This window comes from Pseudothermotoga thermarum DSM 5069 (genome assembly GCF_000217815.1).
GTDB classification, from domain to species: domain Bacteria; phylum Thermotogota; class Thermotogae; order Thermotogales; family DSM-5069; genus Pseudothermotoga; species Pseudothermotoga thermarum.
Genome location: NC_015707.1, coordinates 576,715 through 692,057, shown reverse-complemented (window position 1 = coordinate 692,057; position 115,343 = coordinate 576,715). Strand labels below are relative to the sequence as shown.

Genomic DNA, 115,343 nt, shown 5'->3' with positions numbered 1-115,343 from the left:
AACAAACAAGAAAAAACCATTGAGCTGGAAGGAAAACTTTATCCATTTTCAAATGCAAACTTGTACACCACGCAGAATCTTTGGAACTTATCGGCAGTAGTTCAAGTGCTGAGAATAATTGGATTTCAAATAAGCGAGGCTTTAAAACTTTTGGAAGATTTCACCCCGCCAAAACACAGGATGCAATTTGTTGCTGAAATCAACGGGGTTAGCTTTTACAACGATTCAAAATCCACAAGTGCCGCTGCAACTATCGAAGCATTGGAAAACTTTGAAGATAAAAAAGTCGTGTTGATACTAACAGGTAAAGGAAAAAACGAAAATTATGAACCTTTGATAAACAAAATTTGTGAAAAAGCAAAAGCAGTCGTAATGTTTGGAGAAATGGCTAGTTTGATAAAAGACCTGATAGAAAAAGCAAATGTTCAAAGCAAAATCGTGGAAAACATGGATCAAGCTGTAAAAGAAGCCTTTTCAATGGCAGAACCAGGCGAAGTTGTTTTACTTAGCCCTGCAGGAGCAAGTTTTGATCTTTACAAGAACTATACCGAAAGGGGAGAACATTTTGAAAGGGTGGTAAAATCTTTGCTGGGGGGTTAAATTTTGTCGGAACAGTTGTCAATTGTTTTTGTCGTGGCTATTCTGATCGTAGTTGGAATGATCTTGATATCAAGTGTTGATGTAGCTTCTCAGCTTGTTTTATTTGGAAATTTGCATAGAAACATTTTGAAAAAGCACATTGAAAATCTTGTGATCGGTGTACTTGTCATGACGATAACTACCATGATAGACTACAAAATACACGAAAAAATCTCAGGCTTTTATTATCTTTTATCCATAAGCTTGCTCTTCACGCCATTTTTTTATTCTCCAGCTGGTGGATCAAGACGTTGGATTGACTTAGGTGCTTTCAACTTTCAACCCTCTGAATTTGCAAAGTTAGCCCTCATAATCTTTTTATCAAGTTATATTTCGCACAATAAACAACATATGAAAGAATTTTTCAAAGGTTTTCTAATTCCGCTACTTCTGATCTTTCCAATGGTTGTTTTAGTTTTTCTCGAACCAGATATGAGCACAGCCTCCATAATGTTTGCCTTGACTTTGCTTTTACTTTACTCTCATGGTGCAAACGGGTTTTACGTGCTTGCAACTGTAATTTCTTCAATTGTTGTGCTTTTTGTTTGTGCAAAAATGAATCTATTTTTTCACGACTATCAACTTTGGCGTTTGAAAGTTTTCTTTGAAGAGCAAATTCCTCAGCAACTTGCCAAAGCTTTGCAAGCCATTAAAGAAGGAGGGCTAGTTGGGAAAGGTGTTGGACTTGGGAACGTCAAGCTTGCAGTTCCGGCGGTGGTTACAGATTTTATTCTGGCGGTTGCTGGGGAAGAATTTGGTATCATTGGTATAATCGGTATAACCTTGTTGTTTTTAATTTTGATTTTTATACTTCTAAAGAGCATTGAAAAACTTTCCGATACATTTGCAACATCTTTTATCACAGGTTATGCCTTTTTGATATTACTTCAAGTTTTGGTGAACCTTGGGGTTATCACTGGACTTGTACCAATCACTGGAGTAACCTTGCCGTTCATCAGCTACGGAGGAAGCTCAATGGTCACAATGCTTTGCGGTTTTGGGATAGTTATCAACATTTTGACAAGGAGGGAGGAAGAGGAACAAAGATGAAAATAGCAGCTGCAGGAGGGGGAACAGGTGGACATCTTTACCCAGCTTTGGCTGTTTTGGAGTCCATTGTAAAAATTAAAGATATTGATGTCGTTTATTTTTGTGTAGCGCGCGGTTTAGAGAACAAGATAATACCGCTTGAACATCCTGAGTACAAAAGAGTTGTTGTTGATATAATGGGATTGAAAAGACCGATAATCAACCCTGTGAATATAAAAAGGCTATTGAAAATTGCTAAAATTAAGAGTATGATTTCTTCGGAAACAAAAGAATGTGACTTCGGCTTTTTGACAGGTGGATATGTATCGTTTCCGGTTGGTAAAGCTTTGCTTTCGCAGCACAAGCCCATTTTCATACAGGAACAAAACATCGTACCAGGTTTGACGAACAAAGTTTTGAGCAAAAATGCAAGGAAAATATTCGTGGGATTTGAAGAAACTGTAAGGTATTTTCCTCGATCTGTCAGAAAAAACGTAATCGTCACTGGAAATCCAATAAGAATCAAAGAAAATGATGAATGGAATGAAGCAAAAGATTTCGTTCTAGTCATGGGAGGAAGCAAAGGTAGCGAATTCTTAAATTCAATTATGGAACAAATCTATTCCATAGACCATGAAACTACCTTCGTCCATATAACCGGCGATTCAAATTGGACTAAAAGACTGTCGAAGTTCAAAAACGTGCTGGCTTACGACTACATATATTCAATGGCATCTGTGTGGCGCAGAGCTAGGTTGGTGATTGCAAGGGCAGGTGCTTTAACTGTAAGTGAAATGTTGTATTTTGGAGTTCCAGGTGTTTTGATACCGTGGGAGGGTTCAGCAGGAAGACATCAAGTTAAAAACGCAATGTACCTAGAAAAAACAGGAAGGGCTGTTGTGCTGAGGCAAAAAGATTGCAACCGTGATAACCTTCTAGCTGCTTTGAAAAAAGCTCAAAGATTGCAACGACAAGAAGAAAAAAAAGATAACCCAGCCACGCAGATTGCAAAAATTATTTTGGAGGAGATTCTATGAAAATACATTTTGTTGGAATCGGCGGTATTGGAATGAGTTCTTTGGCTTTGCACTCTCACTTTGAAGGCAAGCTTGTCTATGGTTCGGATTTGTATGAAAATGAACAAATTAGGCTTCTACAAAAATTAGGTGTAAAGGTATTTCTCGGACACAGTTACAACAACTGGTTGAATCCGGATTTGGTAGTTTACACTCCTGCGGTTCACAAAGATAATCCGGAGATATCAAGAGCGAAGGAAGAACACGTACCAGTGATTAACAGGTTTGAGTTTTTACGCTCAATTGTACAAAGACATCTTCAATATGCAGTCACCGGCTCGGATGGTAAAACTACAACCACCGCCATGTTGGCCCATGTGTTGAAAACAATAGGTGAAAATCCCACAGTCTTTTTGGGTGGACTTCATACCTCTCTTGAGTATGGCAATTACAGAAAAGGATGCGAAAAAGTCGTTTATGAACTTGATGAAAGTCAACCTGAATTTTGTAATTTTTCTCCAAACTATCTCATCATAACGAACGCCAGAGGAGATCACATGGAGAATTTTAAATCTGATCCTTCATTCTATAAAAAATGTTTTGAAAATCTTGTTTTGAACACAAAGGATTTAGCAGTTACATATCGCGAGGATGAAACCACAGGAAAGCTTGGGCATCTAACCTTTGGCAAAACCGCTGGCGTGTGTAGACTTTTGGAACGTAAGGTAAATAGGTTGGTACAAGCGGCAACTATAGAACTAGATGGAAAAAAATACGAACTGATTTTGAAAGTCCCAGGCGAACACAACGTTTTAAATGCGATGGCAGTTATAACTTTACTTTGGGCAATTGGACACGATGTTTTAGCTGTAATCAAAGCTCTTGAGAGCTTTGTCAACACCTACAGAAGGTTCACTGTTACAGTAATCGATGAAGAACGAAGAATCTTTGTGGTCGATGATTATGCCCATACACCAGACGAGATTCAATGTTTGCTTAAAGCAGCACAAGAAAGATTTCCAAACGAAAAGAAGGTTGTTGTGTTCCAACCTCATCGCTACACGCGCTTGGCAAGGGAAGATGGAAAATTTTCCCGTGCGTTAGAGCTTGCAGATGAAGTTTACGTTACAGAAGTTTACGATGCGTTCGAAGTTGATGTTCCAAAAATTTCGTCGAAGATTATAGTCGAAGGTCTGATAACGAGTGGAAAAAAAGCTTTCTATGTACCTTCGCTGGACTTGGTGGAATCCCTGCTACCTGTTACCGAAAACACCGTCTATCTTTTCGTTGGAGCAGGAGATGTTATAAAAGCCAGTCAAAGATTTGTCCAAACGATAAAAAAGAAAAATTAAGCGGTCCTTTCGGACCGCTTTTTTATCCAAGCGATCTAGGATCAAGCGCGTCTCTTAAAGCATCACCCACTGTGTTGAAGGATAGACAAGTTATTATTATGAAAAGTCCTGGAATAAGCAACCAAGGTGCTCTTGTTATCACATAGACATCCTGTGCTTGTGCAAGCATTAATCCCCAAGATGCATATGGCTCTCTTATTCCAAGTCCAAGAAAGCTCAAACCCGCTTCACCAAGGATATAACCTGGAATTCTCAACGTTGATGCAACAATCAAGTAAGTTGCGGTATTCGGCAAAACATGGCGAGTTAAAACTTTCCAATTTGGAAGACCTATTGCAATAGCTGCTTCAACAAATTCCCTTTGCCTGATTGAAAGAACCATACCTCTTATGACACGCGATGTACCAGCCCATCCAATAAACGCTAAGATGAAAACTAAAAGGATGTATATCTGAGTTGAAGGTAAATCAAGAGGAAGCATCGCCCGAAGCATGATCAAAAGGTAAAAGTTAGGTATTGACATTATTATTTCGGCAAACCTCATCAATGCTTCGTCGATCAGTCCACCATAGTAACCAGATATTCCTCCGAAAACCATAGCAAGAGCAAAAGTAATCACCATTCCAATGAAACCTATTGAAAGCGATATTCTCGAAGCAAAAACTATTCGAGACCAAACGTCTCTTCCATACAAATCCGCACCCATTATGAACAATTTTACATACGGATTGTTATCGTAATTATCTACTCCAAATAAATGAACACTCAAAGGAAACAACCAAAACAACTTCCCAGTCCAGCTTTTTACAAACCACTTGACAGGATAAATCTTGTAATCATAGTCAACTATTTTTCCTGTTACTATTTGCGGCCTTCCATCTTTTCGAATAACTATACTTTCTATCGTTTCCGTTATAGCCACAGCTTCTATTTGTTCTTCATCTGTCAATCCAAACCGAGAACCATAAGATTTGAAATAAACCTCTTGTGCTACAGCAGAACTTGTTTCAAAACGCGCCTGACCTTTTGCCAAGGCTTCGTCATTATATCCAAACAAAAGATATTCGGCAATCCTTGGACTTCGCTTTACATCAACCCATTCTCCATTGATCTTTATGCTTTCAACAGATGAAATTTGAAACCTTATGCTTTCCACACCATCTTTTCCAAGTTCGTAAGCTTCTCTTTGGCCATCTGGTTTTTCCACGACTATTCTGCTTGGAAAAAGCATTTCTTTATAAGTTCTCTCATAAGTAACTTTGTCGACAAAACTAATAATTGGAAGAATATAAGGTTTAACTTTCTGTCCTTTGTAAGTCCTATGAATTTTTGTAGGAGGAGCATAGGTATGTCTTAAAGACTGTTCCAAAGGATCATATGGTGCAAGAAAATCTGCAAACAGAGCCATGATATATAGCACAATCAATATTACAAGCGCCACAACTCCTAGCCTGTGCTTTAGAAACGCTCTCCAAATGAGCTGTCCCCTTGAAAGATATTTTTCCTGAAAATCAACTTCTTCACTGATAAGTTCTTTTTCCATCACTTTACCGTTGACTTCCGCCATCATTGATCCTCCTTAAGAAAGTCTTACACGTGGATCTACAAGTGCAAGGAGTATATCAGCTACAAGGTTTCCAATTACCAAAAGAATAGCGCTGATCAAACCACTGGCTATAACAAGATACATATCTTGTTGTATCAACGCTTGATAAATCAACCTTCCCATACCTGGCCAACCAAAGACATTTTCTATAAACAATGCCCCTCCTAAAAGACCAGAAATGCTAAAGCCAAGGAAAGTTATCATTGGGTTGATAGCATTTCTAAGTGCGTGCTTGTATATAACAACCCTTTCAGGCATTCCCTTCGCACGTGCAAAAATCACGTAATCTTCGTTCAAAACATCTAGCAATGATCCCCTCATGTATCTCATCAAACTCGCAAAAGATCCCAAACTCAAGGCAGCCACAGGAAGAATCATATGCCACAAAACATCTTTGAATTTTTCCCAAGCAGATAACTGAGGATAATTGATCGAAATCATACCAGATATTGGGAACCATCCAGTTTTCGCCGCCAAGTACAGCATCAAAAGCCCCAAGAAAAATGAAGGTGTTGCAATAAGGGTCAGAGCAAATACGGTTAAAATTCTATCACCTATAGAATACTTCTTCAGCGCCGAATATATTCCTGTTCCTATGCCAAGCCCCCACGAGAAAAGCAGCGATGTTACGGAAAGTAAAAGCGTCGCATTGACCCTTGCCCAGATCAAACTTGACACAGGCCTACGGTAATAGAAAGAGTATCCCAAATTACCCTTGAACAAGTTCTTCAACCAAGTCAAATATTGAATTATAGCAGGTTTGTCCAACCCATATTCTTTTCTCATCGCCTCAAGTGTTTCCTGAGAAATGGTTGGATCCAACTTGAATTGATCTAAAAAATCTCCAGGAGCAGCATACATGATCATGAAGACCAAAAAAGATATCACAAGCAATTCTGGTATGGCAATTACAAGTCTTCGAGCGATATACTTAAGCAATTTTTCCTCACCCCTTGCAGTTTATGGGGTGGGGAAAAACCCCACCCCGATGTGATTTTTACTGTTTTTTCCAGATCCAATCGATGTTCCAAAGCATTCCACCAAATGCGGTTGGTTCAACATTTTGTAGTTTATTTGTGTATGCGTACAAATAATCTTGTTGGAACGTGTAGATCAGAGGCAAGTATTCTGAAACGAGTTCTTGGAACCTTGAGAACATTTCGAAGACTTTCTTTTGATCAAGTATTCTGACGTTTTCTGCAAAGATTCTATCGATCTCAACTTCCCACCACGGCGCCTCGTAAATGGCTGGATCGACAAATGGTTTGACTTCTGGATGGAAATTCCAGAAATGTAATGTTCCTTTCAAAGCCCAAACGTTTCTTCCACCTTGCGGTTCATCAGATCCAGTCAAACCAATGACTATGGCTTCCCAATCACCGGTGTTCAACATTTTTTCGACAAGCAAGTTGAAATCAAGTGGCACAAAGGTGACCTTCATACCAAGCTTTGCAAGCTCATCTCTTAAGATATTGCAGATTCCCTCGCGTACAGTATTTCCTGCGTTAGTCATAAGAATGAACTCTACCTTGTTGCCATTTGCATCTATAAGGTTGCCTTGTGCATCCCACTTGAATCCACCAAGTTCAAGCATCATTCTTGCATAATCCAAATCATATGGATATTTTCTCAAAACGGCGTCGTTGTAATAAGCAGCCGCTGCTTCGCTTATTGGTCCCCACTGTGGTCTTCCAAGTCCAGCCAACAGAGTATCTATCATGAGATCTTTCGGCATAGCATAAGCGACAGCTTTCCTGAAGTATTCGTTTCTAAACCACGATCTTTTAACGGAGGTGTCAACTTAAGCCGGGGAATAAGATAAAATAAACGGGAACCAACTCTTCTCACCGAAAGGAGGTTCCCGTAAAGATGAAAGTTACAACAACAAACATCACCGAGTACCTATACCAAATTATACCAAACCTTTTTCAAAGACAAAGAGTTCCACATGAGGCGAAAGTATGAACTTGCATTAAGGAAGGCAGCAGCCATAATTGGAGTCAGTCATGAAGCCTTGAGGAAATGGTGGACAAGAATGAAAGAAGAGATATTTGCTGAGAAGATAGAAGGCAATGCAGTAGTAGCTATAGACGAGATGAAGGTGAACATAAATGAGGTTTGGGGAAAGAAGTCTTGTTGAGAGTGTGATAGGGATAACAAGGTACAAGCTGAGGCGTTTTAACATAAGCAGGTTATGGTACAAGAGGAGGGATGAGGACATAGTGAAGTGGCTATTTCCATTTCTTCTATTAGTGCAGTTTTCCTTCTTAAGTTGACAGGTCCAATTATTCTATCATCAAATACTTGTACGCACCGTTCATCGGGACGTTCCAAAAGTCTATATTTAATCTTCATTTCTGCTAGTAGATCAAAAACAGATTTTTTTAGTTGCTCATTGCATTCAAAGTAAAAACTAAACTTTGGCTTTTCAGAAAACCTCAAAGCCAATATGATTACAACTAACAAAGTCAGCACACCAATCAAACTAATCTTTTTATTCATATTTCAACGCTGCACAATAGCTAAACAATAAACTGTCACGTTTCTAGCACCATTGTTTTTTAGAACATGCACGCATTCTGCGACAGTTTTACCAGTTGTAAAAACATCGTCAATCAACACAATGTCACCACTTATTTGTCCAACAGGATATATCATACCATCCACAATTCTAATTCTATCATTTCCCGCAATTCCACGTCTACTAGTTTTAGCTTTAGATTCGAGCAATTTTTTTGCAGGTATCTTCAAAGCTTTTGATAGATTTTCAGCCACAAGCCGCATTGTTTCAAAACCTCGTTCTTCAGTGGCTTTATAACTTGACGGAACCCATGTTAATAAATCAGCTGAAGATGGATAACGAGTTATCAAATCTGCCATACAATATGCAATAACCTTGGAAAGCCGCCAGTGCTTGCCGTTTTTGTAAGCAAGAATCAAATCGCGTAGCTTTGACTCATATTTACCATAGAAATAAGCCGTGAAAAACTTCGATTTGTGAACTATCGGCAAAGGACCATTTTTTATTTCTTTTTCGCACGTTTGACAAAGAAGCTCTTTAATTCCAATTCTTTTTCCACACAACGGACAAGAATTGGGAAAGAATTCAAGAAAAACTTTTTCCAAAAAAGAAAGAACAATCATAAATCTTCCTTTACAACTCGACAGCAAAAAGCTGTGCCAAAATTTGACTAACCTGCATATCATATTCTGCGCATTTTTTGAAAGCTTTGACGCACAGTTTTCTTCTGTGATAAAGTGTTATATCCCCACATTTTTCTATCGAATCAAGTATCTCTTTAAAGTCATTGTAATCGCAAACTGGAACCACGTTTCTATAATTTTTTGCAGCTGCCCTCAACAAGGCAACCCCACCGATGTCGATTCTTTCGAGCAATTGCTTTTCGTCCGTGGTTGATTCATAATTCAAAGGTCTTAAATTTACCACAACCATGTCGATCGGTTCAACACCAAGTTTTTTCAACTGATCTATGTGTTCTTCTGTAGACTTTGCCAATATAGCCGCAAAAATTCGATGATGAATTGTCTTCAACGATCCATCCAGTAAATTGGAAGAACCAGTTAGCTCCTCTATTGGTTTCACTGGAATATTGTGGCTTGCCAAAAAAGAAGCAGTACCTTGAGTGGCTATAATTTCAATTCCCTTACCACTCAAGGCACTGACAAAATCAAGTATTCCTGTCTTATCCCAAACACTGATTAAAACTCTATGAATATTCAGCTTCCTTCCTCCCAGCAAAATTGTAGCAAATTTTAACAATCGTTGGCAAATTTATCTGGTATTAAAATGTTGGCCAATATACCAACAATCGCTGCAAGACTGATCCCTTTAAGCTCAACTACTCCAATTTTGAAGGAAGCTCCTCCCAGGCCTATCGTGAGAATCAAAGAAGCTACAAGCAAATTTTTTGGTTTTGAAAAATCAACCTTTGCGTTTACCAAAGTCCTTATTCCAATTGATGCAATCATTCCAAAAAGTATCAAACTGATTCCACCAATCACTGAGCTTGGAAGAGTTCTAAGCACAGCACCAAATTTTGCAATGAACGATGCAACAATTGCTAGCAAAGCCGCCCCTCTTAAAACCCTTGGATCATAAACTCTTGTGAGCGCTAGAACTCCTGTGTTTTCACTGTAAGTTGTGTTTGCAGGCCCTCCAACCAAACCTGCAACAGATGTGGCAAGGCCATCACCAATCAAGGTTCTGTGAAGTCCAGGGTATTCGAAAAAGTTCTTTCCAACCACAGCCCCATTGGTAGTTATATCCCCTATATGCTCCATAACTGTTGCCAAAGCCACAGGTGCGATTGTAACAATTGCTGACCATTCAAAAATTGGGAGCATGAACTTTGGTATATCAAACCAGCTTGCTTGTTGAATAGGGGTAAAATCAACCTGACCAGTGAATATTGAAACAAGGTATCCAACTGAAACACCTATTAGAACAGGTACAAGATTCCAAAAGCCTTTTAAAACTGCCGAAACTATTATTACAGTGATTATTACAACTGCAGCAATAAACCAATTGCTACTAGCCATCTGAATTGCCACAGGACTTAAGGTCAAACCAATCAAAATGATTATTGGACCAGTGACAACAGGAGGAAAGAGTTTTTTGACCTTTTCGACTCCCACGAGCCAAGCTAAAAGCGCAAAAAGAAGATAAACCAGTCCTGCTATCACAATACCTCCAGTTGCATAGCGCAGGTCTTTAAACCTTTCCTTGACAAGAAGAACAGGAGCAATGAAAGCAAAACTTGAACCTAGAAAAACAGGGACAGCACCTGCAGTGCACGCGTGAAACACAAGGGTACCTAAACCTGCCGTGAAAAGAGCTACAAGTGGATCAAGACCTGTTAACAATGGTACAAGAACGGTGGCTCCAAACATAGCAATGAAGTGTTGCAAAGATAGGGCGAAAAACTTCCATCCAGTGACTTTCTCTTGAACAAGGGGGACCGGGTTATCAATCATACACTAATCCTCCTTTCTGCCCTCACTGGAGCAGTTTAAAGGAACGCGTTCTTCTAAATTTTACCTTCGAGAGTTTATTTGGTCAAGTACCAAGTGAGTGTGTTCGAAAAAAGGGCTTGAATATTCCGAAGATGAGATATAATCCTTAAAAACACTTCACCGAAGGAAGGAAGACTCTGTATGAGGAGAAAATATTCACTGAAAAGATTATCCGTGAAGATGATTAAGAGTTTACTGCAACTTATTGAGGATGAGCTGAAAGAGACTTGTTGTAAGAAGAAACGTGGCAGACCAAGAGAATACTCTGAGAGAAGGTCGTTTAGAGACACGGTTTTTTATCTTGAAGAGATATTCAAAAAGAAGATGCCTGCGATTTCAACGCTTCATTATTGGTAGGTGAAAAGCTTGAGCAGATAGTAGTAGATGGAACAGGCTTTGGATACGATGACAAGCAAAGGCTGAGTTGGATGAGGGGAAGGAAGAAAAAGGGGAAGCAATACTTGTAGGGGTAAGGATGGGACCAGCATACAGTGACGAGAGGAAACTTTTGTTGGGATTGATGGAGAGGACGTGGGTAAAGGCTGGATGTGTGATAGGGGATGCACTTTACAGGATGAGTGTGGAGCTACTGGGGAGATTACTTGAGCGGGCGGAACTTGTGCTGGTTCCGGTGAGGGATACATTACACACGAAGGTTAGGAATCCTTTGAGGGGTAAGGTGAAAGAGATGTACGAAACCAACAGGGAGAAGTACAAGGAGAGGTATGTAGTTGAGCAAGTGATAGGGAAGATAAAGAATGCGTATGGCAGATGTGAAGGTACAAAGAGCATGCAGATGGCGAAGAAGAGGATATGGGTGAAGATGATACTGTACAACTGGGTAAAGGTAATATTTTTGTTGTTGTTTATTAGGAGGGTATATTTTTGTCGAGGGTTATTTGAAACACTTTGATTGATGGGACAATAAGTGTATTCCTGATTTTTCGAACAGACTCCCAAGTTGTTTGACAAAATTTTTTCATGAGTGTATAATAAACAAGGATATTGTAGGATTTCAAAAAGTTGGTTTTTCACAAAAAGATGCTTGACAATCTTTTAAGATTTGTGGTATAATAATGAATAGCAGGGCAATAAAGCCCTGCTATTTATTTTTCATATTTTTAACCTAAATTCATTAAAAGCATCATAACCGCACCGGATAAAACTGGAACGCTCACGTTGTCGTCTATAGGAATGGGTAGACTTTCCGCAATCGAAGCAACCAAGGCGCCCACTAAACCTATCCAAAGTGGCAGAATTTTCGCGAACCAAAGAAAATATGCTGCGCTGACTGAAATACTCAAAAAACCAACCCAACCCTCTAACGTTTTTCCTGCGGATGTTTTCAATATCATCGTGCGACCATAGTTTATTCCAACAATTTTAGCCATCATATCTCCAAAAACAAGAAAACACAAACTTGCTATAGCTATACTTTCGCTGAAAAGCAAATACGTAAGGAACACTCCCAGCAAAAACATGGTAATCGAAGAAATTCTATGTTTTTCCTTCTGCTTGTAAATTCTGAATCTTGGAGCAATTTCTTCGTTTAAAATTTTTCCAACCCTTTCGTGTGAAAGTCTTATTAAATCAGTTGCAAAAGAGCAAGCCAAAACAATTCCAACAAGTGTAATAAGAGCAATTTTGCTGATCACCAAACTTAAAACAAAAAACGACATGGCAGCTGGTCTTATGAAAATTCTCCAAAGAGGAAGATTTTCACTTTTTATTGTGAACATTTTAAGCTTTTGCATATTCTTTACACCGACAAAGAAAAGATAACCCATCAAGCACAAGGAAAAAATCGTTTCATTCAATAAAGGTACAAGAAAGATCAAAACAATCGCAAGAATAGGAAGTGTAGATAAAGCCAAGAAATTCTCATCTTTCGTTGCAAAAAACATTGAAAGAACATAAAAAGTGAGATAAGCCAAAGTACTTATCAAAGCAAAAGGTTGTATATTCCTTGATATCCTCAAGAGCATAATTATTAACATACCAGTCGCAGTTGCAGCTCCCTTGCCGCCTTTGAACTTCAAATAAAATGGTGCAACATGACCAACGATAGCTGCCACACCAGAAAGGTAAACAACTAAAGATTGACAATGAAAGATTTTTTCTGCGATAAACATTGCCAAAATTCCTTTTGTTGTGTCGTACAAAGCCGTTGGTACCGCAAACTTTAAGCCAAGTGTTCTTTTCACGTTCGTGGTTCCAGGATTCCCGTCCCCCAACGTTCTGATGTCAACTTTTTTAAACCATTTCGCGAAGAAATAAGCGGGAAGAAAACAACCAAGTAAATATCCAATCAAAATTGAAAAAGCGCTTTTCACAAGTTCTCACCTCTGTTGATTATTTTACTTAATTGAATTGCAGAAAACCAAGACTTTTTGATCCGATAATATTATTGGTGATCGATTTGGAAGGTTTTGTCGTCGAGCGGCTAGGACAAATTGTAAAGGTTAGAACAGACAAAGGAGAAACCTTGCTTAAGTTCAAAAGAAAAGTTCCAAATGAAGGTGAGTACGTAAGGTTTGTTGATAAACCAGAAGGTCGAGATTTCTTCGTCGCTGAAAGGTTGATAGATTCACAAGAATCGTTAGCGCCTTTGAAAAAACTTCATCCTTTTCTTCAAACGTTGGGCAAATTCAGAGGCGGCTATGAGGCAAATTTTTGTGTAGCACTTGCCGACAAAATATGCGAAAGGCTTGAAAAAGAAGAACTTCCAAGGGCTTTTTACAACTCGTTCTCAGAGTATTACAAACTGGGGGAAATCAACCAGAAACTGAAAGATTTTGGCCTTTGGATTTTCACTGTTGGATATCCCTACGAATTTAAAAGCTTACCGAGCGAAGAAGAACCGATTCATATTCTTATCGACAGAAAGACAAAAAGATTTCAAATAAATTTTTTCAACAAAGGTATTTGTCATGTTTTCAACGGATTTATTGTGAACCAAAGTTTATCGCTCCATTTAAAGCCTTCAGTTGGAATAGATTTCGAAAAATTGGAAAAACTTAGGCAAAATCTTTTAAAAAGGTTTCAAAACGTCTTCATGAAGGTGGGAGATGTGAATGGACTACTCGCATAAGTTGGCTGTGGCTTTGGGTTACGATCCAGAACGATTTGAAGCACCATTCGTGATAGCCAAAGGCAAAGGTGAGCTAGCACAAAAAATAATCGAAGAAGCCGAGAAAAACGGTATACCAATAGTTTCCAGTCCAGAATTGGTGGGAAAACTTTATAAGTTGGAAATTTTAGAGCAGATTCCAGACGATTTGTACTTTGCCGTCGCAGAAATACTTGCGTTCGTTCAAAATTTAAAGAAAAGCTAGCTTTCCTTGAGTTTCTTGAGATTTTCTTTTATTTTCTGTATCTCATCCAACATTTTTTTCAAAAGCTTTTCCCTTTGCTCGATACGTTGATCCAGTTCTTTTAACATCGAAAGATAGTCAGATTTGATGGATTGCACTTGGAACCTTTGACTTAGAATGTTTTTCACCCCTACCCCGATCTTTTCAACAACTGCTTTGCTTTTTTCAATTATCAGTACAAACAAGATGGTCAAGCCACATACAAAGCTTACGATAAAAAATAAGATGGTATGAAAAAGTGGGTTTACAATCGGATAAGCGGTTATTACCCTAAAACCGTACTTTTCGTTGACCAATTGAACTACTTTGAACTTCTTTCCCTTGTAGACAACCACAGTTTCCACATCATTTGGTTGAACGTTTATGATCGTTTCTAGCTTGCTTCCCAGTTGAACCGGTTCAGTGGTGAAAATAACCAAACTCGAACTGTCAACCACAAAAACAACCATATCTATAGAGGGGATGGAAAAATCGAGAACCACAACCTTGCTCAATCCATCGCTGATTTTGACACCTGCAACTGGCTTTTTCAAGCTCTGATCGTAAAGCAAGATTCTGCCAAACTTTGTAACTAAATCCGAAATTGAACTTTTTTCAACAGAAGGCTGTAAAGCAATGGCAAGATCAACTTGAGCTTGAAAAAGGCTGTTCAGCAGTTTGCAGGTTGATCGAAGATAATCCTTAAAAACCTGATTTTCTTGCTCAAGTTGTCTGAACGAATAAAAAGCCATGGCAAAACAAAGAATTCCTGCAAGAGCTAAATAAAAAATCAATCTTCGAGCCATTTTCCCATCACAATCAAATTATAATACCTTCCGTTTTGATAAATCGCTTTTTTCTTTATTCCCTCAACTTCAAAACCGAATTTTTTATACAGTGCTATAGCTCTTTCGTTTCCCTCAACAACCTCAAGTTGAATTTTTTTAAAACCTCTTTGCTTTGCTAGCTTTAAGCATTCCTCCATTAAAGCACTCCCAACTCCCATTCCCCAGTACTGCTTTCTGACGCTTATTCCAAGTTCACCTTTGTGAAGAATCTTTCTTTTGTTGAAACCGTAAAGTGTGATGATACCTATTATTTTTCCCTGGTATTCGGCGACCAGAAAAATCCTTCTTTTATCGCTCAGATAAAGGCTGATGATTCTTTTTTGTTCAATCAAATCCTCCACTTCGTCCGGATAAGAAATCAAAAATTCAGACTCAGCGGCAACCATTCTCTTGAAAATCAATATTTGCTCGGCATCGGAAAGTTTAACCTCTCTTATGATCACACCTTCAAGCTTCATATCCGCTCGAAAAATTTATCTAGATCATCGTAAGAAATCGAGAAAAATATTGGCCTACCATGCGGACAGTTGCTCAAACCTGCTTCGATAATTTCGTTGAAAAGTTGCTCAGCTTGAAGTTTATCAAGCTTATCTCTCGTTCTAAGTGCATTCTTGCAAGCGATATCAGCTATTAGATTTTTGAGTATTTCTTCAGTTTCCTGAAGATCCAAAAGCTTAAGCTCGTCCACAGCCGATAGGAAGAAATCTTTCACATCACTTTGGTCCAACCACTTTGGTATCTTTTGAACAAGCACATCGTTTTCTCGAACTTGATATTCAAACCCAATCTTTTTGAGAAGATCAGACTTTTTAAAAAGTTCAAGATCACTTTTTTTCATTGGAACAGATATTTCAAAAACTAACTGTTGAGAAGGCAAATTGTCCAAAGATGCAAGGATTTTTTCGTAAATCAACCTTTCATGGGCCGCGTGAAAATCCATTATTAAAAGACTATCCTCAGTTTCAATCAAAACGTATCTTGATCTGATCAAACCAAGTACTCTATAAGTCCTTGGTTTCAAAAGTTTTAGATTTTCAGAGGCTTTCACACTCAAAGTTTTGTCAAAGTCAAAAGTGTGTTTTTCAACTTTTGAAGGCACAAAAACAGATTCACCAAGGATGCTTGAAGACGGCGTTGGCTTAATTTCTTGGTATTTGACTTTTTCAACATGCAGCACCTTTGCTATGGTTTTTTTCAGCTGATTTTTAATCGAATCCCTGATGAAAGTAAAGACTTTTTCTTCGTTTGTGAATTTGACCTCCAATTTCTGTGGATGAACGTTCACATCGAACTCTTTACTTGGAAGCCAAAGCTTGAGTACCGCAAAGGGATGTTGGCCGTGTTCAAGATAGTCGGAATAAGCCGAGTAAATCGCATTTATCAAAAGTTGGCTAACAACAAATCTTTCGTTGACAAAAACAATGGTTGATCTTGAAGTTCTTACGATACTCGGCAAGCCAATTACTCCTTCAAGTTTCATGCTTCCTTCTGAAGAATCTATTTGGAGAATCTGAGAAATCGGAATATCAGTAAAGATCTGTTTTACACGAGTTAGAAAGTCAGCTGAAGGCAAGTTGTAAACTACCTGCTGATCCCTGGTCAAAACAAAATGAACCTGTGGTTTTGAAAGTGCAAGTCTTTCAAAAACCTCGGTTGCCATCCTTGCCTCAACTGCGGAGGATTTTAAAAATTTTCTTCTTGCTGGAACGTTGAAGAATAAATCTTTCACAATTATCACAGTGCCATGGTCCATGCTCACAGGTCTTTCGTAAACAAGATGTCCTGCGACAACTTCTATTTCGTGTCCAACTGGAAGATAGACAGGTCTTGACCTTATGGTGACTTTGCTTACGGAGCATATCGAGTGAAGTGCTTCACCCCTAAAACCAAAAGTTTCAAGCTTGTAGATGTCCTCAAAGTTGGATATTTTGCTGGTGGTGTGGGGTTGATAACAAAGTAATAAGTCTTCCTTTTCCATACCTTCTCCATCGTCTGATACAACTATTTGGCTTTTCCCACCACCAACAAGTTCAACGACAATTTTCTTCGCACCAGCATCCAAGGAGTTTTCGACAAGTTCTTTCACAACTGAATGAACTCCAGTCACAACTTCTCCAGCTGCAATCTTGGTAACAACCTGTGGATCTAGTTTTTTTATTTTCACCGCTCATCCCCTCGTAGATATCTTAGCTGAAAAAACTTTGAAACGGAACAGAAATACGTTTCGACGCATAATAAACAAAGGAGGTGACGAAGTTGAAGAAACAAATTCGATCGGCTTTGGCATTCATCATTTTAATGGGTTTTGTCAGCCTTTTTTCCGACATTGTCTATGAAGGTGCAAGAAGTATTGCGGGTCAATTTCTCGGTTTACTTGGCGCAAGTGCAGCGGCTGTGGCATTGGTAGCTGGTCTTGGTGAATTCATAGGTTATTCCTTCAGACTGGTATCTGGTTATCTTGCTGATAGAACAAAGAAATATTGGCTCTTCACTCTGATTGGTTATGGCATGAACCTTTTTGCGATACCGATGCTCGCTTTAGTTGGAAATTGGCAGCTTGCTTTTGTTTTGCTCATCGCCGAAAGATTTGGAAAGGCTTTGAGAAAACCTGCAAGGGATACGATGATGTCCTACGCAGCCAAACAGGTTGGCTCTGGTTTTGGCTTTGGCCTTGAGGAAGCGTTGGATCAAATCGGAGCTGTTGCAGGTCCTGTTTTTCTTTCCTTGGTACTTGCCCTCAAAAGCGGTGAAGAGATTTCAAAATACAGATTTGGTTTTGCAATTCTCTTTGTTCCTGCAGCTGTTTCCGTCGCACTTTTGATAATAGCCAGAATACTTTTCCCAGCGCCGAGTCAATTTGAAAAAGATTCACAGGATGTTGAAGCGAAAGGCAAATTTTCAAGAAAATTCATCTGGTATTTGATTGCGATTTGTTTGATAGCCGCAGGTTTTGCCGACTTTCCATTCATAGCGTTTCATGTTTCACAAGAAAAGGTTTTCGCCGCTTCGTTGATACCGATTCTTTATGCTCTAGCGATGGGCGTTGATGCGGCAGCAGCCCTTGTGTTTGGAAAACTTTACGACAAATTTGGTGTGACAATATTGATGGTCTCTTCGGGTTTGACAGCAATGTTTGCTCCGCTTGTGTTTTTGACGAAAAATCCTTGGGTTATAGCCGTAGGAATATCTTTGTGGGGAATTGGAATGGGTGCTCAGGAATCAATTCTAAAGGCAGTTGTTGCCGACATTGTACCAAAAGAAAGAAGAGGAACAGCCTACGGCATCTTCAACACACTCTTTGGTTTGGCGTGGTTTTTGGGAAGCTTTACGATGGGGATACTGTACGGTATCTCCATTGTAGCTATGGTCGTATTCTCGATAATGATGGAAGTGTTTGCAATCGTTGCGTTAACAAGGTTAAAGAAATAATTACTCTTGCGATGGTTGCAAATTCATCCGACACTGTTTTCTTGAAAGCAACTTAACACAATTTGCCTTAGTTCGTCCTGGTGTGCCATAAGCGAACATGGACCGTCGCCGTTTTCAAGTAGTTTGTTTTCCATTATTTGCTTGAACAAGTCACTTTTCAGTCCTTCTTTGAGAGTGGTCTTTTTCAAATTGTGGATGGAAACAGTAGTCACCGGACAAGGCGTCAAATCACCAAATGCGTTGACGTGTATAAAACCTCTTCCGGCTGAAACACAACCGCCAAAGGGTTCTTCATCGCCTGGTGAGTGTACGATGAATATGGGTTTTTCGTCTTTGTACTGCAAAACTTTCTGTCTAAAAAGCTGTCGCTGCTCAGCGCTCAAAGTTTTTCCGTCTCCCATTGGACCGATGTACTCTATAAAAAAACAAAGTTTTGCACCAATACTTGCAAGAGTGTCCATGTTTTCGTCCTTCATCCAGTAGGTGTAGTTTTCCGTTGTAATTGTCACGGACACACCACATAACACTCCAAGTCGCGAAAGTTTTTGAAGCATCTCCATCACCGTGCTGTAAACACCTGTGCCTCTTCTTTGATCTGTTAATTCTTCATCTCCTTCTAAGCTCAAGATGATGGCTGTATTGGAAGTGGTTTTCAACAATTGCAGTTGCTTTTCACCAATATTTGTCCCGTTGCTGAATATTGCAAAAACACGATCTTTGTGATTGAGGACCAAATCAAGCAAGTTCTCAACTAAGAAAGGTTCGCCTCCTGCAATCAGAAAGGCAAAAACTCCGAGATCTTTGGCTTGATTTATGACATTGTTCCAGTCTGATAGTGTCAACTGTCTGCCTGAAGGTTTTTCTACAAAGCAACCTTGACAGTGCAAATTACAGTTGTTTGTGACGCTCAATATGACAACCGGTGGAACCAAAAGATCTTCGCTTAGAAGCAATTCTTTGCGAGCCATCTCGCATTCTTGAAAAGATCTGATAAGATTTGGGGCACTCTTCAAATACTTGGGGTTTTTGAAAAGCCACGGCAGGATAACTCTCGAGAACCTCGGACTTACAGCATTTGTCAGATTTGAAAGATTCATAATAATTCCTCCTAATGGTAGCTAAGTATAGCACCGAGTGGCGTTTTCCTATTGAGGATCGTGTAACAATAGGCGGAAGGAATGCTTTTATTACAATACAAATTCTTGGGCTCCCACACGTTTTACTTCCTTAATCCAGTTTTCGAAAGCGAAGATAGGTCGGAACCAAGATTGTTGATTTCATATCCATTTTTGGGCGATCGGCATTCGTCTTCCGGTTCCAAAAGCCTTAGATGTAACTTTCAAACCTGGTGCTGCTTGTCTACGCTTGTATTCAGCTTTTTCAACCATTTTTATCACCTTGATGACGAGTTCTTCTGAATAACCCATCTGCACTATTTCGTCAACGTCTTTTTGTTCTTCAACATATGCAACCAGTATTTTGTCGAGGATCTCATATGGAGGCAGACTGTTTTCGTCCTTCTGGTTCGGGCGAAGTTCCGCAGATGGGGGTTTTACAAAAACGTTCTGTGGAATTATTTCTTTTTCACTGTTTATGTACCTTGCAAGTTCGTAAACCATGGTTTTCGGAACGTCTGATATCACCGCAAGTCCGCCACACATATCACCATATAGTGTGCAATAACCAACGGCAAGTTCGGATTTGTTACCGGTTGTTAGAACGAGTCTGTTTTCCCTGTTGGATATGAACATCAGTATGTTACCTCGAATTCTTGCTTGAATGTTTTCTTCGGCCAGGTCTTGAAGGGTAACAAGATCTTCGTTGAAAAGTTTCAGATATTCTTGAAATAACTTATCAATGGGATATACTCGATACTCAATACCAAGATTTTCCGCAAGCTTTCTTGCATCGGTGAGACTGTGTTCAGAAGAATACCTCGAAGGCATTGAGACTCCAAGAACATTTTCCTTGCCTAAAGCCTCAACGGCTAAGCAACAAACAACGGAAGAATCTATTCCGCCAGATAATCCAACGACAGCCTTTTTAGTTATTCCCGTCTTCTCAAAATAGTCCCTTATGCCAAGGACAAGGGCTTTCTTAACCCAAGATATGTCTTCACGTATCACAATTTCTGGCATCTTTTCAACTTCTTCAAGGTTGACTTGTACGAGATCTTCTTCAAATTCTTTTGCCTTTACTACCACCTGCCCTCGAGAATTGAGGACTACGCTGTTGCCGTCGAAAATAAGATCATCGTTACCTCCTATTTGGTTCACGTAGATCACGGGAGTTTTGTATTTTGCAGCAACTTTTCTGAGCACCTCAAGTCTCTGGACTTCCATTTTCTTGTAGTGATAAGGTGAAGCTGAAAGATTCACAAACAATTTCGCACCTTTTTGGTAGAGTTCATCTTGGACGTCTATATCATACATTGCCTTGCCATCAGGTTCGTTTATGTTCCATATATCCTCGCAGATACTTATACCAACTTTCATTCCTTTGATATTTACAATTTCCCTCGAAGGTGCGGGAAGAAAGTACCTGGTTTCATCAAAAACATCATAGGTTGGTAAGAGGGTCTTGTGTACGTACTTGTGGATCTTTCCTTTATGAAGAACAACAGCGCTGTTGTAAAGTTTGAAAACATGCATGGATCTGCTTGGAGCTCCAACGATTACGTAATTTTCTTTAACATTTTCTGCAATTTTCAGTAACGCGTCTTCGATCTTTTTTAAAAAACCTTTTTGAAACAGAAGATCTTTCGGAGGATATCCGCATACAGACAACTCTGGGAAAACAAAAAGATCGGCTTCTTTGTGAGATCGAACAATGTCTATGATCTTCTGAGTATTACCATCAACATCTCCGACGACGGGATTGATCTGACAAAGTAGAATTTTCAAGGTCTAACCCCCTTTCCAGAAGTGATATATCAATCTCAAGTGATGCTGTCACCGCTCAGTGTCATGATAAAGGTCTGTGGGAGGATCTTCCTGTTTGAACGATTCTAATAAGCAGAATGTTACGTGTTGTCCTCGAAACGAATAAAATAATGTTACAGGTTGCTTTGTTTTAAAGGTGAGATTTCACCAAGGAGTAAAACAGCGAACGAGTTCTAATCGGATTATTTAAGGTTTCTATATTTGTGAACCAAAATCAGGAACTTCAGCACATCACCCGGCACGTTCTTCTTTTCAAGAGGCGATTGTAAGAATCTGTAAAGCCACTCAAGCTTAGCTTTCTGAATCCATTCTGGTGCACGTTTTTTCTTTTCACCGATTACGTCGAATGAACCACCAACTCCCATCGCAAAAACAGCTGTCGTTTTGAAAAAGTTTTCTTTTATCCACAACTCCTGCTTTGGAACTCCCATGCCGACGAAGATTATGTCAGCCTTGCTTTCGTTGATCATTTCGATTGGTCCTGGGCCATTGAAATAACCATGGTGATATCCACAGATGATAGCTCCATACTTTTGGGATAAATTCTTCGCAGCCTTTTCAACAACTTCTTGCCTTGCCCCAAGCAAGAAAACCTTCCAACCGTAAACTGGCGAAAGTTTGCACAGCTTAAGCATGGTGTCGATGCCGGTTATTCTAAAAGCTTTTTCATCGTAAAGTTTCTTTATTGCCCATACAACTCCTGAACCATCTGGAAAGATCAAATCGGCAGACTTCACGGCTGCCTTGTAAAGCTCATTTTCACATGCTCTAACCATTATGGACGCGTTCGCGCTAACTGCGAAAGTCTTTTGTCTGTTGTTTATTCTCTGAACGATGTATTCAATTAACTCTTCTTCGTTGCAAACTGCAATCGGAAGGTCAAAAAGCTCGACAAACTTCAGATTCAATCCTCCTTAAATAAAAATTTTGGAGCCGGTGCTACCGGCTCCTTTGGTGCCGAGGGCGGGACTTGAACCCGCACGGGCGTAAACCCACATGATCCTGAGTCATGCGCGTCTGCCAGTTCCGCCACCTCGGCAAACATTTCTACCCATTCAGTATCCTACCACGCCCGTGCGATTTTATCAAGAGACACAACTTATTCTCTGAGGAAAACCAGGTAAAACACGAAAAGAATCGCAAGAATCCAGGTAAGCCAATGAACTTGCTTGGCTTTTCCAGAGAAAAGTTTCACCACTGGGTAGGTAATTATTCCAAGCGCAATTCCATTTGCAATCGAATACGTCAAAGGCATCATGAGCAAAGTTACGAACGCCGGTATGGCCTCCGTTACATCATCCCAATTTATCTTTGTAATTGGTTTCATCATCAAAATACCCACGAAAATCAAAGCAGGTGCTGTTGCAGCCGCTGGAACGGTCATGGCAAGCGGGGAGAAGAACAACATAAGAAGCATGAGCAACGTCACCACGACTGCCGTCAAGCCAGTTCTGCCGCCTTCCATAATTCCAGCGCTGCTTTCGATGTACGTTGTGACGGTAGACGTTCCAAAGACAGCTCCAACTGAAGTACCAATTGCGTCTGCTAGATAAGCTCTGGAAGCTCTAGGTAGATCACCGTTTTTCATAAAACCAGCCGATTCTGCCAAACCCGTTAAAGTTCCAAGGGTGTCAAAGAAGTCGACGAAGAAGAATGTGAAAACAACCATCCAGAAGGACGCCGTCGCCAAAGCTTGAAGGTTAAAATCCATCTTCATAAAGGTTGGAGATATATCCGGTATTTTGCCGACGATACCGTAATACTTCGTCACACCAAAAATTGGAAGTGCTCCGATCAAAGTGCTGGCCAAAATACCAATCAAGATTGCACCAGGTATTTTCAAAGCCGAAAGAATAGCTATGATGAAAAAGCCTATTATGGCTACCACAACGTTTGGATCAGTCAAATGTCCCAAACTAACCGCAGTGGCAGGATCGCTTACGACAATTCCAGCACTTCTTAAACCTATGAAAGCTATGAAAAGACCTATTCCGGCACCGGTTGCAAGTTTCACAACATTTGGAACTGCTTTAATCACGTATGCTCTAGCTCCTGTTACAGTCAAGAGGATGAATATCAAGCCTTCCACAAAAACTGCCGCAAGAGCCACACGCCAATCAATTCCCATTTTTAAACACACGGTGAAGGCAAAATATGCGTTCAAACCCATTCCGGGGGCTAAGGCAAAAGGATAATTTGCATAAAACCCCATTATCAAAGTGGCAACCACAGAACCGAGAATCGTCGCAACCATGAATGCACCAAAGAATTGTTGGTAAAGAGTACTTCCAGGTGTTGCACCGGGTATCACGTTAATCAAAATGGACGGGTTGACGAAAACTATGTAGGCCATCGTTAGGAAGGTTGTCACACCAGCGATGATTTCACGACGTATAGTACTACCATTGGCTCTCACGCCAAAGAGCTTCTCCATAAGGTTTCCCCTCCCACAAAAAGATGGAGATTAAAAATCTCAATGGATACCAAGATCATACCTAGATTTTGTTTACGAAAAATTTTTGAAATGAAACAAGTAACTTATAACTTAAACTCATTTTTCCACAACACATTTGAGAAAACTGACGAGATCGTCTAAAATTTTGTACGTAAATCCGTCCTTGAGAACAAACTCAAAGCCGTGATCACCTTTTGGATGAATTTTCAACACCGCTTTGACTTTGAAACTTCTCAACTTTTTGTACATTTTTATTGATGATTTTGGCGGGACAACAGTGTCTTTCAAACCGTGAGCCAAAAAAACCGGTGGCATAGAATCGCTAACCCACGTTATCGGTGAATAATGAATGCAATTTATCGAATTTCTCACAGGAAGAGTTTTCATGGTTGTTACCAAAGCAAACCTTGCGAAGAAAGAGGTAACTTCTTCTGACAACAAATCGGTTAAATCACACGGAGCATAAAACGCCACTACAGCTTTTATCGAAGAAGAAAGATTTTTCAAAAAAGAATTTCTGGCGGTGTAATAAAGAGCCAAATGCCCTCCTGCAGATAAACCCATCAGCACAATTTTTTCTGGATTAACCTTTAATTTAAAGGCATTTTCTTGAATAAACTTAACGGCTTGAGAATAATCAGAAATTATGTTGTCTATCTTAGCGTAAAAGGCTTTCCGATACTCCAGGCTAGCAACTGCAAAACCTTGTGAATTTAAAAATCGATACCAAGAAACATTGTTTGGCTGTCTTTTAAAACCCGTTATCCAACCTCCACCGTGTGCAAAAACTACCACTGGAAACGGTGCATCACCTTCTGTTGGATAGTACAAATCAAGCTTCAAATGTGAAGTGTAGTTGTAAGAAAACGGCCCCCTTGAGGCTTTCTTTGAAACCTTATAAGGTAATCGCCCAAAGATGGATCTTCTGATCAATTTGATGTTTGCAACTAAAAACAAAAGTATTCCAACGAAAAAATTGTTTGTGGTTACAAAGAAAATGATGATAAACAACAAGAACTTGAAGGATTTGATAATAGCGAACTTGATCCTTTCTTTCATCGCTTAATCAATAACTAATTCGGGATTCTGAAAAAGATCAACCCACGGTTTTGAGAAACTGAATCTGACGAAAAAGAAAATCAAGACAAAGAAAAGAATCAGAATCATCAATTTTACGGTTGTACCAAAATGCATCTTTTCAGTCAATCTTTCAAGAACTATACCAACAATACCAGAAACTACCACCACAAAAAAGGCCCAAACAAGTTCCAAGGCAATGGATTCGACTTTTCCAACGATGCCAGGCACAACGTACCACACCACGACTATGATCCAAGGTATGAACATGGTTGAAATCAAACGAGAAAACCAAAAATTGTTAGGCAGTCTATGTTTTCTTTTCAAAAGTGCAAACTCTAATAAACTTACAAGCAAATAAGCCCAAAATCCCATCTTGAGATGCTCAAAAACCGATTCGTCGATCCCACAAAAAGGTATCAGAAAATCCCAACCGGTAAGTTCATACCCAAAATGTAAAAGCGAAAAGATCAAAACATAAAATATTACCTTCGTAAAAATTCTCATTTTTTTCGCCTCCTTTATGATTAACATTCCTAGTATACAACATTAAAGGCTTCTTGGTAACTCAAAAACGCTATAGCAACATCTAATTAAATTGTGGTAAAATTACATATGAGTAACAAAAACCAGACAATTTGTGACATATACGGAGGGATAAAATGATCAAGCGTGCCGCTGTGTTATTTTTATTTTCAGTTTGTGTGCTATTTGTAGTTTTCTTTGTCCTTCGTGTTTGTTCAACGCCATCAAAGACCGACACAGTTGTGGAAAGATGGTTTGTCCTGGAAAACACCATCGACATCACAGCAGATCAGATTTCACCAACCTTTTACAAGGTTCTTAAAAAACCAGATTATGTGGTTGTTCAAGCTCAAATACCTGAAGTGAATGTCGCGCAAAATCAAGACAAGGTGTATTTGTTTTTGCCACAAATCACAGCGAGTTATGTTGAAGTGTACGCCAACGAAAATCTTATAGGTTCTTTCGGTTGTGTGCAGCGAAAAAAATAGGTTATATATGGTATGAACCGCTGATCTTCCTTGTTCCCTTACCAGTTAAAACAATCTCTTTGCGCGTTCATGGAATAAACGAGATCGGCATAAACCAACCTGTCTTTCTTTACAAGGACATTTATTCCGATCACGATTGGCATTTGCTTTATGAACGGCCTGATGCTTTTCATTTTCTCAAGAAATGTTCAGATCGATAAAAGACGATCGTATTTTTATCTTGCGATTGCAAATATTTTTGCATCAATCTGGTTGTTTCGTAGCTTATCTTTTGGATTTATTCCAAGTGAAACGGTGTTTCTGTTGTTGAGGAAACTTTTCATTTCATCGGCATACTTTGCGTTTGGATCTCTGTTTGAATCGATATCTAACTTTTATTACTCTTCAGCGACAAGATTTGACAAAATTTTTGTGATCGCAAACATCCTGGGTGGAATATCCTTATTCTTGATGCCAAGTCCATACAGTTTGATTATCCTTATGTCACGCGTTTTGCCGTTGCTTTTATTTGCAAACGCCATCCTTATGGTTTACAAATCTTTGAAAAGTTATTCCTCTACGCTTTTCTTTTCTTGGTCGTTTTTTGGCTTGACAATCCTCCATGACACTTTTGCTTTGATATCACATTCTGGTCAAAGGTTTCTTACGGTGTTTTCCCTTCCACTGGCTTTCTCTGTGTTTTCATACAACATGATCGTTGAGTACAAAGATCTTTTGGTAAAAACCAGATTGGCTCATGCAAGGAGCATTACCGACAGTCTTACGGGTGCTTTTAACAGAGGGGTGTTGAACGAACTACAACTTGATCCTGGAGACACGGTTGTTTTCGTTGACCTCAACGATCTAAAGTATATAAACGATACATACGGACACGATGAGGGAGACAAAGTGCTTAAGTTACTAGTTTCCACAATCAAATCAAACATACGCTCGAATGACATCGTTGTTCGCATGGGTGGGGACGAATTTTTGATCATACTCAAAAACTGTCCACAAGAAAAAGCGAAGGAAATCATGGAAAAAATATCCCGGCAGTTCAAAGAATCACACCCGTTAAAACCCACAATAGCTTATGGAATAAAAGCCTTCTTGGGAAATCTCACCGAAACAATAAGAACCGCAGATTCGTTGATGTATCAAATGAAGTATCAACTTAAAAAACATAATAATTCTCAAGCTTCAGAACCATCGAATTAGATCAGATTTTTATCAATTCAGTTTGACAAAAAGTCTCCTCTTGAAAACGGTGGAAAGATGGGGTATAATGTTTCTTGCGTGGGGCCGTAGCTCAGCTTGGGAGAGCGCTACCATGGCACGGTAGAGGTCGTGGGTTCAAGTCCCATCGGCTCCACCAAAAGGAGGCGAAAGCCTCCTTTTTATTTTTGCATTTGAAGAAATTCGTCGGCGAGAATTCCCATAACAATTACATCGTGGTATTTGCCGTTATAATAACGAGCCTCTCTCAAAACTCCTTCGTGTTTGAATCCGCATTTTTCATACACATGAATGGCTCTTTTATTGTATTCGTAAACGTGCAGCGATATTCTGTGAAGATTGAGTGTAAGGAAACCGTACCTAAGAATGAGTAAGGTAGCCTCGGTTCCAAGACCTTTATTCCAGTAGTTTTTGTCCGTGATGGCTATACCAAATTCTGCCGTTCTGTTCACCCAGTTAATACTATGAAGACCTACGGTTCCAATGAGTTTAGTTTCATCGATCGGTTCAACCGCAAAAACAATGTTACGATCCTCAGAATAAAGACTTCTGATCCATTCTTCCTCTCTGATCCTATTCAGTGGAAAAACCAAAGCAAGATTGGCCCTGATATCCGAATCGTTGATGTTAAGTAGTCGATCAAGATCGGACATTTCAATTGGCCTCAATCTAATTTTTTCACCGTTGATTATCACGTTCTTTCCCTCCTTTCAGTACCTCTTCATCCAATCCAAAAGCCTCTTGCTCAACGTTTCCTTTTGGCTCCACGTGAACCATAACGTCCGCAACTCTGTCGTTTTGTTCGATGATAGCCCTTTTCACAGTGGTTGCTATTTCATGTCCCTCTTTCACTGTGATGTTTTCATCAACCTCTATATCTAAATCCACGTAGTACTTGTACCCTACTTGTCTCACCCTCACTTTGTGAGGATTCGCAGCTCCTTCGACAGTTTTAACTGCTTCAAAAATGTCTTTGTAGATATCCAAGTTGATCATGCCATCCATCAACTCATAACTTGTTTCTTTGAAGATGGCGAAAGCCGTTCGAATGATGAAAATTGAAACAAGCAAAGCAACAACGGAATCCACCCAAACCAATCCAAATTTACTGAGCAAAACTCCTAAGAAAACAGTCGAAGAAATGAGTATGTCATTTCTCATGTTCAGCGCATCGGCAATGAAAGCAGAACTTTTGATTTTCTTACCGACGGAATATTTGTAAAGAAACAGCCAAGTTTTAACGGTGACGGAGATAGCGGAAACAACCAAAGGCAAAAATCCTATAACGTGAGAATGTTCACCCAAGATCAACCTTTTTGAGGACGATATCAAAAGAGAAAGTCCTGCGTAGAAAATTATGAAGGAAACAATCTTTGCAACCACAGCTTCAATTCTTTCATGTCCATAAGGATGAGTTTTATCTGGCGGTTTACTTGAAACCTTGCTTGAAATCAAGGTGGCGAAAGATGTAAAAACATCCGTTCCTGTATCTACACCGTCTGCCAAAACGGCGTTACTTTTGAAAATCAATCCAACCAATATTTTCGCTGCCGAAAGCAGACCGTTCGCCAAAACTCCAATTAAAGCTGCGCGTACAGATATTTTTTCCCTTTCGTTCAACTTAATATACCTCCAATCAATAAAGGCGCGGCGGTTTGCCGCGCCACGATCATCTAGTGCTTGTCACTTTTTATCTTTTTATGCTGTAAAAGCTTGCAAGGCCTTTGAAGCAAGAAGCTGGACCAAGCTCTTCTTCGATTCTCAAAAGTCTGTTGTATTTTGCTATTCTTTCGCTTCTTGAAAGCGAACCAGTCTTTATCATTCCAACGTTTGTCGCAACAGCAAGGTCCGCTATGAAGGTGTCTTCTGTTTCACCAGATCTATGAGAGATAATGCAAGTCATACCGTGTTGTTTTGCATACTCTATCGTATCGAGTGTTTCTGTGACCGTTCCTATTTGATTGAGCTTTATCAATATGGAGTTGGATGCCTTCAATTCAACACCTTTTTGAAGCCTTTTTACGTTGGTTACGTACAAATCGTCACCGACTATTTGAACTTTATCTCCTATTTGCTTTGTAAGCTTTACAAATGCTTCCCAATCTTCTTCGTCAAACGGATCTTCGATGCTTATTATCGGATACTTATTCACAAGTTCAACGTAATATTCCAAAAGTTCCTCGGAAGTTTTCTTCTTTCCATCAATGTTGTAAACCTTATTTTCAGAATCATAGAACGAAGAAGCAGCACAATCAAGTGCTATGAAGATATCTTTACCAGGCACATACCCGGCTTTTTCTATAGCTTCAATGAGAACTTTTATAGCTTCTTCGTTTGAGCTTAGATTTGGAGCAAAGCCACCTTCATCACCGACGGAAGTAACGTGACCTGCGTCATGCAAAATCTTCTTGAGCGTATGGAAAACTTCCGCACCATACCTGAGTGCTTCGGCAAAGCAAGGAGCACCTGCTGGAACGATCATGAATTCTTGGATGTCCAGATTGTTGTCCGCGTGTTTTCCTCCGTTTATAACATTCATGAACGGTACTGGAAGAATCTTTGCGTTTGGTCCCCCAAGGTAACGATACAACGGCATGAAAAGGCTTTGTGCCGCAGCCCTTGCAACTGCCATGGAAACTCCCAAGATTGCGTTTGCACCAAGCTTTGATTTGTTTTCAGTGCCATCGAGTTCAATGAGCATTTTGTCGATTGCAACTTGATCGTAAACGTTCATCCCAAGCAACTTTGGTGCGATGATTTCATTGACGTTTTTAACTGCGCTCAAAACGCCTTTTCCAAGATAACGTTTACCTTTGTCACGAAGTTCAAGCGCCTCAAATTTACCTGTTGACGCTCCGGATGGAACTATTGCCGATGCAACTGTACCATCCTCAAGATAAACCTCCACCTCAACCGTGGGATTACCACGAGAGTCCAAAACTTCTCTTGCTTTCACATCAACGATTTCGTTGTACACTGCGTTCCACCTCCTCAATCAGGTAATATTATACTTCCAACGTTTTCTCCACGTATCGCTCTAAGTATCGCTCCATCCTCAAAAAAGTTTAGAACAATTATTGGAAGCTTGTACCTTCCACATATTGAAAAAGCCTCCATATCCATGACCTTCAATCCCCTTTGGATCGCTTCTTGATAGGATAATCTCTCGATCTTCTTGGCAGATTTGTTTTTCTTTGGGTCGCTGTCGTAAACTCCATCGACTTTGGTAGCCTTGATCAAAACCTCTGCCCCCATTTCGACGGCTCTCAAAGCCGCAGCGGTGTCCGTTGTGAAAAATGGGTTGCTTGTGCCACCGGCAAAAATCACAACGTATCCTGCGTCGAAATAAAGATTTATGTCGTCGTAATGAATCGGCCTAATCGACGGCAAGTTCGATATCTGAGAAACCACGACGCTTTTTACCCCATGCTTTTGAAAAACACCCTTGAGGTACAAAGCATTTATGACCGTACCAAGCATTCCTATTTGATCAGCTATGGCATACGGTATGTTCGAAAGCTCTTCACCTCTGAAAATATTCCCAGCACCTATTACTATCCCGATGTTTGCCCCAAAATCAACAGCTTGCGAAATTTGTTTAACCAAGTACTGAACGCTTTTCTCGTCGAATCCCCTTGAACCCTCCCCACACATTGTTTCTCCACTTAGTTTTATAAGCACCCTTCTGTACACGTCAGATACCTCCCATTGAATTTTAACAGATCCATGTACGAAAAAAACGAAAGATTTGATTAATTTCAGTTTCATGAACGTTTTGTTTGACAAAATTGAAGTTTAGGTTTAAAATATATTCAGTCAAACATTAGAAATTTGAAAGAGGTGATTTAAATGGCTCGGATTGTATCACGTTGCCCGGTGTGCGATTCTCATTTGATCGTAACCGAATTATCTTGTCCTTCTTGCGGCACGGTGATAAGAGGAAAGTTCGAATTGGAAGAGTTTTTCAGGCTCACGCCTGAGCAGATAAATTTTCTTAGGATTTTCATAAAAAGTAGGGGTAACCTTAGTGAAGTTCAAAAAGAATTGGGAATTTCTTATCCAACGGCAAGAGCTAGGCTTGAGAGCATCGTTCGAACACTCGGATACGAAGCTGAGGAAGTATCACAGGAACAGAAAATAAACGAAATATTGGAAAAACTCGAGAAAGGTGAGGTATCCGCTGAGGAGGCACTAGAACAAATCAGGAGGTTGAAGGAACAATGATTGTAGCCTTGGGCATAATAGGCGTCCTACTTTTGGTTTACATAGGATCAAAGCTTCTTCAGCTTAAAGTCAAATCTCTAGCTTTTGTTTACTCCATATTTGTTTGTCTTTACGCGGTTTTGCTAATCATAGGCAATTGGATTCCCGTGGCAGTTTACATTGCCGGTGAAATCTTTGTGATCTGGATAATAATTAGGTTCATGGGATTTTAATTCGCAAAGGCGGTGATATTATGCAAAAATTTTCTTTGGACTTCTCTGATGTTAGAAAACTGATAGTCAAGTCACTCTCTTCAGATGTTCAAATTAGCTCTTCTCAAATGGAATACAGCGTTACCGGACCAGAAAAAGATCTTTTGATCGAAAAGAAAAATGGGACGTTGGAAATATCTGTTACAGGACGAGGAATGATACCCATATTCAATCACGATTCAACACCAATAAGTTTAACGATCCCAACCCAGCTTGACGAAATAATTGTCACAACAATTTCTGGAGATGTGAAAGCAAACCATGTAAAAGCGGAAAACATGAAGTTCAAAACCACTTCTGGTGAGATTTCATTGAACAGATTGTTGGCAAACTTTTGTGAAATCAAAACTGTGTCTGGGGATATTTCAATCTCTCAACAATCTTCAAGAAAAATAGTTATCACAACCGTTAGCGGAGACATCAAAATTAAAGAAGTTGTTTGCGAAGATTACGAGTGGATTATTTCGTCGATCAGTGGAGATGTGGAGATTGAAACTGTTGGTGTTCCAAGCTTGAGAATTTTGTTTAAAACCGTTGGAGGAGATTTGACCAGCAACATAGGCTATGTACGCGAAGGAAAAGAATACGTCTTTGGCGATGGTAGGATGAGACTGATCGTCAACACAACTTCAGGCGATTTGACCATAAAATCGACCAACCGTGCGGAAAGAGCGGAAAGTATCGAAAAGAAAATCCTCAAACTTGTTGCCGAAGGAAAGCTTTCTTACGAGCAGGCAAAAGAAATCTTGAAAGAGCTGGTATAAAATGGCCAAAACACTGATGAAAACAATATCTTTGCTGATTTTGATACTTTTCCCTTCAAGCCTTTTTTGTGTGTCTTTCGAATTGCCTGAAAGAAGTTACAATATGATCCTCAATCCAGATGGCAGCGCAAAGGTTGTTGAAAAAGTTACCTACAGGATAAAACAACCTTTTAGGTACGTCAGCTGGGCTATAGATTTTGAAGACCCGATAACAATCGAAGATATAAACGTCGAAGTTTTAAAAGGCCCAAGCCCAAAGCAAGTTGTTTTTGATCGGAAAACTTTGCGCAGTGTTTCACTAAAAGTCGTTTTCAGCCCTTCCATGGAAGAGTACTTGCCTGTGCCGAAGGAAGGACAAATAGTTGAAATCGCCGTTGAATATTCTCTCAAAAACATTCTCATGGAAGGAAAGGACTTTTCGCAAGTTTTTGTCAAATACATCGGCAAAGGAACTGATGTGTCGACAAAATTGTTGAAGGTTCGTGTTGTTTTTCCTGCTGAATTTGGAAAACCGGTTGTTTACCATCATCCTTGGGGACTTCAAATCGCAAAGAAAGAAATCACATCAAACATCTACGAATTTGTATTTCGAAACGTGCCAAAAAATACCTTTGTCGAAGGTCGATTCGTTTTTCCAAACGTTGTCGGTACTGGAACGGAAAATTTGATAAAAGCCTCTTTGAAAGACGTTGAAAAAGAAGAAAGAGACTACTTGTTGAAAAATTACGCATTAGTTGCCGGTGGAATAGCGTACCTTTTGGTTGTTTTAGCTTTTCCGATATACGTATATCGCAAATACGGAGTGGAAGAAACCGTTGATTATCAAGCCGAGTACGAAAGAGAACCACCAACCAAAGACCCACCTGAAATTGTCAACGCAATCGTGAAAAGGTTGTGTCAAAAGCCAGATAGCGATGCCATCTCCGCGGCCATGTTAGACATGGTGAGGTTGGGAAGGGCAAAATTTGTGGAAAACGAAAAGCGAGAAATCATAGGTATAAGAATTTTGAAAGAGGATACGGAAAGAAAAAAGCTTATCGAGTGTTTTGAAGGATACATTAAAGATGGCATTTTGCTTTTCAAAGAAATCAAAAAAGCTATGTCCAACGAAAAAAATGCCAAAAACTTTCTTGCGAAAACCTCAAAATGGTTCGACGAAATTTACTCAAAGGTTCTTCAAAGAAATTACATGGACACTAAAGGTAACACCTTGGCAAAAACCTTTGCAATTATCGTTGGGATGATTATCTCATTTTCCCTTATCTTGCTGACCTTTAACGTTCCCGCAATTGGTTTTGAGATTGTCTTTTCTCATTTTCGACTGATGATGGCGGCTTGTATAGTAGTATCGCTAGTTGTCATTTCAATGAAAAGAACCGTTTTTGCAAGATGGACAAAAGAAGGGCTTTTGTATTACCTAAGGTGGAAAAATTTCGAAAAATTTCTGACCGATTTTTCGATGCTTTCAAGCTATCCTCCACAGTCTGTAGCAATATGGGATGAATACATCGTGTACGCCACAGCGCTTGGAGTGGCAAAGGAAGTTATAAGGAATCTAAAAAAGCTTTATCCAGAGCCTCCCACAACTTCAATCACAGCGGCAGTGTATCACAACCAAAATCTGTTTGAAGAAATAGCTTCAATCCACAGGGAAGCTGCTATTACTGTTTCAAAGTCAAGTTCATCGACCTCCTCAGGTGGAACAAAAGTCGGCACAGGATCTGGTGGAAGCCGCGTTGGAGTTGGATGAACATTAGAGTTTGATTAAAAATCAACGCATCCTTCCCACTTAAAGCTATAATCCTTTCTGCCAAAACATAGAATGGAGGGATCAAACATGAGAAAATTTTTTGGAGTACTGGTGCTTTTGGTTATGTTCATTTCAACCTTTGCCAACCCATTGGAAGCCCTTCAAACTGCTCAGAAAAACAGCATAACCTATTTGAACGCGATTCTTGATTTTGAACAAGCAAAAAGCGACTACGAAAAAGCCTTGATCGAGGCAAAGAACAAATCACAAGAGCTTTCCGCTCAGCTTTCGTGGTTGCAAGCCAGGCAAAGTTATAGAAACTCGATGAAAAACTTTGTCGATGAGTTCTTAAACTTGTACATAGGATTTGTTGAGAAGAAATTGTCGTTGGAAATACAACAAAACAGGCTAAAAATAGCCGAGGATGATTACAACGAAAAGCAGGAACTTTACAAAAAAGGTATTGTCAGTGCACAAGACTTGCAAAGTTCTAAGATTTCCTATCTTCAACAGCAAAACAGTTTTGAAAATGCAAAACTTAGTTTTGAACAAGTTAAAAGAGACTATGAAAGAATTATCGGTAACATCGAGTCTTTCGATCCATCGAAAATCAAGCTTAATTTAAACATTGAGCTGCCAAGTTTGGAAATTCTCTTGCAAAATTCCATTACCCTTACTATAGCTGATCTCAACGTTCAAATCGCTCAAAACAATTTGGATACACTCATCAATCCATCCGTTTACACCAAAACCAAAGCGGAAAGAAATTTACAACAGGCTAAAAATAACCTTGAGAACACAAGGTTCGCCGTTAGGAAAACTTTGGAATCTCAACTTCAAAACGTGGCAAATTTAAAACGTTCTATAGAAGCTTCTAAAGAACAGCTTAGCATTGCGGAATCAAAACTTGCAAGCACAGAAGCCAATTACAAAGCAGGGGTAGCTTCACAAAAAGACTTGTTGAACGCCAAGAACGAATATTTATCTGCAATGGTTGATCTGTTGAGCAACATCAGATCATTCGTAAGCAGCGTTTGCTCGCTGTACATCGATTCTGAGCAAGATATCTCCTCAGCTTTTGAAAAGCTGTTTGGGAGATGAAAGTCATGAAGAAGTTTTTCATACTGCTCTTAGCAACGTTTTTCTTGAATTTACTGGTTTTTGCATCTTTTGATAACTTGCTCAATGAAGCTCTTTTGAATGATTCAAACTATCTCTCTGCAAAACTTGATTTTGAAAACGCCTTGTTTGAAAGAAAACAAAAAGGTGATTGGTATATTCCATACTTTACAATCGGCGGCGGAACCAACAATTTCGAAGTTGATATCCATGATGAGACTTCTTATTCCTTAAACATTCCTTTGTCATTGACCTTTAAGAACGTTTATGGCTTTGACATTTCCGTTGGAAACAGCTGGCAGTATGATTCAAAGAAAAACGAATGGAAAGAGAGAGGCTGGACAATATCGATCAACAGGCAGCTTTTCACAAACTTTGATATTGACGATCTTTTGTCTTTGCAAAAGCTGGAAAACGCCGCTTGGAACCTTTTGAACGCTCGGAACAACGTTTTCACTCGCTTGATTGAAGAGATCTTCAACGATTACTACTACAACGCAAAGTTGGAGATTTTAAACAAACAACTTGAAATCTTGGGTAGCCAAGCTGAAGCGATTCAAGAAAAGTATCAAGCTGGAATTGTTTCGCTGGAAGAGCTTTTGAAAACTCAAAAGGAGCTTCAGCTTCTCACACAACAGTTGGCTGATTTGCAAAAAAGCCGAATAAACATCAGCAAAAGTTACTCAAAGGAAATTTTCGATCAAATGATTCAAACACTTGAAAAAATCACCGGCAACTTGCCAAGCGTTGACGAAGCTTTACAAATAGCCAGAGAAAGGGCAGATGTAAAAGCTTCAAGTATAGCACTTGAAATAGCCAGAAGAAGATATGAAAGAGCTTATCAAAGCTTTTTACCGAATCCATCTTTCACAGCTTCTGTGAAAATTCCACAGGATCTCTCATCAGATGGTAAATTTTCAATTTCACTGGGATTTTCGGTAAGTTATACGTTGATCGACCGTGGTGAAAAAAGTAACAGCTACTTCAAAACTTTGGAAAATTACAACATACAGCAGCGCATTTTTGAAGAAAAGTTGTCCTCCTTAGAAAGAGATGTAAAAAGAGCCGCTTTGTCCATAACGATTGCCGAGTACTCAAAGAAAGCCGCAGATCTTGATCTTTCACTTGCAAAACTCGATTACGAAAGAACTTTAAAAGCATCCGAATATCTTTCCGAACAGGATGTTGAAAAAGCGAAGATACAACTTGAAAATGCAGAAGTTGAGGCTATTAAAGCTCACTACAGCTTGCTTGTGGCAAAGATAAACTATCTAAAAGCAATAGGAGTAGATTTGATAAACTTGGTGAAAAGTAGGTGATGGCAATGAAGAACAAGCTCTTTAAACTGCTAATCGTTTTGATGATTTTGTTGTTTTTGTTCGTTTCCTGCGCAAGAAAAACTTCAAATCAACAAACTTCTTCATCCAACTACACCGAATACGTCGTTACAAGGCAAAATTTGACAGATTCGCTTACTGTCTATGGAACTTTGAACGCCAGAAAAGTCGCCGAAGTTAGGCCTTTGGTGAGTGGCGTTGTAAAGAAAGTACATGTGTCAAAAGGAGATACAGTCAAAGCTGGTGACATTCTGATTGAAATAGACGATACAGATTATCGACTGGCTTACATAAAGGCTTTGCAAAACTATGAGAGTGCAAAGTTAACTGGGTCAAAGCTTCTTTTGCAACAGCGCGAACTTGAGCTGAAGATCGCCGAACGAGATTTGGAAAGATGTACGGTCAAAGCTCCTATAGACGGTGTTGTGGTCTCTTTGGATGTGACAGAAGGATCCATTGTGAGCGCATCAACAATTGTTGCAAAGATAGTGAATATGCAAAACCTGTATGTTTCTGCAAACGTCGATGAGATAGATTATTCAAAAGTTTCCGTTGGACAGTTTGCAAACATAACTTTTGACGCTTTCCCAAACATGGGTTTTTCAGGACGAGTCTCTTACATATCAAAGGAAGCGCAAACCGCTGGAGGAATCACCGTGGTACCAATTGAAGTGGATCTTCTAACAGGACAACAGACTATCTCTGCCGAAAGAAGACAGCAAATGATGCAAAGATTTCAAGCCAACGTACCTTCCAATTTACCCCAAAATATCTCTCCAGAAACTCTGCAGCAAATGATGCAAAGGTTTTCTTCAACTCAACGGCAAATTCAACGAGCAACCGATGAAAATCTTATTCAACTCATACCAGGCCTCTCTTGTCAAGTTGAAATAATAGTTCTTAACAAACCCAACGCGATAGTTGTCCCAACGAGGGCAATTCAATTTGAAGATGGGCAGGCTTACGTCACCGTGAAAGTCAACGAAAAAACAGAGAAAAGGCTGGTAAAGTTAGGTGAAAGAACCTCGGCTGGTTATGAAATTTTAGAAGGGCTTGAAGAAGGGGAAGTTGTTCTTGTACCGGTCACTCAGAGAACAACCACAACTTCGACTGGTACTGGAACAATCTTCAACCCGTTCACAGGTCCACAGATGCGAATCAGGTAAAAAGTTGGTGAAAAGCCATGTCCGCGATAATAAAGTTTGAAAATGTTTCGAAGATTTACCGGATGGGAGAAAACGTCATAAAAGCCGTTGACAACGTCACCTTAAACGTTGAAAAAGGAGAATATCTGGTGATAATGGGACCATCGGGAAGTGGAAAATCAACGCTTTTGCATCTGATGGGATGTTTGGACAAGCCAGATTCAGGTGAAATATACATTGGAGATTTCCAAGTTTCAAAATTAAGCGATAGACATCTTGCAAGAATAAGAAACAAGATGATTGGCTTTGTTTTCCAACAGTTCAATTTGCTGCCAAAATTGACTGCTTTGGAAAATGTCGAGCTTCCAATGATATACGCAGGAATACTAAAAAAAGAGCGAAGGAAAAAGGCGTTGGAACTTCTTGAACTAGTTGGGCTTAAAGATAGGGTTCACCACAAGCCGACACAGCTTTCGGGAGGCCAAATGCAAAAGGTAGCAATAGCAAGGGCTTTGGCAAACGATCCTCTTGTGATCCTTGCCGATGAACCAACCGGTAATTTGGATTCAAAAAGTGGGTCAGAAATACTAAAAATCTTTGAACAACTCAACGAAAACGGGTACACGATCGTCGTTGTCACCCATGATCCTGAGGTTGCAGAATGCGGTGATCGAATAATTCACATGAGAGATGGAAAAATAGTTTCACAAGAGGTGAGAATTGGTGTTGGAAATGTTTAGGGAAGCGATAAGATCGATTTTTGCCAACAAACTTAGATCCTTTCTTTCCATGCTCGGTATAGTCATAGGTGTAGCCGCGGTTATAGCTGTTGTATCCGTTGCAGAAGGTACACGTCAAGCAATAAAGGAAAACATAATTGCAATTGGATCAAACGTCATAATGATCACGCCAGGATTTGCGGGTGGAAGGGCTGGACAAACCGCGGTTGCACTCAGCGATCTTCTGACGAAAGACGACGCAAAAGAAATTGCCGCATCATGTCCCTCCTTAAGTTATGTAACACCTGTCCATCAAGGTAATTTTACGATTCAGTATGGAAGACAAAATACTATGGCAACGGTCTTGGCGGTTGAACCATCTTTCTTCAAAATGCTTAAACTCAACCTAGCTGAAGGAGAGTTTTTCACGGACGAGGAAAATCTAGCTGCAAGAAGAGTAGCGGTGATTGGAAGTGATGTCGCAAACAACTTGTTTCCAGAAGGCGATGCGATTGGAAAAACGATAAGAATTTCCTCCCAAAGAATAAGACAAACTTACACCGTGATAGGAGTTCTTGAGAAAAGTGGAAACCTTCTCTTCCTCAACCCAGATAGATCTGTTATCGTACCATTCGCAAGTGCAGATCAACGGCTTTTTCCAAGAAGATACGTTTCTTCGATAATAGCGCAGGCAAGCTCAGAACAACTTGCCCAGCAAGCCGTTTCGGAAATAGATTCGGTTCTTTACTCAAAGTTTTTGGACGAAAACAAATACAGAATAATCAGCCAAGAGGCAATGCTTCAAACCCTTAACCAAACCATGCAATTGCTTGCTTTCATGCTTGGAAGTATCGCTGGAATTTCGCTTCTTGTAGGTGGAATTGGTATAATGAACATCATGCTTGTCTCCGTAGCGGAAAGAACCAAAGAAATCGGTATAAGAAAAGCCATCGGAGCAACGAATTTGCACATTCTACTTCAGTTCTTGATAGAATCTTCAACTTTGACAACGACGGCTGGTGGCATTGGCATAGCAGTTGGAATATTGATATCCAGGTTTATAGCAAAGCTGGGTTCTTTAAGAACAGCGGTTACCCCTGGAGTTATTCTGATAGCAGTTTCAATCTCTATAGCCGTTGGAATATTCTTTGGGGTTTTTCCAGCAAGAAGAGCTTCCAAACTCAACCCAGTGGAGGCTTTGAGATACGAATGATCTGGTGGAGGCGGCGGGAATCGAACCCGCGTCCGAATTTGGACAACCCCAGGCATCTCCGAGCGCAGCTCGTGTTTTGATGTCGGTTCACAACGCCCACGAGCAGGCTTTGTGAACCCAAGCCCTTCTAAGTTTTCCCACCGTTGGACGAAAGGCTTAATCCAACGGCAGTAGGCTGACTCCCTGACGCCCCCTTCGAGCCTCAGCCAAGCTTCGAAGGGAACGGCTGCTTATTCCTTAAGCAGCAAGAGCAAGTTCTTCGTTGGCACTTTTTGTTTGCCCCACCTTTTTTTACGAGGAGGTGGGAAACCTCGGCTCGCTTCCTGGGGCGGTCCAAACCCGTCGAAACCATTCGCCCCCGCGTTGATCAATTATAACACAAAATCCATTTTTGGCAAGCAAATCCAAAATATTTTCAAGCAAAAACACACATTGGATGCGGTTCTTTGGCGTCAACTTTCTTGGAGAAAGCCTGTACCTTTTTCCTTCAACAGTCTATTGAGAACTCTTTTGAAAGCTTCGTAAATTTCAGCGGAAAATTTCTTACCAACCATCTCATTTTCGATTACTTTCAAGGCTTCCTCTATGCTCAATGCCCTTCGATAAGGTCTGTCCTCTATCAAGGCTGTGAACACATCAACCATAGCAACTATTTGAGCTCGCAAACTTATTTGATCTCCAGTTAAACCATCGGGATACCCTGTTCCATCTATATTCTCATGATGATGTCTAATTACATCCGCAACAAGGTCCCATCCGGAGATGTTTTTGACGATCTTTTCACCATAAATAGGATGCATTTTCATTATTTCAAATTCCTCCAGCGTTAGTCTACTGGTTTTGTTCAAAATATGTTCAGGTATACCGATTTTACCAATGTCGTGAAGTAAAGCCCCAAATTTTATAGCCTCCAGTTCGGCTGGATCTGAGATACCAAGTTCTTTTGCAAGTTCCAAAGCCAGCATAACCATTCGATCCGAATGACCCTTCGTACCCACATCTTTGACTTCTATTGCCTCAGCTAAAGCCGCGATAATTTGAAATTTCCTTTCCTCCAACACTTTTTGTGTTTCTTCAAGTTCATTTATGGTATCTTGTAAACTTTCCATCATGCTGTGCATTTCAGCTTGAGCAGCTTTTTCAGCTTCAAGCAAACGTACGATTGATTCCTGCAGTTCGTTTAACTCTTCAATTTCGGTTTTCACCGGAACAAAATGAGTCTCCTTACCTTGAACTGTTTTTGAGGTTTCTTTGTTGATCTCTTCAAACACAAATGAGAAGGAATTCATCAACCTACGTTCGTATTGCAGTACGAAGTATAACCAAAAGATCGCTCCGAACAAGGCAAAAGAAGAAACAACCAAGTAAGGAGCTAAATCAACAAGATAAGTTGTCAAAGGAACAAAAAGCGCAAGCTTGGCGTTCGAAACGCTTGTTTCTTTTATTTCGAAGAAACCAAGTGAACCATTCAAAGATAAAATCCCTTTTTTCTTGTTGATCACAACTTTCTTCCCAACGTACTCTGGAACAGAAGAGAGAACAACTTCGTTTTCAAACGAGTCGATCAACAAAACAACAGCTCGTTTTCCGGGAACATGTTTTGAAAAATGTTCCTGCGGGATTTCCACCAATAGATATCCATCCTCTTTTGGAAAAATGACTTTCGCACTGTTGGTTTTGGCAAAAATGCCGGAAAAACCTCCAACCAAAGCAGGAAAATGGCTTGTTGAAGAAACAAAACGTAAATAATCAACTTTGGTACGTTTGTCGACAAAATTTTCGTCGAGTTCTAAGAGGATTATTTCTGGATCAACCACTTTACTGGAAACGCTTGAAAACAAATTGGCAAAATGGTTGTACGCATTTATCAGATAACTTTCCCTGTAAATTTCATTTACGCTTTTAACTATCAAAAAAAGCCCTACTGAAAAAATCAGCACAAATCCAAAAATAAAAAGAGATCCATAAAGAAAGATTCTTCTTATCCTATCTGAAAGTCTCAAAGCATCCATCACCTCTTCAATGGGACAAATGAACCATTTTGAACGGTAACAAAGTTTGACTTTCGTACAGCCCATAAATTTTCGCTTATGGTAAAATCACCGGTTGCCCCTGAAAAAGATTTCCCTTTCAAATACTCCCCAGCAAGATTTGGTTTTACACCTTGTTTTACCAGTGAGTCGATAACTAGTGCAGCATCATAAGATCCTGCTTCATGCAAACTGGTAAAATTCCTCACTAACATCCTTTCCAAATCAAACAAATTGTAAACGATCATCCCTTCAACGGCTTTTCCACCAATTTGGATAAGTTGATCGGAATAAACATAATCAGAACCAAAAAGCGGGATTTCAAAATTTCTTGACCTAATCATTTGAGCAATTAAACCGGCCTTGCGACCTTCGGTGACAAAAACTACCACGTCAAATTCGTCTGGCAAAGAAAGATTTTCAACCTTATCAACCACAACTTTGAGAATGGTTTTTTCTGGTAATTCTTTCACCAAAATGTCGTAGAAAGTATCGCAGTAAACTGGATTATCAAAATCTGTGAAAACGACTATATTTTCGAAATCTAAAAGCAAAGAAGCTATGTGCCGAACTTGAAGATCATCGGAACTACTTAAACTTACAAGGTAATTGCTTTTGCCGAGAACTTCTGGTGAAGTAACAAGCGGCGCAATAGCAAAGATTTGGTATTTTTCCAAAAGTGGTATTAATCTCAACGCCTGAGAACTTGTCCTTGGACCTATTGCATAGGTTTTTTGATTATCTCTCAAAAACTTTTCTATCTCCTCAAGACTACGATCTATTCTTATAACTATAGGTTTACATTTAAAACCCGTCTCCTTTACGTAACGATCTAACCCTTGTTGCAATTGGATTATTCCATCTTCAAAGATCAAAATTTTCAAGGTAGTCCTTTCAAGGTATGCAATGTAAATGATCAAAATGCTGACTATCGTGAAGACAATTATTAAAAACGACTGCTTCACTCAATTACCTCCAATGCAAAACCAGCCGTTCCTGGACCAACGTGCGTTGTAATAACTTTTCCCATCTCGGTGAAAGGTGCATCCAAAACTTTGTAGTGTTTTTTCAATTCCTCAAGAATCATCTCAGCATCTTCTTTTGCGTTGGCATGCACCATTATCAAACGCACCGTCGATCCTTCCTTTGCCAAATCCAAAGCTTTTTTAACCAACATTTCACTTGCCCGCTTTTTTCCTCGAGCTTTTTCGAATGGAATCAACCTACCCTCTGGATCTATCCATATTCCCACATAGATGTTCAAAAGGCTTCCAAAAAATCCTTGAACACGCGAAACCCGCCCGCCTTTTACCAAAAAGTCGAAATTTGAAACATAGAATATGGCTCTATATCTTCCTTTTGCAAGTTCTTCGTTTAAAACTTTTACAATTTCAGGCGTTTTTAATCCTTCCTTTTCAAGTTCCCTTGCTCTTCTTGCAAGCGGCGGCATGGCTGCTGAAGCCAACTTGCTATCGACTACGTAAACAGGGATTTTGACTTGTTGCGCTGCCAAATTTGCGGAATTGTAAGTTTGAGAAAGCTTTGTGGATATGCATATCACTAGTATTTCATCGTACCCCTCTTGCTCTATTTTTCGATAAAGCGCTTCGAATTCCCCGACAGATGGTTGAGAACTTTTTGGAAGTTCCTTCGCTTGGCTTATTCTTCTGTAAAAATCTTCGATCTCCTTCAAATCACGCGTATCGTCTTCTTGCGTGCCATCTGGCCAGGTAACATGCAGAGGTATAACAGCTAGATCGTATTTTTCGATCCAATCCCTTGGAACGTCGGATGTGCTGTCAAGAATTATCTTTAGTTTACCCATGGTCTGTTCACCCCTAGTAAAAGTTTACCATAGAGATATTCAGCTTATTCCAAGGTAAGCTTTTGCCACATCCTCGTTTTTGATCAAATTTTCTCCCTTATCTTGAAGCGTTATTCTTCCTGTTTCCAAAACGTACCCATAGTCACAAATTTTCAAAGCCGCAAAAGCATTTTGCTCAACCAGCAAAATCGTGACGCCTTCATTTCTGATTTGTTGAATCACTTGAAAAACTTCTGCAACCAGCAACGGAGCCAATCCCAAGGAAGGCTCATCCATCATCAAAACCTTTGGTCTTGACATCAACCCTCTTGCGAGGGCTAACATTTGTTGTTCTCCTCCAGACAGCGTACCACCAAGCTGTTTCAACCTTTCTTTCAACCTCGGAAAAAGATTCAACACCCAATCGAGGTCTTCCCTTATCTTATTTTTATCCTTTCTCGCATAACAACCCATCATCAGATTTTCATAAACAGTCAGGTTCGGAAAAATCTTCCTACCCTCGGGGACTAGTGTCAAACCAAGTTTTACTATCTCGTTCGTCGGTAAATTAGTTATATCAATACCATTGAAAACAACTTTACCTTTACTCTTTGGAACGATGTTCATAATGGCGTTCAAAGTGGAAGACTTTCCGGCACCGTTTGACCCAATTAAGGTAACTATTTCTCCTCTTTTAACTTGAAAGGATATACCCTTGACCGCATGAATACTTCCATAGTGAACATTTAAGTCTTCCACGCTCAAAACAACGTCGGTCACAGCAATACCTCCTCACCAAGATAGGCTTTTCTGACGATTGGATCGTTTTGTATCTGTTTTGGGGCCCCTTCTGCAATGAGTTTCCCATAGTCCATAACGTATATTCTTTCACATATTCCCATTATCACTTTCATGTCGTGCTCTATGACAATTATGGTGACTTTAAAATGGTCTCTAACCCATTTTATGAAGTTCATCAACTCCACCGTTTCCTGGGGATTCATACCCGCAGCTGGTTCGTCAAGAAGCAAAAGCTTTGGACCTGTCGCCAAAGCCCTGGCTATTTCAAGTTTTCTTTGAAGACCATAGGACAGTGCACTTGCTTTCTCGTTGGCAAATTGTTTCAAACCAACGATTTCAAGTAGTTTTAAACCTTCTTCCCTCATTCGCCTTTCCAAAGCAAGGGCAGAAGGCAGCTTTGCCACACATTTAAAAAGCCAGATCCAGCTTTTCAACTTAAGATGTTGTGCCACCATGACGTTTTCCAAAACGGTTAAATCAGAAAACAACCTGATGTTTTGAAAAGTTCTGGCAATACCCATACGTGTTCGTTCGAATGGTTTTTTGAAGGTTATATCGTGGTTTTCAAAGTATATCCTTCCACCCTCTGGATAATACATGCCCGTTATAAGGTTGAAAAGCGTGGTTTTTCCTGCTCCATTTGGGCCTATTAATCCAAGAAGTTCCCCGCGTTTTACATAACCTGTGAAATTATCGACAGCCACCAACCCTCCAAACCTTTTTGTTACCGACTCTAATCTGAGTACAATCTCATCCATGGCTTTCACCCCGTTTTAACCTTCGAACAAAATTGGCAATTAAATCCCAAGTCAATTCGTTTCTGCCAAAAAGACCTCTTCTCCAAAAGAGCATTAAAACTATTAAGATCACCGAGAGCACAACCATTCTCATACCAGGAATACCGGGCAAAGTTATTCTTCCCAGTTTGAAAGGACTTTCAAGAATTCTAAGGTACTCCAAACCCACGGTGTAGATAGCGGCACCAAAAATTGAACCTGTTATGCTGCCAAGCCCTCCCAAAACCACCATGATGAGTATTTCGAAAGTTTTTGTAACACCAAACGACTTTGGATCTATGGTTGTTATAAGATGAGCCCAAAGAGCTCCACCGACTCCAGCAAAGAACGAACCTATGACAAAACCCATAACTTGATGAGAAAAGACATTTATCCCCATCGCCTTTGCAGCTATTGGGTCTTCCCTAATCGCTTTCAAAGCTCGACCATAGCTGCTGTTGACAAGGCTTGCAATGGTAAAAACAGTCACAAACGCCCAACCCCACGACCAATAAATGTTTGTGTAAGGGGGGATACCCTTCAAACCAAGGGCACCGTTGGTTATAGACCAAGCGTTGTTGGCTATTATTCTTACAACCTCACCAAGTCCAAGAGTTGCAATCGCAAGGTAATCCCCTATGAGTCTCAGCGAAGGAGCTGCGACTATATAGCCAAAACCTGCCGCCACCAAGCCCGCTATTACAGTCGCAGGTAAAAAAGACATTTCAATCGAGTTGAAAGGATAAATGAGTGGTTTTACCAAATAAGATATTTCTTTTTGACTTATAGGCAACGTCAAAAGCGTTGCTATGTAAGCACCGATTGCTATGAATCCAGCATGTCCAAGGGAAAAGATCCCAGTTATACCGTTTATCAAATTCAAAGATACTGCGAAAATTATGTTTATCGCCATTAAGTTGAGCAAAAGCTTAATGTAATCACTCGCAAATCTTTGAGCAAGATGTAGTGAAAAGCCTATCAACACCATCAAAATAATTGTCAAAACAAGCTTGGTTGAAGTTTTCAGTTTCCGTTCCATTCTTATCACACCTTTTCTGCAATTTCAACTCCAAGAATTCCGGTTGGTTTGACAAGCAAGATCAGCAAAAGGATGACGTATGCGAAAGCATCTCTGTAGCCAGCTATTGAAGGGGCAAAAGCCACGATCATAACCTCAGCTGCACCTAAAACAAAGCCACCGGTCATCGCACCTTGTATGCTCCCAATACCACCCACAACAGCAGCAATGAAAGCCTTCAAACCTGGTATGAATCCCGTGTAAGGATAAACCTGTGGAAAACGCATAGCCCATAGAATTCCACCTATGGCAGCCAAGGCAGAACCCACGGCAAAGGTAAAGCTTATTATTCTATCAACGTTTACACCCATCAACTTCGTCGTAGCGATATCTCTCGATATAGCTCGCATGGCCATACCGGTCTTCGTTTTATAAACTATCCAAGTGAGTATCAACATGGCAACAGCCGCAACAACAATTGTGATCAAAGTTAAAATTGGAATTCTAACATTTCCAAAAATTATCATCCTCAAAAATTCCCTTGGATACACCCCTGTCTGAGGATTGAAGGATTTTGGACGGCCACCAAAAACAACCGTTGCAAAATTCGTCAAAAAGAAAGAAACGCCTATCGCCGTGATCAACAGGGAGATTCTTGGAGCATTTCTCAAAGGTCTATAAGCGATTCTTTCAACAGTTACACCAAGAAGCATCGTTGCAAAGATGGAAAATATATATGCTCCCCACCACGGCAAGCGCAAAAGAATCACACCGTAAAACGCAAAGTATATGCCATAGGTAAAAATGTCACCATGAGCGAAATTGATCAACCTGAGTATTCCATAAACCAAACTGTATCCAATTGCAATCAACGCGTATATTGAACCAAGCGATATGGCATTCACCAAATGTTGCAAAAACGCTTCCAGTGTCAAATTGTTCACCTCCTAATTAAACCTTTGAAAGCCCCCATGAAGGGGGCTTTTTGTAAACCCATGTGAAACTTCTACGGTCGGATAACCGTGTAAAGAACAAATTGCCTATTTTTGATCGTGTTTATAACAGCAGGTTTGATTGGATCACCAGAATTGGGTGGGAAGCTTATCGTACCAGCAACACCGACGAAATCTTTCGTTGCAGCAATTGCATCACGGATTTTGACAGGATCTGTAGATTGAGCTCTTTCGATTGCATCAAGAATCAAATTATAAGCATCAAACGCCAAAGCCCCAAAAGCGTCTGCTCTTCTGCCGTATTCTTTCATATAAGCTTCGACAAACTCTTTCGTCTTTGGAGAAAGATCTGCGTCTGGATGGAAGTATGTTGTGTAGTAAAGTCCTTCAACAAAATCTCCTCCGATTTCGATCAACTCCGGTGCGTCGGCCCCATCTCCGGCCAAAAAAGCTCCTTTGAATCCAAGTTGTCTTGCTTGGACACACATCAAAGCTATCTCGGCATAATAACCAGGCATAAATATCACGTCGGGTTTCTTTGCAAGAACGTTTGTCAGCTGAGCAGAGAAATCTTGATCACCGGTTGTGTAATACTCAACGAAATACGTTCCACCTAACTGTTTGAAAACCTTCATGAACTCGTTGGCCAAACCAACGACGTAATCTTGTGCCACGTCAACCATAATGGCAACTTTTTTAGCTTTCAAGTGTTCCCACGCGAACTTTGCAAGTATCGCACCTTGGAATGGATCGATAAAGCAAGCTCTGAAAACAAATTTTTTACCTTGAGTAACCAAAGGATTTGTTGTGGTGGTTCCTATCAAAGGAACTTTCTTTTCCTCAGCAATGGCACCAGCCGCAAGTGCACACGAACTTGTGCAAGGACCAATTATGGCAGAAACTTTTTCAACGTCGATTAACCTTCTTGCCACGTTCGCTGACTCGGCTTTGTCGCCCTTGTTGTCCATAAGAATAACTCTAACTGGAATCTCTTTACCTCCGATGTTGACCGTTGGCCTTAACTTCATCGCAAGCTTTATACCGTCCCAAGACGCTTGACCGTAACCAGCTATCGGTCCGGTCATCTCAAAACCAGCCCCGATCCTTACCTCGGTTATTTCTTGAGCAAAAAGTACAACAAATACCACGGCAAGGAAGATCAGCACGCAAGCTTTTTTCACACTCAACACCTCCTTTGAAAATTCTTTAACCTGGCAAAACCAGGTTTTATAAATATATTACCATATCGCTTAAAATTCTTGTCAAGTTTGTCTTTGACTTTCAAACCAAAATCTTGCTAACAAATTGGCTACCTGGTAATCCTCTGGAAAGGTAATTTTGAAATTCAGATAATCCGATGGTACAATGGCAACTTTTAGGCCTGCTTGAACAAAAGGAAAGGTGCCATCATCGCCACTTATTCTTTGAAAAATTTGATATGCCAGTTCGAAGTTGAAAGCCTGTGGTGTAAGAATTCGATAAAGATTTTCACGCGACACATGATTCTTCACAAAACCGTTCTCACAATACGCAACGGTGTCGGAGATCTTTACCGCCGCCGTTGATGCCCCGTGTTTTTCGGCAGCCTCAATTACCTCATCAACGAGTTTTGAGGTGATAAAAGGTCTTGCCGCATCGTGGAAGACGACTACCTTCGGATTAAAGGTTTTTAAGTGCTCCAATGCAATCAAAGTAGTCTCATGCCTGGTTGCACCACCAGCTAAGATTGCTTTTAGTTTCTCAGCTTTTACAGCCAACTTTTGAGCGTACCCAATGTATTCTTCTGGAACCATGAGCAAATATCCGTCGACCTTCTGAGATTTTTCAAAAGCTTCCAAACTATACAGAAAAATTGGTTTTCCACAAAGTTCAAGAAACTGTTTTGGAATTTTATCACCAAGCCTCGTTCCTTTACCAGCAGCCATCAAAACTCCTATGTTCATTCTTCATCACCACATGTTAGAATATCAAAAAAGGGGGGAAAGTATGCTTGACCCTAAAAAAATCGAGTCAATAATATCCCAAATCTCTGGAATAAATGGGGTCAAAGTCGTCGCGGACGAGGAAGGCATCAAGGAGATACACGTCATAACCGATTCACAAAAAAATCCAAAACAGGTGGTTCGAGATGTTGAAACAGCGATATTTGCTTCAACAGGAATTAAAATTGACAGGAAAATCATAAGTGTTGCCCAACTTTCCAGCCCTGGACAATCTTTTGTCGATTACGAGATTTCCTCATTAAGAACAGAGGATTTGGGCAAGAAGATCAAAGTGGAAGTAACCATTGAACGTGCTGGAGAAGTTTACACAGGCAGTGCAGAAGGGGCAAAAACAAGTATTCAAAAGCTTAAGACCGCAGCAGAAGCTGTTATTAACGCTTTAGACGAATTGAGTGATTCGATCTTCTCTGTAGACGATCTTAGAATCATTACCTTAGCTGGGAAAGAATTTTTAGTGTGTCATTTGACGAAACTTCAAAACGGATTGGAAAAAAGTGTAATAGGAAGCTGTGAGATCCAAAAAGATCCGTTAATTGCCGCAGCTTATGCAGCCTTAGACGCTTTTAAGAGATCTTAATTTTTCTCCTCTTGATAATACTCTATGACAACCCTTCGGTACGGTTCAACACCAATAGAATAACTTTTCAGATGTTTGTATCTCTTGACAAGCTCGTGAACCATTCGTCTTTCTTTTGCCGACATTGGCTCTAAAACTATCTTTTTAGCACCATTTTTCACCTTTGATATTGCTTGTTCTACTATTTCGTGTAAATTTTTCTGCCTCTTTTCCTTCAAATCTCCTACATCAACTTCCACGCACAATTTTGTATCGCTGACTCGATTTATGAGTATTGTGGCTAAATGTTGAATCGCTGGAACAACTTCCTTGTTTTTAACAGCCCATTCTTTCAAATTTTCACCGTTTAGCTTTACCGTGAATTTCTTTCCAGATGAAGAAATGTTGATTTCAACTTGCCCAAATTTGGCAAAAATGGTTTGAAAAAACTCCCTCAACTTGCGCTCGTAATAATTACTTTTGAAGGTTATTTCTACTACTGCATTCCTTGCGAACAATCCAAAGAAACCTTTGAATCCCTTATCAACAATTTTGTATTCAAATTCACCATCTAGCAAGTTATGCTGCTTTTTCGCAATTTCAAGTGCTTCCTCAACAGTTGAAGCTGAAACTGTAACCTTTCGCATTGCCCTTCACCTCTTGGCTCTAAGTCCAAGTAATTCTCTGGTCGTGATTCCCTTTATCTTATAACGCTTGTAGATGTAATACGTAACGATAAGTTGAATAACTGTGTTGGTTGTATAGTACAGGAACAAACCACTTGGCAGACCAACGAACAAGAATGGAAATATAACGGACATCAATATTCCCTGCCAAGCTGACCTTGTATCAGTGCTCGTTATGAGTGTGTTGTAATAACTTGCAACGATTGTTATCAATATGAAAATTGCGTTGGCGGAGAAACCTCCTACAGATAAATCGTTCCATATCAAAAATCTACTACCATATGCAAATTCCTCTTGGAAGTAGCGAATAACCGCGTACAAAAGGAAGAAAATTGGAAGTTGAACCAAGAGCATCAAACAACCACTGGCTGGGTTGACGCCTTCTTCTTGATAAATTTTCATCAACGCTTCTTGTTGCTTTTGAGGATCTTTGTACTTTTTTCTAACCTCTTCAATTTTTGGTTGGATTTTTCGCAGTTTTATCATGGACTTGGTTTGAGCGTGATAAAGTGGATACAAAATGAATCTTACAACAATGGTGAACAAAATTATCGCCCAGCCAAAGTTTTTAGTCAACTCATACAACCACCAGAAAAACCAGACCAACGGGTAGAACAAAGGATCGTACCAACTTGTCGTACCCCTTATTGTCCTTAACTCGGAAACTATTACCGAATAATCCTCTGGGAAAAGTTTTTTCAGAAAGATTCTTTTCAAAGGTCCCATATGAACTGTTACTTTCAATTCTCCATCAAATTGCACCTTATTCAAAACAAGAGTTCCTTTGTCAAATTTACTTATCGAAACAATTTTGTTCTTGGGTGCAAAGGAAATGAAGTAACCTCTTACAAACCTATCGTTGTCCTCAAACCACACTCTGGGTAAAGAAAGAAAAAGCTTTCGATCAGTTTTTACTTCAACTAAGAGCAAATACTCAGGTGAGTTCTTAACCGTGATGTTTTTAACTGTTCCATCTTTGTACTCATAGACAAGCGCAACATCACTTAAGAAACTCCCTGGAGCTGTTTCGGTTCCAAGGATGGAAAAACTAACAACTTCTTCTAGCATTTTTCCATCTTCATCGTACAGTTCCAAACCATCGCCAAAAGCCTCGAAAATGTGCAACCTTCTTTCAGTAACAATATAAACGTTCAAAAGGTTTCCATACAAATCGAACTCGTACTCTGCAAACCTAGTCTTCACCTTTACTCCATTGTTTAATTGGATTACACTTATCTCATTTTTGGCGAAAACTAGTAAAGCCAGAAAACTGAGTACCACGATCAAAAATTTTCTCAACTTGACCTCCTCCTTAGTTCGAATTTTTCTGGAACAGGATCAAATCCACCTGGGTTTAAAGGATTACATCTTAGAATTCTTCTTATCGCGAGCAAACCACCTTTTAACAATCCAAAACGTTCAATAGCTTGATAAGCATAAGCCGAACAAGTTGGCACAAACCTGCAAGAAGGTGGTTTCAACGGAGAAATGTACTTTTGATAAAATCTTATCAACCAAAGAGCAATCTTTCTCATGATTTTTCCATTTCCTCAAACAAAGGAATCAAGCTATCTTTAATACGATGAAAATCCACGTTGTGAAATTCAACAGAAAGGGTTTTCCGCGGGATCACCAACACGTCATAACCTTCCTTGAAGTTTACTTTGTGGTGTCTGAAAATCTCCCTAATCCACCTTTTAACTTTGTTTCTATCATGGGCTTTCCCAAATTTTTTCTTCACAATTATCCCCAACCTGCTGTAACCCAAGTTATTTTTTGCAAAAATAACCGTAAAAAACTCATTTTGCAACATTTTACCCTCGCGGAAAACCCTTTCAAAATCTTTGGTAAGCCTAAGTCTTTCGTTTTTGGAAAGTGAAAACCGTTTCAAACTGCCAGTCTCCACCTTCCTTTCGCCCTGCGTCTAGCTAGCACCTTCCTTCCCGAAGGGGTTCTAGACCTGACAAGAAAACCATGCGTTCTTTGTCTTTTCCTTCTGCTCGGCTGGTAAGTTCTTTTCATAGTGTCTCCTCCTTTTTGCAAGTCTTGACAAGAGTAATTTTATCATAACTGTTTTATTTTACTCTTCAAGATCTCCACTACATCTAAAATGGCATGCGCTCTCTTTTCTCCAACACCCTCTATCGACATCAGTTCCTGAATTGTGGCAGTCAGTAAAGCCTTCAAATTCTTGTATCTTTCAACGACTTTCGCTGAAACAGTTATCGGTAACTTTGCAAAATATTTCAAAATCCTGTATCCCCTGGGTAAGTAAACTAATTCCATCGCCTGTGCAACGCTTTGAACATCCCAACCAAGGTATTTTACTATTCTTAAAGTAGATAAGTCACGCTCTTCCTTCATTTTCGAAATCAACCTTTTTGCGTCCTCCATTTTCAACTCATCAAAACTGTAATCCATGACCAAAAGGAAAACGATGTCATCTAAACCTTCCAAAAGTTCGCTCATTTGCAAGCTTATGAGCTTACCATCCTCGCCAAGTTCAACGATGTAGGGATATATATCTTCCCATATCCTCAGCATGATCAAAGCTTTTTCGATCGCCCTTGCAACATCATAGATCGAAATACCCCTTAGTTCTTCGTTTTCGATGGTCGAAAAAATTTTCTCAAAACTTGTTCGATATTTTTCCAAAGCATTCAAAGCCTGTGTACTTTTGGTCATGAGCAATCTTCTGTCGTTCAGTACGTACTTGTAATCTCCCACGTAAAGGCTTATCACATTTCTCCTTTTCGAGATGGCGACAACCATTTTTCCCGTTTGCTTGGCAACCCTTTCTGCCGTTCTGTGTCTTATACCAGTTTCCGTAGTTGGAATGTTTGGATCTGGTACCAAATGAACATTGGCTGAAAATATCTTTGTGACATCTTCGGACAAAATGATTGCCCCATCCATCTTTGCAAGTTCGTACAGTCTTTCTGGTGTAAAAGAACAGTTGAGTTCAAATCCTCCTTGCATGATGTTTCTGTACTTGTTCACATCGTCTACAAAAAACAACAACGCTCCCAAGTTAGCTGCTATTATGTCTTCTAATGCTTTTCTTAACTTCGTACCAGGAGAAAGAAGAGCTATCTTTTCCAAAATAGAACTTTCTATCAGATTTGAACACCTCCAATTATCTTACCAAGATCTTTCACAGTTTTTATTTCGATAATGTTTCCTTTCAAATTAAAAGAAGTTGGACTTAAAATCTTTTCAATCCCAATCTTTTTCAAAGCTTCTATCCTCGTTTGCAAACGACTGACACTTTTGATGCGTCCATCCAAGCTCAATTCACCTAACAAAGCAACATCTCCAATTGGTATATCAAGGTAGGAAGAAATTAAAGCGCCCGCAACGGCTGCATCAACAGCGGTATCGGTTATACGAAGTCCGCCTAAGACGTTTACATAAACATCGTGCCACTCGAACGGAAAGTTCAACTGCTTACTCACAACCGCTATGATCAAGTAAAGCCTGGTTAAATCGTACCCACTGCTTATCCTTTTTGGAACCGACGATCTTGTTTTTGAGACCAATGCCTGAACTTGAACCACAAAAGCCCTTGAGCCCTCGATAACACAAGATAAACTGTTACCAGAGAGTTGCTCGACTCTATCGAAAAATCCAAAAGTTTCAAGTTGTTTTAAACCATTTTCGGTCATTTCAAAGACTGCGATCTCACCAGATGGTCCAAATCTATTTTTCACAGTTCTAAGTATCCTCAACTCCGTCAACTGTTCCCCTTCAAAGTAAACCACCGTGTCTACAAGATGTTCTATGAGCTTTGGTCCAGCAATTTCTCCACTTTTTGTGACGTGTGCAATGAGTATTGCTGGTACACCAAAGGTTTTGCAACGTTCAATGGTTCTTTCAACTGTGTATCGAACTTGTGCAACACTACCTGCGTACAACCCAAGTTCTGGTGAATACATCGTTTGAAGAGAATCTATTACTAGAAGGGAAAAACTCGAATCAACCAGTTGTAAGACAACATCAGGATCGTTCTCCGCTGTTATCATTACCTTTCCGATATTTTTGGCTCCAAGTCTTTGCGCTCTAAGAGCCACTTGTTCTGGCGATTCTTCAGCGGTTATGTAAAGAACCTTCTTTCCAAGTGAAGAAAAGAAATTGCAGATTTGTAGTGCCAAGGTACTTTTTCCTACCCCAGGCTCTCCACCTAGCAAAAGAACCTGCCCTGGGATCAAACCACCTCCCAGGGCAGTGTCAAGTTCAGAAAAACCCGTGCTCGACCTGGATACATTGCTGGTTTTAGCTATTTCTTCAAGAGACAAAACTTTAGTTTCACGGATCTTTGGCTTTGAAGAATTTTCCATTTGTTCAACAGCGGTATCCCAAAGGCCACATTGTGGACATTTCCCAAACCACTTTGGGGATTTGTAGCCACAGTTGCTGCAGACAAAGCTCGATTTTTCCTTCATTAGCTCAAAGCTCCCGCTCTTTGTTTTCTTTTTGTGAATATTATCCTACCTGCCGAAGCCTTACAAACAATCGTATCGCCTGGATTGAACTTACCTCTCAAAATTTCCTCAGCTAAAGGATCTTCGAGCAGTTGCTGTATTGCTCTCTTAAGTGGTCTGGCGCCGTACACTGGATCGAAACCTTTTTCGATCAACAAATCCTTGGCTTCTTTTGTCAAAACCAAGCTCAGATTCTTCTCTTTCAACCTCTCACGCAAATCTGAAACCAAGATATCGACAATCTTTTCTATGTGTTCTCTTGTCAACGGGTGGAAGACTATTATTTCGTCAATGCGGTTGAGAAACTCTGGTCTAAAGGTTTTCTTGACCTCTTCAAGGACCAACTGCTTGATTTCCTCGTATTCTTGCTGGAAGTTATCTTCCGATACAAATCCAAGCGTTCGCTTCGACTTGTTTATCAAAGTACCTCCAATGTTGCTCGTCATGACTATTATCGTGTTCCTGAAGTCAACTTCCCTACCTTGTGAATCCGTCAGCCTTCCTTCGTCCATTATCTGAAGCAATATGTTGAACACATCCGGGTGAGCTTTTTCAATTTCGTCAAAAAGTATCACGGAGAACGGTCTTCTTCGCACTTTTTCCGTCAACGTTCCACCTTCTTCGTAACCAACGTATCCTGGAGGCGCTCCGATCAAACGAGAAACTGAGAATCTTTCCATATATTCGCTCATGTCAAATCTTATTAGAGCTTTTTCATCACCAAATAGATGAGTGGCAAGAACTTTTGTGAGCTCCGTTTTACCAACACCAGTAGGGCCAAGGAACAAGAACACTCCAATAGGTCTTCTTGGATCTTTCAAACCGCTTCTTGCCCTTCTGATAGCCCTTGCAACGGCTTTTATCGCTTCGTCTTGACCAACTATTCTTTCATGGAGAACTTTTTCAAGGTTAAGGAGTTTTACGCTTTCGCTTTCTTCAAGTTTCGTCAAGGGTATACCCGTCCAGCTTGAAACAACCTCTGCAACGTCATCAACTCCTACGTCTATTATTTTCGTTTCCACGCTCTTTCTCCATTGTTCGTACTGCTCGTTGTAAGTCTGCGTCAAAATTCTCTCACGCTCTTTCAATTCTGCAGCTTTTTCATAATCTTGGTTCAAAACCGCAAGTTCTTTTTCAGCCTTTATTTGATCAAGTTGTTTTTTAAGCTCGCGAAGTTCAGGTGGGAGCACGAAACTTCTCAAACGAGCCCTTGCACCAGCCTCGTCTATGACGTCTATCGCTTTATCAGGCAAGAAGTGATCGGTAATATAACGTTTTGAAAGATAAACAGCTGCTTCAAGTGCCATATCGCTGTACCTGACTCTGTGATGAGCTTCGTACTTCGATCTCAACCCTTTGAGGATTTCCAAAGTTTCCTCAGGAGTAGGTTCTCTGACGTAAATTTTCTGGAACCTTCTTTCCAAAGCCGCATCCTTTTCTATGTACTTTCGATACTCGTCTGGTGTGGTAGCACCTATGCATCTAACCTCACCGCGAGCCAAAGCTGGCTTAAGGATGTTTGCGGCATCTATAGCACCTTCCGCCGACCCGGCACCAACTATGGTGTGAATTTCATCTATGAAGAGAATTATATTGGGGTCTCTGGTAACAACTTGCAAAAGTTTTTTCATCCTTTTTTCGAACTCTCCACGATACTTGGTACCGGCAACCAAAGCTGCAACATCCAGAGCAAAGATGGTTTTTCTCTTCAATGGTTCTGGAACTTCGCCTGCCACAATTCTTTGAGCCAAACCTTCAACTATCGCAGTTTTTCCTATACCGGGCTCACCGATCAGAACAGGGTTGTTTTTCTTTCTTCTTACCAAAACTTGCATTACTCTTTCTATTTCCTCATCCCTACCTATGACTGGATCAAGCTGATTTTTCATCGCAAGAGCGGTCAAATCTATTCCAAATCCTTCAAGCTGCCTCACCGAAGCGTTTTCCAAACCTTTGTCGGATTCAAAGTCGTTTATTCTAAACGAGCTGTTTTCAATGATTATGCGTCTAAGAGCTCCGAGGTCTGCTCCCATTTTTCTAAGAACGTGAACTGCTATCCCTTCTCCTTCTCTTATGATTCCAAGCAGAAGGTGCTCAGGTTGTATTTTCTCGCTACCAAGATACTTTGCCTCCTCGTAAGCTAGCTCAATGATCCTTTTTGCACGAGGAGTCATCTGTGGCGAGCTTGTCATGCCACGCATTCCCATACCAACTATGGAAATAACTTCATTCTTTGCTCTAGAATAAGTTATACCCATTTCCGCAAGGCTTTCTGACAAGGCGGATTCCTGCTTCAATATGGCAAGCAAAATATGCTCTGTACCCACATAAGAATGTCCCATTTCTTTTGCTTCGTTTTGCGCCTCAACGAAAACCTGCGCGGACTTTTCGGAAAACTTGTCAAACATCAGCGCATCACCCCTTTCAAGTCAGAGCACTGAATAACATTGCCACCGCATTGTTTAGACAATGAACCACGACAGAAGGTGTTATGGAACCATAGATTTCCCTAAGAGTACTTAAAAAAACTGCGATGACGAACACCTGTGGGAAAATACTCACAGGATGCAAGACCGCAAAAAAGATGGAAGATAGAATTATTGTTGCGTTGACGTTAAACCTTTTTCTCAACAAGTCTTGAAAATAAACGCGAAAGATCATTTCCTCAGCCAAAGGTCCAACAGCAACTAAGGAGACAACCATTGGAAAATTGAGTTTAACCGACTCAATTGGTTCATTCAAAGTTGAAAAGACCAAGCTTACTGGAATCAAAACAAGATAAAGTATTGGTATGGCCAACAACGATTTGAAAAAATGCTTTGGTTTTATTGAAAACAAACTTTTCAAATCAACGCCGTCTTTAAGCAAAAAATAACAGACAAGCCCAAACAAGAGCAAATACCAACCTAGGACAAACCATCCGTTTGTCCCAACGTAATAACCTATGCTTGAACCCAAAAACAAAAGACAAAGTATCGTCAAAACTTGCAGCCTCTTCACACGCATTTCTCCTATAGGAATTTTATCATACAAATAAAATCCAGCACCTTTGTGGCGGTGCTGGAAATTTCAAAGAAAAACAGATTTAAAAGATCGGGAATATTTTTTCACATTTTCATCAAACCTTAACGGCGCTGTTCACAACTTTCATCAAGCGTGACTTTCTTCTTGCCGCTTGATTTTTGTGAATAGCACCTTTACTTGCGGCTTTATCGATAACGGAAATCGCTTGTTTTACCAACTCATCGATCTTTTCCTTGCTTTCTCCAGCCTTAACAGCCTGCAGAACTTTCTTCACAGCATTCTTCATTCTAGTTATGTAGGATTTATTTCTTACCCTAGCCTTTAAAGACTGTCTGTGCCTCTTTTCTGCGGATTTGTTTTTCTTTTTGCCAGGCATTGTCAAATAACACCTCCCTTAAATTCTATAGATTGAATGCCCTTTTCAATTCTGGGACGGCATCCAAAGCTTCCCACGTAAAATCAGGATCATTTCTGCCAAAGTGTCCGTAAGCAGCGGTTTTTTTGTAAATCGGTCTAAGCAGCTTTAACCTATCAATTATGGCTTTTGGTCTAAAGTCAAATATTTCATTTATCACTTTTTTGAGCTTTTCCTCGTCAACTTTGCAAGTTCCAAACGTTTCTATCATCATGGAAACAGGCCTTGCCTTTCCTATGGCGTAAGCTACCTGAATCATGAATTTATCGGCAAGCCCAGCTGCAACAACATTCTTCGCAACGTATCTTGCCATGTAATGAGCAGATCTATCAACCTTTGTTGGATCCTTACCACTGAAGGCTCCTCCACCGTGCGGTATCCATCCACCATAAGTGTCAACGATTATCTTTCTACCGGTCAAACCAGTGTCCGCAGAAGGACCACCAAGGACAAACCTACCGGTTGGGTTAATCAATATTTTCGTGTCTTTTTTCATGTACTGTTCCGGTATAACAGGTTTGATCACGTACTCTATGAGTGCATCACGAAGGTCTTGCAAGCTCACATCGGGCTCATGTTGAGCGGAAATCAAAATCGTATCGACAGCAACTGGTTTTCCGTTCTCATCATACTCTACTGTCACTTGCGTTTTTCCGTCTGGCCTCAGGAAAGGAACTATCTTTTCTTTTCTAACCTGAGCTAACCTCATAGCCAATTTGTGGGCAAGCATAATGGGCAAAGGCATGTACTCCGGTGTTTCGTTGGTTGCGTATCCAAACATCATACCCTGATCTCCTGCACCTATTTTGTCGTACTCGTCAACATCGTTGTTCTTTTCTCTTGCTTCCAAAGCCTTGTTGACACCTATCGCAATGTCTGGGGATTGATTGTGAATCGACGTTAAGACACCACAAGTCTCTCCGTCAAAACCGTACTTAGCCCTTGTATAACCGATCTCCAATATAGTTTTTCTAACGATGTCTTGAATATCAACGTAAGCCTCGGTCGTAACTTCACCTGCAACGATTGCCAGTCCTGTCGTCACTAAGGTTTCAACCGCTACCCTTGCATTTGGATCTTGCTCGAGTATTGCATCGAGTATGGCATCCGAAATTTGATCGGCCATTTTATCAGGATGACCTTCAGTAACACTCTCACTTGTAAACAACTTTTTCATTTCTCATCCTCCTCTTTTTGCAACACTTTCATACTCTTCTTTTGTGACAAACTTACCACCATCTAGATTCACAAATTTGACCTTGTAACCAGCTGTAAAAGATGCTTGCAAGTGAATTTTGTTCGGGCATCGAGAGCCTACATAGACCTTGTCTATTTTATACGGTGTCGACGGATTGTCGTAATCGTTTATAAAATCGTAACCTATTCTAAGATGACTTCTAAAATATTCGCCACATTTATCACATTTAAAGTACACAACAAAGATATTCCCTTCTTTGTAAAATGGGTTTAACGAAATATCCTTTGGCTTTTTCTTAAAAAAGAACATTCTTCACCTTCTTTCTACCAAAAACTCTACATCGAAGTTCCTGTTCCAAACATCAGTTAATGTAATCTTCACTCGACTTTGTTTTGGTAAACGTGCAATTTCCGCAAACCTGTTCACCTTTACAAGAGAACTTCCAAGTTCAGGATACAGTTTATACCAAGCAGAATACGTATAACCATCGGACACGGAATCTCTTGTGTAAATTGCCCAAACGTTGTTGAACTCGTTCCATGGAATTGTTGAAAAATCCAATTCATAAGCTAAAGTACCATCAAAGTACAGCCTTATTCGTTTGAGCCCCAAAACATTTCTTCCGCTCACCGTCACTGCGTTGATTGCTATTTTTGGAATATCTCCTTTGAAAAGATATACCCTTCCTGGAGAATAGGTATAACGTTCACCATCTATTATAAGACTTCTTACTTCAAACCTAGCATCGCTTGGAATAACCAGCGGCAAAAAGTCCATGGGATCGTAGCAAACACTTTCATCTAAACTTCTGACTTCAAAATGGCAATGAGGTTGAGCAGCTTCTCCGGTTCTTCCAGAAAAACCAATAACCTCACCAACCTTGAAAAAAATAGTCTTCTCCGGAAATTCAACGACTATCCGCCTTTTCCCAAACTCGTTGACAACGGATCTCACTATGTCCTGCACTTTGCTTGAAAAATCACTCAGATGAGCGTACAACGTTCTATATCCATTTTCGTGTTCCAAAACTATCACGTTACCATAGATATCGTCTTCGTCTATCTCGACTCTGACCAACCACCCATCGGCTGCAGCAAGAATTGGAACACCAGATCTCATGTTGGTGGATAAATCTATCCCCATGTGAAAGTGCGGTCCTCTGTTGCCAGTACCTCTGAACTCACCGAAACTGGCAGTCAAAATCGGACCAATTTCAACCGGATAAATAAAAAAAGATGTACCAAAACTTAATACTGCTACCACTAACAAACCCATTAAAAAGATCTTTTTCACTCTTCAATCCCTCCTAGGACAACCTTTCGCAAGCGTTCAAGAACGTCTTTGCTACCCTTTAATTTTAACCTTATTTTGCCATTACACCATTCCTCTTGAACTATTGTTAAAAGCTCGCAATATTTCATTACAGTAGGTAGCGCACTTGGATCTATTTCAAAAATTTCTTCAGCTTCATTTTGAAAGAGTTTTTCCGTTACTTTTTGTAAGAATTCATCGATACCTTTGCCTGTTTTTGCGCTCACAAAAACAGCTTCTGGGTAAATTGTGGTAAGCTTTTCCAAAACTTCAGGTGAAACCAAATCTATCTTGTTGAAAACAATCAACCGAGGTATCGATTCAGCGGAAAGTTCTTTGAGAACCATGATGGATGTTTTCATTTTTTCAGCAAAATTTTCTTCTGAAACATCAACAACAAGTGCCAGCAAATCAGAGTAAAGTATTTCCTCCAGTGTGGATTTAAAAGCTTCTATTATGGTGTGAGGAACATTTCGGATAAAACCAACGGTGTCTTTCATCAAAACAACTCTGCCGTTTGGTAGTTTAACTCGTCTTATAACTGGGGAAAGGGAGCTGAACATCTTCTCAGATACAACGATATCACTTTTTGAGAGAACTTTTAGCAAGCTGGATTTACCAGCGTTGGTGTAGCCAACAAAGGAAACCATTGGTAAATCGCTTTCCAACCTTTTTCTTCTTTGAATTTCTCGATTTAACCTGATTTCTTCGAGTTTTTTCCTAATCCAAGCAATTCTTCGCTTGATGTAGCGTCTTCTCTCCTCTATCTTCTGCTCACCAGGACCTCTGGTACCAATTCCGCCTCCTGTTCTTGAAAGACTCTTTCCCTCTCCTACAAGCCTTGGTAGTTCATAGGAAAGTTTCGCCAGTTCAACTTGCAGTATGCTTTCTTCTGTAGTGGCATGTTTTGCAAAAATGTCAAGTATAACTTGAGTTCTATCTTTGAGCGGTACTTGTAAAATTTTTTCAATGTTTTTCGCCTGCAATGGTTTAACTTCCCCATCGATCACAACAAATGATGGTTGATAAGCCTGAACTAAAGCCTTTAGCTCCTCGAGCTTTCCCTTTCCAAGGTAAGTCACAGGATCAGGTTCTAAGCGCGATTGAACAAAAGTTGTTATTACCTCTACTTCTAGGTTAGCCAAAAGTTGCTTTAACTCTTCCAACGAATCGAGATCTTTTTTGATGCTCACCAATATGGCTGATTGTTTTAAAGCGGTATCAATTTCCTTCACTTTCAAACTTCTCTTCCGCCTCCTCCTTTTCTTTCTCCTTTCCTTCGGCTTTAAAGAGTTTCACATAGGTCGTTGGCATTATTGTGCTGATAGCGTGTTTGTAGATCAAACTTTGTTGGTTTTCACTTTCAAGAAGGATCGTAAAGTTGTCAAAAGATCGAATATAACCTTTTGTTTGAAATCCATTCACCAAGTAAATCTTTACCTCGATCTTTCCCACCCTCAACGTGTTCAAAAACCTGTCTTGAAGATTGAACTTCTCAGCCATCCTTAACCCCCCAATCAAAAAAAAGAAATATGTTTTGCATCATTTAAAACTATCTCTTGAATTTTTTTCACAATACTTTGGCAAGAGCAATCCAACCAAACAGCATCTTTGTACCTTCTGAACCAAATCAACTGTCTTCGCGCAAAGTTTCTGGAATTCTTCTTTATCTTTTCAACGGTTGTTTCAAAATCTGCCTTTCCTTCCAAATATTCTATCACTTCTTGATATCCAATTGTCTTCATGGAGTTCAAATCTTTTGTGTAACCGCGTTCAAGCAGGTTTTTCACTTCATCCACAAGTCCAAGTTCTATCATCTTTTCTACTCTCCGGTTTATTCTATCATAAAGCTCTTTTCGATCACGATTCAAAACGATTATTTTGAAATCACCAACAGGTTTTGCAGTTCTCTGATGCTCAGACAGTGGTATTCTTGTTTTGTACCAAACCTCAAGAGCCCTTATGGTTCTTTTTAGATCGTTTGGGTGTATTTTTGCTGCACTAACATGGTCAATCTTCAGCAACTGCTCTCGAAGGGAACCAGGACGAGATTTTTCCTCTTCGAGAAGCTTTTGCCTCAGTTGTTCATCCTTTGGAACGCCGTCGAATATCCCACGTACAAGTGTGTCGATGTAAAGTCCAGTGCCTCCAACCAGCAAAGGAATTTTGCCACGGTTTAATATGTCTTTTATAACATTGATTGCCATTTGTCTGAAATCGTAAGCGCTGAAATACTCATCAGGATCAACGATATCGATCAAGTGATGTTTAATCAAACTTTGTTGTTCCTTGGTGGGTTTTGCGGTACCAATGTCCATGTACCTGTAGATTTGCCTAGAATCAACGGAAACTATTTCAACGTTCAAACCTTGAAAGGCTTCTATGACAAGCTCAGTTTTTCCAACTCCCGTTGGTCCGGTGATTATCACCATTCTTTTTCTATCACCCCGTACAAAACTTTACTTCGCTTGCTTCCAACAAGCCTATGCACCTTTATCCTTTTGAAAAGAGTATCCTCCTGGTGGGCTTTCAGCACAACCTTTTTTCTTGCAACCCTTAGCATTTCATCAACATCCTTTTGTGTAACAGTATCGTATTTGGCGAAAATTCTAAGCGGATTCATCGAGGATGATTCAAATACGGGGTTTTCAAACATCGGATCGCAATATACAATATCAAAGGAATTATCGGGAGAGTTGGCGATAAATTTCCTAAAATCCGCGTTGATGACCTCAATGCGTTTCATCGCTTCGTTTATCCAATCTTCTTTTGCTTTGTAATTTTTCAATCCTTCTCTCACAACTATGTAGATTGGAACTGACGCCTCAAGTCCCACAACTTTGCCGTTAGGAAGGAAGGCAGCCATCAATATCGCTTCACTTGCAAGTCCAAGAGTAGTATCCAAAATTACTTCATTTCCAACCAATTCCAAACATTCTATCAAATGGTCTTTTAACCCGTTTCTTATGTTTCGCATTCTTACTTTGGCGATTGAAGGGTGAAAGAATAAACAACCTCCGCGCCATTTCACCACAACTCTGTCTTTTTCAACAACATAGCAGTAATCATCGTCTAACTTTTCCAACAGATTTGGGTTTCGCCTCCTCGAAAGGTAAGGTACACCGAGTTCTTTGGCAAGTTTTATGGCTTGTTCAACTTGATAAGCCTCAGGGTGATGGGATGTTGTCACAAAAATCATTGATTTTTCCTTCCCTCCACCTCGAGCAATTCAAAGATCCTCACTTGCAGAAAGTTTATCTCTTCGGCTACTTGTGCGTGCCTTTTTTTCAACTCGCGATTTTTAACTTTGACTTGCCAATAGCTAATGTGACTAGCCAAAAAAAGTCCCAGAACAACAAAAAAGACTATCAAGAGAAGGATTTTGTTCAAAAATCTCTGCCTTTTTTTACCTTTTGTCTTTAACCTGCTTACCATCATCTGTCATCACCTATTTCAAACCAGTTCTGGCTATACCTCTGACGAAATACCTTTGCGTGAAGATGAAAAGAACCACAACAGGTATTATCGATATGGTAGCAGCTGCCATCAGTTGGTTGTAAACAGTTCCAACTTCAGTGCTAAAAGTTTGCAATCCGACTGTCAATGTTCTGTACTTGTCCTTGTTGGTGACTATTAAAACCCACAGGAAAGCGTTCCAACTGCCAACAAATTTCAACAGCGCACTTGTGATTATAACAGGTTTTGAAAGAGGAGCAACTATGGTCCAAAGAAATCTCCAATGGGAAGAACCGTCTATCATCGCGGCATCTTTAAGCTCCAAAGGCAATGTCAAAAAGTGTTGTCTCATAAGAAAGATCGCAAAAACACTGACGATCCATGGAATTATAAGCGCATAGTAAGTATCTATCCATCCCAACCTTGATATGGTTATGAAGTTCGGTACGAGCAAGACTTCTCCTGGAACCATCATCGTAGCCAAAAAGGCTGCAAAGATGATCTTCTTTGCAAGGAAGTTCATAAAGGAGAAAGCGTAAGCCGCCATAGCCGATAAAATCACTTCCAAAGCAGTTTGTAACCACAGAAACAAATATCGTGTTCAAATAATACCTTCCAAAAGGTGCGCTTTTCCAAGCTGTGACGTAGTTATGAAAGATATTTCCAAACATTTCTCTCAAATTGAACTTAACAGTTAAAGCATAAGATTCGTCTTCGAGGTAAACCGGATGAACATTCACAAGATCTATTTCTATGTTCTGATTTTGCTTAAGCCTCACTTCTTTGACAAAACTTGGCGATGAAATGATTTTCATCACTGATTTGACCTTGGAGTCAATCTGCCTAACGATGAAAACTTTTTCCAGATTTTTGTACGCACTAACCAACAATTTTTGAAAATCTCTTGCGGGAATTTGCTTGGAAAGCATCTCAAGACGTTCTAAAGCTGCTAAAGCTGTTTGATTCAGCAAAGCATTGGATTTTATCAAATGTATCGTTGAATCGAAATCTTCCATCGAAAGCCATTCTGAGAAATTCGTCAAAACCGACCTCAATCCAGAAAGAGCAATTTTGATCTGTTGAACATAAAAGCGAAGGTTTGGTAGACTGAGATAAGAAAACTCTTTGAAAATCAATTCGTCAAGAAATTTTTCGTATTTTTCCGGAACACCTTCCAAAGATTCACTTACAAATTTTTTCAGTATCTCAAAGTCTTCCTCGATTTTTGCTTGAGCTAAACTTTCAAGAAAAAGATCTCGCTTCTCTTGCTCGGTTGGAAAGGTGAAAACAAGCAAAAGGTTATCGGGACGATCTTTTTGGATAGACTTGAAATACTGCAAGACAAAGGTATATGTATCTATAACGTTTGCCACTTGTTCTACAGGCTCAACAACTCTGGTTTTGAGAAGTTGAACAACAGGATGGTTGCGTAATTCCTCGCTCAGTCTTTCTGTTGAAACCGCTGTTAAACATTCACGGATCAGATTGGATATCTTTTCAATTTCATCAGGTTGAAGAATTAAAACAGCTCCTCTTCTAAAAATTGTTATATTCGATAAAAGATCGTTAAAAGCAACACGGGACAATTGTAAATGCTGAAGGTACTCATCTTTAAAATCTTCAGGAATTCTTCCACTGTACCTTTCAAAAATCTCAATTTGGTTCAAAGCAGTTTTGATGGCATTTTCAACCATTGAAACGTAATTTCTCCTTTCAAGCACAGCATTCAAACCCTGTGTGTACAAACCAAAGAAAGCGGCAAAAAACGGTTCAGGATCGTTGCCAAATCGCTCAAGCAGTGCTTTCACTTCCTTAACTTTTGTCATGGATTGCAAACTAAAAGCAAATTCCTTAAATTCGCTGACATCAAGTCCCCCGATCAAATAAGAACAATCGTCGGGGAACTTTAGAATCAAAGTCCCTCTATAAACAGGATCATCGGTTATGACAATTGAAAGAACATTCTCTATTTGTTCAATGTTTTGCAAAGTCAAAGCTTCCCTCAGAGTGAGTCCGCGCCAGTCCAATCCACCAAGCGATCTACTGCTTACTCTGACTTTTACATTCCATTCTCTTGAAAAGTTTTTCGAACCCCATTGTGGTGGCCACTTTTCAACTTCGCTTCTAGTTTTGAAAGAAGTCGAAACCATCCATGCAAATGGTAGAAGCATGATTATCGCGCCTGCAGCCAGTAGAAGGTAGATCAAAATTCTCACAAACAGTTTTAGCATTCCATCACCTCATGAAACGTAATGAACAACTTTCTTTCCAGCCATAAATTGTATTGCCGTCAAGACAAGGACTATCGCGACCAATATGTAAGCTGCCGCACAAGCTATTCCCATTCTTTGTTGAACGTAAAAGCGATCGAACACGTAATAAACCATCGTCATACCGCTGTTGTTATATGGTCCAGGTAAACCTGAGTACAAAACATAAACCTCTGTGAAAACTTTGAACGAACTTATCATGGAAACGATCAAAAGGAAAAACGTAGTTGGAGAAAGCAAAGGCCAAGTTATGTAGAAAAATCTATGCCAAGCTTTGGCACCATCAACCTCTGCGGCTTCATAATAAGTTTTATCTATGTTCTGCAATCCCGCCAGGAAAATAACGGCATCATACCCAATGGTCCTCCATATCGAAACGATAGCAATCGTCGGTATCGTCCATTTTTCGTCCTTCAACCATGCAATCCTCTGGATATTCAAAAACGAAAGCAAATAATTCAACAAACCAAAATGGTCATCGAAAATCCATCTCCAAACCAACGAAATAGCCACAGATGATGTCACAAACGGGATGAAATAAATGGTGGTAAAAAGGGTTCTAAATTTCACGTTGCTGTTCAGCAAAATCGCCACAAACAACGACAAAGCCAAGGTAATTGGAACAGTCAACAAAACATAATACACGGTGTTGTATATGGCTTTGATGAAAACGTTGCGTTCTTTTCCTTCCAGCAAGAAATCCACCACTGTGTACACCCTATGATCATACATCAATGCCACTATAAAACCTATGAATGTAAAGCTCAAAATTCCAGCCAAATGTTTCAAGAAGAATTTGTTTTTGATGATTAGATAGATTGCCAATGCCAAAACAACAATTCCCAAGACGACTGCAAATCCTCCTTGTATAAAAAGAACTCCCATCAAAGATAGAATCAACAGCGCTAGGGTAATAGGCTTTTTTGTTCCAACCAATCCATAAATCGCAACCACTATTCCTAAACAAAGGATAAATATCAAACAAGTCGACAAAAGTGAATGAGCAAAGGAATGGCTCAGTGGTGTAAAGAAACGAAAAAGCTCTCTGTAATTTTCAAGTCCAGCGAAAACGGGATTTTTCATGTTTTTGAAATCCCACTTGAAAAAACTCAGCACAAAAGAAAAACCTATTGGCCAAAAAACAAAAATGCCAAGTATAACAAAAGACGGCAACAAAAACAAATAAGCCAACAGCGCCTCTCTGGTTCTTCTTTTCATAAAACCCTCCTAGACTACAGTATGTAAGAACTCAAATCCTCGTCTTTGATAATCTTCGAAAGTTTCGACTGAACGTAAGCAGCGTCAATGATGACTTTTTTCGTTGGTATGTCAGGCGCTTGGAACGATACATCCTCAAGAACTTTTTCAACAACGGTGTAAAGCCTTCTTGCACCAATGTTCTCAAGGCGCTGATTCAATTCGTATGCTATTTTGGCTATTTCTTCAACACCATCTGGGGTGAAAACAAGCTCAACGCCTTCCGTTGAAAGAAGGGCTTGGTATTGCTTGATGATAGCATTCTGCGGTTCTGTCAAGATTCTCACAAAGTCTTCTTTTGTTAATGGTGAAAGCTCGACTCTTATTGGAAAACGCCCTTGAAGCTCTGGAATCAAATCAGAAGGTCTACTCATGTGAAATGCACCTGAAGCTATGAAGAGAATGTAGTCGGTTCTCACAGGGCCGTATTTCGTCATGATAGTTGTACCTTCAACTATTGGAAGTAAATCTCTTTGAACACCTTGCCTTGAAACGTCTGGACCAGCACCGGTGGATTTGATGGCTATTTTGTCGATCTCATCGATGAAGATTATTCCCCTGTTTTGAGCTCTGTCGAGAGCTTCCTGAATTACTTTATCCATATCCAAGAGTTTTTCAGCTTCAATTGGAAGTAGAATCTTTCTGGCTTCCGAAACTGTTACTCTCTTCTTTTGACGAGTCTTTGGAAGTAAGTTCCCAAGCATGGAAGTTAAGTCTATTCCAAGATCCTCCAATTCCGCTGGTCCCATGACTCCAACGAAAGGCGCGGCTTCTTTTTCCACCTCAATTTCTATCATTTCGTTCTCAAGTTCACCAGCGCGAAGTTTTTGTCTCAACTCTTCCCTTTTCTGTCTTAGCAATTTCCTTTCCTCCGGAGATTGTTGCGAAGGTTGCGGACCAAATAAAGCCATTATACCAGTTGGCTGTGGTCTGCGTGATTCGGGAATGAGTGCATCGAGGATTCTTTCTTCAACCATTTGTTCCGCTTTTTCTTTAACTTCATCCATTTTCTCCTTCTTAACCATGTTGACGCTGATTTCTACAAGATCGCGTATCATGGATTCAACGTTTTTACCAACGTATCCAACCTCGGTGTAACGAGTTGCTTCAACTTTCAAAAACGGAGAACCTGAAAGCTGCGCCAACCTTCTTGCAATCTCAGTTTTACCCACACCAGTTGGACCTATCATCAAAATGTTTTTCGGAAGAACCTCTTTTCTCCATTCCTCAGGCAATTTTTGTCTTCTAATTCGGTTTCTAATGGCAATAGCAACCGCTTTTTTAGCGGCATACTGACCGATTATGTATCTATCAAGCTCTCTCACTATTTCCTGCGGCGAAAGTTCGTCAAAGTTTTTCACCATCTTCAATCCCCTCACAATTCCTCTATTATGATGTTTTTGTTTGTATAGATGCACATTTCACTTGCTATCTCCATAGATTTCTCAACTATAGTTCTTGCATCAAGATCTGTGTTTCTCAGCAGTGCTCTTGCGGCCGCCAAAGCGTAAGGAGCCCCAGAACCTATTGCGGCAACGTTGTCATCCGGCTGTATGACTTCACCGGTACCAGATATTATAAAGACGTTGTTTCTATCTGCAACGATCAACATGGCTTCAAGTCTTCTTAAAACTCTATCCATACGCCAGTCTTTCGCTAATTCAACAGCTGCTTTTGTCAAATTGCCTCCCCACTCTCTCAATTTTGCTTCAAATCTGTCGAAAAGTGCCATAGCATCTGCAACTGATCCCGCAAAACCTGCAAGAACCTGCCCATCGGCGATCTTTCTCACCTTTTTGGCACCGTGTTTTAAAACGATGTTGCCGTATGTAACCTGTCCATCGCCTGCCATTACGGTTTTACCATTTCTTGAAACAACCAATATTGTGGTCCCATGCCACTGCAAGCAAGCGCACCTCCTTTGTTTGTCTTTGGAAATCATTCAAAGTATTCAGCCAGCACATCGTAATAGCTGATGAATCTATTGATTCTTTCCCAAAGCAACAGATCAAAAGGAATGTTTTTAACAACTCCGCTCAAGTTTTCCTTAAACTTAGCCAAAGTTGTTTGGTCCGTAACAATTTTACCAGTTATTTCTTCAATATGTCGACGAATCTCATCGCTCAAATAATTTGACAGCAAAACTTTCTTTCGATGCTGACCATCTTTGATCAAGAAATTTACCTCATACCTTGCCACAATTTTCCAGTCCAACGAACTCAAAAGTCGACGTAGCTCTCCTTCCAACCTTTTTATAGACGTTTCAATTGTCAAAATTCGATTTTTATCAACTTTCAAATCATTCAAAATTTTCACCACACCATCCTTCACTTGGTCTATGTACTGTTCAACTGCTTTTTCTACCTGTATTTTTTGCAAGTCAACTTTCAAGCGTTCGTAACTACTTTTGTACATCCCCAAAACATTTTCAACAAACTCTTTGCCTCTTTTTTCATCCTCTCGCATAATTCTTCCTATTAGAACACAAATCGAATCGATTGCGCCATTTGGAACAGCCCAAACGCCTTTTTTCGCCATATTCTCACATGCCCAAATTTCTTTTTCTGCCACCCAAACGATGAACTCGTTGAGCCTTTTATCACCTGTGTCCTCGGCAGATTTTGCAACAACCCTGTATATGTCTTCCCCTGAAAATGCCCGTGCATAATCGATGTTTTTCCAATCTGGATATTTGTTCCATGCACCAGGAAGTTTTTCTATAGTTTTTCTGGCAAAGTTTTCGAATTCCAAGACAATTTGATCTTTAAGCTTTGAAAAATTGTTTCTGTCAAAAGGCATACCGTTTTCAACAAGTTTGCTTTCAAGTTGATCGAGTAAAATGTAAATCGCCGCGTATCTCATCGCCAAAGCTTTGTAGGTGTTTCTCTCGTTGAAAGATTTCAAAGATGTTTTAAACAAATCGCATGAATCAAGAGCCGCTTGAAGTAAAGCAATGGTTTCCGAATAGCTGGATGCAAACTCAGATAAAAACAGTAAATCAGCCGATCTGTAATCAGGAAAGATAACTTTCTGTATATCGTCAAAACGTTGCTCCAAAGGTAAGTAATTTCCAGATTCTAGTACTTTTTGAATTTTCTCTATCCTCGAAGATCTTAAAGCCAGTGAAGAAAGATAAAAGTGCGATTTTCCATAGGTGTGGTTGATCTTAACACTTTTTATAAAACGCTCTCTTGCCTTGTTTTCGTGTTCTAGGATCTTTTCATCGATTTCAACGATGTTTTTTCGAATGGTTTCTAAGCTTTTCTGCAAACTTGCCCTTATGTTTGCTATCTCCAAAAGCCTTTGCCTTTCTCCTTCGATTCCCTTCACCGGATAATTTTCCGGTCTCAACCTTGCAAACTCGCCGGAGAGAGATTCAAGCTCTTTAAACTTTTGAGCATACAACTTTTCGTATTCTTGCAGTTGAGACTTCTGCTTGGATAAAGCTTCAATCATTTTGAAGGAATACTCACCCCATTTGAAATTGTACTCGGACAGAAAGTAGTTCCAAGTGAAGTAGATGGAGAATATAACGACAAAAAATGCCAAAACAACTGCTGTAAATTTTTTAAATCCTGAAAGATCAACGTTTTTGGCAAGTACAAACCAGCGGTTGAAATATCTTCCAACAGCTACACTCGCGACAAAAATCGCAAGCAAAGCATTTGGCATCAACTGTCCTGGAAAGCTGAAGAAGCTTTGAACCATGAACGCGATGAAGGAACTAGAAAGAGAAAGGAAAAGGAAAAGATTATCTTTGGAAGTTTCCCTTCTCATATAGGCAAAGGCATAGAAAATTAGAGCGACAGCTAGCAAAATCACAGAAGAAAAGCCAAAAATTCCTGTTTCCCCTAAAACTTGCACATAGTCGTTGTGTGCTCTTTTGAAATTTTCCCAAGCGTAAAGGTACTTAGGCTTTTCCCTCATCACCTTCTCCATCATGTCGATGGCTTTTATTTGGTAAGTGCCTATCCCTGTTCCTATTACTTTGCTTTCCTTCCATTGTTCGACGGCAGCAAGCCAGGCAAGAATTCTTGTGTCAGCGTCCGCTGCTATCACTTCTGGAGTGAACCTAGGTGCTATCGCTTTACCCTGTGTCAGTGGATTGTTTGTTCCAAACAACCAAAAAACGACGAGAGAACAAATGGCAAGAAGAGCTGTTAGAATCCTTCTCAATCTTTTGTTAGATTGATTTTCTTTCTCATCGTCAACCTTTTTATTACGCGAGTAAGCAAAATACAAGATCCAAAAAGCAGCAAAGCTGAGAAACATCGCAATGTATTCAGATCTTGTTTGACAAAGCAGATCAACAGTAAGAAACAAAAGAAAGGCGACAAAGCAAAAGATTTTTGTTGTTAACTTAGCAATTTTGCCTTTGTTTTTCCAACCATAATCGTCCGCGAAGACAAAGTAAAAAGCTATCGGTAAAAGCATTGTCATGTAATTTGCAACAAAGATAGGATTCCCTATTGTGCCTAGTATGTTCATCTTTGAAAATCTTTGATCAAAGCGACCAAGAAAAATACTTCTACCCACGTAATAGGCAAGCAGGCTATCTATCGCAATGACTACCCCAGTTCCAACAAAAGTTAGCATTGCCTTTGTTATCGTTTCTTTGCTGAAAAATCTGTTGGAGATGTAAATCGACAAAATCACAGTAAGCAAAATGAAAAACGCAACATTTGTTGAATAGAGCACATAATAACTGTTTTCGAGAAGAACATAAACGATGGAAACAAACGATGCCACAGCGAAAAGAAGCCAGGACAAGTTTGCAAAGGAGATATAAATATCAAGTTTTTTTCTTTTGATCAACTTTGGAAGAAGTATAAGCAACATGATTCCAAAGATAGTGGCCAATGCCGCGTATTTTGGAACGCTGAATTCGTAAGTGAACTTTTTCCCAGCAAGCAGTGCGACAACAATTATCATCAGGTGAAAGAAAATTTCTTCAACCTTTGTCATTTAAAAACCTCCTTTTCATCGTAGAAAAACAATCTCAAGTAAGCAACTAGCAAGATCGACAAAACTGCTGCCAGAAGTACCCCAAACCTTGTATAACTTGCCACACCATAAACAACAGTTAAGAACCCCAAAGCAAGTATCACTTTGCGTTTTCTAACAACCGGTGTTCCTGCAAATCTTCTAAAAAGTTTGTGATGAACATGATCCAAATCACCTTTGAAGGGAGATTTGTGATGAGAAATTCTTCTAATCACAGCAGAAAGCAAATCCAACAAAGGTAGAAAAAACAGCAAAACAGGTTTCAAATCAAAAGGATTATCCATTCTACCAACGATCATGTAAGAAACAAAAGCACCGAGCAAATATGTTCCCGCATCGCCCATGTGAACCTTTGTTGGAGGAAAGTTGAAAACTAAATAACCAAGCAAGGCTCCAACAAAAGCCAAACCAATCTTTCCAAAATTGCCGAGCAATATGCCCAGGCTCACAACTACGGCGCACGCACCATCAAGCCCATCGGACATGTTTACCGCGTTGATAATTGCAACAGTTAAAATGACGTTGAACAAAAAGCTGAGAAAATCTTTGGAAAATCTCAACACAAGCAAAGCTGCAAGAAAAAATTCTATTGTCAATCTAAACTGCCAGCTCAGCTTTTTGATGTCATCCGCAAGACCTAGCAGCATGAAACCTGTCAAAATGAACAACAAAATCAAATTCTTCAAAAAAGGCAAAACTGAGAGGTACAGAGCCACACCACCTAGATAAGGTACAACCTTACCGTGATTTTTAAGATGGTTGTCCGGTCTATCAACTATTCCAAATTTCAAAGCGATTTTCGAAAGCAAAGGTGTGAATAAAACTGATAAAATGAAGGATACAAAGAATTCCTTCACAGTTTAAACACCCGCGCCAAATAATCAAATAATGGAGAAAAGGCTAAGGCTGGAAGAAGATTACCAGTTTTCACATCTTTCAACTCAAGCAACCTTATACCTATCGCCACTACTATCAATCCTCCAACACCTGTTAGGTTTGAAAGATAAGCACTTTCAGTTAAAAAACCTAGCTTTGACGCGAACAAGACCAAACTTCCCTGAACGACAAAAACTGCCAGCGCGGAGAACAAAACGCCAAGTCCATAAAGCGATGCTAACACAATTGAAGAAATGAAATCCAAAGTTGATTTGACGTATATCAAAGTCCCATCGTTTATCAACCCAGCTTGTATCGAGCCAATTATGGTCATCGGACCCACCAAAAACAAAGTCGATGCCGCGACAAAACCTGCCGAAAATTTCTTTGGATCTTTTGAAAATCTTCCAATTGAAGCTATCTTATCCTCCAACTTCACAAGCTCCCCAACCAAAGCACCTGAAGCTAATGCGAGCAACACTACGATGAAGCTCGAGGTGCTTAGAGTCATTTTCACACCTATGCCAACTGTGGTAAGACCAACCGCTTGAAACAAAATAGAACGAAACCTGTCAGGAATGGATTTTCCAATCAAGATACCTATGGTAGAACCGGCCACCACCGTCAAAGTGTTCACGAATACCGAAGGATGTATAAAGCCCACCTCCTTTGAATTATTATAAGTGATTAAAACCATGTGCTAGAATATTTCTGAAGTTTTTTTGAAAAACACGGAGGTGTCTTTGTGGTTCTTCTGATAGACGTTGGAAACACGAACGTTGTCTTTGGGCTCACGAAAGATGGAAATAACTTTGAAACATGGAGATTGGCAACCCAAAAGTTCGGTACTGAAGACGAACTTTTCGTTATGATTTCAAATCTTTTGCTTCACACTGGAATAAAAATGGACAAGGTAAAAGCAGTTGTTATATCTTCAGTTGTGCCGGCTTTGAATTACGTTTTTCAAAAATTTGTTGAAAAATACCTGAAAGTTGAACATCATTGGGTTGAAGCTTGTGATGGACTTGGAGTGGTTTGGAACGTGAAAAATCCCTCAGAAATCGGTGCAGATAGAGTTGCAAATGTTTTGGCGGTTGTTGACGAAACCAAGGATGCGATAGTTGTCGACGTTGGTACTGCGATAACAATCGACGTGCTGAAGTCTGGTTGCTACGAAGGTGGCGCCATATTACCAGGCTTGGCAACGGCAGCATATTCTCTATTTGAAAAAACGGCAAAACTTCCTCAAGTTGATCTTTACTCTCCCGTTGACATTCTTGGAAAAGACACCGTTGAAAATATCAGGATCGGAATAGTCAAAGGAACGGCTCACGCGATAAACGGTTTGGTCAAAGATATTTTAAAGATTTACATCAATCCCCCTGTGGTGTATTTAACTGGTGGACAAAGTGTAATTTTGGAAAAATTCGTTGAACATCACAAGTTGTTACCCGACCTAACACTGAGGGGGATGTACAATTACTGGCTTAAAAAATGCGCATCCTGCTCGTAAACCCGTGGATTTGTGATGTTGCCGCCTACGACTTTTGGCTCAAACCCATAGGGTTGTTGTACGTTGGAGCCGCACTAAAAACCTTTGGAATAGATGTGGAGCTGGTAGATTTGCTTAACCGCCACGATCCAGATCTTGCAAAATTTTGCAAACCAAAAGGCGACAAAAGATATGGTACAGGCAAATTCTTTACCGTTGAAGTCCAAAAACCCGCTATTTTGAAAAACATCCCAAGACGCTACAAAAGATACGGTGCTCCAGTTGAATATTTCGAGTGGCGCTTGAAAAATATTCAAGAACCCGACGCAATATTCGTGACCTCAACGATGACGTACTGGTGGCCAGGTGTTAAGGAAACCATAGATGTTCTTAAAAAATTTTTCCCAAAAACACCGGTAGTTCTGGGTGGACTGTACGCGAGGCTGTATCAAAACCATGCAAAAGCTCATATCAAAGCAGATGTTATCTTTAGCCAAGATCTGAGAGGTTTACCTTCGCTTTTGCAAGAACTGCTTGAAAAAGAGGTGAAATGTGATTTCGATCTTTCAAAGTGGTTTGAAATCTTCGATCCAGCCTACGAACTGTACAACAAGGTTGGTTATTTGGTTTTTCTGACCTCTTTGGGCTGTCCATTCAGTTGTTCTTATTGTTTATCACCGAAGCTGTGGGAAAAATTCGTACAAAGAGACCCTGTAAGAGTGGTTGAAATGATTGAAAAATACATTGAGATTTTCAAAGTGAAAGACATCGTGTTCTTTGACGACGCAATCTTGGTAAACAAAGAAAATCATTTCAAACCGCTTTTGAGACTTCTGATATCCAAAAACTTTCAAGTAAATTATCACTTACCGAACGGAATACACGCGCGATTGTTGGATGAGGAAACAGCTTTACTCATGAAGGAAGCAGGCTTTAAAACCATTAAACTTGGATATGAAACCTCAGGCTTTTTGCAGAAGAAAACCGGTGGCAAAGTTTTCGACGAAGACTTGAAAAGAGCGGTAGAAATTCTCCTTAAAACAGGGCATGATCCCTCAAACATCCAAGCTTACGTCATGGTGAACATGCCATTCCAAAAGCCAGAGGATGTTGTCAATGCCATCAAATTTTGCAAATCTCTCGGCATTTCCGTTTCGGTGAACGAATACACGCCTATACCTTTCACAAAAGATTGGTACGAACTGGTTGAACTTGGCTGGTTACAACCAGATCTAGATCCGATTTTACTCAACAACAGCTTGATCCCATATTGGTGGAAACACGGAATGGATGCGCAAACTGTTCAAAAGTTAAAGCAGTTGGCAAGAAATATTTACGAAAAAGACGATAATTCGCTCACATCGATGATGATCAAGAAATCGATTAATTGACCGCAAAATCCCCCTGTTCCCTTCAAACTGAAAAGCGTGTAAAATATAAAAAGTGGTGACATTTCAAAGGAGTGTGATCAAATGCCGCGACTTAGAGTGGACGAACTTGCCAAAAAACTCAACATGCCACCCGAGGAAGTTCTTCAAGAGCTTCAAGAACTTGGGCTTGAGGTTAAAAGTACCTCAAGCTATATTGATGAAGAAACAGTATCGTTGATTCTTGAAATATTTGAAGACGAAACAACCAGTGGAAAAGGACCAAAAACAAAGAAGGTCAAAGAAGAAAAGGAACAAGAATACAGAGAAGAGATTCTAATTAAACCAGAAGATCTGGTTTTGAAAACCTTTGCCGCAAAGATAGGAGTACCTGTCAACAGGATAATACAAGATATGTTTGTCAAGGGAATAGCTTTGAACCCTAACCAGCGCATAGATGAAAAACAAGCGAAAGAAATAGCCAGAATGTATGGTTATCGCGTGAGGTTTGAACAAGAACAGTTGGAAGATAAGGAAACAAGCGTTGGTGAAAGCAAACTGGAGAAAATCGAAAAATATTTTGAGCAATTGTATATCACCAAAAAGAATGAACTTGTGACCAGACCACCAGTCGTCACGGTGATGGGACACGTTGACCATGGTAAAACTACATTGCTGGACAAAATAAGAAAAACTAGGATAGCCGAACAAGAAGTTGGAGGAATAACGCAATCGATAGGTGCATATCAAGTTGAATATGCTGGCAAAAAGATAACGTTCATCGACACCCCTGGTCACGAGCTTTTCACGGAAATGCGTGCAAAAGGAGTTCAAGTTACCGACATCGTGGTTTTGGTTGTGGCAGCCGACGATGGCGTTATGCCTCAAACCATAGAAGCTTACAACCACGCAAAAGCTGCCAACGTTCCAGTGATAGTCGCGATAAATAAAATTGATAAACCAAACGCCAATGTTGAAGCAACCAAACAACAACTTGTGACAAAACTCAACCTTATACCCGAAGATTGGGGTGGAGACACGATCGTCGTTCCCATTTCTGCACGAACAGGACAGGGAATCGATCAACTTTTGGAAATGATACTCCTTCTTGCGGAAATAAAGGAAATAAAATGTTATCCAAAAGGACCGGCTAGAGCGGCAATCATTGAGTCAAAGGTCGATCGAGCTCTCGGACCAGTGGCAAACGCCATAGTAAAAGATGGGATCTTAAATGTGGGTGATTACATTGTAGCAGGACCTGTGTACTGCAAAGTCAGAGCTCTCATAGACGATAAAGGAAGAAGGATAAAGAGTGCCGAACCATCCCAACCGGTGATGATCGTTGGATTTGAGGAGCTTCCCGATATAAGGTACACCATTTACGCAGTTGAAAGTCTAGAGCTTGCTCAAGAAATTGCCCAAGAGGTAAAGGAAAAACTCGAAAAAGAAAAACCAAGTAAGAGGAAGATCAGTTTAGAAGAACTGTTGAAGATAATGGAAGAATCAGAGAAGAAAGAGTTGAACATCGTCTTGAAAGCCGATACCGTCGGATCGTTGAACGCAGTCCAAAACGCCGTTCTTTCCCTAAAAAGTTCTGTTCAGGAAATAAAAGTGAATGTCGTTCACGCAGGTGTTGGAACGATAAACACAGGAGACGTAATGCTTGCATCAGCAAGCGATGGCATGGTGATTGGTTTTAGAGTAAAAGTTGATTCGCAAGCCAGAAAAGTAGCAGAATCAGAAGGTGTTGAGATAAGAACTTACGAGATCATATACGATTTGATCGACAATCTAAAACGCGCTTTGGAGGGGATGCTGCAGCCTGAGTACGTCGAAGAATTAGTTGGACGCGGAGAGATAAAGAAAGTTTTCAAAATAAAGAAAGTTGGAAACGTTGCTGGAGTCCAAATGATTGAAGGATATGTTACAAGGGATAGCGTTGTTAAGGTTTACAGAAATGGTGTTCTTTTGCTCAGCGACCAAATAGAGTCCTTGAAACATTACAAACAAGATGTGTCGAGGATAGATGCGCCACAGGAATGCGGTATAAAACTGAAAACCAGGGAAGATTTCCAAGAAGGCGACGAACTGGAATTTTATGTGATCAAACAGGTTCCTCGCAAATTGGAAAACGTCACAACTTCACCTGGAAATCAGTGATATTGCAAACAATCTTTACAGATACCGTAAACGATGAGCTCGCTTCTTAAAACTCGACCAGGTGCATTTTCAATTCGAACGTTATGGTCTATATCGTAAATTTGTCCACAAACGGTGCAAACGAAATGTCCATGGTCGGAAACGTTGAAATCGTAGACAACCTTCGATTCGTCTAAGGCAATTTTTTTCACATAACCGAGCTTTTCCAAGCTGTGAAGGGTGTTGTAAACCGTTGTAAAGGATATGTTACCCACTTTTGCCAAAACATACTCGTAGATCTGTTGAGCGGTTGGATGAATTCGATAGGTATCCAAATATCTGACTATTTCAACTCGTTGAGGTGTAACCTTCAAACCATGAGTCTTCAAAATAGCTGTAATCTCTGCAGTCGTCACGATAACCACTCCGTCTTTTCATACTTCATGTACATTATACCAAATTTGGATCTATAATGAAATTGGAGGCGATTCAAATTCGCTTGTTGGAAGATTTAAAAAGAATAAAGGAAGAAGCAAGACCACTGGTTGAAAAAAGGTTTTCAGAGTTTAAAAATTTGGGAGAAAATGGAACTGATGCAGATCTTTTCTCGGAACTTTGCTTTTGTGTTTTAACCGCAAATTGGAGCGCACAAGGTGGTATTAAAGCTCAGCAAGTGATCGGACCAGAAGGGTTTTTGAATTTGACAGAAGCCGAACTTGAGCAACTTTTGACAAAACTCGGGCACAGGTATCCAAAGGCAAGAGCAAGTTACATAGTCAAAAACAGACCACTTGCCGAAAAGTTAAGGGAAGTTATACGCTGGGAGCCTTTTGCTGCAAGGTATTGGCTAGTACAAAACGCTTGGGGTATAGGTTACAAAGAAGCCAGCCATTTCTTGAGAAACGTTGGGGTGGATTGTTTGGCAATACTGGACCGACATGTGTTGAAGACAATGCTCGAGTATGGACTGGTGAATTCTTTACCCAAAAGTTTGACGAGAAAAAACTATCTTTTTCTTGAAGGTATACTCAAAGATGTTGCAGATCAATTCGGTGAACCACTTGGCAAGTTCGACCTTTATCTTTGGTACCTTCTGAAGGGAAAGGTTGAAAAATAACTAGGAGGTGTTTGAATGGTAAGGGTGAGATTTGCCCCAAGCCCTACTGGTTATCTTCACGTTGGTGGTGCCAGAACTGCTCTTTTCAATTATTTGTTTGCAAGGCATCACAACGGTTCATTCATTTTGAGAATAGAAGACACTGATTTGGCGAGATCGGAAAGGATATTCGAAGAAAACCTCATGAAAACTCTTCGGTGGCTTGGATTACACTGGGATGAAGGACCAGATATTGGTGGTAAATACGGACCATACAGGCAAAGCGAACGTTTGCATATATACGCTGAATACGCAGAAAAACTTGTCAAATTTGACAAAGCTTACAGAGTTTACGCTTATCCTGAAGAAATAGAAAAAATCCGCGAGGATCTGCTTTCAAAAGGTTTACCACCTCACTACACTCGCGAAATGTTCGAACCTTTTGCTACAAGAGAAAGGATAAGAGAGTACGAGGAAAAAGGTTTAAAACCAGCGATCTACTTTGCCATGCCAAGGGAAAAAATCGTTCATCACGATTTAGTCAAAGGTGAGGTTGTTTTCAGCGAAGGATCGGTTGGAGATTTCGCAATACTTAGAAGCAACGGAGTACCAACTTACAACTTTGCATGCGTGGTCGATGACATGCTCATGGAAATCACCCATGTGATAAGAGGTGATGACCATCTTCCAAACACACTGAAGCAGCTGGCGATTTACAAGGCCTTTGGCGTAAATCCCCCACTCATGGGACATGTCTCGATGATACTTGGACCAGATGGAAAAAAGTTAAGTAAACGTCATGGTGCAACCTCCATCGAAGAGTTCATGGAAAGAGGTTATTTGCCTGAAGCTGTGGTAAATTACCTCGCGTTGCTTGGTTGGTCTTCACCGGATGGAAAAGAGATAATGTCCATGGAAGAAATGATAAGCAAATTCAGTTTGGAAAGAGTGAGCAAAAACCCGGCGATCTTCGATCCCGCTAAGTTGACTTGGATGAATTCTCAGTACATAAAAGCAACCGACAGCAAACGTCTCGTGGAACTTTTGAAACCGTTTTTGAAAAAGTGGAACATAGAGGTTGAAGACAAAAATTGGCTTGAAAGAGTCGTTGAGGTTGAAAAAGAACGAATGCACACCTTGGAAGATTTTCTCACAAACGCTGATTATTTCTTCAAAGCCCCAAAGGTAGAAGTGCAAATTCCAGAAGACATAAAAAAGGCTCTGGAAAAATGCGCCCAAGAATTATCTAACAATGCAAAAGCCAGCAGGGAAGAGTTGGTTGAAATATTTAGAAAAGTCGTCAAAGAAAGCAATGTTAAACCGAAAGATTTCTACCAAACTTTGCGCCTGGTACTCACAGGAAAACAAGGAGGACCAGAGCTTTTGGATATAGTTCTTCTACTTGGAATCGAAGAGGTTGTAAGAAGGATCGAAGCAAGCTTGGGGGTGTGAGGATGTACATAAGAAACACACTGAGCGGTCAACTTGAAAAATTCCAGCCAAATGAACCAGGTGTTGTAAAGATGTACGTATGCGGTCCCACAGTCTACGGATTAATCCACGTTGGAAACGCCAGACCTGTTGTAGTTTTCGATGCCTTCAGAAGATTTCTTGAGTACAGAGGGTACAGAGTCATCTTGGTTCAAAATTTTACCGATATAGACGACAAAATAATAAACAGGGCAAAAGAGTGGGGAGTTGATTTTTCAGATGTTGCCAACACTTTCATTGCAGAGTATTGGAGAGATATAACGGCGCTAGGGGTACGCGCACCAAACTTTGCCCCGAAAACTTCCGACTTTATCCCCGACATGATAGAAGCCATAAAAAAGTTGATAGAAAAAGGTTATGCCTACGTTTCAGACGGGGATGTTTACTTTGACGTTCAAAAGTTCCCACGCTACGGAGAGCTTTCGCATCGTTCCATCGAGGAAATGCTTGTTGGAGCAAGAGTTGATCCAAGTGAAAAGAAACGAAATCCTGTGGATTTTGCACTTTGGAAGGCCGCAAAACCAGGAGAACCAAGTTGGGATAGTCCTTGGGGCAAAGGTAGACCAGGTTGGCACATAGAATGCTCTGTAATGTCGACAAAGCTTCTTGGATCAACACTCGACATTCACGCAGGCGGAGAAGACTTGATCTTTCCACACCATGAAAACGAAAAAGCTCAAAGCGAAGCTCTAACTGGTGAAAGGTTCGTAAAATATTGGATGCACAACGGAATGATAAGAATGACTGGCGATAAAATGAGTAAATCCGTTGGAAATGTCTTTCTTTTGAGAAATGCGATAAAAAAATTTGGAGCAGATGCTTTAAAACTATTTTTCCTGTCAAAGCATTACAGAAGTCCGATAGATTTCTTGGAAGAAACCTTGGAAGCAAACGTCAAAGCAGCTAGACGCGTAAGAGAAGCTTTTGAAAAATTTGAAAGTAAATTTCCAGAAGTTCGAATACCAAAAAACGATCAATGGATGAACGATACAAGAGCTGCCTTTGTGGAAGCTTTGGAAAATGATTTCAACACACCTGCTGCGCTGGCTTTGATCTTCGATCTTGTCAACGAGTTGAACAAAGCAATGGACGAAGGCAACGAAGAAAAAGCTTTGAAGGTATACCACCTTTTAAGAAGAGAGTTTTGCCCAACGCTTGGGTTATTTGAGTTACCTTCTCAACCTAGAAGCGACGATGTTACAGAAGCATTGATAAAAACTGTCATAGACATCAGATCAGAGTTGAGGGCAAACAAAATGTATCAATTGGCAGATTTAATCAGGCAAAAGCTGAGTGAAATCAAAATTGAATTAAGGGATACCCCATCGGGTACAACGTACACGTTCAAGGAGGGATGAGAATGTGGGAGTACGTTAAACAAACGGATCCAGAAATTTATGAAGCTTTGGTGGGTGAACTCAACAGACAAAGAAATAATTTGGAGTTGATAGCATCGGAAAACTTCGCTTCGCTGGCAGTCATCCAAGCGATGGGAAGTGTGTTGACCAACAAGTACGCCGAGGGATACCCTGGAAGAAGGTACTACGGCGGATGCGAATGGGTAGATAAAGTCGAAGAAATAGCGCAAGAAAGGGCAAAAGCGTTGTTCAAAGTTAAGTATGCAAACGTCCAACCACACTCAGGCTCCCAGGCGAATATGGCAGCTTACCTGGCGGTTGCAGAACCTGGGGACGTGCTAATGGGAATGAGTTTATCTCACGGTGGGCATTTAACACATGGAGCCAGTGTGAACTTTTCTGGGAAACTTTTCAAAGTTGTTCAATATGGTGTTGATCCAAAAACAGAGTTGATAGACTACGATGCGGTTAGAAGGTTGGCGCTCGAGTATAAACCAAAAATCATCGTTGCAGGTGGAAGTGCATATCCAAGGATAATAGATTTTAAAAGGTTCAGAGAAATTGCTGATGAAGTTGGTGCGTACTTGATAGTTGATATGGCTCACTTCGCTGGGCTTGTGGCAGCTGGTTTGTACCCAAATCCAGCTGAATACGCCCACATCGTGACTTCCACAACCCATAAAACCTTGAGAGGACCAAGGGCTGGATTGATCTTGACGAACGATCCAGAAATATACAAAAACATCAACAAAACCGTTTTCCCAGGCATCCAAGGTGGACCTTTGATGCATGTTATAGCCGCAAAAGCTGTTTGCTTCAAAGAGGCAATGAAACCTGAATTTGCCGAATATCAAAGACAAGTTGTTAAGAACGCAAAAGTACTTGCGCAAAAGCTTTCGGAACTTGGTTTAAGGATTGTCTCTGGTGGAACTGATACACATCTAATGCTAGTCGATTTAACTCCTATAAATGTAACTGGAAAAGCAGCTGAAAAAGCCCTTGAAAAGTGCGGTATCACGGTTAACAAAAACACTATACCAAACGAAACCCGCCCACCGTTCATCGCAAGTGGAATACGAATTGGTACACCAGCTGTGACAACTCGTGGAATGAAAGAAGAACAAATGGAAGAAATCGCAACATTGATTCACCGTGTTCTCACAAATGTTTTAGACGAAGAAGGTAATGTCCCAGAAAATGTGCAACAGGAAGTTATCAGTCGTGTTAAAGAGTTGTGCAACCAGTTCCCGTTGTATCCACAGATAATAGTTTGAGATTATCGGCGGAGGGGGGCCGTCTTTTGAAAAGAATAGGCGTTGTAACTGGAAGTAATACTTCCAGTCCATATGTTTTCTACGTAAGACTCGAACACGAAAATAACAAACCAGTTTATATGCCACAAATAGATGATGTTGTGAAAGTCATCTTTGAATACAAACCTCATGGTGAAATCGTGTACTACGGTGTGATAACCCAATTGAATGCAAAATGGGACTTTGGCCCAATGTCTGGTTATGAAGAAGATGTGGCTTTGAAAGGCCTTGCACCGGCTTTTGGGTACTATCTGGCCACTGTTATCACCACAAGGATGCTTTTAAAACGTGAAAATGACTACATCGATCAGGATGCACCGCAAGTACCCCCTCCGCCTGGAACACCGGTTTTTCTTGCCGCAGGAGAAGAGATGAACACAGCGCTTGGTTTTGACGAACTTGTAAAAGAAAATTTGGCAGTTCCAGTTGGAATAATGCGAAACGGTAGCGTTGCATATTTAGATGTTCGTTATATCCTTGGTGAAAACGGTGCACACATAAATATTTCAGGTCAATCAGGTGTCGCAGCCAAAACTTCTTACGCAACGTTCTTGATGAAATCGTTTTTGGATACGGGCAAAAGACTTTCAAAATACAATCCTTTGATGAAATATCTTGAAAACTCGCGTTTTATAGTCTTCAACGTCAAAGGCGAAGGACTGATGTTCTTGGACAAATGGTCGAAGGATTGGAAGAACAACGAATCAAATGAGTCTGGAAGACGATGGAAGGAAATGTATGAAAAGCTTAAGATAAAGCCTGAACCGTTTGAAAAGGTTTTATTCTACTTTCCAAGAAAACAAAGGAATATCGATGAACCCTGGTCATTCAAAAGGATTCCAGAACCAGGAAAAGTTTTCACTTACGGTTGGGATGCCATAGATATAATTCGGATGAATCTGCTTGAACTCATGTTCGATCAAGATGAGCTCGAGGCAAATCAAAACCTGCAACTTGCCGTGACGACTTTGCAGGAAATTTTGCAAGAAAAACTTGAAAAAGCCTTTGAAATGGCTAAAAAATTTCTGGAAGATGATGGAGAAAAAGTTCCACCTTCAATGGATCCAACCATTGTACTACGAAAAGCCATGAGCAGGGGATTAGATGTGAAATTGTATGCGAATTTACCCGATGGCATTGATGATTTAATTGAAATGGTAAAAAACGATCAAGAAGTCCAAAACAAGATCTATAGCGAGGTTGGAAGTAAAGCCACAGTTTCAGCAATGATAAGAAGACTGAAGGCAGCGAAAAACATAGGTATGGACCTTGTGTGGATACCAATGCACTTTAGTTTGAATTCACAAAATTTCGAATCTCACAACATGCTGTGGGATAAACCAGGACAAGTAACGGTGTTCGATATTTCAAAGCTTAGGCCACGTGTTCAAACTTTTGTGGTGGGAGCAACGTTGGTTGAGATTTTGAAATCCAGGGAAGAGAAATCCAATCAAGATCCTGTTTTCATATTCTTGGACGAGTTAAACAAGTACGCTCCAAGACACGGCGGTGGACCTTTGAAAAACATCTTTCGAGATATTGCGGAACGAGGAAGGTCTTTCAGAATAATCCTCATCGGTGCAGAACAAACTGCTTCTGAAGTCGACTACAGGGTTATCACACAGTCTTCGACAACTGTTGTAGGCAGGCAAAAGGCAGTTGAACTTGAAAAGCCAGAATATGGACATTTAACTTTAGAGCAAAAACAACGTGCAGCTTTACTTCAACAAGGAGAAGTCATCGTTGATCAACCATTCCTTAGACTCCCGATCACTGTCAAATTCCCTCTTCCAGCCTGGTGTACCAGGGAGGATGGAGCTTTTTCTTACAGCGAAGAAGAACGAGAAGAAACCAAGGCAAAACTTTTTGGGTGATGAAGATGATCTTCAAAAACGCTTTGATTTACAAAGAAGGACAATTTGAAAAAAGTGACTTTTTTGTTGAAAACGGCATGTTTGTTGAAAGACCAAGTGAATCTTCGAAGAAAAATCTACAGGGATTCTACGTCATGCCAGGTTATATAGATTCCCATGCACACATAATTGGTGTTGGTAAGAAGTATCTTCAGCTAAATCTTGAAAACGTCAAAAGCCAAGAAGAAATGTATGAACTCATAAGCAAGTGCAATGCTTCTGTTGTCGTTGGCAGAGGTTGGAGTGAGGAAAAACTGAAAGGTTGCCCAGACAAGAGAATGTTGGACAAGTTTGACAAACCGGTGATACTGATAAGAAGATGTGGACATGTGGCTATAGTCAATAAAAAAGCTATGGAAATAGCCGGGATTCAAAAAGAAGATGGCATCTTCAAAGAAGAAGAGCTGGAAATTCTCAAATCAAAATTTCCCGATGAAAATTACGAACAATACTTTCAAGTTGGACAAAATGCCTTTCTTTCAAAAGGAGTGACTTTTGTTCATTCTGATGATCTTCATGGGATCAGCTGGGAAAACCTTAAGAAAGTTCTTTTGGGCTCCAAAATAAGGATTTTTGAAAAGCTTTATCTTCCAAACGTAGATCAACTGGAAAACTTCAACGAATTTGGAAGGTTAACAGAAAGGGTTTTCGTAGGTGGTGTCAAACTTTTTGCCGACGGATCTTTGGGAGGAAAAACGGCGTATTTGAGCAAACCGTATCCAAACAGCCATGGTTATCGAGGAACCAAATTAATCGACGAAGATAAGCTAAGACAATATGCGGAACTTTGCAAAGAGAAAAGGATCCAACTCTGCGTTCATGCGATAGGAGATGCGGCTGTTAGCGAAGTAGCTAACGTTTTCAAGGATTTCCCCAACAATCGAATCATCCATGTTCAGCTGATAAAAAAAGAAGACCTTGAAAAACTCAGAGAAACTTATATTTCAATACAACCGCACTTTGCTTTCGAAGATGATGAGATAAAAAAATCACACATTCCACAAGATCTCGATGCTTTAACATACCCATTCATCGAGATGTTCAAAATGGGCCTTAAGATAGGTTTTTCAAGCGATGCGCCAGTTTCACCAGAAGACCCAAAGTACGTCATCGAAGCTGCTTTAAAATTGGGATTTTCACCAAAAGAATGCGTGGACCTTTACACAACCGCTAACGCTCAAATGGTGAAAATTCCTTTGGGAAAAATCGAACCTGGTTATATGGCGGATTTTGCAATTTACGAAAGAAATCCAATGAAATTCGAAGACGACCCAGTGGCAGTTTACGTTGCGGGAGAACTCGTTTGGGAAAAATAATAAAAAATGGAGCAGGCGGTGGGACTCGAACCCACACCCTCCGCCTTACCAAGGCGGCGCTCCGCCTTTTGAAGCTACGCCTGCTCACGCTACAAGTATACCACACTATTAAACCATTTCAAGCACTGCTTTGCAACCAAACTTCAGGCAGAATGTTTATTTTACAACTATCCAACACTGGACGAACTGATTTTAAAATGACCTTTTTTCCACCCAAAGTTATTTTGGTGCTCTCCCATTGTGATGCGTTTTCAAAATCCTGTTCATCAAAGCAATCAAATAACTCGTAAATCACGCCCAAAACTTCTCCGATTTTCCTAATCTCAAAAGCTTCGCAATCTGGCCCAAGTACCAGCAAATATTCCCCTTCACTTGGTGCGTTTTTCAACTTGAATATCGTTTTACCATCGCTCGCGTACGAACCTTTAACTTCCACACAAACAGGTAAAATTCTAAAAGTTGTGAAAACTTCACAAACTGGTGCAAAATATTTTTTCAAACTTGTGGAAAAAGGAGTCAGCGGAAAACCGTAACTGGTTTCTTCAAGCTCGGCAATATCCTTTTCTGAAAGCTGATACTTGGGTTGTTCAACGCGTTTTCCAAATTTTGCTGCTATTTCAAGAAGTGATGCATCAACCCCTGTTCGAAAGAATTCAAAAGCATTCAAAGCCTTTTCTCTATCGCCGTAAATACAATCAAAAGCGCCAGCCATGACTAACTTGTGAAGGATAGAAACTGAAACATTTGTTCTACGCACAAAATCTTCGATACTTGAATATGGGGAATTTTCGTAGATCGTTTTCGCCAAAACATCGCTCACACCTTCAATTGCTTCAAGCGGCATGACAAATTCATCTTCGCTTGCTTTTTGCAAATTTACAGAAGCAGGCAAAACTTTGAAGCCAAGATTTATCAACTCTTGGACAGCCAAAAATTTCTTATCTTTTTCGGTTGAATGCATCCTTATGTATTCAAAGAAAAATTCTTTGGGCATCAAACGTTTGAGATAGGCAAGTTCATAACTCAAATGTGAATAAGCTATGCTGTGGGATTTGTTGAAGGCATACTCTGCAAATTTCGAAATCAAATTAACCAAATGATTTATTTCTTCCTTTGAATATCCCTTGCTTTGCATCCCTTTTTTGAGCTTTTCCAAAGCTTCTTTCATAAGTTGTGGATCTTTTCCTGAAACTGCCTTCCTAAAAAGGTCAGATTCAGCCGCTGAAAGTCCTGCCACATCCATGGCAAGCTTCATGACTTGTTCTTGATAAACGATCACACCCTTTGTTTCAGGGAAAAGTTTTTCCTGGTTTTCACAGCCTCTTTTTCTTCTTGCGTACATTTCGTTGAGTTTTACCATCAGTGGACCTGGTCTGTTCAAAGCAAGCAAAATCGACAGTTCTTCGATATCGTCTGGCCTAACTTGCCTGCAAAGTTTTCTTGCAGTTTGAGATTCCAATTGAAAAACTCCAAGAGTTTGCCCTCTTTTGATGATGGAATAAGCGAGTTTATCACCAATTGGTATGTGATGAATTTTAAGCTTCTCTTTCAAGCGTTTTAAAAAAGAGAGCGTAGTTAAACCAAGAAGATCGATTTTAATTACCCCGACATCTTCAAGTGAGTAAATGTCGTACTCGGTGACTTTTTGATCCAAGTCTGGCACTAAAGGTATATTCAACGGTTCCTTGCTTATCACAACACCAGATGCATGAATACTTCTTCTAAACGGAAGGCCAATCAACTTTTTAACCGTTTCATCGCTTACAGAAAAGTTTTCTCGACGAAGTTCGTTGAGAATGGATCTTTCAGACAACCTAGAAAAAGTGGATATCTGAGCAACAAATGGAAATTTTGAGTTTAGCAGTTGAATGAGCTCATATCTTCTTTCGTCCTCGACATCTATGTCGATGTCAGGTGGTTCGTTCCTGTATTCGTTCAAAAACCTTTCAAACATTAAGTCGTACTCAACCGGGTTGATCGATGTTATTCCCAACGCGTAAGAAACGACAGATCCCACCGCACTTCCTCTGCCAGGACCAATTTGAATTTTTGCTTCTTTTGCAATGTCGATTATCTGTTTTACAACGTAAAAATAGCTTTCAAACCCAAGTTTTTCAACAACCTCAACTTCATATAGGAATCTATCCAAAAGACCCTTTTGAAGATCTTTTGCAAAAGCTCTTAGCCAACCGCGTTCAGGCTCTGGAAGTTTGAAATCAACCTTCAAATCGTAAGAGGTGGCTTTCAAGATTTCGGCTGGATCGTAAAGCTTTTTGCTGAAATAACCATCTTGCTTTGGTTCAACCGATAGGATTTTGCACATGGCAAGATGGGATTCAAAATCGTCTTTTTTCAAAAAGTAAACCAACTTTACCTCGTCAAGTGATAGATAAGGTGTGTTTGGTTCACGCTTTTGGTTGTAAGCTGATACCAGTTCTTCAAACTCGTTCCTAGATCTTGCGTAGAATATCTTGTCTTTAAGCCTTAAACCATGAACAGGAACAAGCCCGTTTTCTCTGCAAAGTTTGTTGAAATGAACTGCTGCATGAAAATTTCTGTCGCACAAAAACAAAGATTTCATTCCAAAAGCCTTAGCAAATTTTATCAATTCCTCCAACCGAAGAACTGAACCATCAAAGCTGTATGGACTAACTACCGCGAAAATCATTGAAGACACATCCTATGAATCATCCTTATGGCTTGTTTGAAATCCTCCGGCAGGGGTGCTGTAAACTGCACATACTCTCCTGTTCTTGGATGGAAAAAACCAAGTCTTGCGGCATGAAGCATCTGACGTTCTATGCCTTCAAAACTCTTTTTCCCGTACAACGGATCTCCAATGATAGGATGGCCAATGAACTTCATGTGTACTCTTATTTGATGAGTTCTTCCCGTTTTTGGATAAGCCACAACCAATGTTGCAAGGTCTTTGAAGCGTTTTAAAACTTTGTATAGAGTAATCGATTTTCTTCCTGTTTCAGAAACAGTCATTTTGATACGGTGAACTGGATGCCTAGCAAGTGAAAGCTGTATTTCACCTTCATCGTTTTTCACACAACCTTGAACCAATGCAAAGTACATTTTGAAAACCTTTCTATCTTTGAACTGTTTCGACAAGCTTTGATGAGCCAAATCATTCTTTGCCACAACTATTACCCCAGACGTATCTTTGTCAAGCCTGTGAACTATGCCAGGTCGAAGCTCCCCACCAATTCCTTGCAAATCCTTACAATGGTAAAGCAAAGCATTGACAAGGGTACCAGTCATGTGAGCTGGGATCGGATGGACAACCATCCCAGCCGGCTTGTTGACAACGATTATATCGTGATCTTCGTATAGAATATCCAGATGGATCGGCTCAGGCTCAACAGCGATAGGTTTCAACTCAACTGCTGGTTCTTCCACAAAAATAACATCTCCGGGTTTAACCTTGTAACTTGGTTTTTGAACTTTTTGGTTGACCTTCACTTTGCCTTCTTTTATGGCTTTCTGTATGTAACTTCTTGAAAACTTCACTGGAAGCTTTGCCAGCAAAAACAAATCCAACCTTTGGTTGGCTTCGCTTTTGCCGACTTTAAATTCCATCCTTTTCCCCTCTTAACAAGCTTAAAACGACGAGAAAACCACCTATTGTTATGAAAACGTCGGCAAAATTAAAAACTGCTGGAAAAAAGCGAAGATTTATGAAATCCACCACGTAGCCGAGTCTTATCCTGTCCACAAAGTTGTTCGCAATCGATCCAGCGACTATCATTTCAAGTCCAACTTTTGTCAAAGTTTTAACCTTAACAAAGTAAGGTATCAAAGCAAGACAAATCGTCACCGACAATATAACCCAGATGATCCACGAAGATTTTGAAAACATGCCAAAAGCTATACCCGTGTTCCTGGTGTAGGTCAACCACAAAAATCCCGGGATTACGAACACAGGTCCGATCAAAAAACGCTCAACAAGAGCTTTTGAAAGCTGATCGATCAACAAAACCAAGATTACCCAAAACATTCATCTCACCCTTTGATAGATGAAAGGTGAGGCAATTTTTAAGCCAAGTTCGTCATAGTTGAATATTCTTTCAGTGCTTCCTACAAAAAGATACCCTCCAATCCTCAAAGCCTTGGCAAAATTTTTGTAAAGCATGTCTTTAGCTGCTTGCTCGAAATATATTACAACGTTGCGACAGATTATCAAATCCAAGGAGTCTGGAAATGGATCTTGAAGTAAATTATGCTTTTTAAATTGCACCCTTTTTTTCACATTATCTTTGACCTTATAACGACCATCGATAATGTCAAAGTACTTATCGATATAAGCTTTAGGAGTACTCACCATCGATCTGGGTTCATAGATGCCATTTTCCGCCTCTTCAAGAGCTTTATCATCTATATCAGTTGCGAGTACATACGCCGTTGGCGGAGCTTTCAATTCCTCCAAAAGAATTGCAAGCGAATAAGGTTCTTCTCCACTGGCACATCCTGCGCTCCATGCCTTAAACCTTCCTTTGCTGGAAGCCAAAAGTTCTGGCAAGAATTTATCCCTTAATTCCCACCACTTTTCTGGGTTTCTAAAAAACTCGGTGACATTTATCGTCAATCTATCGAAAAATTCATCCTTAACTTTGGGGTCGGATAGAAGTAGTTTCAAATAATCTTTGTAAGAGTTTAACTTGTACTTTCTGATAAGTATTTCAATCCTTCGTTTTAACCTGTGGGGTTTATAGCCAGACAAATCAAGGTTGAAATACCTGTGGATCTCCTTTATGAACCACTCAAACTCCTCCATCGGAAGTTCACCAGAAAATTGGGAAAGAAAATCCTGCATACCACTCCTCCCACTCAAATTTGCATATCAAAGCAACCGCACCAATTCTTTTACGAAAGGAAAAACCGTTGTTTGACACTTTCAACCATTCTTCGTCGTTGTTCCAAGAAATCCCAACGTTCAACTTTTCATCAAGGTACTCGGAAAAAATCACAAAATCTGGTTGACCAACAGTGATTCGAAGACCTCTTTCAAAAATTCCCAGTATATTCAACTGACCATACCTAAAACAAAAGCCATACCCTTTATCGCTCAAAAATGGTCCAAGAGAGATCTGTTTAAACTTAACTGGAATTGCCAAATGGTAAGAACCATCGCTACCAACAGATATCGCAAAAAAGTTTAGATTCAAAAAAACAAGATAGTTGTTCTCAGCAACACAAGCACCAAACACTTTATCAAAAGCCCAAGCACTCAAAGTTTTTTCGGAAAAACCTACGTTTGTGAAAAACAAGAAGTCATTTGGGACAACACCGTACTTTATCCCGGCGGAATCAAAAAGAATCGATAGATCTCTTAAACTTTCTTCAGGTTTACTTAAGGAAGCCAGAGTCAACTTTTCATCTTTAAAGACCAATGATAAATCAAAATATAACCTGGCGTTGACCTTCCAGAACTCCAAACGAGGCAAGAAGGTCAAGCCAGTTTTTGCAATATCGCCAACGCAAAAATCGACGTTTACAACAGCAGCAACACACAAAACTGGCAGAATTAGTGCAAAGACTGTTGATTTTCCCATTTTCTATTGATTCATCTGAGAAAGAATGGCTTCCATTTCTGCATCGTCCATTTCGAAGTTAGAGTAGACTTCTTGAACGTCGTCCATGTCTTCAAGAGCATTCAACAAAGCCAAAACCCTTTCCGCATCTTTTCCAGAGACTTTCACGGTGTTCTTGGGTATGTACGATATGCTTGCTTCGGATTTGTAGCCGTTTTGATCAAGAACTTCTTTAACCTTCATCAAATCATCAGGAGCGGTGATGATTCTAATTGGATCATCGGAATCGTCTATATCTTCAGCTCCAGCGTCGATAGCCAACATCATGAGTTCCTCAACGTTTGCAACTTGAGATCTTGGTACAGTTATTACCCCTTTTCTTTCAAAGATCCAGCTGACCGCACCAAGATCTGCTAAACTACCTCCGTGCCTGCTTAAAACATGCCTTAGTTCTTGGGCGGTTCTATTCTTGTTGTCTGTCAAAGTTCTGATGTACAATGCAACTCCACCTGGGGCATAGGCTTCGTAAATTATTTCTTGATAGTCGGCTCCTTCAAGTTCTCCTGTACCTCTTTTGATGGCTTTTTCAATGTTTTCCTTTGGCATGCTTGCCTCTCTGGCTTTTTCTATAGCTGCTCTAAGCCTTGGATTTGTTTCTGGGTTACCTCCTCCAAGTCTTGCTGCAACTATTATTTCTCGGATGAGCTTTGTGAAAAGTTGTGATCTTTTCGCATCCTGTGCCATTTTCCTATGTTTTATATTCGCCCACTTGTTGTGACCTGACACTTTCTATCCCTCCCTAAAACTAAGATTTTTCTCCAAGATATTTTACCACCACAATTGTGGTATCATCGTGTTGAGGACAATCACCAACAAATCTTAGCAAATCTTTCTCAATTTCCTTTGCAATTCGCTCGGCTGGAAAGTTCACTGAAGATTGGAAAACCTCAATTAGCCTCTCCAAACCGTATTCTTCACCAGAAGCATTTTTTGCTTCGATTACTCCATCGGTGTAAAGTAAAATAACATCACCAGGTCTTAAAGAAACTCTTTCTGACTGGTATACAAAATTTGAAACAATACCTAACGGTAAATCGTGTGCATTTATCACTTCAACTTTTCCAGAACGATAAATCAAAACTGGGTTATGACCCGCATTCACGATTTCTACCTCGCCAGCTTTGTTAAAACAGCAAAAAACCCCCGTCACGAATCTGTCTTCTTCAAGATCTTCACAGAAGATCGAATTTAACTGTGACGCGAGTTCAGAGATGTTTTTCGGGGCAGCAGCAAGTGTTCTCAAAGCGCTTCTGAACGACGTCATCAAAAGAGCTGCTGGTATGCCTTTTCCAGAAACATCGGCAACACAAACCATCAATTTTTCTCCTCGAACCATGAAATCATAGTAATCTCCGCCAACTTGGACGGCAGGTTCGCTGTAAGCTTTAAGTTCTGCAAAAGGAATTTTTGGAGGATCAACTGGAAGCAAGCGCTTTTGAATCTGCCGTGCTATTTCAAGTTCTCTTTTAAGCCTCTCACGTTCAACTTCTTGTCTGAGTCTCAGGTTTCTTTCACACACAGCCGCAAGTTGTTGTGCAGCAGCTTCAAGGATTTTTCTATCCGCAGCTGTATATATACCATTCTTTTTTTCGACAAGAGTTATTCTTCCCCAAATGGATTTCATGCTTTTCACTGGTACAGATAACAAATTGGATATCAACGGATCCCTGTCCGATGGTTCTAAGAGCAAAACTTTTTCTTCTAGATTTGAAACAAGATATTTTGCATGTTGAAATATCTCGTCACTTACGTCTATTTTTTGCTCAAAGTGAATTTCTTGATCTGGCAGTTTTAAGTCGATTACTATTCCACAAAATGAAATTGTTTGCAACAAAAGCTCACTCATTTCTTCCAGTTTTTCTCTTGGATCTATGACACTGGAAAAAAGATTGTTCAGCTCAAAAAGTGTACTGATCTCTTGATAAGTCTTCGAAAGTTCCTCCAAGTATTCTTCCATCATTTTCATCTGCTGTGCTTGATTTCTCTCTATTTCTCTCATCAAATCGTCAATCAGCGGAAAAATTTCATTTGGACCGATCGGCTTATCTTTTGACAAATCCTTAATTTTTGAAACCCTTTTTCTTAAATTTTCCAAATCCGTCACTCACCAACCACTCTCCGAACCTCTTCCAGCAACTTCACCGGACTGAAAGGTTTTGTAAGAAAGCCATTTGCTCCAAGACTAGCAGCAATTTTTGGATCTTCTTCTCCACCTTTTGCAGTCAACATTATAACAAAAATCGAATTGTAAGCTGGATTTGATCTAAGCCTTCGTAGTACTTCAAAACCATCCATCTCTGGCATCATAACGTCAAGGATTACAAGATCTGGTTTAATTTGTTCAACAAGTTGTAATGCCTCAACACCGTTTCTTGCTTCAAACACTGAATAACCTTCTTTTTGAAGGTTAAAAACAACTATTTTTCTCAGCACATCAGAATCATCAACAACCAATATTTTCTTTGCCATAACTTTCCTCCAACAGTTCACTCAAAGCTTTGCCACCACACAACGCTTCTGTACGTTGAACGATGAAAACGGATGGTTCTTTAACCATCAACATCTTGCATAGATACATAGGATGCAGCAATTTGTTTCTTGTTTGGGTATACTCCAAGATGAGAAAACGCCCAACTTTTTTAAAGCGTAGGTTTTGGAAAAATTCTCCGACTTTACCTTCTTTCTTGTCAGTTTTAAGCGGTTTATTTTCATCGTAATTTGAAAGATCCACGCAGTCTTCATCCAATATTATCCTATAACTGTACCCGGTCACAACCCTATTTGGATCAACCTCAGTCCACCACAAACTCACTGGATAAAGCTTGGGTAAAGCGGTTTTCTTAAGTTCATCCAAAAGTTTTTCGCAAAACGTTTCAACCTCAACACGGACATACAAAGCTAAATTTACCACACCAGTCGGTGTCGGGTCAAGGTAAGAAATTCTTGGTTTTCTGTGAAACCCTTGACTGAAAACCATTTTCAAACCAGTTCGTCTCAAATGCCTTTCTATGGCATTAGCGGTCTCTATTGCCGAAAGAAATCTTAAAAGCCCATATTTCTTGTATTTGATAACTACATGCACAACTTTTGACCCCTTGCTTTATTTTTCACAACTTAGTATACATTAACTTTGACGATATTTGACAAAACTTCAACCATGTCTTTTCAACAATCCTTTCTTTTTTGCATAAAGCTCTACTTTGGAGAACACAAAGATACCAAGTGGAAGTAATACCAAACCAAACAAAAGCAATGGAAATATTTCATTCCAAAGTTGTGCCACATTTTTTCCTTCAAGCAAAGCATTCCTCATGCCTCTAAGAGCATAAGTCGCGGGGGAAAACTTCGCAACAGCTTGCATCCAATTTGGAAGCACCGTTATCTCGTAATAAACGCCAGAAAACATCAACAGCAAAGCCTGAAAAATGTGAACAACTTGCACTCCCTTTTCAGGTGAAATCAACGGTAAAACCGCACCCATTACGCCAAGACCTATGAACGATATCGAACTCGCCGCCAAAACAACTGCTGCTCCTGCAAAATTAGCTTTCGATAAATCCAATTTGAACATCAAAGCTACGATAACGAGTATCAGTGCACTTCTTAAGATCCCATACACAACACTGTACATGCACGTGCTAAGCAAATGCGTTACTCTACTCACCGGTGCCATGAAGGTATATTCAATTGTGTCTTCCCATCTTTCCCACGCCACTGTTTCTGCTATTATTTCAAAAAGAACAGAAAGATATCCCCAAAGTATTGAACCAATGAGCATATAAAGTACAAGATAATTCACATCAATTGTTGCACCAAACTGGACCGCACCTTTGCCGATGAATCCCATGGTTACGGTGTTTGCAACCGTATAAGCAAAGAACACCAGCTCCCATTTGAAATACCTTTTTGTCAGATGAAGATTCCTCGTTATGAAAGCTCCTGCTGCCCTTATTTCTCTGATCAGACTCTCCATATCATCCGACCTCCTCAACATCTACCTCGGAAAAGTCATAACCAGTGTATTCCAAAAATACTGTTTCCAAAGTTGCATCCTGATATTTTTCCCTCATGTTTCTAACCAATTCTTTTGGATCACCTATCACAACTATCCTGCCGTTGAAAATTATCATCACTCTGTCACAAAGCTCATAAGCCTCGTTCATATCGTGTGTTGAAAGAAGTATGGTGCTGCCTTGCTTGTTTGCCTTTCTTATAAGGGCGTGAACCTCCAATTTTGCACGCGGATCGAGCCCTGTCGTCGGTTCGTCGAGTAGCAGCAATTTTGGTTGAGTTAGAAAAGCCCTTGCAATGGATACTTTTTGTTGCATACCTCTTGAAAACTGTTCAATCGGATCGTTGAGCCTTTTTTTATCAAGTCCTATCAACGAAGCTATTTCGTTGATTTTCTCGTAGGCCTCTTTTTTGCTTAAACCGTAAATTCCAGCCGAGAACAACAAATTCTCATACGCCGAAAGTTTTTTGAAAAGTCCAGCTTCGGCGGAAACTCTGTGAATGTATTTTCTAACCTCGTGCGCTTCTTTCACCACATCTTTTCCAAAAACTTCTATGGTGCCACTGTCGGGTATCAAAAGAGTTGAAATAAGCCTAATCAACGTCGACTTACCCGATCCATTAGGACCAAGAATACCGAATATTTCACCTTCTTCAACCTCAAAAGAAACATTGTTCACAGCATAAATTAAATCGTTTTTCTCTCTTCTGAAAACCTTTGTCACGTTCAATGCCTTGATGGCCAACAAAATTCCCACCTCTCTTTTATCAAGCGAAACTATTATGCCAAAATCGTTGTAAAATCTCAAAAGAGGTGATAAGCGGTGTACCACAAGGTGTCACGTGATCCAATACATTCTGAAATAGCACTTTTTCCGTTGGAGATATTATCGATTGACACAAGACCTGTTCAAAGGCTAAGAAGCTTATCACAACTTGTCGGCGCTGAATTGGTTTATCCTGGAGCGAGTCATACTCGATTTGCACACTCACTTGGAGTGATGCACATAGCTGGCATTTATGCGAACCGACTTTTCAAGGACCAATCGAAAATCAGAATCATTCGTCTTGCAGGCTTGTTGCACGACATTGGGCATGGGCCTTTTAGCCACCAATTTGACGACGTAGTTTACAAAAGGATGCAGATAAAAGACGGGCATGACCAATACAGAGAGAAGCTACTGCTTGAATTGATGCCATACGAATTGATGGAATGTTTTTTGAGAATCCCCGATCCAAGGATGAGGGAAGCCGTCGCAGAAGACTTGAAAATTACCATGAAAACCGATAAGATTTCTGAAAAAACATTCTACTTGCTGATGCAAAAGGTCAACGAAATTTTCGAAGGTGAATCAACTGGTACTGTGGAATTCAACATCGTACAAGGTCCTCTCGGAGCAGACAGGTTAGATTTCCTGCTAAGGGATGCTTATTATTGCGGAACAAGCGATTTTGGTGTTAGCGCTGTGGATCGTCTCATCAGGAACTCTTACATCAAAGTTTTTGGTCAAAAGCAAATTCTTTGTTATGATGTAAAGGTTTTAGACCAAATATATGCAAGCTTGTTCAGCAGATTCATGATGTACAAAAATGTCTATTTTCACAAAACCTCAAGGGCTGCTGACTTAATGATTCAGGAGATACTCTCCTTGATTTACGAACCACTGCGATTGGAAGAAAAGGTCAAAGATTTGCAAAAATTTCTCGATTTAACGGATCAATCAATAATGTACATGGTGATATCGCAATTTGAAAAACTTCTTCAAAAATACACTTGCGACGAACAGCAGATTTTATCCGGAAACGTGGCTTTGACTTCGGAAGAAGAAAAACTTGTTAAGGCTTACAAATTGGTGAGACGCTATCAAAAAAGAGATCTTTGGAAGGTTGTTGTTGAGGTGATTTTCTCCACCCAAGGCGTTGATCCATCCATAGTCTGCAGTGCCGTTGTGGAAGATACGTTGAAGAAAATTAAAGAAGGCATCAACCAAGTTCTCAGCAAATCAAAAGAACTTTCGTCTGAAGATAGGAAACAACTCGTTAGAATTTTCGAAAAGTTCGACGAAATATTCAAACCAGATACACCTTACAAGTTGTCTTTAATGCATCCAGAAGAATTTCTAAAAAGCAACGTATACCTTTATGATTCTAAAAAAGACGAAATACTTACCTTTGATGATTACATGAAACGTTATCCGGCTTACAAGATAATGGAAAACAACCTTTTGCAAATCGTGAGAATTTATGCAACTGAAGATGTCAGAGAACTGTTGAAAAAATACAACATAATTCCAAGCGGAACGCTAGAGCTAACCACAAGATGGTGATTAACCAAGAAATTCTATCCCAGAAGCATCTGTATTCACCTTTTCTTTCAACGCTTCTTTCAGTGAAATCAACGCAACCTCAATTTGTGAGTCATCTGGAATGGCTGTTGTAAGTTTTTGTAAAAGCAAGCCAGGTGCCGTTAGAATTTTCATGATTTTTGAACCTTTTGAAGAAATTCGCAAGATTTCATAGGAGAACGCAACAACAACTGGTAACATCACAAGTCTTGTCAAAATTCTCCATAGCAAATCATTCGACCTTATCAAGCCAAAAAGGCTGAACAAAACTATGGATACGATTAAAACTATCATCACGAAACTTGTTCCACACCTAGGGTGAATCGTACTGTATTTTCTCACATTTTCAGCGATCAACTTTTCACCAGATTCATAGGCGTTTATAACCATGTGCTCAGCACCGTGGTATTGAAAGATTCTTTTGACATCTTTCATGAAAGAAATTATGTAAACGTAAATCAAAAAGAAAATCAACCGTACAATTCCTTCAAATAGAGAGAACAAAAACTCGTTTTCTTTTAAGCCCTTTATGAGGTTGATCAACAAAGTTGGAAGCACAATGAACAAACCCACAGCCAATCCAACTGCCAAAACGATAGACCAAAAGGTTTCGGATTTTTTCATTTTTTGACCAGTACTTATCTCGGCGGATCTGTTGAGCGCTAATATACCGTAATACAAAGAGTAGTATACAGAGATCAGTCCTCTAATCAAGGGTATCTTGAACATTTTTGAATTGCTCGGGACTTTGACAGATAATTCCTCAACTATCACGTTACCATCTTGGTTCTTTACGGCGATCACAACTCTTTTGCCCATCATCAAAACTCCTTCGATTATTGCTTGACCTCCTACTTTCACTGTAAAACCTCCCTTTGATCAGGGAACACGATTGTAAACTCGCTTCCTTCGCCAAGTTTACTTTTCACCTCTATCTTCGCATTTATGAATTTCAAAAGTTTATCGACGATCGAGAGCCCTAGACCATAACCATCCTTTGACCTAGATTTATCAACCTTGTAGAATTTTCTGAAAATTTTCGGGATCTCACTCTCTTCTATCCCTATTCCAAAATCTTTGACCGACAGTTTCCCTTCTTCACATCGCAGGATCACTTCTTTTCTATCTTTCGAAAAATTCACGGCATTTTCAACCAACGCTTTCACAATTATTTCCAGCACCTTTGGGTCAGTGTAAGCTTTTCCTTGCCCTTCAACGATTATGTTGAAGTCTTTAAACTGAGCTTTAAACGTTTCAGCTAAAGCCTCAAGAAATTCCCTTAAGTCAACTTGACGAAACTCTACTTTTTTCACTGGCATGGAAAGTGCAAGCAAAGACTCCGTCAATCTAGAAAGTTTCTGGGCAGTTTCAAAAATCGTCGAAGCAGCCTCAACAACAATGTCTTTTCTGTCTAGAAAATTCAAGATCAATTCGGCATATCCTTGTATGGTTGTCAAAGGCGTTCTCAGTTCATGAGAAACGTCACGAATGAACTCGCTTTGTGCTTCAAATCCGGCTTCTAATCTATCAAGCATGCTGTTTATGGTTCTGGCAAGAATTGAAACTTCGTCGTTGGTTTTTGGATCATAAACTCTTTTTGACAAATCGCTGGCGTTTATGTTTTTCACTTCCTCGGTTATTCTTTTCATTGGTTCCAAAGTTTTGGTGACAAAGTACCCTCCAAGCAAAAGCGAAGCTATGCTAAAAATCCCCCACAAAATCCAAAAAGTGCGAGCCAACAACTTGAGCAAATCGCCCGTACTACCGGCAGGGCCAAGCAAAAAGAAGCTCCTTTCTCCAGAAAACGTCAACAAAGTCATTTTTACAACCAAATATTCGTTTTTGCCAAGCTTGACGTAAGAAGGAGTTTTGAGCGATAGGACATGATTTACGAACTTTTGAAAATTTTCGTTTTCAACATCGATTGACCCGTAAATTATCTCACCATTTTCGTTCAAAATTACAAGTCCATGTGGTACCGGAGATATTCTAAAAGGTCTTGGAAAAAGCCTTAAAGAAGCCTGTACATCCCTTTTCAACGCCTCAGCTGAACGATTTATATGCAAAGTTTTTGTGATGTTGTAAGCCATTAAAAAACCAAGCCCCAACAACAGCGAAAACAAAACAGTTTGCCAGAAAGTCATCTTCCATTTAAGTGTCGAGAACATATCCGCTTCCCCTCACCGTTTTGATCATCCCACCATAATCTTTGAGTTTGTCTCGAAGATACTTAATGTAAACATCCACTATGTTTTTGCTGATGTTTTCGCTATCTTTCCACACAAGCTCCAACAATTCTTCGCGAGACAGAACAGTCCCGGCTTTAACAACCAACCAATACAAAAGGGATGACTCTCTTTCGGAAAGAACAGTCTCAGTTCCATCAGGAAAGGTCAAGGTTCTGCTTTTTGGATCAAAAATGACTTGACCTACTCGCAAAAGCTCGTCTTTCTTAACGCGCTTTTCAAGCGCTTCTATCCTTGCCAACAACTCTTCAAGGTGAAAAGGCTTAGGTACATAGTCGTCTGCGCCTTTTTTGAAACCTTTTATTCTGTTCTCAACTTCTCCTCTGGCAGTCAAAACGATTATCCCAACTTCTTGATCAACTGAACGTATCTTTTCTATCAGTTCAAACCCGTCGAATTTGGGAAGCATCAAATCCACTATCACGATCTTTGGATCAAAGAAAACAAATTCCTCCCAACCTTTTTCACCATCCGGCGCAATTTTAACTTGATAACCGTGATTTTGAAGAAAAATTTCAAGCAATCTTGCAATCTTTGAATCATCTTCCACTACCAAGATCTTGGTGATATGTCATCATCTCCTCGTAAGCTTTGATAATTTTGTTTGCGTACTCACTCTTTCTACTACCACCGTTGTAAAGTTCCAAGGCTTTGAAGAGATTTCCATTTGTTCTATTCAAAAGATATTTCAAGTAAAGCGCCCCATACTCTATGTTTAAATTATAATCCCACAAAAGAGATCTCCAACCTTCTGATGGTTCCTGCAAACCGTATATTCTCGCAACGAACGCAGCTGTTTCAGGTTTTATTTGAACTAGGCCAAGTTCACCTGATGACCCAACAACAAACCTAAATTCACTCTCCACAAGTATTAAACTCACTATGAGCAAAGGATCCAAACCGTGTTTCTCCGAGACGTTTAAAATGGCTGTGTAAAGTTCTTCGACAAACTTTGGATCAGTCACCAACCCAAACTTTCCTCTGGCTTCTTGTACGAGATTTTGAAACCACTGTGGAACAACTTGAGAAAGGGCGATACTGCAAAGCAACATCGTCAAAAACACTATGAAAAGAAAGTTGAACTTATTCAACTGTCACACCTCCAGAATCTTTGATATAATGTGAATTGGGTGATTTGCCTTTGGAAGCTCTCTATAGAAAATATAGACCAAAGTGTTTCAACCAAATAATAGACCAAGAACAGGCAAAATTGGTTCTCCAAAACGCCATTAAGAAAAACAAGGTTTCTCACGCGTACATATTCGCCGGTCCAAGGGGTACCGGAAAAACTTCTATTGCCAGAATCCTCGCAAAAGCTTTGAACTGCCCAAATAGAGTAGATTATGAACCCTGCTGTAAATGTGACAGCTGTCTCGCCATAGACAAAGGAATCCATCCCGACGTTATAGAACTCGACGCGGCATCTAACCGTGGTATAGATGAGATCAGAAGAATAAGAGATGCCGTTGGCTTCAGACCGATGATGGGAAACTACAAAGTTTACATCGTCGACGAATTTCACATGCTGACCAGGGAAGCTTTCAACGCTCTTTTGAAAACTTTGGAAGAACCACCGGAAAAGGTTGTTTTTGTGCTTGCAACAACGAATTTGGAAAGAGTTCCTCCAACGATCATATCTAGGTGCCAAGTTATACAATTTAAAAATCTTTCAGAAAAAAATATGCTACAACACATCAAAAATGTGGCTCAAAATGAACAAATGTCTATTGATGAAGAGGCTGCGTTGATCATTGTAAAAAGGGCTTCGGGTAGTTTAAGAGATGCTTTATCAATGCTTGAACAAGTTTCGAGTTATGCGCAAGATGGAAAAATAGATGTATCGGTTGTGGAAAAAGCCCTCGGATTGGTGCCAACAAAAGCCGTTGAAGATTACATAGAAGCGATTTTAAAAGGTGATATCGTTGGCTTAGTCAAACTGATCGACGAAGTTTACGACCACGGCTACGATGTTGATCAACTTGTCCAAATGTCACTGGAGTTTTTGGAAAAGAAGATTTCGGAAAATCCGTCAAAGGAATACATTGACTTGGCAAGAAAGATCTTCGACATTTCGAAGGACTTAAGATATGCCGAAAACAAAAGGTTAATTTTAAAACTTCTGTCGACAAATTTGGCTCAACAGTATCGCAAAACCGAAGCCCAACCGGCTGTTGTTGAATCAAAACCGAAAACAAGTCTTTCCGAAAACTCAAACGTTCAACCTCAGCAACCTACACAGCCTCAACAAATTCAAGCACCTGAGAGTGTTACAAAAGAAGAAAAAGGAAGCGGTGAGATCGAAAAAGTACTTGAATATCTCAAAACAGTTGGTGACATAGCGCTGTTCGTTGCACTTTCCCAAGCTCAAATAAAAGTCAAGGAGAAAGAGATAGAAATATCGTTTTTACCGACACAAAAATTCCAGTACGAGTATGTGAAACAAAAAACGTTTGAATTGGAATTCCTTTTAAAATCCCTGCTGAAAAAGGATTTCACCATAAAGTTGGTCATAGATGAGGCGAGAGAAAAAGAAATTTTGAAGAAACTTCGGCAAATGTTCCCTGGAAAAGTTCAAATTGAGGAGTGATCAATTTGAAGAAAATTAGAGGCTTTGGTGGGAGAAGTTACGGAGCGAAAGGGGATAAAACACTACAAAATCTAGAGAAAATACAACAACAGATGTGGGAAAATCTTCAAAAACTTGAAGAAACCTTCGAAACAATGGAAGTTATTGGCTCAGCAGGTGGAGGAGCGGTTAAAGTTAGAGCAAAGTGTAACTACGAAATAGTGGCAATCGAATACGACGACGCACTTCTCCAAGATAAAGAAATGTTGAACGATTTGATCGTTGCTGCTGTAAACGAAGCTTTGAAGGAAATTGAAAGGAGACGACAAGAGGAGATCGAGAAGATAACGGGAATACAAGGTATGCCAAATTTGTGATTTTTTACACAAATGTACCTTTCAGTTAAGGATTACTTTTGTAGTATAATATTGAGCATAATCAACCTAAAGGAGGGATTTGAAGTGAGAGTGGCAATTAACGGTTTCGGAAGAATTGGTAGGATAGTGCTAAGGGAAATTCTAAGGAGAAACTCAAAGGATATCGAAGTTGTTGCCATCAATGATATCACCGATGCCGCCACACTTGCTCATCTTTTCAAGTACGATTCTGTTCACAAGATTTATCCAGGTGAAGTCAAGGTTTCGGATGGAAACATCGTCATCGATGGTAAAGCTTTAAAAGTTTTCAGTGAAAAGGATCCTTCAAAGCTTCCTTGGAAGGACCTTGGCATCGATGTTGTTATTGAATCATCTGGAGTTTTCACTGAAAGGGACAAGGCCGCTTTGCACCTTCAAGCTGGAGCCAAAAAAGTTGTGATAACAGCTCCAGCAAAAGGCGAAGATATAACTGTGGTGATTGGTTGTAACGAAAAAGATCTCAAACCAGAGCACACCATAATTTCTTGTGCTTCTTGTACAACGAACTCCATCGCTCCAATAATCAAAGTTTTGCACAGAAAATTCGGAATCAAAAGTGGTTTCTTGACAACTGTTCATGCTTACACCAACGACCAAAGAGTGCTGGATCTACCTCACAAAGATCTCAGGAGAGCTAGAGCTGCCGCTCTCAACACTATACCAACTACAACAGGTGCTGCAAAGGCAGTTGCACTTGTTGTTCCAGAACTCAAAGGAAAACTCGATGGTATCGCTTTGAGGGTACCAGTCCCAGATGGATCAATATCCGACTTCACCGCACTTGTTGAAAAGCCAACCACAATCGAAGAAGTCAACGCAGTTATGAAAGAAGCTTGCGAAAATGAACTTAAAGGGATCATTCTTTACAACGAAGATCCAATAGTCAGTTCCGATATAGTTGGAACACCTTATTCTGGTATCTTCGATGCAACCTTGACAAACGTTAAAGATAATTTGATCAAAGTATTCTCCTGGTATGACAACGAGTACGGATACAGCTGTAGGGTAGTTGATACAGTCGAATTGCTCGCAAAACTCATGTGAGGGAGGTTTTCCCTCCCTCTTTTACCAGCAAAGGGGGTGGAAAGATGAAAAAGATGACAATCAGGGATGTGGATCTGGCTGGCAAAACCGTTATCATGAGGGTTGATTTCAACGTTCCCCTTGATAAAGATGGTAAGGTTGCCGATGATACGAGAATAAGAGCTGCTTTGCCAACCATAGAATATGCCGTCAAAAACGGTGCAAAAGTGATACTTTTGTCGCACCTTGGCAGACCAAAAGGACCAGATCCGAAGTACTCCATGAAACCAGTGGCTGAACATCTAAAGAACATATCGAATCTAAATGTCATATTTGTTCCACAGCTGTATGGAGACGAAGTAAAAGAAGCTGTGAAAAACATGAAACCAGGTGATGTTTTGGTTTTGGAAAACACAAGATTTCATCCTGGTGAGGAGAAAAATGATCTTGAACTAGCCCGTGCTTGGGCTGAGTTGGCAGATATTCACGTCAACGATGCTTTTGGAACAGCTCACAGAGCGCATGCTTCAAACGTTGGAATAGCTTCCTTCATACCAAGCGTTGCAGGTTTTCTGATGGAGAAAGAGATAGAATTTCTAAGCAAAGTAACTTACGAGCCTGAACACCCATATGTTGTCGTGCTTGGAGGAGCCAAGGTTTCGGACAAAATAGGTGTTATAACAAACTTGCTCAACAAGGCAGACAAACTTTTGATTGGTGGCGCAATGATGTTCACCTTCCTCAAAGCTCAAGGGTTCTCGGTTGGGTCATCCCTCGTTGAAGACGACAAACTTGAGCTTGCAAAAGACATCATGAGAATGGCTAAGGAAAAAGGTGTTGAACTTGTTCTGCCTGTCGATGCTGTAATAGCTCAAAAAATGGAGCCAGGTGTGGAAAAGAAAGTGGTCAAAATCTCAGAGGGAATACCTGAGGGTTGGATGGGTCTTGACATAGGACCTGAGACGGTTTCGTTGTTCGAAAAAGCAATGGAAGGTGCAAAAACTGTCGTTTGGAACGGTCCGATGGGAGTATTTGAAATCGATGATTTTGCCGAGGGAACCAAGAAGGTTGCCGAAATAATAGCCAAAGTCAAAGGAACCACGGTCATAGGTGGTGGAGACACAGCTGCTGCGGTGGCAAAATTCGGTTTGGAATCAGCTTACAGTCATGTTTCAACCGGTGGAGGAGCTTCCCTGGAATTTTTGGAGGGAAAGGAACTTCCTGGAATTAAGAGCATTGCTGACAAAAAAAAATAGATAGAATCATCCTCGCTGGCAATTGGAAAATGAACAAAACCAATCAACAGGCAAAACTTTTTGTGAATGAATTGATTCAAAGCTTGGCGGGCATGAAGTTTGAAATAGTCTTGTGCCCGCCATTTGTTTGTTTAACCGATGTTAAGGAGTTACTTGCTGGCACGAATATAAAACTTGGGGCGCAAAACTGCTACTACGAACAATTTGGCGCTTTCACTGGAGAAGTCTCTCCGGCAATGTTGAAAGAAATAGGTGTTGAATACGTGATAGTTGGACACTCTGAAAGACGTCACATCTTTCAGGAAACTGATGAACTTATAAACAAGAAAGTCAAAGCCGTTTTGAAAAATGGCATGAAACCGATCTTGTGTGTTGGAGAAACAAAAGAAGAAAGGGAGAAAGGGTTGACATTTTGCGTTGTTGAATTGCAGGTAAGACAAGGATTGTACGGTGTTACAAAAGAAGAGGTGCGAAACGTTGTTATAGCCTACGAACCAGTTTGGGCAATAGGAACTGGAATAGTTGCAAAACCATGGCAAGCCCAGGAAGTACAAAGGTTCATTCGCCAGTTACTTGCGGAACTTTACGATGAAGAAACAGCAAATTCTGTTCCAATTTTATACGGAGGCAGTATAAAACCCGACAACTTCCTGAGTCTCATACTTAAACCCGACATAGACGGTGGGTTAGTTGGTGGAGCCAGTTTGGATCGCCAGTTCATCGAACTTGCAAAGATAGTTTCGAAGGTTATATATTGAAATTACCCCTCCGCAAGGAGGGGTTTTTCATTCCGCGTATTTGATGAACTTCCCTTTGCTTAAAATAGGTACCACATCGAAAAGGTCAATTTGCGAACAATAAATCACATCATCTTTCATTCCAATTTCAGCGAGTTTTCTTCCATGACTGGTACTCAACAGCAAAGAGCTTAAATCAACGTTCGATAAATCTTTCCAAATTTGAAGCGCTATTTTTGCACCATCTTCAAGATCATCCCTTTTCAACCTCTCAACAATGGTACCAGCGCACAACACATCTTCAAGTGCGATAAAACCATCCTGCCCAGCGCATACCACTAGTACATCCTCACATCCACGAAGCTTTTCTACAAGAGAACCTAAATTCAAAAATGCACCTGCTAGAATCTTTGGAGATTTGACACGATTTACAGCCTTGGTTCCGTTAGTCGTGGTTAAAATTATGTTCTTTCCTTCAACGATTTCTCTTTTATACTCTTTGGGAGAATTGCCAAGGTCAAAGCCTTTTGGTTTAACGCTATTTCTTTCACCACAAACAAGCACATCTTTATTTCTTTCCTTCAGAGCTTTTGAAACTTCAACCACAGGTTTTACCGACAAAGCACCATTTGCCAAAGCTGTGATGATAGTGCTGGTAGCCCTCAATACATCCACTATGACAACACAAGCCTGCGTTGAAATGCGTGATGGAGTGAACAAGACATCAATCATTTTATCTTACTCCCAAAATTCTATCAATTCTATCTTTGTCGAAACCTATTATTATCTGGTTCCCAATTTCAATAACCGGTACGCCCATTTGTCCTGTTTTGCGCACAAGTTCTTGAGCTTTTCTATAATCTTTTGAAACGTCTATCTCAGTGAAGTTCAAACCAAGTTGTCTAAAATAATTCTTTGCCTTCGTGCAATACGGACAACCTGGCGCGGTATAAACTGTGATCTTGTAGGCCATCTTTTTCACCTCCTGGAAAATCATACTATTTTAGTCGAAATTTGTCAAGAGCTTACCTTCTTAAATCCTCTCTTATTAGCTCTATGCTTTTTGGGTCAAGGTATATTCTTTCGTATTGTCGACCATCAACATATATTCGAACAGGTTTGTCGATAACGGTGGTAAGTGTGTAAAACCTTAAAGCGTTTCGCCTAAGTTCGTACACGAACTTTGCGAGGGATGCTTTGGTAAAGTTTGATTCGGGCCTAAGAACATTCAATCGTCTTCCAAGCAGCATGTTATCGAAAATTCCAGCTTTTTTACTTGCTAAGTTGGTGAGAAACACAGGAAAATCGTTTGAACCGTTTTTGAAAAACGAATTCATGAATTCTTTCAGTTGCTTGTCAGTCAAAGAAGCAAAGAATCTTTGGCTAGAGGAAATATCAAACATTCTCTCGACAAAACTGAAAACATCAAGTGGGTTGGACAAATCCAATGCTCTGCTGTTGACCGGATCAAAGTAATGTTGTTTAAGGGTCACAATGTACACCATCCGTTTGGTGGTGTCAATTCTTACAAAGTAAGCAACACCTTTTTCTTTATTCACAAAAGCGTAATGTAAAACGCTGGAAGTAAATTCTGGGGAATTTTTCAAAAACATGTTCGATAATAAAATCCATCCAGCAAAACCAGCGAATGCGAGAGCAGCAGCTAAAATTATCCAAAATAAAGCCGTTTTTCTTCGCTTCACAACTCATCACCTCTTTTTGTTGTTTTGAAGCATGTCTGGCTCGAAAAATCCAAATCTTTCTCTCTTGATCAATTCATTCCACATTTCTATTGTTTCAGGCAAAAGCAAATAACTTCTTTGGATTGCATAGCAAATTTTGTTTGCAAGCGTCTTTAACAAACCTTCTTTTAAATCTTCCATTGCTAATTTTCTTAACTCTTGAACACTCTCATAATCGCGACTTTCTTCGAGAGAATCAGCCAAAAAAAGTATCTTTCCAACTTCGTCGAAATCTTTGTGACCGCTGGTATGGTAAGCAACAGCAAGTAGGAGTTTTTCGTCCCTCAGTTGGTATCGTCTTTCCAAATACTTCGCGGCAACTTTGCCATGAAGTAAAACAGGATTGACTAGCTCATAATCGTTGATCACGATGCCATAACGACTAGCTAGCTTTAAAAGAATATTCGGTGGAAAATCACGAAACAGATCATGTGCCAAGCACGATATTTCGACCTTTTGTTTGTCAATTTTGTGAATCTCCGCTAATTTTAAACCAAATTCGACGCATTTCATTGCGTGGTTGTATCTTGAAGGAGTTAGAAAATGAAACGCCAAATTTCGAAGTTCGGATATCAAATCGAAAGCTTTTTCACCAACTTTCTCTGTCAATCTCTTCCACCTCTATTCCGTCGGAATTTTCGATCAAAAGGGTTACATTTTGAATTGTGTTCTCAACAACCTCTTGAGATGATGAAACAACAGCCACCCCAATTTCTGCCCAGTTGGTTGAGTCGCACAGACCGACTTCTGATACTGATACGTTGAATTTCGACCTAAGCTCGTTGATCAAGTGTTTCATGAGAGATCGTTTTTCTTTCAATGTTTTAATTCCAAACAACCTAATCTTATAGTTTACTATGGCTGCATGCATGGCTTATCACCTTCTGAAAAAAGGCGACGGGGTTGCCCCCGCCAGCCGTATCAAGCGTTTTGTTTTTCTCTTTCCTGCTTCCTTTCTTGGACTATTTTTTCCTGAATGTTTGGTGGTACTTCTTGGTATTTCAAAAACCTCATCGTGAAGTATCCACGACCACTTGTCAAACCAGACAATCTGCCTGAAAAGTCCAGCATTTCTGCAAGAGGAACCTCGGCTTTTATCTTTGACATTCCGCGTCCAACTGGTTCCATACCTTGCGGTCTACCCCTTCTAGCAGTTATATCCCCTATGACATCACCGGCAACTTCGTCTGGGCAGAAAACTTCAACCTCCATTATTGGCTCCAGCAAAACTGGCTTTGCTTCTTCCATACCCTTTCTAAAGGCTTGAATTGCAGCTATCTGGAATGAAATATCCGAGGAGTCGACTTCGTGATAAGAACCATCAAACAAAGTCACTCTCACATCAACCACAGGATAACCAGCGAGTGAACCACGTTTCATGGCTTCTATGATTCCTTTTTCAACTGCCGGTATGTAGTTCTTCGGAATAGCTCCTCCAAAGATTTTGTCTACAAATTCAAAGCCTGCTCCTCTTGGAAGCGGTTCCATTTCAATTTTCACATGTCCATACTGACCGTGACCACCTGTTTGCTTTTTGTGTTTATACTCAGCAACAACTTTCTTTGTGATCGTCTCTCTGTAGGCAATCTTCGGCTTACCAACTTCAACGTCTACGCCGAAGATGGTTTTCAATCTCTCTATCATCGTATCCAGATGGACTGTCCCTATACCTGACACAACGGTTTCACCAGTTTCAGGATCGTATTCCCACTTGAAAGTTGGATCGGTTTCCGCTAACCTTGACAATCCATTGCTTATCTTGTCTATGTCCGTCTTGGACTTGGGGTTAACAGATCTTGAAAACATCGGTTCTGGGAAGGCAGGTGGAATTATCATGATCTTTCTGTCTCTGTGCGCAAGGGTTTCGCCTACCCCACCTTCTTTAAGCTTTGGAAGAACTATTATGTCTCCACTTATTGCTTCCTCAACTTCTACCTGTTCTTTACCCATCGCTCTGTAGAGTCTACCAAACTTGTCCGTCAACCCTCTGTTAACGTTCACATAGCTGTCGCCTGGCTTAATCGTTCCGGCTATGACCTTTATGTAACTCACGCGTCCAACAAACGGGTCAACGATTGTTTTAAAATTGTAAGCACAGAAAGGTTCATTTGGTGTAACTTGAACTTCTATTTCTGTTCCGTCTTCAAGTTTTGCTTTGTACTTTGGACAATCCAAAGGAGTTGCACCTATTTGGGAAATGTAATCGAGCAAAACATCGATTCCTATGTTCTTTTCAGCAGAACCACAGAAAACAGGTATCACCAATCTCTTTTTGTACGCATTGATCAGTGCTTTGATTAATTCTTCAGACGAAATCTCTTGACCTTCCAAGTATTTTTCCATCAAACTGTCGTCGGATTCAACTATGTCCTCAACCATCTTAAGCCTCATCTCATCTGCTTGTTTTTTCAAATCATCGGGGATTGGGATTTCACTTGGTTTTCCGTTTTGGTAAACAAAAGCTTTCATTTTGATGAGGTCGACAACGCCTTTGAAATCGCTTTCCGATCCTATGGGTAAAACAAGCGGAGTTACTTTAGCGCCAAAGGATGACTTCAAACTTTCAACAGAGTTTTCAAAACTGCTTCTTTCTTTGTCAAGCTGATTCACAAAAACCATCACAGGACGGTTGAAATCTTCCGCTATCTGCCAAGTTCTTTCAGTCTGAATCTCAACTCCTGCAACACCGTTTATAACGCTCAAAACATTTTCACACACAAAGATGGCGTTTATCACGTCGGCAATGAAATCTCCAAATCCAGGCGTGTCAATTGCCGTGAACAAATCTTCTTTCCAGTTGAAAGAAAAAACATGCGAGGTAACACTGGAACCTTTGGCTTCTTCGATCGGATCAGTGTCAATTTGTTTGATGCTTATACGGTCAAAAACTTTTGCGTTGTAAAGGAATGCTGACAAAAGCAAAGATTTTCCAGATCCCGTGTGACCAACTATCGCTACGTTCTTTCTTTTGCTCATCACCGATTCCATATATCCACCTCCACGAGCTAGTTATTCCTTCGGTATTGCAAGCAATGATACCGGTATATTTCTAACCCAACCAGAGAACATTCTACTGACTATTTGATTTTTAACAACCATTACCGACGAGCTACCACCGTCAAGATTCATAGCAGAATAAAAACCCTTTTGCAAGCAAAATTCCACTAACTCGTCGTAGTTCACGCCTCCTGAACCATCTTGATCGTTTATAACGACAAAAACAACTCTTCCATCAGGCAATGTGGCAACCAAGGTTCTATTGGCATTGGATGTTGCTATCCCTCCACCGTATCTATTTTTTTCAGCGTTTCGATCTGGAAGCGGTGAGCCGTTGTAGATCAACAATGGACCGCCTTCAACGGCATGCTTTATTGGATAAGGAAAATCTGTGTTGACAATCACCTCAACTCGATCGCCTATCTGTACAGCTTGTAGATAATTTGCGTATTTTGCAGAAATTGCAAGCACATATCCCTTTGCTGGTGCTTTTTCAACCCATCCTATGCTGCTTATTCTACCGTTTTGAACTGTAAAATAAATCGTTTCGTCACGCCGTGGAATTGGCAATCCAAATTCTTCGGTGAATATTAAAACATCTCCTATGGCAACGGTGTTGATGCCCTTGACCAAAAACAAAAGCTGACCTATTTTGATGTTCACTTCGTAGAACATTCTTGAAATGTAAACCTCGCCAGACTGTGTCTGAATAAAAACCGGTCTATTTCCGTATGGAAGCGACAAGACCTTTCCATCGACTATTATCAAACCTATTGGCATTCTAGTTGAAACATCGAAATAATTGGCGTTGATCCCAGCCACCGCTTTGACACGTGAAACCATCCTGTCGATGCTTTCGGTGGTTCCTATTCCGCCAACGCTTATCGTAGGACGAAGATCAACTCTTTTTGGATCTATCCAAAGATAATTTACAAGCATCTGCTTTCCAGCAATTGTCTCTACAACTTGTTCCCACAAAATACCTGGGGCAATCCTTTCCTTGGCAAATCCTGGATACCTAAGCTTAACCACAACGGCTGAAGGTTCAAACACGGTGGAAACCGACAAGTCAACATCGTCTTCAACTTCTATTTCAAAAATGGCTTTAACCTCGTCGACTTTTAGCTTAACCTTTTCGATAGAAGTAACTTGTACCCTGCAGGGAGCTACTTCAATCTGAACCTTTCCTGGAAAAGTTGATATCTTGAACATTTGCTCAAGTACAATCCCATCAAAAACAAACTGAAGACTATTTTCGCCAAAATGAACTGATTTGATCACCGGCAAACTGTCAGCGAGAACTGTATTACCGTTTGGCGTTAAATACGTTGACAAACCAAGTATTCTACTCAAAATTTGAGCTTGAATCAAAACGGTATCTTTTTTCACCAAAGCAGCGTTCTCATAGCTTTCCAAAAAGTCTACCGACAATCTCCCATCGCCTTCTGCAACTATTATTTTTCTTCCGTATATTACATAAGCTCTGTTAGACCTTTCCGATATTACGACCGATAATCCCAGCTTTTCAAGCGGTTTTACATCCAAATACCCATCCACAGAATTGGTGGAAACACCAAGCCCTTTCATTATAACAATTGCTTGGGAACAAAAAATGGTGGAAAAACAAAGGAAAAAGATCGACACTAGAACCAGGCTAGGTTTCATTCGATCACCTCAAGAACAACGTCTTTGGGTTCTGGTTGCTCTTGCCTGATTTCGTAAGCCTCCTTGATAAGTTTTATAGCATCGTCGACCTTACTACGCTTGCCAACGTAGAGTTTTACCAATGGTTCGCCCTTTTGTACAAAATCTGACACTTTTTTCAAAACTTCTATACCAACCCCGTGATCTATAACGTCCTCTTTCTTACTTCTCCCAGCTCCCAAAAGGACCGACGCCAATCCAACTGCTTCGGCATTTATCTTGTACACATAGCCGCTTTTTTCCGAAGGAACAAATACTGTTTCTTTTGCAACCGGCAATTTTGAATAATCTTCGACTATTCCTTCATCTCCACCCTGGGCTTTCAAAAATTTCCTAAACACCTTCAAAGCCTCGCCCGAGATCAAAGCCTCCAATATTTGCGCTTCGGTTACTTTAACATCGGCTAATTCGAGCATTTCTTTTGCTATACGAATCGATAACTTCTCAAGATCCTTTTGACCCAATCCTTTTAAGCACTCTATCGCTTCGATTACCTCAAGGGAATTACCAACCATTCTTCCAAGTGGCTGATCCATATCAGACAAAACGGCCTTCGCACGTTTTCCATACCTTGCGAGTATATCTATCATCAATCTGGCAAGCTTTCTGGCTGAATCTATATCTTTCAAGAAAGCCCCAGATCCAACTTTGACATCAAAAACAATCGCATCCGCACCGCTTGCAAGTTTTTTGCTGACAATGCTTGAAGCGATCAAGGATATGTTGTCTACCGTGGCGGTTGCATCTCTAAGAGCATAGATTTTCTTATCAGCTGGGACAAGGTTTCCCGTTTGACTAATTATGGAAAAACCAACTTCGTTGACCACTTTAAAAAACTCCGATTTGTCAAGCTCCACTCTCATTCCTGGTATCGACTCAAGCTTGTCTATGGTGCCACCGGTGTGTCCAAGTCCTCGACCTGACATTTTTGCAACTTTCACACCAAAGCAAGCCACGATCGGTAGAACAACCAAAGTTACCTTGTCACCGACGCCACCTGTGGAATGCTTATCCACCTTGATTCCGGAGATAGCCGAAAGATCAACGAATTCACCGGATCTTGCCATTGCAATCGTCAGGTCATAGGTTTCTCGTTCGTTGAGACCGCGAAAATAAACAGCCATCAAAAAGGCCGCCATTTGATAATCCGGTATTTCGCCGGAAACGTACTTTTCAACGACGAAATTTATCTCCTCAGTTGTTAACTCATTTCCATCACGCTTCTTTTTGATGATATCGTACATTCTCATCTTTTCTCTCTCCCTGCTTAACTGGCAACACTACGGTAAAAGTTGTCCCAACGCCAACCTCACTTTCCACGTATATCTTTCCATTGTGTCTATCAACTATAGTTTTGACTATTGAAAGTCCCAAACCTGCGCCACCCATTTTTCTGCTTCTTCCTTTATCCACCCTGTAAAACCTATCGAAGATCCTTTCCAAAGCGTTTTTCGGTATGCCTGGTCCTGTGTCTTCAACCTTTATTACTACCGATTCATCCTGAAGTTTTGCACTGACTTTAACTTGCTTTTCGCCGGTTTCTTTCAGCGAAGTATACTTAACTGCGTTGTCAACCAAGTTAACCAGCATTTGAATTAACCTATCTTGATCTGCCTCCAAAACGATGTCCTGACAACTGTATTCCACTTTTACGCCATATTGAACAGCAAGTGGTTCTACTATTGAAAGAACATATTTGATAACTGAACACAAGTCCACAGGTTGAAATTCAAATCTGGCTTCTCCAGATTCGAGCCTTTCCAAATCCA

117 protein-coding genes, 3 tRNA genes and 1 other RNA gene (2 of these 121 only partly in view) are annotated in these 115,343 nt (G+C 40.1%); 39 read left to right on the top strand and 82 right to left on the bottom strand.

The window, feature by feature from the left end; translation table 11 throughout:
* The 4 genes in view from murD to murC are tightly spaced (at most 3 nt apart) and all read left to right on the top strand, a layout consistent with a single transcriptional unit that may run on beyond the window.
* Positions 1 to 600, top strand: partial view of a UDP-N-acetylmuramoyl-L-alanine--D-glutamate ligase gene (gene murD / locus THETH_RS03485; protein ID WP_245530554.1) — the end only. The gene continues 681 nt to the left of window position 1, outside the view; only the last 600 of its 1,281 coding nucleotides appear in the window; its start codon lies off the left edge, out of view; it ends in the stop codon at positions 598 to 600.
* Between the two features lie 3 nt (positions 601 to 603).
* Positions 604 to 1,689, top strand: coding sequence for an FtsW/RodA/SpoVE family cell cycle protein (locus tag THETH_RS03480; protein ID WP_013931995.1), 1,086 nt, complete (start codon positions 604 to 606; stop codon positions 1,687 to 1,689).
* Positions 1,686 to 2,705 (top strand): UDP-N-acetylglucosamine--N-acetylmuramyl-(pentapeptide) pyrophosphoryl-undecaprenol N-acetylglucosamine transferase, encoded by a 1,020-nt coding sequence (locus tag THETH_RS03475; protein ID WP_013931994.1) that lies wholly within the window; start codon positions 1,686 to 1,688, stop codon positions 2,703 to 2,705. Before THETH_RS03480 ends, THETH_RS03475 begins: the two co-directional genes overlap by 4 nt.
* Positions 2,702 to 4,036, top strand: coding sequence for a UDP-N-acetylmuramate--L-alanine ligase (gene murC, locus THETH_RS03470; RefSeq protein WP_013931993.1), 1,335 nt, complete (start codon positions 2,702 to 2,704; stop codon positions 4,034 to 4,036). The genes THETH_RS03475 and murC overlap by 4 nt, the downstream gene beginning before the upstream one ends.
* 22 nt (positions 4,037 to 4,058) lie before the next feature.
* On the opposite strand, the gene THETH_RS03465 is transcribed toward murC, so the two are convergent.
* Genes THETH_RS03465 through THETH_RS03455 form a run of 3 tightly spaced genes read right to left on the bottom strand, consistent with a single transcriptional unit; the run spans position 4,059 to position 7,377 of the window.
* Complete coding sequence (locus THETH_RS03465; RefSeq protein ID WP_013931992.1) at positions 4,059 to 5,603, bottom strand: ABC transporter permease; 1,545 nt, start codon at positions 5,601 to 5,603, stop codon at positions 4,059 to 4,061.
* A 12-nt stretch (positions 5,604 to 5,615) separates the two neighbouring features.
* The gene (locus THETH_RS03460; RefSeq protein ID WP_013931991.1) at positions 5,616 to 6,581 is read right to left on the bottom strand and encodes an ABC transporter permease; all 966 of its coding nucleotides are present in this window, start codon (positions 6,579 to 6,581) and stop codon (positions 5,616 to 5,618) included.
* 58 nt (positions 6,582 to 6,639) lie between these two features.
* The gene (locus tag THETH_RS03455) at positions 6,640 to 7,377 is read right to left on the bottom strand and encodes an ABC transporter substrate-binding protein (RefSeq protein ID WP_245530552.1); all 738 of its coding nucleotides are present in this window, start codon (positions 7,375 to 7,377) and stop codon (positions 6,640 to 6,642) included.
* A gap of 213 nt (positions 7,378 to 7,590) precedes the next feature.
* On the opposite strand from THETH_RS03455, the gene THETH_RS03450 reads away from it, so the two are divergent.
* Both THETH_RS03450 and THETH_RS10760 read left to right on the top strand, forming a co-directional pair.
* Positions 7,591 to 7,782 (top strand): hypothetical protein, encoded by a 192-nt coding sequence (locus tag THETH_RS03450; RefSeq protein WP_013931990.1) that lies wholly within the window; start codon positions 7,591 to 7,593, stop codon positions 7,780 to 7,782.
* Positions 7,754 to 7,918, top strand: a complete 165-nt coding sequence (locus tag THETH_RS10760; protein WP_169310342.1) for a hypothetical protein — start codon at positions 7,754 to 7,756, stop codon at positions 7,916 to 7,918. Before THETH_RS03450 ends, THETH_RS10760 begins: the two co-directional genes overlap by 29 nt.
* 229 nt (positions 7,919 to 8,147) lie before the next feature.
* On the opposite strand, the gene THETH_RS03440 is transcribed toward THETH_RS10760, so the two are convergent.
* From THETH_RS03440 to THETH_RS03430, 3 genes are read right to left on the bottom strand one after another with little or no spacing between them, the layout of a single operon-like run.
* Positions 8,148 to 8,786, bottom strand: a complete 639-nt coding sequence (locus THETH_RS03440; protein WP_013931988.1) for a ComF family protein — start codon at positions 8,784 to 8,786, stop codon at positions 8,148 to 8,150.
* A gap of 10 nt (positions 8,787 to 8,796) precedes the next feature.
* Positions 8,797 to 9,402 (bottom strand): IMP cyclohydrolase, encoded by a 606-nt coding sequence (locus tag THETH_RS03435; RefSeq protein ID WP_245530550.1) that lies wholly within the window; start codon positions 9,400 to 9,402, stop codon positions 8,797 to 8,799.
* 14 nt (positions 9,403 to 9,416) lie between these two features.
* Complete coding sequence (locus THETH_RS03430; RefSeq protein ID WP_013931986.1) at positions 9,417 to 10,637, bottom strand: uracil-xanthine permease family protein; 1,221 nt, start codon at positions 10,635 to 10,637, stop codon at positions 9,417 to 9,419.
* A 180-nt stretch (positions 10,638 to 10,817) separates the two neighbouring features.
* Between THETH_RS03430 and THETH_RS03425 the strand changes: the two genes are divergently transcribed.
* On the top strand, positions 10,818 to 11,033 hold the full coding sequence (locus tag THETH_RS03425) for a hyaluronan-mediated motility receptor (RHAMM) (RefSeq protein ID WP_013931985.1): 216 nt from the start codon (positions 10,818 to 10,820) through the stop codon (positions 11,031 to 11,033).
* 67 nt (positions 11,034 to 11,100) lie between these two features.
* Positions 11,101 to 11,589, top strand: coding sequence for a transposase (locus THETH_RS10665; protein ID WP_157723300.1), 489 nt, complete (start codon positions 11,101 to 11,103; stop codon positions 11,587 to 11,589).
* 208 nt (positions 11,590 to 11,797) lie between these two features.
* On the opposite strand, the gene THETH_RS03415 is transcribed toward THETH_RS10665, so the two are convergent.
* Positions 11,798 to 13,009: a glycerol-3-phosphate acyltransferase gene (locus THETH_RS03415; protein WP_013931984.1), complete on the bottom strand. Its 1,212-nt coding sequence runs from the start codon at positions 13,007 to 13,009 to the stop codon at positions 11,798 to 11,800.
* Positions 13,010 to 13,086: 77 nt separating this feature from the next.
* On the opposite strand from THETH_RS03415, the gene THETH_RS03410 reads away from it, so the two are divergent.
* Entirely contained in the window at positions 13,087 to 13,767 is a 681-nt protein-coding gene (locus THETH_RS03410) for a hypothetical protein (RefSeq protein WP_013931983.1), read from the top strand.
* Positions 13,751 to 14,011, top strand: coding sequence for an EscU/YscU/HrcU family type III secretion system export apparatus switch protein (locus THETH_RS03405; RefSeq protein ID WP_013931982.1), 261 nt, complete (start codon positions 13,751 to 13,753; stop codon positions 14,009 to 14,011). The genes THETH_RS03410 and THETH_RS03405 overlap by 17 nt, the downstream gene beginning before the upstream one ends.
* Here THETH_RS03405 and THETH_RS03400 read toward each other — a convergent pair.
* Genes THETH_RS03400 through mutL form a run of 3 tightly spaced genes read right to left on the bottom strand, consistent with a single transcriptional unit; the run spans position 14,008 to position 17,041 of the window.
* Entirely contained in the window at positions 14,008 to 14,835 is an 828-nt protein-coding gene (locus THETH_RS03400) for a hypothetical protein (RefSeq protein ID WP_013931981.1), read from the bottom strand. The two genes, THETH_RS03405 and THETH_RS03400, sit on opposite strands and share 4 nt — an antisense overlap.
* Positions 14,820 to 15,320 carry a GNAT family N-acetyltransferase gene (locus THETH_RS03395; protein WP_245530547.1) on the bottom strand — a complete coding sequence of 167 codons (501 nt, stop codon included), beginning with the start codon at positions 15,318 to 15,320 and terminating at the stop codon, positions 14,820 to 14,822. The genes THETH_RS03400 and THETH_RS03395 overlap by 16 nt, the downstream gene beginning before the upstream one ends.
* A gap of 11 nt (positions 15,321 to 15,331) precedes the next feature.
* Positions 15,332 to 17,041 carry a DNA mismatch repair endonuclease MutL gene (gene mutL / locus THETH_RS03390; RefSeq protein ID WP_013931979.1) on the bottom strand — a complete coding sequence of 570 codons (1,710 nt, stop codon included), beginning with the start codon at positions 17,039 to 17,041 and terminating at the stop codon, positions 15,332 to 15,334.
* Between the two features lie 83 nt (positions 17,042 to 17,124).
* Here mutL and THETH_RS03385 point away from each other — a divergent pair, with 83 nt between their 5' ends.
* The gene (locus THETH_RS03385; protein WP_245530545.1) at positions 17,125 to 18,306 is read left to right on the top strand and encodes an MFS transporter; all 1,182 of its coding nucleotides are present in this window, start codon (positions 17,125 to 17,127) and stop codon (positions 18,304 to 18,306) included.
* Positions 18,307 to 18,329: 23 nt separating this feature from the next.
* On the opposite strand, the gene THETH_RS03380 is transcribed toward THETH_RS03385, so the two are convergent.
* The 7 genes from THETH_RS03380 to THETH_RS03350 all read right to left on the bottom strand — a co-directional run bounded on the left by THETH_RS03380 (position 18,330) and on the right by THETH_RS03350 (position 25,287).
* Positions 18,330 to 19,403 (bottom strand): radical SAM protein, encoded by a 1,074-nt coding sequence (locus THETH_RS03380; protein ID WP_013931977.1) that lies wholly within the window; start codon positions 19,401 to 19,403, stop codon positions 18,330 to 18,332.
* 180 nt (positions 19,404 to 19,583) lie between these two features.
* Positions 19,584 to 21,209, bottom strand: a complete 1,626-nt coding sequence (locus THETH_RS03375; RefSeq protein WP_013931976.1) for an NAD+ synthase — start codon at positions 21,207 to 21,209, stop codon at positions 19,584 to 19,586.
* A gap of 221 nt (positions 21,210 to 21,430) precedes the next feature.
* Positions 21,431 to 22,156 (bottom strand): WecB/TagA/CpsF family glycosyltransferase, encoded by a 726-nt coding sequence (locus THETH_RS03370; protein ID WP_013931975.1) that lies wholly within the window; start codon positions 22,154 to 22,156, stop codon positions 21,431 to 21,433.
* A 44-nt stretch (positions 22,157 to 22,200) separates the two neighbouring features.
* A tRNA-Leu gene (locus tag THETH_RS03365) sits at positions 22,201 to 22,287 on the bottom strand.
* Between the two features lie 60 nt (positions 22,288 to 22,347).
* A complete protein-coding gene (locus tag THETH_RS03360) occupies positions 22,348 to 23,682 on the bottom strand; it encodes an NCS2 family permease (protein ID WP_013931974.1) in 1,335 nt (444 codons plus the stop codon).
* 117 nt (positions 23,683 to 23,799) lie between these two features.
* On the bottom strand, positions 23,800 to 24,762 hold the full coding sequence (locus tag THETH_RS03355) for an alpha/beta hydrolase (RefSeq protein WP_013931973.1): 963 nt from the start codon (positions 24,760 to 24,762) through the stop codon (positions 23,800 to 23,802).
* A gap of 3 nt (positions 24,763 to 24,765) precedes the next feature.
* The gene (locus THETH_RS03350) at positions 24,766 to 25,287 is read right to left on the bottom strand and encodes a DUF6512 family protein (protein ID WP_013931972.1); all 522 of its coding nucleotides are present in this window, start codon (positions 25,285 to 25,287) and stop codon (positions 24,766 to 24,768) included.
* Between the two features lie 155 nt (positions 25,288 to 25,442).
* Here THETH_RS03350 and THETH_RS03345 point away from each other — a divergent pair, with 155 nt between their 5' ends.
* From THETH_RS03345 to THETH_RS03330, 3 genes are all read left to right on the top strand, one after another.
* Positions 25,443 to 25,793 (top strand): hypothetical protein, encoded by a 351-nt coding sequence (locus THETH_RS03345; protein ID WP_013931971.1) that lies wholly within the window; start codon positions 25,443 to 25,445, stop codon positions 25,791 to 25,793.
* 306 nt (positions 25,794 to 26,099) lie between these two features.
* Positions 26,100 to 26,990, top strand: coding sequence for a GGDEF domain-containing protein (locus THETH_RS10285; protein ID WP_052295962.1), 891 nt, complete (start codon positions 26,100 to 26,102; stop codon positions 26,988 to 26,990).
* An 80-nt stretch (positions 26,991 to 27,070) separates the two neighbouring features.
* A tRNA-Ala gene (locus tag THETH_RS03330) sits at positions 27,071 to 27,147 on the top strand.
* 22 nt (positions 27,148 to 27,169) lie between these two features.
* Here the strand turns inward: THETH_RS03330 and THETH_RS03325 are convergent.
* The 4 genes from THETH_RS03325 to pyrH form a co-directional block, all read right to left on the bottom strand.
* Positions 27,170 to 27,703, bottom strand: a complete 534-nt coding sequence (locus THETH_RS03325) for a GNAT family N-acetyltransferase (RefSeq protein ID WP_013931969.1) — start codon at positions 27,701 to 27,703, stop codon at positions 27,170 to 27,172.
* On the bottom strand, positions 27,687 to 28,628 hold the full coding sequence (locus THETH_RS03320) for a cation diffusion facilitator family transporter (protein WP_013931968.1): 942 nt from the start codon (positions 28,626 to 28,628) through the stop codon (positions 27,687 to 27,689). Before THETH_RS03320 ends, THETH_RS03325 begins: the two co-directional genes overlap by 17 nt.
* 70 nt (positions 28,629 to 28,698) lie before the next feature.
* On the bottom strand, positions 28,699 to 29,985 hold the full coding sequence (eno, locus tag THETH_RS03315) for a phosphopyruvate hydratase (RefSeq protein ID WP_013931967.1): 1,287 nt from the start codon (positions 29,983 to 29,985) through the stop codon (positions 28,699 to 28,701).
* A gap of 14 nt (positions 29,986 to 29,999) precedes the next feature.
* Positions 30,000 to 30,701, bottom strand: coding sequence for a UMP kinase (gene pyrH / locus THETH_RS03310; protein WP_013931966.1), 702 nt, complete (start codon positions 30,699 to 30,701; stop codon positions 30,000 to 30,002).
* A gap of 156 nt (positions 30,702 to 30,857) precedes the next feature.
* On the opposite strand from pyrH, the gene THETH_RS03305 reads away from it, so the two are divergent.
* The 9 genes from THETH_RS03305 to THETH_RS03265 all read left to right on the top strand — a co-directional run bounded on the left by THETH_RS03305 (position 30,858) and on the right by THETH_RS03265 (position 39,530).
* Positions 30,858 to 31,232 (top strand): DUF2089 domain-containing protein, encoded by a 375-nt coding sequence (locus THETH_RS03305; RefSeq protein ID WP_013931965.1) that lies wholly within the window; start codon positions 30,858 to 30,860, stop codon positions 31,230 to 31,232.
* Complete coding sequence (locus THETH_RS03300; RefSeq protein WP_013931964.1) at positions 31,229 to 31,444, top strand: hypothetical protein; 216 nt, start codon at positions 31,229 to 31,231, stop codon at positions 31,442 to 31,444. Before THETH_RS03305 ends, THETH_RS03300 begins: the two co-directional genes overlap by 4 nt.
* Positions 31,445 to 31,464: 20 nt before the next feature.
* On the top strand, positions 31,465 to 32,247 hold the full coding sequence (locus tag THETH_RS03295) for a DUF4097 family beta strand repeat-containing protein (protein WP_013931963.1): 783 nt from the start codon (positions 31,465 to 31,467) through the stop codon (positions 32,245 to 32,247).
* Between the two features lies 1 nt (position 32,248).
* Positions 32,249 to 33,997: a DUF2207 domain-containing protein gene (locus THETH_RS03290; protein ID WP_013931962.1), complete on the top strand. Its 1,749-nt coding sequence runs from the start codon at positions 32,249 to 32,251 to the stop codon at positions 33,995 to 33,997.
* A gap of 87 nt (positions 33,998 to 34,084) precedes the next feature.
* Positions 34,085 to 35,098 (top strand): TolC family protein, encoded by a 1,014-nt coding sequence (locus THETH_RS03285; protein ID WP_013931961.1) that lies wholly within the window; start codon positions 34,085 to 34,087, stop codon positions 35,096 to 35,098.
* A gap of 5 nt (positions 35,099 to 35,103) precedes the next feature.
* The gene (locus tag THETH_RS03280) at positions 35,104 to 36,435 is read left to right on the top strand and encodes a TolC family protein (RefSeq protein WP_013931960.1); all 1,332 of its coding nucleotides are present in this window, start codon (positions 35,104 to 35,106) and stop codon (positions 36,433 to 36,435) included.
* 5 nt (positions 36,436 to 36,440) lie between these two features.
* Positions 36,441 to 37,619, top strand: coding sequence for an efflux RND transporter periplasmic adaptor subunit (locus THETH_RS03275; protein ID WP_013931959.1), 1,179 nt, complete (start codon positions 36,441 to 36,443; stop codon positions 37,617 to 37,619).
* Between the two features lie 17 nt (positions 37,620 to 37,636).
* On the top strand, positions 37,637 to 38,338 hold the full coding sequence (locus THETH_RS03270; RefSeq protein WP_013931958.1) for an ABC transporter ATP-binding protein: 702 nt from the start codon (positions 37,637 to 37,639) through the stop codon (positions 38,336 to 38,338).
* On the top strand, positions 38,331 to 39,530 hold the full coding sequence (locus THETH_RS03265; protein ID WP_245530573.1) for an ABC transporter permease: 1,200 nt from the start codon (positions 38,331 to 38,333) through the stop codon (positions 39,528 to 39,530). The genes THETH_RS03270 and THETH_RS03265 overlap by 8 nt, the downstream gene beginning before the upstream one ends.
* Positions 39,531 to 39,532: 2 nt before the next feature.
* On the opposite strand, the gene ssrA is transcribed toward THETH_RS03265, so the two are convergent.
* The 10 genes from ssrA to THETH_RS03220 form a co-directional block, all read right to left on the bottom strand.
* Positions 39,533 to 39,890, bottom strand: a transfer-messenger RNA (tmRNA) gene (gene ssrA, locus THETH_RS10470).
* Positions 39,891 to 39,982: 92 nt separating this feature from the next.
* Entirely contained in the window at positions 39,983 to 41,542 is a 1,560-nt protein-coding gene (locus THETH_RS03260; protein WP_013931956.1) for an HD-GYP domain-containing protein, read from the bottom strand.
* Positions 41,542 to 42,525, bottom strand: coding sequence for a type 1 periplasmic-binding domain-containing protein (locus THETH_RS03255; RefSeq protein ID WP_013931955.1), 984 nt, complete (start codon positions 42,523 to 42,525; stop codon positions 41,542 to 41,544). The genes THETH_RS03260 and THETH_RS03255 overlap by 1 nt, the downstream gene beginning before the upstream one ends.
* Positions 42,522 to 43,385, bottom strand: coding sequence for a DegV family protein (locus THETH_RS03250; protein WP_013931954.1), 864 nt, complete (start codon positions 43,383 to 43,385; stop codon positions 42,522 to 42,524). The genes THETH_RS03255 and THETH_RS03250 overlap by 4 nt, the downstream gene beginning before the upstream one ends.
* A gap of 39 nt (positions 43,386 to 43,424) precedes the next feature.
* A complete protein-coding gene (locus tag THETH_RS03245; RefSeq protein WP_013931953.1) occupies positions 43,425 to 44,144 on the bottom strand; it encodes an ABC transporter ATP-binding protein in 720 nt (239 codons plus the stop codon).
* Positions 44,141 to 44,923, bottom strand: a complete 783-nt coding sequence (locus tag THETH_RS03240) for an ABC transporter ATP-binding protein (protein WP_041446378.1) — start codon at positions 44,921 to 44,923, stop codon at positions 44,141 to 44,143. The genes THETH_RS03245 and THETH_RS03240 overlap by 4 nt, the downstream gene beginning before the upstream one ends.
* Positions 44,916 to 45,980, bottom strand: a complete 1,065-nt coding sequence (locus THETH_RS03235) for a branched-chain amino acid ABC transporter permease (protein ID WP_013931951.1) — start codon at positions 45,978 to 45,980, stop codon at positions 44,916 to 44,918. The genes THETH_RS03240 and THETH_RS03235 overlap by 8 nt, the downstream gene beginning before the upstream one ends.
* 5 nt (positions 45,981 to 45,985) lie before the next feature.
* Complete coding sequence (locus THETH_RS03230; RefSeq protein WP_211205288.1) at positions 45,986 to 46,888, bottom strand: branched-chain amino acid ABC transporter permease; 903 nt, start codon at positions 46,886 to 46,888, stop codon at positions 45,986 to 45,988.
* Positions 46,889 to 46,965: 77 nt separating this feature from the next.
* Positions 46,966 to 48,093 carry an ABC transporter substrate-binding protein gene (locus THETH_RS03225; RefSeq protein WP_013931949.1) on the bottom strand — a complete coding sequence of 376 codons (1,128 nt, stop codon included), beginning with the start codon at positions 48,091 to 48,093 and terminating at the stop codon, positions 46,966 to 46,968.
* An 81-nt stretch (positions 48,094 to 48,174) separates the two neighbouring features.
* Entirely contained in the window at positions 48,175 to 48,855 is a 681-nt protein-coding gene (locus THETH_RS03220) for an IspD/TarI family cytidylyltransferase (protein WP_013931948.1), read from the bottom strand.
* Between the two features lie 43 nt (positions 48,856 to 48,898).
* On the opposite strand from THETH_RS03220, the gene THETH_RS03215 reads away from it, so the two are divergent.
* Positions 48,899 to 49,492 carry a hypothetical protein gene (locus THETH_RS03215; protein WP_013931947.1) on the top strand — a complete coding sequence of 198 codons (594 nt, stop codon included), beginning with the start codon at positions 48,899 to 48,901 and terminating at the stop codon, positions 49,490 to 49,492.
* Here the strand turns inward: THETH_RS03215 and THETH_RS03210 are convergent.
* The 25 genes from THETH_RS03210 to THETH_RS03090 form a co-directional block, all read right to left on the bottom strand.
* Positions 49,489 to 50,118 (bottom strand): R3H domain-containing nucleic acid-binding protein, encoded by a 630-nt coding sequence (locus tag THETH_RS03210; RefSeq protein ID WP_013931946.1) that lies wholly within the window; start codon positions 50,116 to 50,118, stop codon positions 49,489 to 49,491. The genes THETH_RS03215 and THETH_RS03210 overlap by 4 nt on opposite strands.
* A gap of 6 nt (positions 50,119 to 50,124) precedes the next feature.
* The gene (gene yidC, locus THETH_RS03205) at positions 50,125 to 51,456 is read right to left on the bottom strand and encodes a membrane protein insertase YidC (RefSeq protein ID WP_013931945.1); all 1,332 of its coding nucleotides are present in this window, start codon (positions 51,454 to 51,456) and stop codon (positions 50,125 to 50,127) included.
* Complete coding sequence (gene yidD, locus THETH_RS03200; RefSeq protein ID WP_013931944.1) at positions 51,453 to 51,692, bottom strand: membrane protein insertion efficiency factor YidD; 240 nt, start codon at positions 51,690 to 51,692, stop codon at positions 51,453 to 51,455. Before yidD ends, yidC begins: the two co-directional genes overlap by 4 nt.
* Entirely contained in the window at positions 51,689 to 52,048 is a 360-nt protein-coding gene (gene rnpA, locus THETH_RS03195; protein WP_013931943.1) for a ribonuclease P protein component, read from the bottom strand. Before rnpA ends, yidD begins: the two co-directional genes overlap by 4 nt.
* Entirely contained in the window at positions 52,045 to 52,179 is a 135-nt protein-coding gene (rpmH, locus tag THETH_RS03190) for a 50S ribosomal protein L34 (protein WP_013931942.1), read from the bottom strand. Before rpmH ends, rnpA begins: the two co-directional genes overlap by 4 nt.
* Positions 52,180 to 52,221: 42 nt before the next feature.
* The gene (disA, locus tag THETH_RS03185) at positions 52,222 to 53,259 is read right to left on the bottom strand and encodes a DNA integrity scanning diadenylate cyclase DisA (protein WP_245530543.1); all 1,038 of its coding nucleotides are present in this window, start codon (positions 53,257 to 53,259) and stop codon (positions 52,222 to 52,224) included.
* A 14-nt stretch (positions 53,260 to 53,273) separates the two neighbouring features.
* A complete protein-coding gene (radA, locus tag THETH_RS03180) occupies positions 53,274 to 54,599 on the bottom strand; it encodes a DNA repair protein RadA (RefSeq protein WP_013931940.1) in 1,326 nt (441 codons plus the stop codon).
* Complete coding sequence (locus THETH_RS03175; RefSeq protein WP_013931939.1) at positions 54,599 to 57,046, bottom strand: ATP-dependent Clp protease ATP-binding subunit; 2,448 nt, start codon at positions 57,044 to 57,046, stop codon at positions 54,599 to 54,601. Before THETH_RS03175 ends, radA begins: the two co-directional genes overlap by 1 nt.
* A 16-nt stretch (positions 57,047 to 57,062) precedes the next feature.
* Positions 57,063 to 57,638: a CPBP family intramembrane glutamic endopeptidase gene (locus tag THETH_RS10280; RefSeq protein ID WP_013931938.1), complete on the bottom strand. Its 576-nt coding sequence runs from the start codon at positions 57,636 to 57,638 to the stop codon at positions 57,063 to 57,065.
* Positions 57,639 to 57,756: 118 nt separating this feature from the next.
* Complete coding sequence (gene rpsT, locus THETH_RS03165; protein WP_013931937.1) at positions 57,757 to 58,038, bottom strand: 30S ribosomal protein S20; 282 nt, start codon at positions 58,036 to 58,038, stop codon at positions 57,757 to 57,759.
* A gap of 25 nt (positions 58,039 to 58,063) precedes the next feature.
* On the bottom strand, positions 58,064 to 59,254 hold the full coding sequence (gene metK, locus THETH_RS03160) for a methionine adenosyltransferase (RefSeq protein WP_013931936.1): 1,191 nt from the start codon (positions 59,252 to 59,254) through the stop codon (positions 58,064 to 58,066).
* Between the two features lie 3 nt (positions 59,255 to 59,257).
* Positions 59,258 to 59,584, bottom strand: a complete 327-nt coding sequence (locus THETH_RS03155; RefSeq protein ID WP_013931935.1) for a hypothetical protein — start codon at positions 59,582 to 59,584, stop codon at positions 59,258 to 59,260.
* Between the two features lie 3 nt (positions 59,585 to 59,587).
* Positions 59,588 to 60,568, bottom strand: a complete 981-nt coding sequence (locus tag THETH_RS03150) for a M23 family metallopeptidase (protein ID WP_013931934.1) — start codon at positions 60,566 to 60,568, stop codon at positions 59,588 to 59,590.
* Positions 60,565 to 61,821 (bottom strand): GTPase HflX, encoded by a 1,257-nt coding sequence (hflX, locus tag THETH_RS03145; RefSeq protein ID WP_041446543.1) that lies wholly within the window; start codon positions 61,819 to 61,821, stop codon positions 60,565 to 60,567. The genes THETH_RS03150 and hflX overlap by 4 nt, the downstream gene beginning before the upstream one ends.
* Positions 61,808 to 62,089, bottom strand: coding sequence for an RNA chaperone Hfq (gene hfq, locus THETH_RS03140; protein WP_013931932.1), 282 nt, complete (start codon positions 62,087 to 62,089; stop codon positions 61,808 to 61,810). The genes hflX and hfq overlap by 14 nt, the downstream gene beginning before the upstream one ends.
* A 14-nt stretch (positions 62,090 to 62,103) precedes the next feature.
* Positions 62,104 to 63,018 (bottom strand): tRNA (adenosine(37)-N6)-dimethylallyltransferase MiaA, encoded by a 915-nt coding sequence (gene miaA / locus THETH_RS03135; protein WP_041446376.1) that lies wholly within the window; start codon positions 63,016 to 63,018, stop codon positions 62,104 to 62,106.
* Positions 63,012 to 63,785 carry a class I SAM-dependent methyltransferase gene (locus tag THETH_RS03130; protein WP_013931930.1) on the bottom strand — a complete coding sequence of 258 codons (774 nt, stop codon included), beginning with the start codon at positions 63,783 to 63,785 and terminating at the stop codon, positions 63,012 to 63,014. The genes miaA and THETH_RS03130 overlap by 7 nt, the downstream gene beginning before the upstream one ends.
* Entirely contained in the window at positions 63,782 to 64,024 is a 243-nt protein-coding gene (locus THETH_RS03125; RefSeq protein ID WP_013931929.1) for a hypothetical protein, read from the bottom strand. Before THETH_RS03125 ends, THETH_RS03130 begins: the two co-directional genes overlap by 4 nt.
* 10 nt (positions 64,025 to 64,034) lie before the next feature.
* The gene (locus tag THETH_RS10755) at positions 64,035 to 64,565 is read right to left on the bottom strand and encodes a carbohydrate ABC transporter permease (RefSeq protein ID WP_169310340.1); all 531 of its coding nucleotides are present in this window, start codon (positions 64,563 to 64,565) and stop codon (positions 64,035 to 64,037) included.
* A 1,717-nt stretch (positions 64,566 to 66,282) separates the two neighbouring features.
* On the bottom strand, positions 66,283 to 67,530 hold the full coding sequence (locus THETH_RS03115) for a carbohydrate ABC transporter permease (protein WP_013931928.1): 1,248 nt from the start codon (positions 67,528 to 67,530) through the stop codon (positions 66,283 to 66,285).
* Positions 67,531 to 67,544: 14 nt separating this feature from the next.
* Positions 67,545 to 68,930 (bottom strand): ATP-dependent protease ATPase subunit HslU, encoded by a 1,386-nt coding sequence (hslU, locus tag THETH_RS03110; protein ID WP_041446542.1) that lies wholly within the window; start codon positions 68,928 to 68,930, stop codon positions 67,545 to 67,547.
* Positions 68,931 to 68,944: 14 nt separating this feature from the next.
* Entirely contained in the window at positions 68,945 to 69,475 is a 531-nt protein-coding gene (gene hslV / locus THETH_RS03105) for an ATP-dependent protease subunit HslV (protein WP_013931926.1), read from the bottom strand.
* Positions 69,476 to 69,507: 32 nt separating this feature from the next.
* On the bottom strand, positions 69,508 to 72,534 hold the full coding sequence (locus tag THETH_RS03100) for an O-antigen ligase family protein (protein ID WP_013931925.1): 3,027 nt from the start codon (positions 72,532 to 72,534) through the stop codon (positions 69,508 to 69,510).
* Positions 72,531 to 73,430 carry a glycosyltransferase family 4 protein gene (locus THETH_RS03095; protein ID WP_013931924.1) on the bottom strand — a complete coding sequence of 300 codons (900 nt, stop codon included), beginning with the start codon at positions 73,428 to 73,430 and terminating at the stop codon, positions 72,531 to 72,533. The genes THETH_RS03100 and THETH_RS03095 overlap by 4 nt, the downstream gene beginning before the upstream one ends.
* The gene (locus THETH_RS03090) at positions 73,427 to 74,113 is read right to left on the bottom strand and encodes a DUF554 domain-containing protein (RefSeq protein ID WP_245530541.1); all 687 of its coding nucleotides are present in this window, start codon (positions 74,111 to 74,113) and stop codon (positions 73,427 to 73,429) included. Before THETH_RS03090 ends, THETH_RS03095 begins: the two co-directional genes overlap by 4 nt.
* A gap of 81 nt (positions 74,114 to 74,194) precedes the next feature.
* Between THETH_RS03090 and THETH_RS03085 the strand changes: the two genes are divergently transcribed.
* The 3 genes from THETH_RS03085 to infB all read left to right on the top strand — a co-directional run bounded on the left by THETH_RS03085 (position 74,195) and on the right by infB (position 78,468).
* Positions 74,195 to 74,962, top strand: coding sequence for a type III pantothenate kinase (locus THETH_RS03085; protein WP_013931922.1), 768 nt, complete (start codon positions 74,195 to 74,197; stop codon positions 74,960 to 74,962).
* Positions 74,944 to 76,332, top strand: coding sequence for a B12-binding domain-containing radical SAM protein (locus THETH_RS03080; protein ID WP_013931921.1), 1,389 nt, complete (start codon positions 74,944 to 74,946; stop codon positions 76,330 to 76,332). The genes THETH_RS03085 and THETH_RS03080 overlap by 19 nt, the downstream gene beginning before the upstream one ends.
* An 81-nt stretch (positions 76,333 to 76,413) precedes the next feature.
* Complete coding sequence (gene infB, locus THETH_RS03075) at positions 76,414 to 78,468, top strand: translation initiation factor IF-2 (protein WP_013931920.1); 2,055 nt, start codon at positions 76,414 to 76,416, stop codon at positions 78,466 to 78,468.
* Here infB and THETH_RS03070 read toward each other — a convergent pair.
* Entirely contained in the window at positions 78,462 to 78,863 is a 402-nt protein-coding gene (locus tag THETH_RS03070; protein ID WP_013931919.1) for a Fur family transcriptional regulator, read from the bottom strand. The genes infB and THETH_RS03070 overlap by 7 nt on opposite strands.
* 56 nt (positions 78,864 to 78,919) lie before the next feature.
* Here THETH_RS03070 and THETH_RS03065 point away from each other — a divergent pair, with 56 nt between their 5' ends.
* The 6 genes from THETH_RS03065 to THETH_RS03040 are packed head-to-tail and all read left to right on the top strand — an operon-like array spanning position 78,920 to position 86,934.
* Entirely contained in the window at positions 78,920 to 79,564 is a 645-nt protein-coding gene (locus THETH_RS03065; RefSeq protein WP_013931918.1) for an N-glycosylase/DNA lyase, read from the top strand.
* A gap of 15 nt (positions 79,565 to 79,579) precedes the next feature.
* Positions 79,580 to 80,995 carry a glutamate--tRNA ligase gene (gene gltX / locus THETH_RS03060; RefSeq protein ID WP_013931917.1) on the top strand — a complete coding sequence of 472 codons (1,416 nt, stop codon included), beginning with the start codon at positions 79,580 to 79,582 and terminating at the stop codon, positions 80,993 to 80,995.
* 2 nt (positions 80,996 to 80,997) lie between these two features.
* Positions 80,998 to 82,392, top strand: a complete 1,395-nt coding sequence (cysS, locus tag THETH_RS03055) for a cysteine--tRNA ligase (protein ID WP_013931916.1) — start codon at positions 80,998 to 81,000, stop codon at positions 82,390 to 82,392.
* A 2-nt stretch (positions 82,393 to 82,394) separates the two neighbouring features.
* Complete coding sequence (glyA, locus tag THETH_RS03050) at positions 82,395 to 83,666, top strand: serine hydroxymethyltransferase (RefSeq protein ID WP_013931915.1); 1,272 nt, start codon at positions 82,395 to 82,397, stop codon at positions 83,664 to 83,666.
* A gap of 26 nt (positions 83,667 to 83,692) precedes the next feature.
* Positions 83,693 to 85,579: an ATP-binding protein gene (locus THETH_RS03045; protein ID WP_013931914.1), complete on the top strand. Its 1,887-nt coding sequence runs from the start codon at positions 83,693 to 83,695 to the stop codon at positions 85,577 to 85,579.
* Positions 85,580 to 85,584: 5 nt separating this feature from the next.
* Positions 85,585 to 86,934: an amidohydrolase gene (locus THETH_RS03040; protein ID WP_041446373.1), complete on the top strand. Its 1,350-nt coding sequence runs from the start codon at positions 85,585 to 85,587 to the stop codon at positions 86,932 to 86,934.
* Between the two features lie 7 nt (positions 86,935 to 86,941).
* Here the strand turns inward: THETH_RS03040 and THETH_RS03035 are convergent.
* The 12 genes from THETH_RS03035 to THETH_RS02980 all read right to left on the bottom strand — a co-directional run bounded on the left by THETH_RS03035 (position 86,942) and on the right by THETH_RS02980 (position 97,300).
* Positions 86,942 to 87,018: transfer RNA gene (locus tag THETH_RS03035), tRNA-Thr, on the bottom strand.
* Between the two features lie 34 nt (positions 87,019 to 87,052).
* A complete protein-coding gene (locus tag THETH_RS03030; protein WP_013931912.1) occupies positions 87,053 to 89,602 on the bottom strand; it encodes a helix-hairpin-helix domain-containing protein in 2,550 nt (849 codons plus the stop codon).
* Positions 89,599 to 90,519 carry an RluA family pseudouridine synthase gene (locus THETH_RS03025; RefSeq protein ID WP_013931911.1) on the bottom strand — a complete coding sequence of 307 codons (921 nt, stop codon included), beginning with the start codon at positions 90,517 to 90,519 and terminating at the stop codon, positions 89,599 to 89,601. The genes THETH_RS03030 and THETH_RS03025 overlap by 4 nt, the downstream gene beginning before the upstream one ends.
* Complete coding sequence (gene lspA, locus THETH_RS03020; protein WP_013931910.1) at positions 90,509 to 90,937, bottom strand: signal peptidase II; 429 nt, start codon at positions 90,935 to 90,937, stop codon at positions 90,509 to 90,511. The genes THETH_RS03025 and lspA overlap by 11 nt, the downstream gene beginning before the upstream one ends.
* On the bottom strand, positions 90,938 to 91,753 hold the full coding sequence (locus THETH_RS03015; RefSeq protein WP_013931909.1) for a CheR family methyltransferase: 816 nt from the start codon (positions 91,751 to 91,753) through the stop codon (positions 90,938 to 90,940).
* Positions 91,722 to 92,492, bottom strand: a complete 771-nt coding sequence (locus THETH_RS03010) for a hypothetical protein (RefSeq protein ID WP_013931908.1) — start codon at positions 92,490 to 92,492, stop codon at positions 91,722 to 91,724. The genes THETH_RS03015 and THETH_RS03010 overlap by 32 nt, the downstream gene beginning before the upstream one ends.
* A gap of 3 nt (positions 92,493 to 92,495) precedes the next feature.
* The gene (locus THETH_RS03005; RefSeq protein ID WP_013931907.1) at positions 92,496 to 93,257 is read right to left on the bottom strand and encodes a YebC/PmpR family DNA-binding transcriptional regulator; all 762 of its coding nucleotides are present in this window, start codon (positions 93,255 to 93,257) and stop codon (positions 92,496 to 92,498) included.
* 19 nt (positions 93,258 to 93,276) lie between these two features.
* Positions 93,277 to 94,635: a PP2C family protein-serine/threonine phosphatase gene (locus THETH_RS03000; RefSeq protein WP_013931906.1), complete on the bottom strand. Its 1,359-nt coding sequence runs from the start codon at positions 94,633 to 94,635 to the stop codon at positions 93,277 to 93,279.
* Complete coding sequence (locus tag THETH_RS02995; protein ID WP_013931905.1) at positions 94,632 to 95,000, bottom strand: response regulator; 369 nt, start codon at positions 94,998 to 95,000, stop codon at positions 94,632 to 94,634. The genes THETH_RS03000 and THETH_RS02995 overlap by 4 nt, the downstream gene beginning before the upstream one ends.
* Positions 94,975 to 95,613, bottom strand: a complete 639-nt coding sequence (locus THETH_RS02990; RefSeq protein WP_013931904.1) for a TIGR03936 family radical SAM-associated protein — start codon at positions 95,611 to 95,613, stop codon at positions 94,975 to 94,977. Before THETH_RS02990 ends, THETH_RS02995 begins: the two co-directional genes overlap by 26 nt.
* A 69-nt stretch (positions 95,614 to 95,682) precedes the next feature.
* Positions 95,683 to 96,504 carry an ABC transporter permease gene (locus tag THETH_RS02985; RefSeq protein WP_013931903.1) on the bottom strand — a complete coding sequence of 274 codons (822 nt, stop codon included), beginning with the start codon at positions 96,502 to 96,504 and terminating at the stop codon, positions 95,683 to 95,685.
* Between the two features lies 1 nt (position 96,505).
* Positions 96,506 to 97,300: an ABC transporter ATP-binding protein gene (locus THETH_RS02980; RefSeq protein ID WP_407635680.1), complete on the bottom strand. Its 795-nt coding sequence runs from the start codon at positions 97,298 to 97,300 to the stop codon at positions 96,506 to 96,508.
* A gap of 66 nt (positions 97,301 to 97,366) precedes the next feature.
* On the opposite strand from THETH_RS02980, the gene THETH_RS02975 reads away from it, so the two are divergent.
* Positions 97,367 to 98,869 (top strand): HD domain-containing protein, encoded by a 1,503-nt coding sequence (locus THETH_RS02975; RefSeq protein WP_013931901.1) that lies wholly within the window; start codon positions 97,367 to 97,369, stop codon positions 98,867 to 98,869.
* Here THETH_RS02975 and THETH_RS02970 read toward each other — a convergent pair whose 3' ends face one another.
* From THETH_RS02970 to THETH_RS02955, 4 genes are read right to left on the bottom strand one after another with little or no spacing between them, the layout of a single operon-like run.
* Positions 98,870 to 99,748 (bottom strand): DUF1385 domain-containing protein, encoded by an 879-nt coding sequence (locus tag THETH_RS02970; RefSeq protein ID WP_013931900.1) that lies wholly within the window; start codon positions 99,746 to 99,748, stop codon positions 98,870 to 98,872.
* The gene (locus THETH_RS02965) at positions 99,745 to 101,055 is read right to left on the bottom strand and encodes a sensor histidine kinase (protein ID WP_013931899.1); all 1,311 of its coding nucleotides are present in this window, start codon (positions 101,053 to 101,055) and stop codon (positions 99,745 to 99,747) included. Before THETH_RS02965 ends, THETH_RS02970 begins: the two co-directional genes overlap by 4 nt.
* Positions 101,039 to 101,683 (bottom strand): response regulator transcription factor, encoded by a 645-nt coding sequence (locus THETH_RS02960; protein ID WP_013931898.1) that lies wholly within the window; start codon positions 101,681 to 101,683, stop codon positions 101,039 to 101,041. The genes THETH_RS02965 and THETH_RS02960 overlap by 17 nt, the downstream gene beginning before the upstream one ends.
* Positions 101,673 to 102,224, bottom strand: coding sequence for a transglycosylase SLT domain-containing protein (locus THETH_RS02955; protein ID WP_013931897.1), 552 nt, complete (start codon positions 102,222 to 102,224; stop codon positions 101,673 to 101,675). The genes THETH_RS02960 and THETH_RS02955 overlap by 11 nt, the downstream gene beginning before the upstream one ends.
* A 50-nt stretch (positions 102,225 to 102,274) precedes the next feature.
* On the opposite strand from THETH_RS02955, the gene dnaX reads away from it, so the two are divergent.
* From dnaX to tpiA, 5 genes are all read left to right on the top strand, one after another.
* Positions 102,275 to 103,720, top strand: a complete 1,446-nt coding sequence (dnaX, locus tag THETH_RS02950) for a DNA polymerase III subunit gamma/tau (protein ID WP_041446370.1) — start codon at positions 102,275 to 102,277, stop codon at positions 103,718 to 103,720.
* Between the two features lie 5 nt (positions 103,721 to 103,725).
* Positions 103,726 to 104,076 (top strand): YbaB/EbfC family nucleoid-associated protein, encoded by a 351-nt coding sequence (locus tag THETH_RS02945; protein WP_013931895.1) that lies wholly within the window; start codon positions 103,726 to 103,728, stop codon positions 104,074 to 104,076.
* Between the two features lie 84 nt (positions 104,077 to 104,160).
* Positions 104,161 to 105,159: a type I glyceraldehyde-3-phosphate dehydrogenase gene (gene gap / locus THETH_RS02940; protein ID WP_013931894.1), complete on the top strand. Its 999-nt coding sequence runs from the start codon at positions 104,161 to 104,163 to the stop codon at positions 105,157 to 105,159.
* Positions 105,160 to 105,203: 44 nt separating this feature from the next.
* Complete coding sequence (locus THETH_RS02935; protein WP_013931893.1) at positions 105,204 to 106,394, top strand: phosphoglycerate kinase; 1,191 nt, start codon at positions 105,204 to 105,206, stop codon at positions 106,392 to 106,394.
* A 5-nt stretch (positions 106,395 to 106,399) separates the two neighbouring features.
* Positions 106,400 to 107,152, top strand: a complete 753-nt coding sequence (gene tpiA / locus THETH_RS02930; RefSeq protein ID WP_407635684.1) for a triose-phosphate isomerase — start codon at positions 106,400 to 106,402, stop codon at positions 107,150 to 107,152.
* A gap of 27 nt (positions 107,153 to 107,179) precedes the next feature.
* Here tpiA and THETH_RS02925 read toward each other — a convergent pair whose 3' ends face one another.
* The 9 genes in view from THETH_RS02925 to THETH_RS02885 are tightly spaced (at most 52 nt apart) and all read right to left on the bottom strand, a layout consistent with a single transcriptional unit that may run on beyond the window.
* Positions 107,180 to 107,863 carry a 2-phosphosulfolactate phosphatase family protein gene (locus THETH_RS02925; RefSeq protein ID WP_013931891.1) on the bottom strand — a complete coding sequence of 228 codons (684 nt, stop codon included), beginning with the start codon at positions 107,861 to 107,863 and terminating at the stop codon, positions 107,180 to 107,182.
* A gap of 1 nt (position 107,864) precedes the next feature.
* Entirely contained in the window at positions 107,865 to 108,104 is a 240-nt protein-coding gene (locus THETH_RS02920; protein WP_013931890.1) for a glutaredoxin family protein, read from the bottom strand.
* A gap of 52 nt (positions 108,105 to 108,156) precedes the next feature.
* On the bottom strand, positions 108,157 to 108,834 hold the full coding sequence (locus THETH_RS02915) for a hypothetical protein (RefSeq protein WP_013931889.1): 678 nt from the start codon (positions 108,832 to 108,834) through the stop codon (positions 108,157 to 108,159).
* A gap of 6 nt (positions 108,835 to 108,840) precedes the next feature.
* Positions 108,841 to 109,482 carry a bis(5'-nucleosyl)-tetraphosphatase (symmetrical) YqeK gene (gene yqeK / locus THETH_RS02910; protein WP_013931888.1) on the bottom strand — a complete coding sequence of 214 codons (642 nt, stop codon included), beginning with the start codon at positions 109,480 to 109,482 and terminating at the stop codon, positions 108,841 to 108,843.
* Positions 109,463 to 109,744, bottom strand: a complete 282-nt coding sequence (locus THETH_RS02905; protein ID WP_013931887.1) for a DUF503 domain-containing protein — start codon at positions 109,742 to 109,744, stop codon at positions 109,463 to 109,465. Before THETH_RS02905 ends, yqeK begins: the two co-directional genes overlap by 20 nt.
* A 50-nt stretch (positions 109,745 to 109,794) precedes the next feature.
* Positions 109,795 to 111,861: an elongation factor G gene (gene fusA / locus THETH_RS02900; RefSeq protein WP_013931886.1), complete on the bottom strand. Its 2,067-nt coding sequence runs from the start codon at positions 111,859 to 111,861 to the stop codon at positions 109,795 to 109,797.
* Positions 111,862 to 111,882: 21 nt separating this feature from the next.
* Positions 111,883 to 113,535, bottom strand: a complete 1,653-nt coding sequence (locus THETH_RS02895; RefSeq protein WP_013931885.1) for a phosphodiester glycosidase family protein — start codon at positions 113,533 to 113,535, stop codon at positions 111,883 to 111,885.
* Positions 113,532 to 114,824 carry a pyrimidine-nucleoside phosphorylase gene (locus tag THETH_RS02890; protein ID WP_013931884.1) on the bottom strand — a complete coding sequence of 431 codons (1,293 nt, stop codon included), beginning with the start codon at positions 114,822 to 114,824 and terminating at the stop codon, positions 113,532 to 113,534. The genes THETH_RS02895 and THETH_RS02890 overlap by 4 nt, the downstream gene beginning before the upstream one ends.
* Positions 114,790 to 115,343, bottom strand: the 3' portion of a protein-coding gene (locus tag THETH_RS02885; RefSeq protein WP_013931883.1) for a sensor histidine kinase. The gene runs 733 nt beyond the window's last position; only the last 554 of its 1,287 coding nucleotides appear in the window; its start codon lies beyond the right edge, outside the window — the gene reads right to left on this strand; it ends in the stop codon at positions 114,790 to 114,792. Before THETH_RS02885 ends, THETH_RS02890 begins: the two co-directional genes overlap by 35 nt.

Coding starts and splice junctions, on each gene's coding strand:
- THETH_RS03400 (WP_013931981.1), bottom strand. CDS start 14,835: ATGGCTCGAAGATTGATTTTTTATTTAGCTCTTGCAGGAATTCTTTGT.
- THETH_RS03275 (WP_013931959.1), top strand. CDS start 36,441: ATGAAGAACAAGCTCTTTAAACTGCTAATCGTTTTGATGATTTTGTTG.
- THETH_RS02995 (WP_013931905.1), bottom strand. CDS start 95,000: ATGGCAAAGAAAATATTGGTTGTTGATGATTCTGATGTGCTGAGAAAA.
- THETH_RS03280 (WP_013931960.1), top strand. CDS start 35,104: ATGAAGAAGTTTTTCATACTGCTCTTAGCAACGTTTTTCTTGAATTTA.
- rpsT (WP_013931937.1), bottom strand. CDS start 58,038: ATGCCTGGCAAAAAGAAAAACAAATCCGCAGAAAAGAGGCACAGACAG.
- rpmH (WP_013931942.1), bottom strand. CDS start 52,179: ATGAAAAGAACTTACCAGCCGAGCAGAAGGAAAAGACAAAGAACGCAT.
- THETH_RS03355 (WP_013931973.1), bottom strand. CDS start 24,762: ATGAAAGAAAGGATCAAGTTCGCTATTATCAAATCCTTCAAGTTCTTG.
- THETH_RS03175 (WP_013931939.1), bottom strand. CDS start 57,046: ATGTTTGACAAGTTTTCCGAAAAGTCCGCGCAGGTTTTCGTTGAGGCG.
- hfq (WP_013931932.1), bottom strand. CDS start 62,089: ATGGCTGAGAAGTTCAATCTTCAAGACAGGTTTTTGAACACGTTGAGG.
- THETH_RS03345 (WP_013931971.1), top strand. CDS start 25,443: ATGATCAAGCGTGCCGCTGTGTTATTTTTATTTTCAGTTTGTGTGCTA.
- fusA (WP_013931886.1), bottom strand. CDS start 111,861: ATGGAATCGGTGATGAGCAAAAGAAAGAACGTAGCGATAGTTGGTCAC.
- THETH_RS03030 (WP_013931912.1), bottom strand. CDS start 89,602: ATGATTTTCGCGGTAGTTAGTCCATACAGCTTTGATGGTTCAGTTCTT.
- infB (WP_013931920.1), top strand. CDS start 76,414: ATGCCGCGACTTAGAGTGGACGAACTTGCCAAAAAACTCAACATGCCA.
- murC (WP_013931993.1), top strand. CDS start 2,702: ATGAAAATACATTTTGTTGGAATCGGCGGTATTGGAATGAGTTCTTTG.
- THETH_RS03290 (WP_013931962.1), top strand. CDS start 32,249: ATGGCCAAAACACTGATGAAAACAATATCTTTGCTGATTTTGATACTT.
- radA (WP_013931940.1), bottom strand. CDS start 54,599: ATGAAGGAAAAATCGAGCTTTGTCTGCAGCAACTGTGGCTACAAATCC.
- THETH_RS03300 (WP_013931964.1), top strand. CDS start 31,229: ATGATTGTAGCCTTGGGCATAATAGGCGTCCTACTTTTGGTTTACATA.
- THETH_RS02895 (WP_013931885.1), bottom strand. CDS start 113,535: ATGAAACCTAGCCTGGTTCTAGTGTCGATCTTTTTCCTTTGTTTTTCC.
- THETH_RS02905 (WP_013931887.1), bottom strand. CDS start 109,744: ATGCATGCAGCCATAGTAAACTATAAGATTAGGTTGTTTGGAATTAAA.
- THETH_RS03285 (WP_013931961.1), top strand. CDS start 34,085: ATGAGAAAATTTTTTGGAGTACTGGTGCTTTTGGTTATGTTCATTTCA.
- THETH_RS03430 (WP_013931986.1), bottom strand. CDS start 10,637: ATGATTGATAACCCGGTCCCCCTTGTTCAAGAGAAAGTCACTGGATGG.
- THETH_RS10760 (WP_169310342.1), top strand. CDS start 7,754: ATGAGGTTTGGGGAAAGAAGTCTTGTTGAGAGTGTGATAGGGATAACA.
- THETH_RS03425 (WP_013931985.1), top strand. CDS start 10,818: ATGAGGAGAAAATATTCACTGAAAAGATTATCCGTGAAGATGATTAAG.
- THETH_RS02920 (WP_013931890.1), bottom strand. CDS start 108,104: ATGGCCTACAAGATCACAGTTTATACCGCGCCAGGTTGTCCGTATTGC.
- THETH_RS02985 (WP_013931903.1), bottom strand. CDS start 96,504: ATGGAGAGTCTGATCAGAGAAATAAGGGCAGCAGGAGCTTTCATAACG.
- cysS (WP_013931916.1), top strand. CDS start 80,998: ATGTACATAAGAAACACACTGAGCGGTCAACTTGAAAAATTCCAGCCA.
- THETH_RS02935 (WP_013931893.1), top strand. CDS start 105,204: ATGAAAAAGATGACAATCAGGGATGTGGATCTGGCTGGCAAAACCGTT.
- THETH_RS03305 (WP_013931965.1), top strand. CDS start 30,858: ATGGCTCGGATTGTATCACGTTGCCCGGTGTGCGATTCTCATTTGATC.
- metK (WP_013931936.1), bottom strand. CDS start 59,254: ATGAAAAAGTTGTTTACAAGTGAGAGTGTTACTGAAGGTCATCCTGAT.
- THETH_RS03215 (WP_013931947.1), top strand. CDS start 48,899: ATGCTTGACCCTAAAAAAATCGAGTCAATAATATCCCAAATCTCTGGA.
- THETH_RS03360 (WP_013931974.1), bottom strand. CDS start 23,682: ATGGAGAAGCTCTTTGGCGTGAGAGCCAATGGTAGTACTATACGTCGT.
- THETH_RS03130 (WP_013931930.1), bottom strand. CDS start 63,785: ATGATTTTTGTGACAACATCCCATCACCCTGAGGCTTATCAAGTTGAA.
- THETH_RS03250 (WP_013931954.1), bottom strand. CDS start 43,385: ATGGGTAAACTAAAGATAATTCTTGACAGCACATCCGACGTTCCAAGG.
- THETH_RS03380 (WP_013931977.1), bottom strand. CDS start 19,403: ATGAATCTTTCAAATCTGACAAATGCTGTAAGTCCGAGGTTCTCGAGA.
- THETH_RS03350 (WP_013931972.1), bottom strand. CDS start 25,287: ATGAGAATTTTTACGAAGGTAATATTTTATGTTTTGATCTTTTCGCTT.
- THETH_RS03240 (WP_041446378.1), bottom strand. CDS start 44,923: ATGGATGAGATTGTACTCAGATTAGAGTCGGTAACAAAAAGGTTTGGA.
- THETH_RS03265 (WP_245530573.1), top strand. CDS start 38,331: ATGTTTAGGGAAGCGATAAGATCGATTTTTGCCAACAAACTTAGATCC.
- miaA (WP_041446376.1), bottom strand. CDS start 63,018: ATGGTGATAATCACCGGACCAACGGGAGTTGGAAAAACTGAGCTTGTC.
- THETH_RS03465 (WP_013931992.1), bottom strand. CDS start 5,603: ATGGCGGAAGTCAACGGTAAAGTGATGGAAAAAGAACTTATCAGTGAA.
- THETH_RS03450 (WP_013931990.1), top strand. CDS start 7,591: ATGAGGCGAAAGTATGAACTTGCATTAAGGAAGGCAGCAGCCATAATT.
- THETH_RS03100 (WP_013931925.1), bottom strand. CDS start 72,534: ATGACAAAGGTTGAAGAAATTTTCTTTCACCTGATGATAATTGTTGTC.
- THETH_RS03080 (WP_013931921.1), top strand. CDS start 74,944: ATGCGCATCCTGCTCGTAAACCCGTGGATTTGTGATGTTGCCGCCTAC.
- THETH_RS03015 (WP_013931909.1), bottom strand. CDS start 91,753: ATGCAGGATTTTCTTTCCCAATTTTCTGGTGAACTTCCGATGGAGGAG.
- gltX (WP_013931917.1), top strand. CDS start 79,580: ATGGTAAGGGTGAGATTTGCCCCAAGCCCTACTGGTTATCTTCACGTT.
- THETH_RS02925 (WP_013931891.1), bottom strand. CDS start 107,863: ATGATTGATGTCTTGTTCACTCCATCACGCATTTCAACGCAGGCTTGT.
- THETH_RS10755 (WP_169310340.1), bottom strand. CDS start 64,565: ATGAACTTCCTTGCAAAGAAGATCATCTTTGCAGCCTTTTTGGCTACG.
- THETH_RS03040 (WP_041446373.1), top strand. CDS start 85,585: ATGATCTTCAAAAACGCTTTGATTTACAAAGAAGGACAATTTGAAAAA.
- THETH_RS03025 (WP_013931911.1), bottom strand. CDS start 90,519: ATGGAATTTAAAGTCGGCAAAAGCGAAGCCAACCAAAGGTTGGATTTG.
- THETH_RS03260 (WP_013931956.1), bottom strand. CDS start 41,542: ATGGATGCTTTGAGACTTTCAGATAGGATAAGAAGAATCTTTCTTTAT.
- THETH_RS03010 (WP_013931908.1), bottom strand. CDS start 92,492: ATGGGAAAATCAACAGTCTTTGCACTAATTCTGCCAGTTTTGTGTGTT.
- THETH_RS03210 (WP_013931946.1), bottom strand. CDS start 50,118: ATGCGAAAGGTTACAGTTTCAGCTTCAACTGTTGAGGAAGCACTTGAA.
- glyA (WP_013931915.1), top strand. CDS start 82,395: ATGTGGGAGTACGTTAAACAAACGGATCCAGAAATTTATGAAGCTTTG.
- THETH_RS03115 (WP_013931928.1), bottom strand. CDS start 67,530: ATGAAAAGAAGAACCAGAGAGGCGCTGTTGGCTTATTTGTTTTTGTTG.
- THETH_RS03405 (WP_013931982.1), top strand. CDS start 13,751: ATGGACTACTCGCATAAGTTGGCTGTGGCTTTGGGTTACGATCCAGAA.
- THETH_RS02890 (WP_013931884.1), bottom strand. CDS start 114,824: ATGAGAATGTACGATATCATCAAAAAGAAGCGTGATGGAAATGAGTTA.
- THETH_RS03295 (WP_013931963.1), top strand. CDS start 31,465: ATGCAAAAATTTTCTTTGGACTTCTCTGATGTTAGAAAACTGATAGTC.
- THETH_RS03270 (WP_013931958.1), top strand. CDS start 37,637: ATGTCCGCGATAATAAAGTTTGAAAATGTTTCGAAGATTTACCGGATG.
- THETH_RS03475 (WP_013931994.1), top strand. CDS start 1,686: ATGAAAATAGCAGCTGCAGGAGGGGGAACAGGTGGACATCTTTACCCA.
- yidD (WP_013931944.1), bottom strand. CDS start 51,692: ATGAGAAAGATTGCTCTTTGGTTGATAAGATTTTATCAAAAGTACATT.
- THETH_RS03065 (WP_013931918.1), top strand. CDS start 78,920: ATGAAATTGGAGGCGATTCAAATTCGCTTGTTGGAAGATTTAAAAAGA.
- THETH_RS03455 (WP_245530552.1), bottom strand. CDS start 7,377: ATGCCGAAAGATCTCATGATAGATACTCTGTTGGCTGGACTTGGAAGA.
- THETH_RS03155 (WP_013931935.1), bottom strand. CDS start 59,584: ATGTTCTTTTTTAAGAAAAAGCCAAAGGATATTTCGTTAAACCCATTT.
- THETH_RS03125 (WP_013931929.1), bottom strand. CDS start 64,024: ATGATGGTAAGCAGGTTAAAGACAAAAGGTAAAAAAAGGCAGAGATTT.
- THETH_RS02965 (WP_013931899.1), bottom strand. CDS start 101,055: ATGTTCTCGACACTTAAATGGAAGATGACTTTCTGGCAAACTGTTTTG.
- THETH_RS03440 (WP_013931988.1), bottom strand. CDS start 8,786: ATGATTGTTCTTTCTTTTTTGGAAAAAGTTTTTCTTGAATTCTTTCCC.
- THETH_RS03220 (WP_013931948.1), bottom strand. CDS start 48,855: ATGAACATAGGAGTTTTGATGGCTGCTGGTAAAGGAACGAGGCTTGGT.
- lspA (WP_013931910.1), bottom strand. CDS start 90,937: ATGTTTTGGGTAATCTTGGTTTTGTTGATCGATCAGCTTTCAAAAGCT.
- THETH_RS03235 (WP_013931951.1), bottom strand. CDS start 45,980: ATGGAACGGAAACTGAAAACTTCAACCAAGCTTGTTTTGACAATTATT.